Raw genomic sequence first — 113,449 nt, 5'->3', positions numbered from 1 at the left:
CGGTGCTGTGACCGCTCTTGACGTTCACCACGTACGACAGCTTCGGACCGTCGGTCGCCACCACCGCGGGCGTCTCGTCCGCCGGGGCTGCCGAGGCGGCTCCCGCGGGAAGGAAGCCGAGCGAGGCCGTGAGCGCCAGACCTGCGGGCAGGGCAATGGCGCGCCGCCGTCTGGATCCCAGATGAGCCATGGGTTCTCCACATCATCCGTGTCAACCGCCCAGACACCCGGTGCGCATGGGCGGGTACATGACCAGCGAAGCTATCGCCGATCTTGATCCTCATCAATGTGTTCGAGAAGAAAACCAAGAAGAAAAAGGCTGATGTTGAACCGGCCCGGCGTGCTCTCCGTGCCGTTGTCAGGGAGTGGAGCAACATCAAACCGTTCCCTGACAGCACGTTCTTTCTTGTCCATCCCCACCGCACCCGCTTCGCGAGGAGATTCCGTGGCATCCGATGCACCGCCGCCGAAGGGCGGTTCGGACGGCAGTCCCGCCCAGCCCACGACAGAGCAGTTCGTCGAGGTGCAGGAGAGTCCGGAATTCGGCGAACTGCGCCGCACCTACCGCTCCTTCGCCTTCCCCCTGACCATTGCCTTCATCAGCTGGTACCTGCTGTACGTGCTGCTCTCGAACTACGCGGGCGGCTTCATGGGCACCAAGCTCTTCGGCAACATCAACGTGGCCTTCGTCTTCGGCCTCGCCCAGTTCGCCACGACGTTCCTCATCGCCTGGCTCTACTCGCGTTTTGCCGCGGCGAAGCTCGACCCGAAGGGTGAGGCGATCAAGTCCCGTATGGAGGCAGAGCTGTGAGCAACACCCTCCAGCTGGCGGCGGACAGCGCGACCACCGAGCACCGGCCGCTGATCATCACTTTGTTCGCGCTCTTCGTGGTGGCGACCCTGGGCATCACCGTCTGGGCCGGCCGGCAGACCAAGAGTGCCTCCGACTTCTACGCGGGCGGCCGTCAGTTCACCGGTTTCCAGAACGGTCTGGCCATTTCCGGCGACTACATGTCGGCGGCCTCGTTCCTCGGTATCGCGGGTGCCATCGCCCTCTTCGGCTACGACGGCTTCCTGTACTCCATCGGCTTCCTGGTGGCCTGGCTGGTCGCGCTGCTGCTGGTCGCGGAACCGCTGCGCAACTCCGGCCGCTACACGATGGGCGACGTCCTCGCCTACCGGATGCGCCAGCGTCCGGTCCGTACCGCGGCGGGCACCTCCACCATCGTCGTCTCGATCTTCTATCTGCTCGCGCAGATGGCCGGCGCCGGTGTGCTCGTCTCCCTGCTGCTCGGCATCACCAGCGACGCCGGCAAGGTCGCGATCGTCGCCCTCGTCGGTCTGCTGATGATCGTGTACGTCACCATCGGCGGTATGAAGGGCACCACCTGGGTGCAGATGGTCAAGGCTGTCCTGCTCATCGCGGGCACCCTGCTCATCACCTTCCTGGTGCTGCTGAAGTTCAACTTCAACATCTCCGACCTGCTCGGCACCGCGGCCGAGAAGAGCGGCAAGGGCTCGGCGTTCCTGGAGCCCGGACTCAAGTACGGCGTGACCGAGACCTCGAAGCTGGACTTCATCTCCCTCGGCATCGCGCTCGTCCTCGGCACCGCCGGACTGCCGCACATCCTCATCCGCTTCTACACCGTCCCGACGGCCAAGGCCGCCCGTAAGTCGGTCATCTGGGCCATCGGCATCATCGGTGGCTTCTACCTGATGACCATCGCGCTCGGCTTCGGAGCGGCGGCACTCGTCGGGCCGGAGGAAATCACCGCGTCCAACAAGGCGGGCAACACGGCGGCGCCGCTGCTCGCCCTGCACATCGGCGGCGTCGATTCCGCCGGCGGCGCCATCCTGCTCGCGGTGATCTCCGCGGTCGCCTTCGCCACCATCCTCGCCGTGGTCGCGGGACTGACGCTCGCCTCGTCCTCGTCCTTCGCGCACGACATCTACGCCAACGTCATCCGCAAGGGACAGGCCACCGAGAAGGAGGAGGTCCGCGCGGCCCGCTGGGCGACGGTCGCCATCGGTGTCGTCTCCATCGGCCTCGGTGCGCTCGCCCGCGACCTCAACGTCGCCGGACTCGTCGCCCTCGCGTTCGCGGTCGCCGCGTCGGCGAACCTGCCCACGATCCTCTACAGCCTGTTCTGGAAGAGGTTCACCACCCAGGGCGCCCTGTGGTCCATCTACGGCGGTCTGACCGCCTCCGTGGTCCTGGTGCTCTTCTCGCCGGTCGTCTCCGGCAAGCCCACGTCGATGTTCAAGAACCTCGACTTCTACTGGTTCCCGCTGGAGAACCCCGGGCTCGTGTCCATCCCGCTGGGCTTCCTGCTCGGCTGGATCGGCTCGCTGCTCTCCAAGGAGGAGCCCGACAAGGGCAAGTACGCGGAGCTGGAGGTCAAGTCCCTCACCGGCACCGGAGCCCACTGATCCGGTTCTCCTGCGGACGGTTGTACGGGTCCACAGCGCGGCCGCGTCGTAGAGTCCTACGACGCGGCCGCGTCGTACCTCGTGACAATCGGGCCCCTACCGATGTCACAGGCCTGACGTAGGCTCGACAACAGAGAGATCCGCACAACAGATCCAGACAGATCCGTTCCGTTCCGGGGAGGGGGCCCACAGTGCTCATCGACACTTTTGACCGTGTGGCTACGGACCTGCGCGTTTCCCTGACCGACCGGTGCAATCTGCGATGCACCTACTGCATGCCCGAAGAGGGACTGCAGTGGCTGGCCAAGCCCGATCTGCTCAGCGACGACGAGATCGTCCGCCTCATCCGTATCGCCGTGACCACCCTCGGTATCACCGAGGTCAGGTTCACGGGCGGCGAGCCGCTGCTGCGGCCCGGCCTGGTCGGGATCGTGGAGCGCTGCGCGGCCCTGGAGCCCCGCCCCCGGATGTCGCTGACCACCAACGGCATCGGACTCAAGCGCACGGCGGCCGCGCTCAAGGCCGCGGGCCTGGACCGCGTCAACGTCTCGCTGGACACCCTGCGCCCCGACGTCTTCAAGACACTGACCCGCCGCGACCGGCACCGCGACGTCCTCGACGGCCTGGAGGCCGCCCGGGACGCGGGCCTGACCCCGGTCAAGGTGAACACGGTGCTCATGCCGGGCCTCAACGACGACGAGGCACCCGACCTCCTCGCCTGGGCCGTGGAGCACGACTACGAACTGCGCTTCATCGAGCAGATGCCGCTGGACGCCCAGCACGGCTGGAAGCGCGACGGCATGATCACCGCCGGTGACATCCTGGAGTCCCTGCGCACCCGCTTCACGCTCACCGCCGAGGACGACGGCGAGCGTGGCTCGGCGCCCGCGGAGCGCTGGCTGGTGGACGGCGGACCGCATCGCGTCGGCGTCATCGCCTCCGTCACCCGCCCCTTCTGCAGCGCCTGCGACCGCACCCGGCTCACCGCCGACGGCCAGGTCCGCACCTGTCTGTTCGCCCGTGAGGAGACGGACCTGCGGGCCGCCCTGCGCTCGGACGCGCCCGACGAGGAGGTCGCCCGGCTGTGGCGGCTGGCCATGTGGGGCAAGAAGGCCGGCTCGGGTCTCGACGACCCCTCGTTCCTCCAGCCCGACCGCCCCATGTCGGCGATCGGCGGCTGAGCCTCAGCGCTCGCCGGCCGCTCCGGCGTCCCTCTCCCACTCCTCGAGCGTCACGACATCCTTGAGGAAGCCGCGCAGGTCGAGGAAGTGGGACAGATGCTCACGGTGCTCGTCGCACGCGAGCCAGGTCTTACGGCGCTCCGGTGTGTGCAGCTTCGGGTTGTTCCACGCCAGCACCCACACCGCTGCCGTACGGCAGCCCTTGGCGGAACAGATCGGGGTCTCGTCACTCACCGGATCATTGTCCCCCATCATGCCCACCACAAAGGCGACGCCGAGCAGCCACGGGGGGAGCTGCCCGGCGTCGGTCCGTCGCTCCGACGGGGGATGCGGAGCGCGTACGAAGTATGTCACGGGTAACGGGGTGCGAGGCACCGGAACTTCATGATTGATCTGAGCTTTTCCTGAGCTTGGCAAGCCCGGGGAATTCAGCTCCGTTCGCGCTCCGGAGTCTCTTTCGCAAAGGGCCCCGCGCCGGCCTCGGATTCCGCCGAGGCACTCGTCGAGGAGGTTGTCGCGGGAGGCGGGAGCATCGGCCGCGACGGTGTGGGCACGTACGTCGACGGCATCGAAGGGGCGTTCTCCCGGCCCGCGTTGGCGATCACGACGGCCACATAGGGCAGGAGGATGCCGAGCACGAGGGCCACGATCGCCACATGACGTTCCACATTCCACAAGGTGGCGGCGAGAATCACGGAAATGGTCCGTACCGACATCGAGATCACATAACGCCGCTGCCGTCCGCGGACATCGTCGGCGAGACCCTGCCGGGCCCCGGTGATCCGGAAGACCTCTGCGTTCGTCTGCTTCCGCATCACGATCACCACCCGATTTCCCTGCCGGACGCTCCCTGGTCCTGACCAGGTCCACGGTACGCCGCCGTTCCGCCGGTTACGAGAGGGGGTCGGGTGGACGCGCGCGGGCCGTGACGGGGCCGTGGCACGGATGGCGCCGCCCGACATGCGCGGTATGTCCGATGGGCCGAGACTGGCGGCGTACCTGCTCGCAGAGCCTGACAAGGAGGCAGCCATGGGCTGGTTGTGGGCCATCATCGTCGGATTCGTGCTGGGCCTGATCGCCAAGGCGATCATCCCGGGCAAGCAGCACAGCCCGCTCTGGCTGACCACCATTTTCGGCATCATCGGCGCCCTGATCGGCAACGCCCTGGCGCGTGCCTTCGGCATCGCGGCCACCCCGGGCATCGACTGGGGCCGGCACGCGCTCCAGTTGGGAGCGGCGATCGTGATCGTCTTCCTCGGTGACATGGCGTACACCTCGGTACGCGGCAGCAAGAAGGAACGCGCCTGACCCGGAACGGGTCCCTCGGTACCTCGATCGCCGGCCGGGCTGCGGACAGCCCGGCCGGCGGCCGTGTCAGGCCGTGGCCACCTCGACGGCGGCGAGGTTCTTCTTGCCGCGGCGCAGGACGAGCCAGCGGCCGTGCAGCAGATCCTCCTGGCCGGGGACCGCGTCCTCGGCCGTGACCTTGGCGTTGTTCACGTAGGCCCCGCCCTCCTTCACGGTGCGGCGGGCGGCCGACTTGCTGGGGACGAGACCGACCTCGGCGAACAGATCGACGACCGGCGCCAGCGCGGCGACCCGGGCGTGCGGCAGCTCCGACAGAGCGGCACGCAGCGTCGGCTCGTCGAGCTCGGACAGATCGCCCTGTCCGAACAGCGCCTTGGAGGCGTTGACGACGGCGGCACACTCGTCGGCTCCGTGCACCAGCGTGGTCAGCTCCTCCGCGAGCGCGCGCTGGGCCGCGCGCGCCTGCGGACGCTCCTCCGTCAGCTTCTCCAGCTCCTCGATCTCCTCGTGGGACCGGAAGCTGAAGATCCGCAGGAACGTGGAGACATCACGGTCGTCCGCGTTCAGCCAGAACTGGTAGAAGGCGTACGGCGTGGTCCGCTCCGGGTCCAGCCAGACGGTGCCGGACTCCGTCTTGCCGAACTTGGTGCCGTCCGCCTTGGTGATCAGCGGGGTGGCCAGCGCGTGCACCACGGCCTGCGGCTCGACCCGGTGGATCAGATCCGTACCCGCGGTGAGGTTGCCCCACTGGTCGCTGCCGCCGGTCTGCAGCGTGCAGCCGTACCGCCGGTTCAGCTCCAGGAAGTCCATGCCCTGAAGGATCTGGTAGCTGAACTCGGTGTAGCTGATGCCCGCGTCCGAGTTCAGCCGCCGGGCGACCGCCTCCTTCGCGATCATCTTGTTGACCCGGAAGTACTTGCCCACGTCCCGCAGGAAGTCGATCGCCGACAGACCCGACGTCCAGTCCAGGTTGTTGACCATGGTCGCGGCGTACGGACCGTCGAAGTCGAGGAAGCGCTCGATCTGCGCCCGCAGCCGGTCCACCCAGCCCGCGACGACCTCCGGCGCGTTCAGCGTGCGCTCCGAGTTCGGCTTGGGGTCGCCGATCAGACCCGTCGCCCCGCCGACCAGACCCAGCGGGCGGTTCCCCGCCAGCTGGATCCGGCGCATCGTGAGGATCTGGACCAGATTGCCCAGATGCAGGCTGGGCGCGGTCGGGTCGAAGCCGCAATAGAACGTGACGGGACCGTCCGCGAACGCCTTGCGCAATGCGTCCTCGTCAGTGGACAGGGCGATCAGCCCGCGCCACTGCAGCTCGTCGACGATGTCCGTCACTTCTCTCGCGTCTCCTTCGGTGAGTGCGTCTGTCCCTACAGACGCCTCCGAGGTTATACGCCCTGGCTGACCGAACTCATATTGAAATCGGGGACCCGGAGCGCGGGCATCGCGGCCCGGGTGAACCAGTCGCCCCACTCGCGCGGCAGCGTCTTCTCCGTCCGGCCCGCCTCCGTCGTCCGCGAGAGCAGATCGACCGGCGACTCGTTGAAACGGAAGTTGTTCACCTCGCCGACCACCTCGCCGTTCTCGACGAGATAGACGCCGTCCCTGGTCAGCCCCGTGAGCAGCAGCGTCGCCGGGTCGACCTCACGGATGTACCACAGACAGGTCAGCAGCAGTCCGCGGGCGGTCGCCGCGACCATCTCGTCCAGCGACCGCTCGCCGCCGCCGTCGAGGATCAGGTTCCCGACGCCGGGCGCCACCGGCAGGCCCGTCAGGGCGGCACTGTGCCGCGTGGTCACCAGACGCTCCAGCTTGCCGTCGCGCACCCACTCCGTCGCCGGCAGCGGCAGACCGTTGTCGAAGACCGAGGCGTCGTCCCCCGAGGCGTGCGCGATCACGAACGGCGCCGACTCCAGGCCCGCCGCGTTCGGGTCGCTGCGCAGCGTCAGCGGGAGGGGGGAGAGCGTCTCGCCGACGCGGGTGCCGCCGCCGGGCTTGGAGAAGACCGTACGGCCCTCGGCCGCGTCCCGGGCCGTCGACGACCACAGCTGGTAGATCAGCAGGTCGGCCACCGCGGTGGGTGGCAGCAGGGTCTCGTAGCGCCCCGCGGGCAGCTCGATCCGGCGCTCGGCCCAGCCGAGGCGCTGTGCCAGCTCCTCGTCCATGGCCGCCGGGTCCACGTCCTTGAAGTCGCGCGTGGAACGGCCGGCCCACGCGGAGCGCGAGCGGTCCGGGGACTTGGCGTTGAGCTCCAGCGTGCCGTTCGGCTGGTCGTGCCGCAGCCGCAGACCGCTGGAGGTGCCGACATAGGTGCTGGTCAGCTCGTGATTCGCGAATCCGTACAGCTCCCGACCGCCGGCCCGGGCGCGGGCGAACGCCTCGCCCAGCGCGGGCGCGAAGTCCCCGAAGACGGCCGACGAGGTCTCCACGGGAGCGTCGGTGAAGTCGGGCGACGCTTCGACCCCGGAGACCAGCGGCTGGGCGTCCTCGGCCGGACCGGACGTGCGGGCGGCCTCCTCGGCGGCCCGGACGAGGGGTTCCAGGTCCTCGGCGGTGACGGCGGAGCGGGAGACGACACCGGAGGCGGTGCCTTCCTTGCCGTCGACGGTGGCGATCACCGTGAGGGTGCGGCCGCGGGTGACGCCGTTGGTGGTGAGGGCGTTGCCGGCCCACCGCAGATTGGCGGAGGACTGCTCGTCGGCGATGACGACGCAGCCGTCGGCGGTGGACAGCGCGAGAGCGCGCTCGACGATCTCGTGGGGCTTGGTGTGGCGATTCGTCGACATCAGCGTCCGGCCTCCTGCGTGGTGTTGAGACTGTGCGTGCCCGGGGTACGACGCCCAGGTCCCCGGCGGATCGTGTCGCGCCCGCTCATCGCCGGGCCTCCTGCGTCGTGTTCAGACTGTGCCTGCCCGGGGGACGACCCCCGGACCCCCGGCGGATCGTGCCGCGCCCGCTCATCGCCCCGCCTCCTGCGTCGTGTTCAGGATGTTCACACCGCGGAACAGGGCCGAGGGGCAGCCGTGGGAGACCGCGGCGACCTGGCCCGGCTGGGCCTTGCCGCAGTTGAAGGCGCCGCCCAGCACATACGTCTGCGGGCCGCCGACCTGCTCCATCGAGCCCCAGAACTCCGTCGTCGTCGCCTGGTAGGCGACATCGCGCAGCTGACCGGCCAGCCGGCCGTTCTCGATACGGAAGAACCGCTGACCCGTGAACTGGAAGTTGTAGCGCTGCATGTCGATCGACCACGAGCGGTCGCCCACGACATAGATCCCGCGCTCCACCCCGCCGATCAGATCCTCCGTCGACAGCCCGCCGGCCGCCGGCTGGAGCGAGACGTTCGCCATCCGCTGGACCGGCACATGCGCGGGGGAGTCCGCGTACGCACAGCCGTTGGAACGGCCGAGGTCCGTCAACTTCGCGATCCGGCGGTCCAGTTGGTAGCCCACCAGGGTGCCGTCCCTGACCAGGTCCCACGACTGCGCCTGTACGCCCTCGTCGTCGTACCCGATGGTGGCGAGTCCGTGCTCGGCGGTGCGGTCACCGGTCACGTTCATCACCGACGAGCCGTACGCCAGCTTGCCCAGCTTGTCGAAGGTGGCGAAGGAGGTCCCCGCGTACGCCGCCTCGTAGCCGAGCGCACGGTCCAGCTCGGTGGCGTGGCCGATCGACTCGTGGATGGTGAGCCAGAGGTTCGAGGGGTCCACCACGAGGTCGTAGCGGCCGCCCTGCACGCTGGGGGCGCGCATCTTCTCCGCGAGCAGTTCCGGGATCTGCTCCAGCTCGGAGTCCCAGTCCCAGCCCGTGCCGGTCAGATACTCCCAGCCGCGCCCCACGGGCGGCGCGATGGTCCGCATCGAGTCGAACTCACCGGTCGTCTCGTCCACCGCGACCGCGGTGAGCTGCGGATGCAGCCGCACCCGCTGCTGCGTGGTGACCGTGCCCGCGGTGTCGGCGTAGAACTTGTTCTCGTGCACGGTGAGCAGCGAGGCGTCCACGTGCGCCACGCCGTCCGCCCGCAGCAGGCGCCCGCTCCACTCGGCGAGCAGCGCCGTCTTCTCCTCGTCCGGTACCTCGAAGGGGTTGATCTCGTACGCCGAGATCCATGTCTTCTCCGCGTGCACCGGCTCGTCCGCCAGTTCCACACGCTCGTCGGAGCCGGCCGCCGCGATCACCCGCGCCGACAGCTTCGCCATCGCGACCGCCTGGCCCGCGACCCGGGCGGCCCCGTCCATGGTCATGTCGACGCCCGAGGCGAAGCCCCAGGCGCCGCCGTGCACCACCCGCACCGCGTACCCGAGGTCCGTGGTGTCCGATGAGCCGGCCGGCTTGGCGTCGCGCAGCCGCCACGCCGCGCTGCGTACGCGCTCGAAGCGGAAGTCGGCGTGGTCGGCGCCGAGCGCCCGCGCCCTGGCGAGCGCCGCGTCGGCGAGCGCCCGCAGCGGCAGTGCCGTGAAGGCTTCGTCGATGGTATGAGGCACGAAATGTCTCCTGTCGTCGAGACGGGTCGCCCCGATCATGTCGCGCCGGGGTGGCCGTTGCCCAGCGCCTTTCTGTAGGGACCCGACAGTGACTCGAACGAGGCGCTGTCAGGGCCCGATTCTCCGCGAAGGGGATGGGACCGATAGGTTTTCGCAGTACCAGACCGCTATCGAAAGGGTGATCCGTTGAGCCGCTCGGTTCTCGTCACCGGAGGAAACCGGGGCATCGGCCTCGCCATCGCCCGCGCGTTCGCCGATGCCGGCGACAAGGTCGCGATCACGTACCGCTCCGGCGATCCCGCCGCCCTGCAGAAGGACGGCTTCCTGGCCGTCAAGTGCGACATCACCGACGCCGAGCAGGTGGAGCAGGCCTACAAGGAGATCGAGGAGAAGCACGGTCCGGTGGAGGTGCTGGTGGCCAACGCCGGTGTCACCAGGGACCAGTTGCTGATGCGCATGTCCGAGGACGACTTCACGGCCGTCCTCGACACCAACCTCACCGGCACCTTCCGCGTCGTCAAGCGCGCCAACCGGGCCATGCTGCGCGCCAGGAAGGGCCGCGTCGTCCTGATCTCGTCGGTGGTCGGTCTGCTCGGCTCCGCGGGACAGGCCAACTACGCCGCCTCCAAGGCCGGCCTGGTCGGCTTCGCCCGGTCCCTGGCCCGCGAGCTCGGCTCGCGCAACATCACGTTCAACGTCGTCGCGCCCGGCTTCGTCGACACCGACATGACGCAGGCGCTCACGGACGACCAGCGCGCCGGCATCGTCTCGCAGGTGCCGCTCGGCCGTTATGCGAAGCCGGAAGAGGTCGCCGCCACGGTGCGCTTCCTCGCCTCCGACGACGCCTCGTACATCACTGGAGCCGTCATCCCCGTTGACGGCGGATTGGGCATGGGTCACTGATCACATGAGTGGAATCCTCGCCGGCAAGCGCATTCTCGTCACGGGCGTCCTCACGGACGGTTCCATCGCCTTCCACGCGGCCAAGGTGGCCCAGGAGGAGGGCGCGGAGGTCATCCTCACCGGATTCGGCCGCCTCACCCTCGTCGAGCGCATCGCGAAGCGGCTGCCCAAGCCCGCTCCGGTCATCGAGCTGGACGTCACCAACCAGGAGCACCTGGACGGTCTCGCCGACAAGATCCGTGAGCACTCCAGCGACGAGTCGGGCCTCGACGGCATCGTGCACTCGATCGCCTTCGGCCCGCAGGGCGCGTTCAACTTCCTCGAGGCGAGCTGGGACGACGTCTCGACCGCCGTCCAGGTCTCGGCGTACTCGTACAAGTCGCTGGCCATGGCCTGCCTGCCGCTGATGCAGCGCGGCGGCTCGATCGTCGGCCTCACCTTCGACGCGACGATCGCCTGGCCGAAGTACGACTGGATGGGCGTGGCGAAGGCGGCGCTGGAGTCCACGAACCGCTACCTGGCGCGTGACCTCGGCGCGCAGAACATCCGCTGCAACCTGGTCTCGGCGGGGCCCATCAAGTCGATGGCGGCGAAGTCGATCCCGGGCTTCGAGGAGCTCGCGGACGTCTGGAACCACCGCGCCCCGATCGGCTGGGACCTCTCGGACCCGGACCCGGCGGGCCGCGGTGTGGTGGGTCTGCTCTCGGACTTCTTCCCGCGGACGACGGGCGAGGTGGTGCATGTGGACGGCGGCGTCCACATGATGGGCGCGTAGGACGCCTTCGGCGTCGGCGTGCGGGTGGTTGCTTCCGCGGGCCGGCCGCTGTGAACGCCGGGCAGCCCGCGGGTGCGGGCTGCCCGGCGTTCGTTCGTTGCTGGCCCTGGCCCCCCGCGCCGTGCGGCTGCCGCGCTGTCCTCCGGCTGCCCCCGGTCAACGCTGTGCCCGCCCCTGTCGCCCTCGGCGGGATCGCTGTCCGTCGGTCCCGGCTTGCGTCGTCCGGGTGATGCTGTTCCGGCACCAGCACCCGCACCGGTCACCGTGGCAGGCCGCCTGTTGCCCCGGGCTGCGACCCCGCCGAAGCCGCCGCCGACCCGGCGCCGCCCCTGCGCCAGGCCCCTGTTCTCCCCCGCCCCGCTGCCCTCTCGCCCCTCACCCCTCGCGATCACAGCCCGTAGCCACGAGCACCGCACACCCGGTCGTCGCCCACCCCTTTCGCCCGTTCGGACCCCGACGCCGCGCGGTTTCGCCGCAGCACAGGGACTCTGGAGAAGCAATCCCCCTTGTGGTGCAGCCGCGGCGATTGCGCCGCCGTACGGCCGAGGAGGTCCTGCTCATGCGTACGAACTGGCGCTCAGCGCCCGTGCTTGCAGCGGTGACACTCCTCCTGTGGGTGACGCCGGACGCGTTCTCCCAGCCCCACCGCCCGATGCCCAAGCCGGCGCCCGCGCCTCCCGTGCCCGTCTACGCGGCCGACTGTCGCACCGTCGTCGAGGGCTCGCAGGCCACCGCCTTCTGCCACAACCCGTACCCCGCCGTCGACCGGGTCCGGTTGCACATCGAGTGCGAGCGCTGGTGGGACATCGACATCGACGGTTCTCCCGCCGACATCGCCCCCGCGGGCTACGTCGAGATCACCGACCGGTGCTGGAAGGAAGTCCGTTCCGCCTGGGTCAGCCATCAGCCGCAGGCCGCCCCCTGAGGCACAGGAACGGGTAGCGCGCCGCCTCCGCTGCCGCCGCGTCGCCGTCGCCCGCGCGGATCGCCTCGACGAGGCGGGCGTGGTCCATGTGGTTCTCCGGGCGCAGCTCACCGCCCACGTCGTCGCGCAGCCAGTCCCTGAGCAGATCGCCGAGGTCGGCGTACAGCTCACTGAGCACGTCGTTGTGCGAGGCGGCCACCACGGCCAGGTGGAATGTCGCGTCGACGGCGACGAACCGCTCCGCGTCGCCGGTCGCCCACGCCTCCTCGCGCCGGGCGAGCAGTGCGTCCAGCTGCTTCAGATCGCGTTCCGTACGGCGTTCCGCGGCCATCCGCGCCGCCGAGGACTCCAGCGTGGAGCGTACTTCCGCGATGTGCCGCGGGCTGGCGTCGGCGAAGCGCCGGTGCATCACGCCCGCCAGTTCGCTCGTCGCGAGCACGTAGGTGCCCGAACCCTGCCGGATGTCCAGCAGACCGTTGTGGGCGAGCGCGCGGACCGCCTCGCGGACGGTGTTGCGGGCGACGCCCAGCTGCTCGACGAGAGCCGGCTCCGTCGGAATCCGTGAACCGACCGGCCACTCGCCCGAGGTGATCTGATTCCGCAGCTGCGCGATCACCTGGTCGGTGAGCCCTGAGCGCCGGGGAGAGGTCAGCGACATCGTGCTCCTTGCTCGGAACCGGCTGCCCGGAACCGGTTGTCCGGGATTGGACAATCAATCATCCCATGATTCTATGATGGCCTCATGCCGGACGAGACACAGACCCAGACCCCGAGCGAGTCCCGGGCCCAGCCCCTGCCCCCGAGGCCCGCCGCCACGGACCGTACCGCCACGGCACCCGGGACCCGGCTGAGCGCCGTCTGGATCACCCGTCTCGTCATGGCCGCCATTGTCCTCGCGGCAGTCAACCTCCGTCCCGCCATCACCAGCCTCGGCGCGCTCCTGGAGGAGACGCGGGACGGCCTGCAGATGAGCGGCAGCGTCGCCGGTGTCCTCACCTCTGTACCGCCGCTCTGCTTCGCCGTCTTCGGGATCGCGGCGCCCCGTCTCGCCCGCCGTTTCGGACCCGGCGCCGTCGTCTGCGCCGGCATGGTCGCCATCGCCGCCGGGCTGCTGATCCGCCCGTTCGCCGGCGGTACGCCCGGCTTCCTGGCCGCCAGCGCGCTCGCCCTGATGGGCATCGCCGTCAGCAACGTCCTGATGCCGGTGATCGTCAAGCGGTACTTCCCCGACCGTGTCGGCTCCATGACCGGCCTCTACTCCATGGCCCTGGCGCTGGGCACCGCCGTGGCGGCGGCCGCGACCGTTCCGATGACCGAGGCGCTCGGCGGCAGTTGGCGTACCGGCCTCGCCGTCTGGGCCCTGGTGGCCGTCCTCGCCGTACTGCCCTGGGTCGCCCTGATCCGCGACCGCAGCCCCGCCGCCGAGAGCGAGCGGGCCGACGCCGCGGCCGGCTCCCGTCAGGCTCCCGCTCCGAAGATCACCCGCAGCCCCACCGCCTGGGCACTCGCCTGCTTCTTCGGGCTCCAGGCCACCGGCGCGTACATCACGATGGGCTGGATGCCGCAGATCTTCCGCGACGCGGGGGTCTCGGCCTCGACCGCCGGAGTGCTGCTCGCCGTCACCATGGTCATGGGCGTGCCGCTCGCGTTCGTCATCCCGCGGCTCGCCACCCGGATGAAGAACCAGGGACCGATCGTGGTCGCCCTGGGCCTGTGCGGACTGACCGGCTATGCGGGGCTGTTCTTCGCCCCGGCCGCCGGGGCCTGGGCCTGGGCGCTGCTGCTCGGGATATCCAACTGTGCCTTCCCGCTCGCCCTCACCATGATCGGCATGCGGTCCCGGACCGGCGCCGGCGTCGTACGGCTCTCCGCCTTCGCCCAGTCGACCGGCTATCTGATCTCGATCCCCGGCCCCCTGCTCGTCGGGGTGCTCTACCAGCACAGTGGCGGCTGGGGACTGCCGATCGCGCTGATGGCGGGGCTGCTCGTGCCGCAGATCGCGGTCGGTGTGCTGGCCGGCCGGGACCGGACGATCGAGGACGAAGCGGTCGTGCGAAACTGAACCCATGCCTGTGCTCGATCCGAACCCCCCGAACGGTCAGAAGAAGCTTCTCCTCGTCTTCGGCGCGATGCTCGCCGTGACCGTGGTGATCGGCATCATCGCCTCCATCGCCTCTCCCTGACACGGCCGTTGGCCTGCCGCGCGTCGATGGTGGTGCTAGCACCACCATCCCCTAGGGGGCCAGGGTCAGGGTGAAGTGGGTGGGTCACCGGATGGGCCGCCGGCGGCATGATCCGTAGGTTTGAGGTCATCAGCCACAGACCCCACGGAGGCGGCCATGCCGGCCCACACGCAGTCCCCGTCCCGGACCAAGGGCAGCGTCGACATCCGGCTTCCGTGGTGGGCCGTGGCGCTCCCGATGCTCGCCTTCGTCGTCCTGCTCGTCGTGATCGCCGATCCGGCGCAGGCACACGCCGCGAACGGTGACCCCGCGATGGGACGCATCCTCGAGCACATCCGGCACACACTCGCACGCTGACGGAATCACTCGTGGTGGGGCAGCCGGTCAACACCCTGCGCCCGTTGGCGCATTTCATGCGAAGCTGGAGTGCATGAGCGTCGCCACGTCGTCCGGAGGCACACCCCCCGGACCCCCCGAATCCCGCAGGATCGTGCTCCTCCGGCATGCGAAGGCCGACTGGCCGGAAGTGTCCGACCATGAGCGCCCGCTCGCCGACCGCGGCCGCATGGATGCCCCGGTGGCAGGCCGTAGGCTCGGCGAAACCGGAATCGCCTTCGACCTGGCTCTGTGCTCGACGGCGGCCAGAACCCGTGAGACGTGGAAGCTGGCGGTGCACGAGCTGCCGCACCGCCCGAAGACCGTGTACGAGGAGCGTCTGTACGACGCCTCGCTCGGTGACCTGATCGCGCTGCTGAACGAGACCGACGACTCGGTCAACGACCTGCTCGTCATCGGTCACAACCCCGGCGTGCACGCGCTCGCCGACGCCCTCGCCGGCAAGGCGGAAGGGGATGCGCTCGCCCGTATGACGCAGAGCGGTTTTCCGACATCGTCGTTCGCCGTCGTCGGGTTCACCGGCTCCTGGAAGTCCCTGGAGCACGGGGTCGGCACCCTGCTCGAGTACTGGGCGCCGCACGACTGAGCCGGGCGGCGACCACCGGCTGTCCGCGCCGGTGCCCGGCCGGGAGCGACGGAGGCCGGACCTCGGCCCTGGGGCCCATCGGGCTGAGCTGTGAACGAGAGGCCCCGGCACACCCGTGCCGGGGCCTCGGCCGTCTTTGGCCCGCTCACCTGCGCCGCAGCGTGTGCCGCCGACGCCCGCGGCTCAGTGCTCGGCGTTCGGCTCGTCCGCCGCCTCGACCTCTTCCCTGGTGATCCCCAGCAGATACAGGACCGTGTCAAGGAACGGCACATTGACCGCGGTGTGCGCGGCCTCGCGGACCATCGGCTTGGCGTTGAACGCGACCCCGAGCCCGGCCGCGTTGAGCATGTCCAGATCGTTGGCACCGTCGCCGATCGCCACCGTCTGCGCCAGCGGTACGCCGGCCTCCGCCGCGAACCTGCGCAGCAGCCGCGCCTTGCCCGCCCGGTCCACGATCTCGCCGATCACCTTGCCGGTGAGCTTCCCGTCGACGATCTCCAGCGTGTTGGCCGACGCGAAGTCCAGCCCCAGCCGCTCCTTGAGGTCGTCCGTGACCTGGGTGAACCCGCCGGAGACCACGCCCACTTGGAAGCCGAGCCGCTTGAGCGTACGGATCAGGGTGCGCGCGCCCGGCGTCAGCCGTACCTCCGCGCGCACCTTGTCCACGACCGAGGCGTCGAGCCCGGCCAGCAGCGCCACCCTCGCGTGCAGCGACTGCTCGAAGTCCAGCTCGCCCCGCATCGCCGCGGCGGTGACCTCGGTGACCTTGTCCTCGCAGCCCGCGTGCGCCGCGAACAGCTCGATGACCTCGTCCTGGATGAGCGTGGAGTCGACATCCATCACGACCAGGCGCTGGGCGCGGCGGTGCAGACCCGCCGACACCACCGCGACATCGATGCCGATACCCGCGGCCTCGGTCGCCAGGACCGTACGCAGGGCCTCGGTCTCCACACCGGAGACGGCGAACTCCACCGCGGTGACCGGGTACTTCGCGAGCCGGAAGATGCGGTCGATGTTTCCGCCGGTGGACGCGATCCTGGCCGCTATGGCCGCCGTCGACTCGGCGGTCAGCGGGTGCCCGAGCACGGTGACATGGGAACGGCCGCTGCCGCGCGGCCGGTTGTCACCGGTGCCCGAGATGATCTCGGCCTGAAGTCTCAGCGACTCGGCCCAGCTGTGGACGGTGGACCGCAGCTCGCCCTCCGAGGTGCCGCCCGCGGTCGGAGCGGTCACCAGCGCGCACAGCACGAGGCGGCCACGGGAGACGACCTGCTCGATGTCGACGACGTCGACGGAGAAGGCGGCGAGGGTGTCGAAGAGACCGGCCGTGATCCCGGGACGGTCCTTCCCGAAGATCTTGACGAGAAGGGTGCGTACGTCGGAAGTCTGCGAAGCGCTCATGGTGGTTCCACCGTATCGGGCCCGGACGACGGCGAGACGTCGCGTCCCGAGGAGCGGACACGCGTTTGACCCGGTGACCGGCTATCTGCCGGACTTCGGCGGCCTGGGCGGCGGCGGGCCGTCCTCCTGCTCGGGCGGGGGCCGGCGCCGCGGTGGCAGGGGAGGCATGGGCCCCGCGACCGTCGGCGCACCGTGGATCTCCGGCAGTCCACCACGGTCCCTCTCGCCGGCAGCCCCTTCCGCACGACCGCCGCGATCGTTCCTCGGAGAGGTGCCCGGGCGGGGCGGAGGGGCATCGCGGTCCCGCGGAGGGACATCGCCGTCCCACGATGGCGCCCCTCGGCTCCACGAATCCCGGTCCCGCGAATCCCGGTCCCGCGCAGCCCCGCCCTCCGCAGGCGCGTCGTGGACCTCGGGCGGCAGGCGCAGATACGGGTTGGTGTCGGGGTTCGGCGGCCGGTACGGGGAGGTCGGCCGGTACGGCCCGGGCCCCTCGCTCACCTCGCCCGCTGCGGCACCCTCTTCCCGCCGGCCGCCCCGGGTGACGTACACCAACAGGGCCCCCGCCCCGCCCGCCGCGGCTCCCCATGCCGCGCCCAGCACCAGCGCCCTGCCCGCCCGGCCGTGCAGCTCGATGCCCGCACCGAACGCGTCGAAGCCGAGGACCGACAGCGACGCGTCGGCGGACACGTCCGTCAGCCACACCAGCAGCGGCAGCGTCAGGGCGCCCACCACCGCGAGCCGCACCGCGCACCGGCCCGCGAAACCCGCCGCTCCCCGGCTGCCTGCCGGTGTCCGGGAAGCCGCCAACACCCCGGCGTACAGCATCATCACGGCCGTCGCCACCGCGAGCAGCCACACCCGCCCGTCCAGTTCGGCCAGCCTGCCCACGGTCGCCGGCTCGTCCGCCGAGATCCGCAGGAAGTCGTCCAGGGGATCCGGCAGCACCTTCGCCAGTTCACCCGTGGCCTTGCCGTCCCACGGCACGAACAGCCCCAGCGGGACGCCGAGCCACACCCCGTTGGGCGCCCCGAGCAGTGCCGCACCCGCGATCCGCTTCGGGTGGTCGTCGCCGACGGCCGCGTAGGCCGCCGCCGCGTACCCCGCGAGCACGGCGACCAGCATCACCGCGACCATCGCCGAGGCCGCGGGACGGATGTGCCGCCGTACCGCCTCCCACATCGCGCCGCTCGGCAGCGGGGCGCGCCGGCCGGCGAGCAGCGCGATGACCAGCACGCCGGTCACCCACAGCAGCGCCCCCGCCAGCGAGTCCGGGGTGTTCACGCTGAATCCGACGGCCGCCTCCGCGTCCACCAGGTCCCCGATGCGGTCCGGCAGCAGCCCCCCGATGTCACCGATGTCGCCGAGTCCCGGCACCTCGATTCCGCCGTCCCCGCCGGTACCCGGGATCGCGCCGTCGAGCCCCAGCTCCGCGCCGTCGATGGTGATGACGTCATGGCCCGCCCACGCGAGCCCGCCGACGGTCGCGACGAACAGGACGACCACACCGCCCGCGCGAGCGGCGAGTTCACCTCCCGAGATGTGCGGACCGGACCGCCGCAGAGAGCGTAGAAAGACGTACGCAAGGAGCAGCGCACCGAACAGTCCCACCCCAAGTGGCGTGAAGTCGACGGCCGTTTCGGCCTGGGCGCCGTCGAGTCCGAACGCGGACACATCACCGCTCGGCGTCACCGAGCCGTTCACGGCGAGCACCACGACGGCCGCCGTCATCGGGCCCAGCGAGGCCGCTGCGTCGGCGCCCAGCAGATGCAGGCCGAGCGCGGCCGCGCCCGCCATACCCACCAGGGCCCAGCTCACCGCGGCGATCGATGACAGCACCACATCGACCCAGGGCACCTTGCCGTTCTTGCCGGTCGCGCTCATCCCGGACCCCCCGATGCCTGCTGGGTTTGACCCAGTTGTCCCCAGTCCAGCATGATCCGTGCCGACTGATGGGTGCTTACCACTCTCCGGGGGTGTTTCTCCTCCGTCAACGGGCAACCGGGACGCGGTCTTCACAAGGCCCGACTTTCGGATACGGGACCGCGCCTGAAATAGTTCCCCACGATGTTCGCCATCCCTAGACTCCCTGTGATGGGGGTAACTCGGGGGACAACTAGTGGGGCATGGAGTGCCGGAACTCGTACTGGAATTGAATGGAAGGACCTGGACGCTCGATCCGTCCAGGTCGTACACCCTCGGACGTGATCCTCAGGGTGATCTGGTGATCGACGACGCCAGGGTCTCGTGGCGGCACGCCAGCATCAGCTGGGGCGGCCGCAGTTGGGTCATCGAAGACCACGGCAGCACCAACGGCACGTATGTACAGGGCCAGCGGATCCATCAGATGGAGGTCGCTCCCGGCTCGGCCGTGCACCTGGGCAACGCCACCGACGGACCGCGGCTGAATCTGTCCGGTGCGGCGGCGGGTGCCTACAGCGCACAAGGGGCGGCTCCTCAGCAGGCGGCAGCTCAGCAGGCTCCGGCCCAACAGCAGCCGCCGCAGCAGCAGTGGCAGCAGGCTCCGGCGCAGAATTGGCCCGAGCCGCAGCAGGCACAGGTCCCGCACCAGCCCGGTCCGGGCGGATCCGGCGGCGCGGCGGGGGCGCCACCGGTCTACGGCGACCGCAGCCCGACCACGTTCCACCAGCTCTCGCTCGGCCGCGTGATGCGTATCGGCCGTGCGCTGGAGAACGAACTGGTGGTCTCCGACCTCCAGGTCTCGCGCCACCACGCCGAGTTCAGCTCGCACCCGGACGGCCGCTTCGAGATCCGTGACCTCGGATCCCACAACGGTACGTACGTCAACGGACAGCCGATCGCCAAGTCCGGTACGGCCCTCATCGGCCCGAACGACATCGTCGGCGTCGGTCACTCGACGTTCCGTATCGTCGGCGGCCAGCTCGAGGAGTTCGTCGACACCGGCGAGGTCTCCTTCTCCGCCCGCCACCTCACGGTGACGGTCGAGGGCGGCAAGCAGATCCTGCGCGATGTGTCCTTCGGTGTGCCGGAGAAGTCGCTCATCGGTGTCATCGGCCCCTCGGGCTCGGGCAAGTCCACCCTGCTGAAGGCGCTCACCGGTTACCGGCCCGCCAACCAGGGCGATGTGCTCTACGACAACCGGAGCCTCTACAAGCAGTTCGCCGAGCTGCGCCAGCGCATCGGTCTGGTCCCGCAGGACGACATCCTGCACAAGGAGCTCACGGTCCGTAAGGCGCTCAGGTACGCGGCCAAGCTCCGCTTCCCGGGCGACACCGCGAACGCGGAGCGCGAAGCCCGTATCGACGAGGTGCTGCGCGAGCTCAAGCTCGACATCCACAAGGACAAGAAGATCACCTCGCTCTCCGGCGGCCAGCGCAAGCGCGTCTCGGTCGCTCTGGAGCTGCTGACGAAGCCGTCGCTGATCTTCCTGGACGAGCCGACCTCCGGTCTCGACCCGGGCATGGACCGCGATGTGATGCAGCTGTTGCGCGGCCTCGCCGACGACGGCCGCACCGTCCTCGTGGTCACCCACTCCGTAGCCGAGCTCCAGCTGTGCGACAAACTGCTCGTCATGGCTCCGGGCGGCTCCGTCGCGTACTTCGGTCCGCCGGAGGAAGCGCTCAACTTCTTCGGCTACAGCACCTGGGCCGATGTCTTCTCGGCGTTCGAGAACTACCGCGACTACGACTGGGCGGGCCGCTGGCGCGGTTCGCAGCACTACCAGATGTACGCGGCCGACATCGACGCCGTCGCCGCGCAGCCGGTGAACCTGGTGGCGCAGCAGAGCAAGCCGCCGAAGCCGCAGAGCTGGGGCTCCCAGCTGGTCACGCTGGTCCGCCGCTATGTGTCGGTGATCGCGTCCGACAAGGGCTTCATGGCGCTGATGCTGATCCTGCCGGCGGTGCTCGGCGCGGTCAGCCTGCTCATCGACCCGGACAAGGGTCTGCTGCCGAACGTGAACGCGCAGACCGGCCGGATCATCCCGAACGGCACGGCGACCACGGTCCTGCTGATCCTCGCGGTCGGCGCGTGTTTCGCGGGCGCCGCCAACTCGGTCCGTGAGCTGATCAAGGAGCGGGTGATCTACGAGCGCGAGCGCGCGACGGGTCTGTCGCGCTCCGCGTATCTGATGTCCAAGGTGATCGTGCTGGGCATGATCACGGTGCTCCAGGGTGCCCTGGTCGGCGCGATCGGCTTCTCCACCCGTGAGCTGCCCTCCGAGGGTCTGGTCATGGGCGGCGCGGTGATGCTCGAACTGTCCGTGCCGATCATGGCGCTCGGCTTCACCTCGATGATGTTCGGCCTGATCATCTCGGCGCTCGTGAAGACCGCCGAGAAGACCATGCCGCTGCTGGTCATGTTCGCGATCATCCAGGTCGTGTTCACCGGGTGTCTGTTCATCCTGCACGGCACCATCGGCGTCAACGAGTTCTCGTATCTGATGCCGTCGCGGTGGGCGGTCGCCGCCGCCGGGGCCACGCTGGACTTCAACAAGATCAGCCCGAACCCGGACGACCCGACCAGCACCGACCCGCTGTGGGACCACGAGGCAGCGGCCTGGGGCATGGACATGGCCGCCCTGCTCGCCCTCGGAGCCTTCTGCGGCTTCCTCGTCGCGCGCTTCCTGCGCCGGCACGAGCCCGAGGTCATGCGCAAGTAGGCAGAACCGCAAACGCGCCGGAGGGCGGCACCCCGCATGGGGTGCCGCCCTCCGGCGTGTGGGTCGTCAGCCTCAGTAGGCGCTGTTGACGTTGTCGATCGAGCCGTAGCGGTCGGCGGCGTAGTTGGCCGCGGCGACGATGTTGGCGACCGGGTCGTACTGGCTGTGCTTGGTGCCGGCGACGTGGTACGTGTCGAAGGTCGGCTTGATGACCTGGAGCAGGCCGATCGAGGGGACGCCGTTGATCGCGTTGATGTCCCAGTTGTTGATGGCGTTCGGGTTACCGCTGGACTCGCGGATGATGTTCTTGTGCAGACCCTGGTAGCTGCCCGGGATCTTGTGCTTCTTCATGATGTCGAGCGACTCGCGGATCCAGCCGTCCAGGTTGTTGGCGTAGACGGGCTTGCGAGCGGCGGCACGGCTGGCGGCCTGGTCAGCCGCCCGCTTCTTGGCGGCAGCCTCAGCGGCGGCCTTCTTCTTCGCGGCAGCGTCGGCAGCTGCCTTCTTCGTGGCGGCGGCCTCGGCGGCCGCCTTCTTCGCCGCGGCGTTGGCCGCGGCCTTCACCTTGGCCGCGGAAGCCGACTGGTCGGCGGCGTCGAGCGACAGGGTCTTCGGCGCGTCGAGGGTCATCGCCACCGGGGCGATCTTCTGCGCGGCCTGGGGCTCGGCGACGGCGACAGCGGCGTCGCTCTCGCCGGCCGGGGCGAGGGTAAGGGTCAGAGCGGCGACACCGGCGGCGGCGATACCGGCGATCGAGACCTTGCGGGTCTTGGTCATACGGGTGCTGAACGCAGACATATCGTCGAACCTCTTCGAGTAGCGGATGTCGCATCAGGCCGGAGCGGCGCTGCGCTCTACGGCGGGCGACGGCTGCAATTCTTAGCGCCAGCAAAAAGCCCTGGCAAAGGTGTGACGTACGATCCGCGATAGTGGATCAGGGGTCGGGCAAATCGCCCGTATGCCCATTCATCCCCTGATCAAGTGCCCTTTTTGTATCCACTAGTCTGCTTCGTAAGTGATCTGCGTCCTATGCGCGGGCTCACATGGGAGGGCAAACCGTTTCACCATCCGTTGCTTCAGCAATGCAAAGAGTGAGTGCTTTCCGCGGGCAGTAGGAGATGGATGTCGCCGAACTCGTGCCACAGATAGCGGCGTTCGAGTGCCTGTCCGTACGCCCGCCCCAGAGCCGCCCGCCCGGCGATGGCCTCCAGCATCAGCAGATGCGAGGCCTCGGGCTCGTGCAGCCCCGTCAGCAGCCCGTCGACGGCACGCACCCCCCGCTCGGGCGTGACCACGAGATCGGTCCAGCCCGACGCCGCCCGCACCACCCCGTCGGGGCCCGTCGCCGACTCCAGGGCCCGTACGGCGGTCGTGCCGACCGCGAGGATCCGTCCCCCGCCCGCCCGTGCCGCGTTCACCAGCCACGCCGTCGCCGCGGGTACCTCGAAGCGCTCCGGGTACGGCGGCTCGTGGGCCTCGGCGGAGGCCACCCCCGTGTGCAGGGTGAGGGGAGCGAACTGCACCCCCCGGCTCACCAGCTCCGCCACCAGACGCGGCGTGAAGGGCCGTGCGGCGCTCGGCATCTCCGCCGAGCCGGTGCCGTCGGGGGAGGGGAGCGCGAACACCGTCCGGTAAGCGGACAGCGGCTGGTCCCCGGCCGTGTATCCGTAGCGGATCGGCCGCCCGTGGCGGCGCAGCAGCCCCGGCACGGCCGTGGACACCGACGCCCACCACAGCCGCATGCCTCCGGGGGCCAGCGGCTCCTCCAGCACCAGATGCTCGCCCCCGGGCAATTTCACGCGCGCGCCCGCGGGCCCGCCCGCGCGCGGAAGAGTGCTGCCCCCGCCGTCGGGGGCCCGCAGCTCCACCGCCCACCGGCCGTCGTCCCCCCGCGTCGAGAAGTGGACGACGACCGCTTCGCCGCCGAGGCGGCCGTTGACGGCGGCCGGCAGCGTGGCGGAGGTGTTGACCACCAGCACGTCACCGGCCCGCAGCAGAGCGGGCAGATCCCGGAATGCGTGATGGGTCACCCGCGTTCCCCGCGAGACCATCAGACGTACGTCGTCCCGGCCCGAGCCGCGCACTTCGGCCGGCACCCTCGCGGAGAGCTCCTCCGGCACCCGCAGCGCGTCCAGCACGGCAACCCCTTCCCCTTCCGCGGCCCCACGGCCGCCCCTCACACGGACCCCAGCAGCGCCGACGCCCCGTACCGGCCGCTGACCGGACGCTCGTCCAGCAGCCGCAGGAACCCCGGGACCACCGAGACCGGATCCGGGCGCGGATCGTCGTCGTCCGGCACCGCGGCCGCGTACAGATCCGTCCGCATGTCACCCGGGTCAACGGCCCACACCCGCAACCCCGGCTCCTCGACCCCCAGAACCGCGGTGAGGTGGTCCAGCGCCGCCTTCGACGCCCCGTAGCCGCCCCAGGTCTCGTACGCCTCGGCCGCCGCGTCCGAACTCACCGCGATCACCGTCCCCGCGTCCGACGCCCGCAGCAGCGGCAGCGCCTCCCGGACGAGCCCCAGCGCGGCCACCACATTGGTCTCAAGGGCCGCCCGCAGCCCCTCCAGCGGCAGCGCCTCCAGCCGCACCAGCGGCTCCGCCCCCAGCGCACTGGCATTGCTCACCAGCAGATCGAGCCCGCCGAGCCCGCGGGCCGCGGCCACCAGCTCCGCGCGGTGCGCCGGATCGGTCACATCACCGGCCACCGCCACCACCCGCGTCCCGTGAGCGGCCACCCGCCGCGCGCTCTCCCTCAGTACGTCCTCGGTCCTCGCCCCCAGCACGAGGTCCCAGCCCCGCGCCGCGAGAGCCGCCGCCAGGGCGTGCCCCAGCCCCTTCGAAGCGCCCGTGATCACTGCTAGCGGCATGACGTCCATCCCCTTGTCCGCGTCGATGCCCTCACCGTAGGAACGCCACCTGCCCCACCACCTCGTGCGCGGGACCCCTTCCGGGCCGGTTCTTCGACCTAGGCCCCTCACCCCGTTTCCGCCGGAGGGGACCTAGGCCTCCGGGCCCGTGCGACTGCGTCCGCGGGCCGATACGGACCGTCACACCCCGCGGGTACGGTGAGCTCATGAGCCACCGACCACGCTCCGGCCTCGCGGCCGTGAGCACCGCGCTCCTCGCCATGAGCAGGCATCTCGAGGTCCGCGACGTGCTGAAGACGATCGTCGCCTCGGCGCGGGAGCTCCTCGACGCGGAGTACGCGGCCCTGGGCGTCCCGGACGATCACGGCGGCTTCGCGCAGTTCGTGGTCGACGGGGTCAGTGACGAACAGTGGAAGGCGATCGGACCGCTGCCCCGGCAGCACGGCATCCTCGCCGCCATGCTCCGCGACGCCAAGACCGAGCGGCTCGGGGATGTGCGCAAGGACCCCCGCTTCGAGGGCTGGCCCTCCGCCCACCCGGACATGTCCGACTTCCTCGGCCTGCCCGTGAAGGACGGTGACGAGACCATCGGCGCGCTCTTCCTCGCCAACAAGCGCTGCCCGAAGCCGGAGGGCGGCTGCGGATTCACCGAGGAGGACGAGGAACTGCTGGCGATCCTGGCCCAGCATGCTGCCATCGCCCTGACCAACGCCCGGCTCTACGAGCGGAGCCGCGAACTCACCATCGCCGAGGAGCGCTCGCGCCTCGCCCACGAACTGCACGACGCCGTCAGCCAGAAGCTCTTCTCCCTGCGGCTCACGGCTCAGGCCGCCGCCGCCCTGGTCGACCGCGATCCGGCACGCGCCAAGGGCGAGCTCCACCAGGTCGCCTCGCTGGCCGCCGAGGCCGCGGACGAACTGCGCGCGGCCGTCGTGGAGTTGCGCCCGGCGGCGCTGGACGAGGACGGGCTCGTCAACACGCTCCGTACGCAGATACAGGTCCTCGACCGGGCCCACAGCGCCCGGGTCACGTTCGACACCTGCGGGATCCGGGCTCTGCCCGCGGCCCAGGAGGAGGCCCTGCTGCGGGTCACCCAGGAGGCCCTGCACAACGCACTGCGGCACTCCGGGGGCGACCGGGTCGACGTGGTCCTGGCCCGCCGCGGCCAGGGCGCGGTCCTCAGCGTCACCGACAACGGCACGGGTTTCGAGCCCCGCACGGTCCGCAGGGCCGGCCGCCACCTGGGTCTCGTCTCGATGCGCGACAGGGCGGGCGGGGTCGGGGGAAAGCTCACGGTGCAGTCCGCGCCCGGCAAGGGCACGACGATCGAGATGGAGGTCCCCGGTGGCTGACAGGACTATTCGCGTGCTGCTGGTCGACGACCACCAGGTGGTCCGCCGCGGGCTGCGCACCTTCCTCGAGGTCCAGGACGACATCGAGGTGGTCGGTGAGGCGGGCGACGGGGACGAGGGTGTGGCCCGCGCGGAGGAACTGAAACCGGACGTCGTCCTGATGGACGTGAAGATGCCCGGCACCGACGGCATCGAGGCCCTGCGCAAGCTGCGCGACCTCTCCAACCCGGCCCGCGTGCTGATCGTCACCAGCTTCACCGAGCAGCGCACCGTGGTCCCCGCCCTGCGGGCCGGCGCCTCGGGCTACGTCTACAAGGACGTCGACCCGGAGGCCCTCGCCCGCGCCATCCGCTCCGTCCACGCGGGCCATGTGCTGCTCCAGCCCGAAGTCGCGGGCGCGCTGCTGTCCCAGGACGTGCCGGGCAACGGCACGGGCCGCGGAGGTTCGCTCACCGAGCGCGAGAAGGAGGTGCTCGGCCTGATCGCGGACGGCCGGTCCAACCGCGAGATCGCCCGCGCGCTCGTCCTGTCCGAGAAGACCGTCAAGACGCACGTCTCGAACATCCTGATGAAGCTGGACCTGGCGGACCGTACACAGGCGGCGCTGTGGGCCGTACGGCACGGATTGACCAGCTAATCGGATCGTCGCGCCCCGGTCCGAGATTCATACTGTCGGGTGTATGTCACCCGGACGGCGCATCCTGATCGTCCGTGAGGCGTTCTCCATGGCGTGCTGCGGCGGCCGGCCGCAGCGAATGTCCAGGAGGATTTTCGAAGTGATGAACCTGAAGAAGGCCGCTGTCCTGACCATCGTCGCCGGTGGCATCGTCGCCGCGGGCGCGGGGGCCGCGTCGGCGTCCGACGGCGGCGCGTACGCCGACGGCAAGGCCGTGGGCTCCCCGGGCGTCGCCTCGGGCAACCTGATCCAGGCCCCGATCCACATCCCGGTGAACGCGGTCGGCAACAGCGTCAACGTGATCGGCGTCCTGAACCCGGCCTTCGGCAACCTGGGTCTGAACGGCTGACACCCCTTCGCCGACGCCGGCGGGCTCACATGCCCGCCGGCGTCGGCGCGCCCGCGCCGTCCATTACGCGTGTACCGGCCCGGGCACCAGACCTCAGCCCCGCCATCGCCGGGGCACGTGGGCACCGAAATTCAGCCTCGCCATCGCCAGACCGTTGGGGCACGCCCTCCCGGCCTTCTCCATCGCCGGGGCGTCTTGGGCACCCCCTCTTGGCCGCGCCATCGCCGGGGCACGTGGGCACCGAAATTCAGCCTCGCCGGCGTTTGAGGCGCCGGGTCCGGGGCGGAGCCCCGCGAAGAACCCGGGCCGCACCACCCGCCCCACCCCAAGCCCCCCGCACAGGGGCCCGGGGCACCCGCCCCACCCCAAGCCCCCCGCACAGGGGCCCGGGGCACCCGCCCCGGCAAAGCCCCTACCGCTCCCGCTCCTCCACATACGCGTTGTACGCCGCCACCTGCGCCCGCCGCGCCACCCTCTCCACCGGCCGCAGCGCCTCCCCCCGCGCCGCCATCTCGGACGCGCTCACCGCACCCCCGTGCCCCTTCTCGTACGCCACCGAGACCAGCAGCGCGATCCGCTGAGCCAGCTCCAACACCCGCGCCGCCCGTGGCGGATACCCGGGCGCGAGCGTCTCCCCACCCCGGTCCGCCCGGGCCCGGTACGCGTCGATCGCCGCCTCGGCCACCGGTCCGGACGCCGCCACATCGAGCCGCGACAGCACCTCCGTCGCCTCCCGCAGCGCCTCCGCCAGCTCCCGCTCCGCCTCGCCGAGCGACGGCACGTCCGCGGGCGGTGCCTCCCGTACCTCCAGGCAGTGCCAGACGACCTCGACGTGCACATCGCCGGCCGGTCCCGCCTCGGACACCTCCGGCACGAGCCCGTACGCCGCGCCGTACCCGACGACGGCCTCCTCCGCGTCGAGCGCCCGCGCGTTGAAGGCGGGCGGTCCGCTGAGCCCCAGCGGATGCCCCGGCGCGGGCAGCGCGACCCGGAAGCCGGTCACCCCGAGCCCGCGCAGCCGCCCGAGCGCCAGCGTGAGCCCGACGGGCCCCGCCTCGCCCGGAAGCCCCTCCACGCGGTGCACCGCGTCCTCGCCGACGATCGCGAGAGCCGCGTCGTCCGGTGATACCTGTCCGGCCAACAGGGCGTTTCCCCATGCCGCCAGTCGTCCTGAGCGTGGTTCCGAAAGCATGGACCCAGCCTAGGGACCGGGCCGGGGGGCAGGGGTACCCGGCCGGTGGCGTAGGTTTTCCCTGGGAGCTGTGCCCACAGGTGCATAAAAGCCTCCTATGGCCTCAAGACGATTGCATGGGGAGACAACGCGCTCATGAGCGATGTACTGGAGCTGGTGGACGTATCCGTGGTCCGCGACGGACGCGCTCTGGTGGACGACGTCTCCTGGTCGGTCAAGGAGGGGGAGCGCTGGGTCATCCTCGGCCCCAACGGCGCCGGCAAGACGACCCTCCTGAACATCGCGTCCAGCTACCTCTTCCCGACCACCGGCACGGTCAGGATCCTCGACGAGCGCCTCGGCGGCGTGGACGTCTTCGAGCTCCGCCCCCGTATCGGCATGGCCGGCATCGCCATGGCCGAGAAGCTGCCCAAGCGGCAGACCGTGCTCCAGACGGTCCTCACGGCCGCGTACGGCATGACCGCCACCTGGCACGAGAACTACGACGCCGTCGACGAGGAGCGCGCCCGCGCCTTCCTCGACCGGCTCGGGATGACCGACTACCTGGAGCGCAGGTTCGGCACGCTCTCCGAGGGCGAGCGCAAGCGCACCATGATCGCCCGCGCGATGATGACCGACCCCGAGATGCTGCTCCTGGACGAGCCCGCCGCGGGACTGGACCTCGGCGGCCGTGAGGACCTGGTCCGCCGTCTCGGCCGCCTCGCCCGCGACCCGTACGCCCCCTCCATGATCATGGTCACACACCATGTCGAGGAGATCGCCCCCGGCTTCACCCACGTCCTGATGATCCGTCAGGGCAAGGTGCTGGCCGCCGGCCCCATGGAGACCGAGCTCACCTCCCGCAACCTCTCCCTCTGCTTCGGTCTCCCGCTGCTCGTCGAGCGCAACGGCGAACGCTGGACGGCCCAGGGCCTTCCGCTCGGCTGACGGCGCCGCCGGCGCTCCGTTCCGCGCGGCCCCGGTCCGACGGCACCGCCCGGGGGCCCACGCTCCACCGCGGCCCCTCCAACACCACAGCGGCGCCCGCCTGTCCGCTGCCGACCTGCCTCGCCCCCTGTCCTGAGCACGACCTGCCGATCTACCATGACCATGTGGAAATCGACGCGTGGGTGTGGTGGCTGATCGGTGCGGTCGGACTGGGCATTCCGCTGGTTCTGACGGCGATGCCCGAGTTCGGGATGCTGTCCGCCGGAGCGGTCGCCGCGGCCGTCGTCGCGGCACTCGGCGGCGGCACGGTCGCCCAAGTCCTCGTATTCGCCGTGGTGTCGGTGGCCCTCATCGCGGTCGTACGGCCGATCGCGAGCCGGCACCGGGCTCAACGCCCCCAGTTCGCCAGTGGAGTCGACGCACTGAAAGGCCGTCAGGCGGTTGTCCTGGAGCGAGTTGACGGCAATGGTGGCCGTATCAAGCTCGCCGGTGAGGTCTGGTCGGCACGTGCCCTCGACGCCGATATGAGTTTCGAGGCCGGCCAGCAGGTCGACGTCGTCGAGATCGACGGCGCGACCGCGGTCGTGATGTGACGGAACGAAGCCGAACGCCCAACACCCCAGGCGCAGTTCTGGGAAACTCGATCATCTGCACCATCCGGCAGCGAAGGGCACAGGGAACACGATGCAACCGATCATCATCGTCCTGATCATTCTGGTGGTGCTGGTCTTCATCGCCCTGATCAAGACGATCCAGGTCATCCCGCAGGCCAGCGCAGCCATCGTCGAACGCTTCGGGCGCTACACCCGCACCCTGAACGCGGGTCTCAACATCGTCGTCCCGTTCATCGACTCCATCCGCAACCGCATCGACCTCCGTGAACAGGTCGTGCCGTTCCCGCCCCAGCCGGTGATCACCCAGGACAACCTGGTGGTCAACATCGACACGGTCATCTATTACCAGGTCACCGACGCCCGGGCCGCGACCTACGAAGTCGCCAGCTACATCCAGGCCATCGAGCAGCTCACCGTCACCACCCTGCGCAACATCATCGGTGGCATGGACCTGGAGCGGACCCTGACCTCCCGCGAGGAGATCAACGCGGCCCTGCGCGGTGTGCTCGACGAGGCAACCGGCAAGTGGGGCATCCGCGTCAACCGCGTCGAGCTCAAGGCCATCGAGCCGCCCACCTCCATCCAGGACTCGATGGAGAAGCAGATGCGCGCCGACCGTGACAAGCGCGCCGCGATCCTCACCGCGGAAGGCATCCGCCAGTCGCAGATCCTCACCGCGGAAGGTGAGAAGCAGTCCGCGATCCTGCGCGCCGAAGGTGAGGCCAAGGCAGCCGCCCTGCGCGCCGAGGGCGAGGCGCAGGCCGTCCGCACGGTCTTCGAGGCGATCCACGCAGGCGACCCGGACCAGAAGCTGCTCTCCTACCAGTACCTCCAGATGCTCCCGAAGATCGCCGAGGGCGATGCCAACAAGCTCTGGATCGTGCCCAGCGAGATCGGCGACGCCCTCAAGGGCCTGTCCGGAGCCTTCGGAAACCTGGGCAGCGGCGGAGGCCCCGGATTCAACACCGGCAAGGAGCGGCGCGAAGAGCCGCCCGTGAGCTGACGCGCACCCCCGCTCGGACAGGGGCGGGGCATCGGGCATGATCGGTGCAACAGGCACCGATCAGCGAAGGGCACAGCGTGACCATCTGGGAGATGCTCGCCGTCTTCGCCGCGGGCATCGGCGCCGGCACCATCAACACCATCGTGGGCTCGGGCACGCTGATCACCTTCCCGGTGCTCCTCGCCACCGGCCTGCCGCCGGTCACCGCGACCGTCTCCAACGCCCTCGGCCTGATCCCCGGCTCCGTCAGCGGGGCCATCGGCTACCGCGCCGAACTCACCGGCCAGCGCAAGCGCGTCCTGCGGCTGAGCGTCGTGGCCGCGATCGGCGGCGTGAGCGGAGCCGTACTCCTGCTGACGCTGCCGTCCACGGCGTTCGAGACGATCGTGCCGGTCCTCGTGGGGATCGCCCTCGTCCTGGTCGTCCTCCAGCCCTGGATCGCCAAGGCCGTCCAGCGCCACCGCGAGCGCCACGGCACCCGCGCCCGCCCCGACGGCGGCCCGCTCCTGCTCACCGGACTGCTGCTCGCCAGCGTCTACGGCGGCTACTTCACCGCCGCCCAGGGGATCATCTACCTCTCCCTGATGGGCATGCTGCTCGACGACAGCCTCCAGCGCCTCAACGCCGTCAAGAACGTCCTCGCCGCCGTCGTCAACAGCGTCGCGGCGATCTTCTTCCTCTTCGTCGCCCACTTCGACTGGCAGGCCGTCCTGCTGATCGCCGTCGGCTCCGCCATCGGCGGCCAGCTCGGCGCCGGGATCGGCCGCAGGCTGCCCCCGGCCGCCGTCCGCGCCCTCATCGTCGTCGTCGGCAGCGCCGCCATCGTCCAGCTGGTGCTGCGCTGACACACCGGAGCCCGCCCCGGTCGTCCCGGGACGGGCTCCCACATCCTCGGCTGCCTACGCGGCAGGCTGAGCCGCCAGCCACTGCGGCAGCTCGGCGCGCTCACCGGCTCTCATGCCGAGCAGCATCGCGTCGGCCGGCGACGGAACGAACGGCTGGTGCAGCAGCGGCATCCCCGCCTGCTCCGGCGTACGGTCCGCCTTGCGGTGGTTGTCCTCGGAGCACGAGGCCACCGTGTTCAGCCAGCTGTCCGCACCACCGTGGGACCTCGGCACCACGTGGTCCACGGTCGTCGCCCGCCTTCCGCAGTACGCGCACCGGTGCTGGTCCCGTATCAGCACACCCCGTCTCGACCACGGTGCCTGTCTTCGGAAGGGCACCCGTACGTATCTGCAGAGCCTGATCACCCGGGGCACGGGGAGATCGACCGCGGCCGCGCGCACACGGAGTCCGGGGTGGGCCTGCTCGACGACGGCCTTGTCCTGGAGCACCAGCACGACCGCACGGTTGAGAGTCACCGTCGACAGCGGCTCGAAGCTCGCATTCAGTACCAGCGTGTCCCGCATCCCGCCCACCTCCCGTTCACCGGCCCGGCCCTGTTCGGCGGGCTCTGGGCTTGGATCAACTCTGGCCGGGCGCGCCGAGATGGACAACGCAATAAAAGATGCCCTGCCCTGATCTCTCCAAGACCAGGGCAGGGCAAACAACAAGCGAACGGTCAGTGCTCCGCGGGAGCCTCGTACTCACCGATCAGCTGTGCACGGGCAATCGTGTGGAACCGCAGATTGAATCCCACGACCGCGGGCGAGACATCCGCGTCCGGACCGAGCTTCTCGCTGTCCACGGCGTACACGGTGAACACATAGCGATGGCTCTCACCTGCCGGCGGAGCCGCGCCACCGAAGTCCCGCGACCCGTAGTCGTTGCGGACCTGAACGGCGCCGTCGGGCAGCCCCTCGAACTTCCCGCTGCCCGCACCCGCCGGCAGTTCCGTGACCGACGCCGGAATGTCGAAGACCACCCAGTGCCAGAAACCACTGCCCGTGGGCGCATCCGGATCGAAGCACGTCACGGCGAAGCTCTTGGTCTCCGCCGGGAAGCCCTCCCACCGCAGATGCGGCGAGGTGTTGCCCGCCGCGTGGACCTGGGCATCCTTCAGCACCGACCCCGGCTCGATGTCGTCGCTCACCAGCGTGAACGACGGCACCTCGGGATGAAAGTCGTGCGGAAGGGGTGCCCTCTTGAGCTCGGTCACGTCTGAACCTCCGATGCGGCTGTCCTGTTTGAAGCTCTGCCGATCCGACCCTAGAGCCAGTCGTCCGGATCAGCCCGGACGGCAGACCTGGGTCGTGTCCGCGACACCTCGCGGACACTCCCTAGAGCCAGTTGCGCCGACCACCGACATCGGCCAGCCACTGGTTGAGGTATGCACTCCAGTCCGTCGACTGGAAGTCGTGGTGCCCCACCTTGAACGCCTTGTACGAGTCGCTGCTCTCGCTGAACAGGCCCGGCTTCTTGTCCATCTCCAGGATGACGTCCATCTCGCGGTCGTCGGCGACGAAGGTGAGCTCGACCTGGTTCAGCCCGCGGTACTGCTGCGGCGGGAAGAACTCGATCTCCTGGTAGAACGGCAGGCGCTGACGCGTGCCCCGGATGTGCCCGCGCTCCATGTCCGCGCTCTTGAAGCGGAAGCCGAGCTGGATGAACGCGTCCATGATCGCCTGCTGCGCCGGCAGCGGGTGCACATTGATCGGGTCCAGGTCACCCGAGTCCACGGCGCGCGCGATCTCCAGCTCCGTGGTCACACCGATGTTCATCCCGCGCAGCTGCTGACCGGCGACGCTCGTCACCGGCGTCTCCCACGGAATCTCCAGCCCGAACGGCACCACATGCACCGCGCCGGCCTTCACCTCGAAGGCGCCACCGAGACGCTGCTTGGTGAACTCGATGTCCTGCTTGACCTCCTGGTCACCGCCCTCGACCTCGACGCGTGCCTGGAGTCCGACGGACAGCCCCTCGATCTGCTGGTCCACCGAACCGCCCTGGATACGCACCTCGCCCTGGACGACCCCGCCCGGTACGACGTTCTCCTCGGTGAGCACTGTCTCGACGGACGCGCCGCCGGCGCCCATGCTCGCGAGCAGCTTCTTGAAGCCCATGTCCACTCCTTCTAGGTCCTGACCCCTACATACGCGCCCACGACCGTAGCCGGTTCCCCGGGTACCCTCGGACGCCATGATCGAGAGCCCCGACCGTACGCCGTTGTCGCGGGAGTTCTTCGACCGCCCTGTACTGGAGGTCGCACCCGAACTCCTCGGCTGCACCCTCGCACGCCACCACGACGACGGCTCCATGGAACTGCGCATCACCGAAGTGGAGGCGTATGCGGGGGAGCTCGACCCCGGTTCCCACGCCTTCCGCGGACGCACCGCCCGCAACGACGTCATGTTCGGACCGCCCGGTCACGCGTACGTCTACTTCACCTACGGCATGTGGCACTGCCTCAACGTGGTGTGCGGCCCGGTCGGCCGCGCCGGCGGTGTCCTGCTGCGAGCCGGTGAGGTACTGGTAGGCGCGGAGCACGCCCGCAAACGTCGAATCTCGGCCCGTCATGACAGAGAACTGGCCAAGGGCCCGGCCCGTCTGGCTACGGCACTCGACGTCGACCGCACCCTCAACGGTGCGGACTTCTGCGCCGACGGCCACTCGCCCCTGACCCTGCTCCCCGGCATCGCCCCTGCCCCTGACCAGGTCCGCAACGGTCCGCGCACGGGCGTCGGCGGGGACGGAGCCCACCACCCGTGGCGTTTCTGGATCGAGGGCGACCCCACGGTGAGCCCTTACCGGGCACACACGCCGCGCCGCAGGGCAACTTGACTCGGCCTCCCGAGACGCCTAACGTAGCCCGAGCCGCTTGAGACAGGCCCTGCTGTTCAGCAACCTGAAGCGGCCACCCACTACAGACGACCAGCCCAGAACGGGTTCGATTTCGGCATGCCGAAATTCTGCCCCGGTGACTCGATTATGAGGAGCCAAGGGAATCGGCTAACGTAGTGAATGCGCCGAAAGGCAAAGGCCTTCCAACGGCCACTGGATCGAATTCCACACCGGAAACGGAACGGAAAAGAGTCTGGTAAAGTTGGAAACGAAGGGAAGCGCCCGGAGGGCCCGGAAACGGGAACAAAGGAAGCGTCCGTTCCTTGAGAACTCAACAGCGTGCCAAAAGTCAACGCCAGATATGTTGATACCCCGTCCATCTTCGGATGGCGAGGTTCCTTTGAAAGTCCTGCCGGCCCCTTGTGGATCGGTAGGCAATGACACAGCGAGGACGCTGTGAACAGTCGGTCTTATTCCGATCGACTGTTCCGCTCTTGTGGTGTTCATCCCGATTACGGGAAAACATTCATGGAGAGTTTGATCCTGGCTCAGGACGAACGCTGGCGGCGTGCTTAACACATGCAAGTCGAACGATGAAGCCCTTCGGGGTGGATTAGTGGCGAACGGGTGAGTAACACGTGGGCAATCTGCCCTTCACTCTGGGACAAGCCCTGGAAACGGGGTCTAATACCGGATAACACTCCTTCCTGCATGGGGAGGGGTTGAAAGCTCCGGCGGTGAAGGATGAGCCCGCGGCCTATCAGCTTGTTGGTGGGGTGATGGCCTACCAAGGCGACGACGGGTAGCCGGCCTGAGAGGGCGACCGGCCACACTGGGACTGAGACACGGCCCAGACTCCTACGGGAGGCAGCAGTGGGGAATATTGCACAATGGGCGAAAGCCTGATGCAGCGACGCCGCGTGAGGGATGACGGCCTTCGGGTTGTAAACCTCTTTCAGCAGGGAAGAAGCGAAAGTGACGGTACCTGCAGAAGAAGCGCCGGCTAACTACGTGCCAGCAGCCGCGGTAATACGTAGGGCGCAAGCGTTGTCCGGAATTATTGGGCGTAAAGAGCTCGTAGGCGGCTTGTCACGTCGGATGTGAAAGCCCGGGGCTTAACCCCGGGTCTGCATTCGATACGGGCTAGCTAGAGTGTGGTAGGGGAGATCGGAATTCCTGGTGTAGCGGTGAAATGCGCAGATATCAGGAGGAACACCGGTGGCGAAGGCGGATCTCTGGGCCATTACTGACGCTGAGGAGCGAAAGCGTGGGGAGCGAACAGGATTAGATACCCTGGTAGTCCACGCCGTAAACGTTGGGAACTAGGTGTTGGCGACATTCCACGTCGTCGGTGCCGCAGCTAACGCATTAAGTTCCCCGCCTGGGGAGTACGGCCGCAAGGCTAAAACTCAAAGGAATTGACGGGGGCCCGCACAAGCAGCGGAGCATGTGGCTTAATTCGACGCAACGCGAAGAACCTTACCAAGGCTTGACATCGCCCGGAAAGCATCAGAGATGGTGCCCCCCTTGTGGTCGGGTGACAGGTGGTGCATGGCTGTCGTCAGCTCGTGTCGTGAGATGTTGGGTTAAGTCCCGCAACGAGCGCAACCCTTGTTCTGTGTTGCCAGCATGCCCTTCGGGGTGATGGGGACTCACAGGAGACTGCCGGGGTCAACTCGGAGGAAGGTGGGGACGACGTCAAGTCATCATGCCCCTTATGTCTTGGGCTGCACACGTGCTACAATGGCCGGTACAATGAGCTGCGATGCCGCGAGGCGGAGCGAATCTCAAAAAGCCGGTCTCAGTTCGGATTGGGGTCTGCAACTCGACCCCATGAAGTCGGAGTTGCTAGTAATCGCAGATCAGCATTGCTGCGGTGAATACGTTCCCGGGCCTTGTACACACCGCCCGTCACGTCACGAAAGTCGGTAACACCCGAAGCCGGTGGCCCAACCCCTTGTGGGAGGGAGCTGTCGAAGGTGGGACTGGCGATTGGGACGAAGTCGTAACAAGGTAGCCGTACCGGAAGGTGCGGCTGGATCACCTCCTTTCTAAGGAGCACTTCTTACCGGATCTTCGGATCTGGTCAGAGGCCAGTACATCGGCGAATGTCCGGTGCTGGTTGCTCATGGGTGGAACGTTGACTATTCGGCACGATCGGTCATCCGGTTGTTAGTACTGCTCTTCGGAGTGTGGAACGCGGCGGAGGGTTGATTGTGCCGGGCGCGCTGTTGGGTGTCTGAGGGTGCGAGCGTGAGCTCGTCCTTCGCGATGCCGGCCCCAGTGAACTCGCTGTCTTCAGCGGGGTGGTGGGTGGCTGGTCGTTGCTTGAGAACTGCACAGTGGACGCGAGCATCTGTGGCCAAGTTTTTAAGGGCGCACGGTGGATGCCTTGGCACCAGGAACCGATGAAGGACGTGGGAGGCCACGATAGTCCCCGGGGAGTCGTCAACCAGGCTTTGATCCGGGGGTTTCCGAATGGGGAAACCCGGCAGTCGTCATGGGCTGTCACCCGCTGCTGAACACATAGGCAGTGTGGAGGGAACGAGGGGAAGTGAAACATCTCAGTACCCTCAGGAAGAGAAAACAACCGTGATTCCGGGAGTAGTGGCGAGCGAAACCGGATGAGGCCAAACCGTATGCGTGTGATACCCGGCAGGGGTTGCGCATGCGGGGTTGTGGGATCTCTTTATCATCGTCTGCCGGCGGTGAGACGAGTCAGAAACCGTATGGATAGGCGAAGGACATGCGAAAGGTCCGGCGTAGAGGGTAAGACCCCCGTAGCTGAAATTCATGCGGCTCGTTTAAGAGACACCCAAGTAGCACGGGGCCCGAGAAATCCCGTGTGAATCTGGCGGGACCACCCGTTAAGCCTAAATATTCCCTGGTGACCGATAGCGGATAGTACCGTGAGGGAATGGTGAAAAGTACCGCGGGAGCGGAGTGAAATAGTACCTGAAACCGTGTGCCTACAAGCCGTGGGAGCGTCGCTGATGGGTTTACCCATCAGTCGTGACTGCGTGCCTTTTGAAGAATGAGCCTGCGAGTTTGCGGTGTGTTGCGAGGTTAACCCGTGTGGGGAAGCCGTAGCGAAAGCGAGTCCGAATAGGGCGACATAGTAGCGCGCTCAAGACCCGAAGCGGAGTGATCTAGCCATGGGCAGGTTGAAGCGGCTGTAAGAGGTCGTGGAGGACCGAACCCACCAGGGTTGAAAACCTGGGGGATGACCTGTGGTTAGGGGTGAAAGGCCAATCAAACTCCGTGATAGCTGGTTCTCCCCGAAATGCATTTAGGTGCAGCGTCGTGTGTTTCTTGCCGGAGGTAGAGCACTGGATAGGCGATGGGCCCTACCGGGTTACTGACCTTAGCCAAACTCCGAATGCCGGTAAGTGAGAGCACGGCAGTGAGACTGTGGGGGATAAGCTCCATGGTCGAGAGGGAAACAGCCCAGAGCATCGACTAAGGCCCCTAAGCGTACGCTAAGTGGGAAAGGATGTGGAGTCGCAGAGACAACCAGGAGGTTGGCTTAGAAGCAGCCACCCTTGAAAGAGTGCGTAATAGCTCACTGGTCAAGTGATTCCGCGCCGACAATGTAGCGGGGCTCAAGCGTACCGCCGAAGTCGTGTCATTCCAGCATATAGGGCCAACGCCTGCTGGGATGGGTAGGGGAGCGTCGTGTGCCGGGTGAAGCCGCGCCGGAAGGCAGTGGTGGACGGTTCACGAGTGAGAATGCAGGCATGAGTAGCGATACACACGTGAGAAACGTGTGCGCCGATTGACTAAGGGTTCCTGGGTCAAGCTGATCTGCCCAGGGTAAGTCGGGACCTAAGGCGAGGCCGACAGGCGTAGTCGATGGACAACCGGTTGATATTCCGGTACCCGCTTTGAAACGCCCAATATCGAGCCCATTAATGCTAAGCCCGTGAAGCCGTTCCGGACCCTTCGGGGAATGGAAAGTGGTGGAGCCGGCGATCCAAGGTGGTAGTAGGTAAGCGATGGGGTGACGCAGGAAGGTAGTCCAGCCCGGGCGGTGGTTGTCCCGGGGTAAGGGTGTAGGCCGTGTGATAGGCAAATCCGTCACACATTAAGGCTGAGACCTGATGCCGAGCCGATTGTGGTGAAGTGGATGATCCTATGCTGTCGAGAAAAGCCTCTAGCGAGTTTCATGGCGGCCCGTACCCTAAACCGACTCAGGTGGTCAGGTAGAGAATACCGAGGCGTTCGGGTGAACTATGGTTAAGGAACTCGGCAAAATGCCCCCGTAACTTCGGGAGAAGGGGGGCCATCACTGGTGAGAGGACTTGCTCCTCGAGCTGGGGGTGGCCGCAGAGACCAGCGAGAAGCGACTGTTTACTAAAAACACAGGTCCGTGCGAAGCCGTAAGGCGATGTATACGGACTGACGCCTGCCCGGTGCTGGAACGTTAAGGGGACCGGTTAGTACGCTTTCGGGCGTGCGAAGCTGAGAACTTAAGCGCCAGTAAACGGCGGTGGTAACTATAACCATCCTAAGGTAGCGAAATTCCTTGTCGGGTAAGTTCCGACCTGCACGAATGGCGTAACGACTTCTCGACTGTCTCAACCATAGGCCCGGTGAAATTGCACTACGAGTAAAGATGCTCGTTTCGCGCAGCAGGACGGAAAGACCCCGGGACCTTTACTACAGTTTGATATTGGTGTTCGGTTCGGCTTGTGTAGGATAGGTGGGAGACTGTGAAGCGGCCACGCCAGTGGTTGTGGAGTCATCGTTGAAATACCACTCTGGTCGTGCTGGATGTCTAACCTGGGTCCGTGATCCGGATCAGGGACAGTGTCTGATGGGTAGTTTAACTGGGGCGGTTGCCTCCCAAAAAGTAACGGAGGCGCCCAAAGGTTCCCTCAGCCTGGTTGGCAATCAGGTGTTGAGTGTAAGTGCACAAGGGAGCTTGACTGTGAGACCGACGGGTCGAGCAGGGACGAAAGTCGGGACTAGTGATCCGGCGGTGGCTTGTGGAAGCGCCGTCGCTCAACGGATAAAAGGTACCCCGGGGATAACAGGCTGATCTTCCCCAAGAGTCCATATCGACGGGATGGTTTGGCACCTCGATGTCGGCTCGTCGCATCCTGGGGCTGGAGTCGGTCCCAAGGGTTGGGCTGTTCGCCCATTAAAGCGGTACGCGAGCTGGGTTTAGAACGTCGTGAGACAGTTCGGTCCCTATCCGCTGTGCGCGTAGGAATATTGAGAAGGGCTGTCCCTAGTACGAGAGGACCGGGACGGACGAACCTCTGGTGTGCCAGTTGTCCTGCCAAGGGCATGGCTGGTTGGCTACGTTCGGGAGGGATAACCGCTGAAAGCATCTAAGCGGGAAGCCTGCTTCGAGATGAGTATTCCCACCTCCTTGAGAGGGTAAGGCTCCCAGTAGACGACTGGGTTGATAGGCCGGATATGGAAGCCCAGTAATGGGTGGAGTTGACCGGTACTAATAGGCCGAGGGCTTGTCCTCAGTTGCTCGCGTCCACTGTGTGGTTCCCGGGTTGCGAACAGTCGCACCGGTTGAACCAAGTTTCACTACTTAATTGAAGAGTGTGCTTGTTCGCTAGAACCCGATAGGGTTTCGGTGGTCATAGCGTTAGGGAAACGCCCGGTTCCATTCCGAACCCGGAAGCTAAGCCTTTCAGCGCCGATGGTACTGCAGGGGGGACCCTGTGGGAGAGTAGGACGCCGCCGAACAATCTTTTAAGGACCCGTGGTCCAGCGTTCACGCTGGACCACGGGTCCTTTTTGTTTTGCCTATTTTTTCGAAGCGCGTCCGATGGCCGGCTGCGCGAGAATGACTGCAGTACCCGAAGACAGGAGTCACGCCGATGTCCACCAACTCTCCAGACGATCGTCCGGAGCGCGAGCCGCGTCGTAGGGACGGTGGTGACCGCGGCGGCTTCCGCGGCGGCCGTGACGACCGGGACCGTGGGCCGCGACGTGACGATGACCGCGGTGGAAACCGCGGACCTCGCCGTGATGACGACCGCGGCGGCCGTCCCAACTCCGGTGGTGGCGGCGGCTTCCGCCGTGACGACGACCGTGGTGGCCGCCCCAGCGGTGGTGGCTACGGGCGTCGTGACGACAGGCCGAGTGGGCCGCGCCGTGATGACGACCGCGGTGGTCGTCCGAGCTCCGGTGGCGGTGGCGGCTTCCGTCGCGACGACCGTTCCGGTGGCGGCTACGGCTCTCGTCCCAGCAGCAGCGGTGGCGGCTTCCGTCGCGATGACCGACGTGACGACCGTTCCGGCGGTGGCAGCGGCGGCGGTTATGGGCGTCGTGACGACGACCGTGGTGGTCGTCCCAGCTCCGGTGGTGGTGGCGGTGGGTTCCGTCGCGACGACCGACGTGACGACCGACGTGACGACCGACCCAGTGGGCCGCGTCGCGACGACGACCGTGGTGGGTACCGCGGGCAGCGTGACGACCGTGGGTCCCGACCGACCGGTGGCGGCTACGGTCCCCGCCGTGACGACCGTGGCGGGCGCCCGAGCAGCGGTGGTGGTGGCGGTGGGTTCCGTCGCGACGACCGACGTGATGACCGACGTGACGACCGCCCGAGCGGGCCGCGTCGCGACGACGACCGTGGTGGCTTCCGCGGGCAGCGTGACGACCGTGGGTCCCGACCGGCCGGCGGTGGTGGCTACGGGCGTCGTGATGACGACCGCGGTGGTCGCCCGAGCAGCGGTGGTGGTGGCGGTGGGTTCCGTCGCGACGACCGACGTGACGACCGTCCCAGCGGTGGTGGCTACGGACGTCGTGACGACCGCCCGAGCGGTCCCCGTCGTGACGACGACCGTGGGTCGTCTCGTCCCGGCGGTGGTGGCTACGGGCGTCGTGACGACGACCGCGGTGGCCGTCCCAGTTCCGGTGACCGCGGTGGGTTCCGCCGTGACGACGACCGTGGTGGCCGTCGTGACGACCGTCCCAGCGGTGGTGGCTACGGACGTCGTGACGACCGGCCGAGCGGCCCTCGTCGTGACGACGACCGTGGAGCCCGTCCCAGCCATGGCGGCGGTGGCGGTGGCTACGGACGCCGTGACGACCGACCCAGCGGCCCCCCGCGTCGTGACGACCGCGACCGTGGTGGATACCGCGGGCAGCGTGACGACCGGCGTGACGACCGCCGTGACGACCGGGGCGGGTACCGCGGCTCCCGTGACGACCGCGGTGGCTACGGCCGTCGCGACGACCGTGACCGGGACCGTGGCGACCGCGAGCCGATCAAGCGGCTCCCGATTCCCGACGACGTCACGGGCGACGAGATCGACAAGGACGTGCGTCAGGAGCTCCAGAGCCTGCCGAAGGGCCTGGCCGAGGACGTGGCGAGGAACCTCGTCATGGTCGCCAACCTGATCGACGAGGACCCCGAGCAGGCGTACGCCTACTCCAAGATCGCCCTGCGGCTCGCCTCCCGTGTCGCCGCCGTGCGTGAGGCCGCCGGCTTCGCCGCGTACGCGACGCAGAAGTACTCGGAGGCGCTTGCCGAGTTCCGTGCCGCCCGGCGGATGACCGGCAGTGTCGAGCTGTGGCCCGTCATGGCGGACTGCGAGCGCGGCCTGGGCCGGCCCGAGCGGGCCATGGCCATGGCCGGCGAGCCCGAGGTGCAGAAGCTCGACAAGGCCGGACAGGTCGAGATGCGGCTGGTCGCGGCCGGGGCGCGGCGGGACATGGGGCAGATCGATGCCGCCATCGTGACGCTGCAGAGCCCTGAGCTCGCCTCCAACTCCGTACAGCCCTGGACCGCGCGGCTTCGTTACGCCTACGCGGACGCGCTGCTGGCGGCCGGGCGTGAGGGCGAGGCGCGTGAGTGGTTCGCCAAGGCGCTGGAGGCGGACAAGGACGGCGCCACCGACGCCTCCGACCGGCTCGCCGAGCTGGACGGCGTGGAGTTCGTCGACGCGCATGACGAGCACGACGCGCAGGACGGCGATCACAGCGACCTGAGCGGCGCGACCGACGTGCGGGACGACGAGGCCGACGACGCCGACGAGGCCGACGAGGCCGACGACGCCGACGAGCAGGACGACCTGAGCGACGATGTCGTCGACGCGCAGGCCGATGAGGCCGCCGATGTCGATGTCGATGTCGATGTCGACACCGACACCGACACCGACGCCGAGGGTGACAAGTCCTCGTAGTCGTCAGCGATGGCAAAAGGGCGGCACCCCCCGTGGGTGCCGCCCTTTTTGCTGTCGTCTTCGTGTGACGTCACGCCGTATACGCGCGTCACTCCAGTGTCAGACTCCGCAGCACCAGGCCCGTGGCCGGCTTCGGACCGAACGACGTGGACTTGCGGGGCATCGTGACGCCCTCGCGGGCCAGGTCCCGTACGACCTCCTCGCGTACCGGATGCATCAACACGGCGGTGCTGTCGTGGCGTTCGGCCTGTACGACGGCCGCAGCCGTGTCGTGGATGTACGCGATGTGCTCCGGCGCGTCCGGGATGCTCCAGAGGTGGTCCAGCAGCGTGGAGTGCAGGACCGTCGCGTCCAGGGTGCGCCATGCCTCGGGGCGGTCCGCGCGGACCGTGCGGGACAGCAGCTCGGGATCGGGGCGGTCGACGAGATGGAACGAACCGTCGCCGGCGAGGAGGAAGGCGTTGCTCTCGGCCGCCGCCTCGGCCAGGGCCTCCGTCGCCTCGGCGAGCGGGACCTCCAGGCGCCGCACCCGGAAGGCGCCGTTCAGGGACGCCAGAGCCTTGTGGACCGGGAGCCGGTGCAGCAGCCGGTGGATGGCGCGTACGCGCAGGGGATAGCGGGCCGTGTCCACCAGCAGGACGAGGCCGTAGCTCCACGGGCTGGGAGCGTGGTGCTCGGAGTTCAGTTGCAGATAGGTCGCCCAGCGGTGGTGGCCGTCGGCGATCAGGGCCTGGCGGTCGCCCAGGTCGCTCCGGATCTCCTCGAGGTCGCCGGGGTCCGTGACGGACCACAGGCGGTGGCTGAAGCCGTCCTCCGTGGTCGTCGACAGCAGGGGGGAACCCAGGACGGTCCGTTCGATGACGGCCGTCGCGCCCGTCGCGTCGCCCATGCTCCGATAGGTGAGGAGCAGGGGCTCCAGGTTGGCGTCCGTGGTGCGCATCAGGTCCGTACGGTCCGCCACGATGTCCGGCATGACGTCCTCGTGGGGCAGGACGACCCCTTCGGACGGCTCGGACAGGGCGAGCGCGCCGATGATGCCGCGCTGGAGGATGTCGCCCTGGCGCTGCTCGTACACATAGAGCGCGGGCTCGGGGTCCGGGGCCAGGACGCCCTCGTCCAGCCAGCGGGACAGGGTCTGGGCGGCCAGCCGGTGGCGGGCGCCCGCGCTGTCCGCCTGCGGCAGGATGAGCCGGACGATGTTGTACGGGTCCGCGGACTCGAGATGGTGCAGTCCGTCGGGCCTGACGACCACGTCGTAGGGCGGCGAGGTCACGGCGGCCAGACTGCCGACCCGCTCGGGGACGTATCGCAGTCCACGGAAGGGGATCAGGCACAGACCGTCGTTGGCCGCGGGACCTTCGCTGTTCATTCGAGCATCGTATGTGCGTTGCCCGATGCGCGATGATCGGGGGAGTGACACGGACGAAGGAGCGGAAGCGAATGAGCCAGCCCAGCAGGACCCGGCCGAGCGGCAGTGTGACGGCGCTGAGCGAGGCGTACGACACCGCTCTGCTGGATCTGGACGGTGTCGTGTACGCGGGGGGCGCGGCCATCGGGCACGCCGTGGAATCGTTGCTGACCGCGCGGGACGGGGGCATGCATCTGGCGTATGTGACGAACAACGCGCTGCGCCCGCCGGAGGCGGTGGCCGAGCACATCACCGAGCTGGGTGTGCCGACGGCGGCCGACGATGTCATCAACTCCGCCCAGGCCGTCGCCCGGCTGATCTCCGAGCAGGTGCCGGCCGGGTCGCGGGTGCTGGTCGTCGGTGGTGAGGGGCTGCGCGTGGCGCTGCGCGAGCGCGGTCTGGAGCCGGTGGAGTCGGCGGAGGACGACCCGGCGGCGGTCGTACAGGGCTACGGCGGCCCCGACCTGGCCTGGGGCCGGTTCGCTGAGGCCTGCTACGCCATTGCGCGGGGTGTGCCGTGGTTCGCGTCCAACACCGACCTGACGATTCCGAGTGGACGCGGGATCGCGCCCGGCAATGGCGCGGCGGTCGAGGTCGTCCGGATTGCGACGGGTGCCGAGCCTCAGGTGGCGGGCAAGCCCCTGCCGCCGATGCACAAGGAGACGATCCTGCGGACGGGCGCGACCAAGCCCCTGGTGGTGGGTGACCGGCTGGACACGGACATCGAGGGTGCCCACAACGGCGGTGTGGACTCGCTGCTCGTGCTGACCGGGGTGACCGACGGTGCGCAGTTGCTGGCCGCGCCGCCGCAGCACCGGCCGACGTATGTGGACGCCGACCTGCGCGGGATGCTGACGGGGCAGCCCGAAGTCTCCGCGGACGGGGAGGGGTTCACCTGCGGCGGCTTCACCGCGTCCGTTCGGGACGAGGAGCTGGCGCTCGACGGCGAGGGTGAGCCGCTGGACGGGTTGCGGGCCCTGTGCGCGGCGGCGTGGACGCGGGCCGGGGACGGCACCTGCACGCTCGACGCGGGCAAGGCGCTGTCCCGGCTGGGTCTGTAGAGCCATCGCGGTTCGGTCCCCCGCCGAGCGTGGGCGGGGGAGTGCGCTCAGCTGCTGAGCTTCTTCGACGAGGTGATGGCGGCGGCGAGTTGCTCCAGGACCGGCGCGTAGCCGAGGTAGCTGTAGCGCTCTTCCATGGCCCAGGGCACGGTCTGGCCCGCCCTGACGGCGGGAAGCCGGGCCCAGGTGGGCTTCTTGGCGAGCTCCTTGGCGGGCAGGGCGCTGGAGCGGTTGTCGATCATGATGAGGTCGGCGTGGTACCTGCCGGCGTTCTCCCAGCTGAGGAACTCCCAGAAGCCCCACTCGTCACTCTTCTTGCCCTCGACGAACTCGATGCCGAGATCCCTGAAGTAGTTGAGGTCGCAGTAGGAGTCGGGCACGGCGACGTACATCTGCTCGGCGTCACCTGTCATGGCGAGGACCTTGAGGCCGCGCTTGGCCTCCGCGGCCTTCCGCAGGGTCGCCTCGGCCTTGTCGAAGCGCGCCCGGGCGTCGGTGACCTGCTGGGTCTTCAGGTCGGCGCCGAGCGCCGCGGCGAGGTCGGTGACCCGCTCGAGCGGTTCGCGCAGGGAGCGGTGGGCCCCGGCGATACCGACGGTCGGCGCCAGGGCCTCGATCTTCTTGCTGCTCTCCTCCGGCACGAACCACAGGGCGGGCGGCGGGAACATGTTGCTGATCAGCAGGTCGGGCCGGAGCGCCGCGTACTTCTCGACGTTGAACTCGCCCCAGGCCTCGCCGAGACTGGTCAGCTTCGCGGCATCGAGGTTGCCGGCCTGCGGGTTGGGCTTGCCGTTCACCGGCTTGCTGGGTCCGAAGACGCCGGTGCACTCGATGCCGTAGTCGTGGAGCGCGGCCGCGGTGCTGACAAAGGCGACAAGGTTCTTCGGCGTTTTGTCGGTCCTGACGACCTTTCCGCGGTCGTCCTTGAAGCTCCAGGGCCCGCCGTCCGCGGTTCCGCCTGCGGCGGGCTTCTTCTCGCTGCCTCCGCAGCCGGCGAGCAGGGCACCGAGGCCGAGGGCGCCGGTGGCGGTGAGCAGTCCGCGTCGGCTGAGGCCGCCGCTGGGCGCGGATGTCGCGGAATCGTACGGCTGGGCGGGTACGGAGCGGTTCGGCACAGGGAGTTCCCTCGTCGCAGAGCAAATGCGAGGGTAGGCTAACCTAACCACGTGTTGGTCGACAGTCCCCCCAAACAGAGCGCGGAACCGCAAACCGCCCCTGCGTCACGGAAGCGCCATCTCCTGCGCGCCACCGGGCTGCTGGTGGCCGTCGGTGTCCTGCTGCTGGTCTGCGTCGCGAGCATCGCCGTCGGTGCGAAGTCGATTCCGCTTGCCGACGTGTGGCACGGACTCTTCGACAATCAGGGCTCGGGCAACGATGTGATCGTGGCCGATGTGCGCGTACCGCGGACCCTGCTCGGTCTGATCGCGGGCGCCGCCCTCGGTCTCGCCGGCGCGGTGATGCAGGCACTCACCCGCAACCCGCTGGCGGAACCGGGACTGCTGGGGGTGAACGCGGGTGCCTCCGCCGCCGTCGTCTCCGCCATCAGCTTCCTCGGCGTCACCTCCCTCACCGGATATGTCTGGTTCGCGTTCCTCGGCGCCGGTGTGGTCTCCGTCCTCGTATACATCCTGGGCGGCAGCCGCAGCGCAACTCCCGTACGGCTCGCGCTCGCCGGAACCGCCGCCACCGCCGCGCTCTACGGCTACATCAACGCCGTACAGCTGCTGGACTCGGCCGCGCTCGAACGCCTGCGGTTCTGGACCGTGGGCTCGCTGGCCTCCGCCGACATGGAGACCATCGGCAAGGTCGCGCCGTTCATCGGCGTCGGTGTGCTGCTCGCCCTGCTGCTCGCCCGGCCGCTCAACGCCATGGAGATGGGCGACGACACCGCCCGCTCGCTCGGTGCGCACCTCAACCGCACACGCGCCCTGTCGATGCTGGCTGTGACCCTGCTGTGCGGGGCGGCGACCGCCGCCTGCGGCCCGATCATCTTCATCGGGCTGATGATTCCGCACCTCGTGCGCTCCATCACCGGCCCCGACATGCGATGGATCCTGCCCTACGCGACCGTCCTCGCCCCCGTACTGCTGCTCGGCGCCGACGTCGTCGGCCGGGTCGTCACCCGCCCCGCCGAACTCCAGGTGGGCATCGTCACCGCCCTGATCGGCGGACCGGTCTTCATCCACCTCGTACGCCGCAAGAGGATGGCCCAGCTGTGAAAGCGATACGCACCCCGGGCGGGCTCTCCGTCCGGACCGACCCGAGGGCCGTCGCGGTCGTCCTCGTTCTCACCGCGGTCACCCTCGGCGCGGGAATCGTCCTCATCGGCAGCGGAGACTTCCCGATCGCGCCCGGCGATGTCGTCGCCACGCTGCTCGGGAACGGCACGGCCGCGCAGGAGTTCATCGTCCAGGACCTGCGGCTGCCCCGCGCGCTCGTCGGACTCCTCGTCGGTGCCTCGCTCGCACTGAGCGGCGCGATCTTCCAGACCATCTCCCGCAATCCGCTCGGCAGTCCGGACGTCATCGGCTTCGGGCAGGGCGCGACCGTCGGGGCGCTCACCGTGATCGTCGTCTTCCACGGCAATGCTCTCGCCGTGGCGGGAGGCGCGATCGTCGGCGGACTGGTGACGGGAGTCGCCGTCTACCTGCTGGCGTGGAGGCGCGGCGTCCACGGCTACCGTCTCGTCCTCATCGGCATCGGCGTGGCCGCCATCCTCACGGCCGTCAACCACTACCTCGTCACCAAGGCGAGCCTCATCGACGCCACCCGGGCCACGCTGTGGATGACCGGCTCGCTCGACGGCCGTGACTGGGCCCAGTTCTGGCCGCTGCTGGCGGTCTTCGCTCTCCTCGCTCCGCTGGTGTTCGGGTACGGCCGGCCGCTGCGCCTGCTGGAGATGGGCGACGACGCCGCCTTCGCGCTGGGCGCCCCGGTCGAGCGCACGCGTCTCGTCCTGATGGGATCCGGTGTGCTGCTGATGGCGGTCGCCACCGCTGCCGCCGGCCCGATCGCCTTCGTCGCGCTGAGCGCGCCTCAGCTCGCCCGTCGGCTCACCCGCTCGCCCGGGCCCAACCTCGCCGCAGCCGCCGTGATGGGCGCCGCGCTGCTGCTCCTCGCCGACTGGACCGCGTCCACGGCGTTCGGCGACCGGCAACTGCCGGTCGGCGTGGTCACGGGTGTACTCGGCGGCTGCTATCTGCTGTGGCTGCTGGTCACCGAACGCAAGGCGGGACGCATATGAAGGACCGTTCGCCCGCGAGCACGCCCACGCAAGCCGGGGCGGGTACGAACCCCGTGACGCCCGTGAACCCCCGATCCAGGAGTACGACCACCATGCAGCGTCTCACCGCGGAATCGGTCACCCTCGGCTACGACCAGCGCGTCATCGCCGAAGACCTGTCGGTCGAGATCCCCGACAACTCCTTCACGGTCATCGTCGGACCGAACGCCTGCGGCAAGTCGACCTTGCTGCGTGCCCTCTCGCGCATGCTGAAGCCCTCGCGGGGGCGGGTCCTGCTCGACGGGCAGGTCATCCACTCCCTGCCGGCGAAGAAGGTCGCCAGGACCCTCGGACTGCTGCCGCAGTCCTCGATCGCGCCCGACGGGATCACGGTCGCCGACCTCGTCGCACGCGGCCGCTACCCGCACCAGGGCCTGCTGCGCCAGTGGTCGCCGGAGGACGAGCGCATCGTCCAGGAGTCGATGGACGCCACCGGTGTCGGTGAATTGGCAGAGCGCTATGTCGACGAACTGTCCGGCGGACAGCGCCAGCGCGTGTGGATCGCCATGGCACTCGCGCAGCAGACCCCGCTGCTCCTCCTCGACGAGCCGACGACGTTCCTCGACATCCAGCATCAGCTGGAGGTGCTCGACCTCTGCGCCGAGCTGCACGAGGAGCAGGGGCGCACACTGGTCGCCGTCCTGCACGACCTCAACCAGGCCGCCCGCTACGCCACCCATCTGATCGCCCTGCGCGAGGGCCGGGTCGTCGCCGAGGGAGCGCCCGGCGACATCGTCACGGCCGAGCTCGTCGAGCAGGTCTTCGGGGTACAGAGCCAGGTCATCGCCGATCCGGAGTCCGGGACACCGCTGGTGGTGCCCGCGGCCCGCAGGCGTGGCGCGGTTACAGCAGCGTCCTGAGGCGGATCAGATCCCGGAAGCCGGCCTCCAGCCTGACCCGGCCGGAGGCCCACGCCTTCGCGAAGTTCAGCTCGCCGTTCACCATCGCCACCAGGTCGTCCCCGGTCATCGCGAGACGGATCTGCGCCTTCTCGGGCGGGGGGCCGTCGACCGTGTCCACGACTTCGATCCGGCCGCCCTCCAGGCGGCCGGTGAACGTCACGTCCAGATCCCTGATGTGGCAGCTCAGGGAACGGTCGAGCGCGGCCGCGCTGCGCACATCACCGTCCGCCTGCGCCAGGTTGTCCGAGAGCTTCTTGAGTGCGCTGCGGCACTCCTCCGTCGTCGCCATCGTGATCGACGGTACCGCAGCGCTTCGCGGTAGCGTCTGGGCATGAGCGACTCGATGCCGGGCCCGCACGCCCGGATGATCCAGGAGCAGGGGAACGACGGCGCCCCACCGGCCCCGGGAGCCGCGGAGCAGGCCCCGGACATCTCCCTGGAGCAGGTACCGGAGCAGGAACCGGCGGTGACGGCCGGGCACGAGCGGGACATGCCGGCGGGGCACGCGCCCGAGCGGGAGCACGAGTCCGAGCGGGACGCCGCGCGCTCCGTGACCTCGGCGACCTCCGCGTACGAACCCGCCGCGCCCTCCCCACTCGGCGTCCAGCGCGTGCCCACCGGCAACGCCGAGGTGGACGCCCGGCTCGAGCGGCTCGGTGATGCCGACCACCTCCCGGCGGACGGACACCTCGCGGTGTACGAGGATGTACACCGAGGGCTGCGCGACGCGCTGACCGCGCTCGACGCACGCCCGGCGCCCGCACCTCAGGCGCCCCCGCCGTCACCCCCGTACAACTACAGGAGCTGAACCGAACGTGGCAGGAGTGGCCCGCCGCCGTCTCGACGCCGAGCTGGTACGCCGCAGCCTCGCGCGCTCTCGCGAGCACGCAAGCCAGCTGATCGCCGCGGGGCGGGTGACCGTCGGAGGCAATGTCGCGACGAAGCCCGCCACCCAGGTCGAGACGAGCGCCGCCGTCGTCGTGTCGGCGGACGACAACGACCCCGAATACGTTTCACGCGGTGGGCACAAACTCGCCGGGGCGCTGGCGGCCTTCGTGCCGCTGGGGCTGCGGATCGAGGGACGGCGGGCCCTGGACGCGGGAGCGTCGACCGGGGGATTCACCGACGTCCTGCTGCGCGCGGGCGCCCGCGAGGTGGTCGCGGTGGACGTCGGATACGGACAACTCGCCTGGTCTCTGCAGAGTGATGAACGCGTGAAGGTCAAAGACCGTACGAATGTGCGCGAGCTGACGCTCGGCACGATCGACGGTGAGGCGGTGGACCTGGTGGTGGGAGATCTCTCCTTCATTCCGCTGGGCCTCGTCCTGCCGGCACTCGTCCGGTGCACGGCCCCGGACGCCGATCTGGTGCTGATGGTCAAGCCGCAGTTCGAAGTCGGCAAGGAGCGCCTCGGCAGCGGAGGGGTCGTACGCAGCCCCGAACTGCGCAAGGAGGCGGTGAGGACCGTGGCCGGCAAGGCCGCGGGACTCGGTCTGGGCGTCCTGGGTGTCACCGCCAGCCCGCTGCCCGGACCCTCCGGGAACGTCGAATACTTTCTGTGGCTCAGGGCCGGCGCGCCCGAGCTCGATCCGGCGGACGTCGATCGTGCAGTTGCGGAGGGACCTCGTTGACCACACCAGCAGCGACTTCAGGACGCACCGTTTTCCTGCTCGCCCACACCGGCAGGCCTGCGGCGATCCGCAGCGCCGAACTCGTCGTGCAGGGGCTGATGCGCAACGGTCTCGGTGTGCGCGTGCTGCAGGCCGAGGCGGCCGATCTGCCACTGCCGCCGTCCGTCGAGACCGTCCCCGAAGCGACACCGGGCGTGCTCGACGGCTGTGAGCTGCTGATCGTGCTCGGCGGCGACGGGACGCTGCTGCGCGGCGCCGAGTTCGCCCGGGCCTCCGGCGTGCCGATGCTGGGCGTCAACCTGGGGCGCGTCGGGTTCCTGGCCGAGGCCGAGCGCGATGACCTGGACAAGGTCGTCGACCGCGTCGTCACCCGGGCCTACGAGGTCGAGGAGCGGATGACGATCGATGTGGTCGTGCACCGCAACGGCGACATCCTCCACGAGGACTGGGCGCTGAACGAGGCGGTCGTGCAGAAGGTCTCGCCCGACCGCATTCTGGAGGTCGTCCTGGAGATCGACGGCCGGCCGGTGACCGGGTTCGGCTGCGACGGCGTCGTCTGCGCCACCCCGACGGGCTCCACGGCGTACGCCTTCTCCGCCGGCGGCCCCGTGGTGTGGCCCGAGGTGGAGGCGCTGCTGATGGTGCCCATCAGCGCGCACGCCCTGTTCGCCAAGCCGCTCGTGACCTCGCCCACCTCCGTCCTCGCGGTGGAGGTGCAGGCGCACACCCCGCACGGCGTGCTGTGGTGCGACGGGCGACGGACCGTGGAACTGCCACCGGGGGCCCGGGTCGAAGTGCGGCGCGGAGCTGTTCCGGTCCGTCTGGCCCGGCTGCACCACGCGTCGTTCACGGACCGCCTGGTCGCCAAGTTCGCGCTGCCGGTGTCCGGTTGGCGTGGCGCGCCCCATTGACGCCCCCGTGACGACGGCCCCGGAACCGCCGCTCGCGGCCCGGGAGAGTGAATCCGACACCGGGGTCCGTCGCACGGGCGGCCCCGGACCTCGTAAGGTCGTGTCCGTGTTGGAGGAGATGCGGATACGGTCGCTCGGCGTCATCGACGACGCGGTCGTCGAGCTGTCACCCGGTTTCACCGCGGTGACCGGCGAGACGGGCGCGGGCAAGACCATGGTCGTCACCAGCCTGGGGCTGCTGCTCGGCGGTCGCGCCGACCCCGCCCTGGTGCGGATCGGCGCGAAGTCGGCGGTGGTGGAGGGGCGCATCGGCGTACCCGCCGGAGCCCCCGCCGCCGTACGGGCCGAGGAGGCCGGGGCGGAACTCGAGGACGGCACGCTGCTCATCAGCAGAACCGTGTCGGCGGAGGGACGGTCCCGCGCACACATCGGCGGCAGGTCCGTGCCGGTGGGTGTGCTGTCCGAGCTCGCCGACGAGCTGGTCGCCGTCCACGGGCAGACCGACCAGCAGGGGCTGCTGCGCCCGGCGCGGCAGCGCGAGGCGCTCGACCGGTACGCGGGCGGTGCCGTGTCCGGACCCCACACCAAGTACGCGGCCGCCTACCGCAGGCTGCGGTCCGTCGCCACCGAACTCGACGAGCTGACCACGCGCGCCCGCGAGCGTGCCCAGGAAGCCGATCTGCTGCGCTTCGGGCTGAACGAGATCGCCGGCGTGGAACCGCGCGCCGGCGAGGACGTGGAACTCGCCGCGGAGGCGGAGCGGCTGGGCCACGCGGAGGCGCTGGCGTCCGCCGCGTCCGTCGCGCACACCGCGCTCGCCGGCAATCCCGAGGACCCCGAGGGCGTCGACGCCACGACCCTCGTCGCGGGCGCCGGCCGTGCGCTGGACGCCGTACGCGCCCACGACCCGGCACTCGCCTCGCTCGCCGACCGGATGGGCGAGATCTCCATCCTGCTCGGCGATGTGGCCGGTGAGCTCGCCGGATACGCGGACAACCTGGACGCCGATCCGCTGCGGCTGGCCGCGGTGGAGGAACGCCGGGCCGCGCTGACCGGGCTGACGCGCAAGTACGGCGAGACCGGTGAAGGCATTGCCGCCGTGCTCGCCTGGTCCGAGGAGAGCGCCGGCCGGCTCACCGAGCTGGAGGGCGACGACGACCGGATCGGCGAGCTGACGGTCGAGCGGGACGCGCTGCGCGGCGAACTGTCGGGTCTGGCACAGGCCTTGACGGACGCGCGTACGGAGGCGGCGGCCCGGTTCGCCGAGGCCGTCACGGAGGAGCTGGCGTCCCTCGCCATGCCGCACGCACGCGTGTCCTTCGCGATCGGGCAGACCGAGGACCCGGAGGGCGTCGAGGTCGGCGGCCGGACGGTGGCCTACGGCCCGCACGGCGCCGACGAGGTGGAGCTGCTGCTCGCCCCGCATCCGGGCGCCCCGCCGCGGCCGATCGCCAAGGGCGCGTCCGGCGGTGAGCTCTCCCGGGTGATGCTCGCGGTCGAGGTGGTCTTCGCGGGCACGGACCCCGTGCCGACCTATCTCTTCGACGAGGTCGACGCGGGCGTGGGCGGCAAGGCGGCGGTCGAGATCGGCCGGCGTCTCGCGAAGCTCGCGAAGACGGCACAGGTCGTCGTGGTGACGCACCTGCCGCAGGTGGCGGCGTTCGCGGACCGGCAGCTGCTGGTGGAGAAGACGAACGACGGCTCGGTGACCCGCAGCGGTGTCACCGTCCTGGAGGGCGAGGACCGGGTCCGGGAGCTGTCGCGGATGCTGGCGGGCCAGGAGGACTCGGAGACGGCGCGGGCCCACGCGGAGGAGCTGCTCGCGACGGCGCGGGCGGACGGCTGACGCCCGGGCGACGGACATCCGGGCCGCCCGGCGATCGGGGACACGGCCGCAGGCCGGCCGGCGGTGCACCGAGGAGCGGCAGCTCGTCACCCGCCTGGGTGAAGACCATCGCGGGCCGCCGTGGTGCGACACGGGAACGACACCCGGACGGTGCCGGAACGTGCGTACGGGCTGGCATCCTTGGCGGGTGACACAGCTGCGTACGGTCCAGGTTCTGGGCGGCGGCAGCGCGGGCAGCAGCGCGCACGTCCGGTCGCTGGCCTCGGGGCTGGTGGCGCGGGGCGTACGGGTGACGGTGTGCGCGCCCGCCGGACTGGAGCACCTCTACGACTTCCCCGGCGCCGGGGCCCACTTCACACCGGTGCCGCGCCGCAGTGACCCCGCCGCCGTCGGGGCTCTGCGCGCCGCATGCGCGCGGGCCGATGTGGTGCATGCGCACGGGCTGCACGCGGCCGTACGCGCCTCGGTGGCCCTCAGCGGTCTGCGGGTGCCGCTCGTCGTCACCTGGCACAGCCGCCCGGACGCCGACGGACCGCGTGGGCCTTTGCTGCGCCTGCTGGAGCGAAGGGCCGCCCGCGCGGCGGCGGTTGTGCTCGGCACCTGTTCCGAACTGGTCGACCGGGCCCGTTGGCACGGCGCCCGGGACGCCCGCTTCGCGCCGGTCGCGGTGCCCGCCCCGCGTCGCGCCGAGAGCTCGGAGGGCAAGGCCCGGGCCGAACTGGGCGTGGTCTACCGGCCGTTGGTGATGGCCGTCGGCTCCCTGACTCCGCAGCGCGGGTACGGCACGCTGCTCGACGCGGCCGCGCGGTGGCGCACCCTCGATCCGCTGCCGCTGGTGGTGATCGCGGGGGAGGGACGCGAGCGGGCCGCGCTCCAGCGGCGTATCGAGGCGGAGGGTCTGCCGGTGCGGCTGGTGGGCCGGCGTGACGACATCGGCGATCTGATCTCCGCGGCGGACGTGGCGGTGCTCCCCAGCCGCTGGGAGGCACGTGCCCTGCTGGCCCAGGAAGCCCTGCGCGCGGGTGTGCCGCTGGTCGCGACAGCAGTCGGCGGTGTCCCGGAACTCGTCGGTGACGCGGCGGAACTGGTGCCCTACGGCGACGAGGACGCGCTCGCGGAGGCGGTGGCCCGGCTCCTGCGGGATCCCCTGCGGCGGGACGAGCTGGTGGCCGCGGGCCGCGCGCAGGCGGCGACCTGGCCGACCGAGGACGAGACGATCGCGCAGGTGCTGAGCGTGTACGACGAACTGACGGCGGGCCGGACGGGCTGATCCCCGCGGGAGCCGGGCCGAACCGCGAAGGTGCCGGGCTGAGCCCCGCGGGAGCGGGGCTGAACCGCGAGGGGGCCGGGCTGAGCCCCGCGGGAGCGGGGCTGAACCGCGAAGGTGCCGGGCTGAACGCCGGACGGGCCGGCTGAACCCCGAACGAGCCGGGAGCGCGGCCTGCCGCGCCACCGCCTCACCTCAGGGCAGATGCCGTCTCGCCCCCAGCGCCAGGCTCAGCGCCAGCACCGTCTGCGGGTCGTCCAGGTCCGTGCCCAGCAGCTCGGAGATGCGGGCCAGCCGGTTGTACAGCGTCTGACGGTTCAGATGCAGCTCACGTGCCGTCTCCGCCTTCCGGCCCGCATGCGCCAGAAACGTCTCCAGCGTCGGCAGCAACGGCGGGCGCGAGGTGGCGTCGTGGTCGCGCAGCGGGCCGATGGCGCGCTCCACGAACGCGGCCAGATCCGGATGGTCCCGCAGCCGCCACAGCAGCAGGTCGGTGTCCAGCCGGCGTGCGTCGTACCAGGGCCGGTCGCTCAGTCCCTGGGCGGCCGTCGCCGTCTCGGCCGCATGGCGCAGACCGGCCGACGCCGCGGCCCAGCCGCCCGCGACGCCCACGACCACGACCGGCGGGTGGCCGCCCGCGCGTTCGAGCCCGGCGCGTTCCACACCCGCCCGCAGTGCCACGGCCACCCGGTCCGCGACCGCCGTGCGTTCGGACTCGGTGCGCAGCCCCAGCAGCAGCGGCACCCGGCCCTCGACCGGCCGTACGCCCAGCAGGACGGGCACGCCCACCACGGACAGTTCCTCCAGCACGGCGCGGGCGAGCAGCGCCCAGTTGCCCGACGGCGACAGTTCGGGCGCCAGTCGCATCACGACCGGCAGCAGCGGTCCGTCGCCGGGCTTGAAGCCGAGTACCCGTGCCTGGGCCGGTGCGTCCTCCGCGGTGATGCGTCCCTCGGCGAGGTCGGTCAGGAAGTCGCCCCGGCCGCGCGCCGCGAGCTCCTCCTCCTGCCGGGCCTGCATCAGCACCACGGCCAGCAGCCCGGCGGCCCGTTCCGCCGCCATGCGGTGGACCGTCAGCAGCGGGGAGCCGACCGCCGGCACCACCAGCCGGGCCCGTACCGAGGCCGCGCCCTGACCTCCGCCGGGCACATCCACCAGGACCGTCCCGGCCGGCGGACTCTCGCGCACGGCAGGCTGTCCGCGCAGTCCTTCCCACACCTGGAGGGGTTCGGCGCCCGCCTGGCCGGACCCGGAGCCCGCCGCGTACAGCAGCTGACCGTCGGCCGTCTCCAGGAAGACCGGGTTGGCGGTGAAGTCCGCGAGGATGCGCAGCACCTGGGGCACGCCGCCGCCGCCGAGCAGCACCTCGGTGCACCGCCGGTGCACGTCCTCGGCCCGCCGCAGCAGCGCGTAGTGCCCGTTGACGATCTCGGTGTGGACCTCCTCCGTCACCGAGACGAAGGGGACCTCGCGGTGCAGCTGCACCAGGGGGAGCCCGGCCGCGCGGGCGGTGTCCACGATCGCGGCGGGCAGCCGGCTGAAGCGGGGCCCGAGCTCCACCACCAGCGCTGCGATGCCGCGGTCCGCCAGCTGCCGTACGAACGCGCGCTGCTCGGCGGGCCGGGTGCCCAGCCCGAGGCCCGTGGTGAGCAGCAGCTCGCCGCCCTTCAGCAGGGAGGCGATGTTCGGCACCTCGCCCGCGTGCACCCAGCGGACCGTCCGCTGAAGCCGTTCTGCCCCGGCGACGACCTCCGGAAGGCCGGAGCGCAGCGCCGGCAGCTCCAGCGCCCGGCGGACGGTGATGCCGCCCTGGGGCTCGCCTTGCGTCTCCACTGACGGTCGCCTCGCGCTTCACTCGGCAGTACGGGAGCTTCGGACGCTACCTGGCCGGGGGTTTGCCGCACATCACCCGGGTCCCGCAGTCCCGCAAGGGGCGCGGTCACACCGCGGGCTGAAGCGGCTTGATGTTGTGGTTGAGCCGGAACACGTTGTCGGGGTCGTACTCCGTCTTCACGGCCGCCAGCCGACGGTAGTTCTCCTCGCCGAAGGCGGCGAGGACCCTGTCCTCGCCCTCCAGCCCGATGAAGTTGAGGTAGACGGTGCCGATCGACCAGGGCCGCATGCCGGCGCGGACGTCACGGACCCACTCGACGGCCCGTTCGTCGTCCGCCGGACTCTCCCAGATCCCGAAGGGGTGCACCGCCCACGGCGCCGTGCGCCAGGGCAGGGGGTGGTCGCCGGGACCGGCGGCCACGGCACCGCCCATCGGGAACAGGATGTGCTGCGAGCTGGAGGGGACGGGCATGGTCCCGGCGCGGGCGGTGAAGGCGTCGACGGCCGCGTCCGGGAAGCCGGCCAGATACTCGGCGGACCAGTAGTTCCGCTGTCCGGGCGGGTCGTCGAGCATGCACTGGAGCTCCGCGTACGGGAGTTCGGCGATGAGTTCGGCCTCGCGGGGGAGCGCCAGCAGCGGCTCGGCCACATTGCGGGCCTCCATCTCGGTTCCCGCGTAGGTGATCAGCAGGATGCAGGTCAGCTTGCCGACGAGGTGGTCGGGCACGAACGGCTCGGGCGGTCCGGTGAGATAGAACAGGCCGCCGCCGAACTCGTCGGGCGCGGAGCTCAGGAAGTCCCGGTACGCGCGGGCGACTTGGAGTCCCTCCTCGGGCCGGAACAGCAGCATCATCATCGACATCGCCGGCAGGGGGTGCAGCTTCAGCGTGATGGCGGTCGCCACCCCGAAATTGCCCCCGCCGCCGTGCAGCGCCCAGAACAGCTCCGGATTCTCGTCCGCACTGGCGTGCACCGTGCTGCCGTCCGCCGTCACCAGTTCGACGGCGACGAGGTTGTCGCAGGCGAGCCCGAACTTCCGCTCCAGCCAGCCCGATCCGCCGCCGAGCGTGAAGCCGCCGACGCCGGTGGTGGAGGCCCGGCCGCCGGTGGTCGCCAGATCGTAGGGCTGGCAGGCCCGGTCGAGGTGGCTCATCGTGGCTCCGCCGCCGATGCGCGCCGTACGCTCCACCGGGTTGACGATCACGGTGTGCATCCGGCGCAGGTCCACGACGATCCCGTCGTCGTTGAGCGCCATGCCGGCGACGCTGTGCCCGCCGCCGCGTACGGCGATCTCGAGGTCGTTCTCGCGGCCGAAGCGGATGGCGCGGGCGACATCGGCCCCTGTCTCGCACTGCGCGATGACCGCCGGGTGCCGGTCGATCATTCCGTTGAAGACGGCGCGGGCCTCGTCGTACCCGGGATCACCGGGGGCGATGGCATCGCCGGTCAATTGCTGACGGAGGCCGCCCAGTGCCGCCTCCGCGATGGCGTGGGGCGCCATGGCAGGCCCCCTTCCGAGGGCTGATCAGGACCATTTCATCGTAGTCCCGTTCGGCGGAGCCCGATCGGTGAACGGGCTCCGCCGGTCCTGCCGGGGGCGGGGTCAGCCGCCGTACGCGCCGGAGGCCGTCAGCCGCAGCGCGGTGTCGATGAGGGGGACATGGCTGAAGGCCTGCGGGAAGTTGCCCACCTGCCGCTGGAGCTTGGGGTCCCACTCCTCGGCCAGCAGTCCCAGGTCGTTGCGGAGCGCGAGCAGCTTCTCGAAGAGCTTGCGCGCCTCGTCGACCCGCCCGATCATCGCGAGGTCGTCGGCGAGCCAGAACGAGCACGCGAGGAACGCTCCCTCGTCGCCCGCGAGACCGTCGACGCCCTCCTCCTCGCCCGCGGTCGGATAGCGCAGGACGAACCCGTCCTCCGTCGACAGCTCGCGCTGGATCGCCTCGATCGTGCCGATGACCCGCTTGTCGTCCGGCGGCAGGAAGCCCATCTGCGGAATGAGCAGCAGCGAGGCGTCGAGTTCCTTGGAGCCGTACGACTGCGTGAAGGTGTTCCGCTCCTGGTCGTAGCCCTTCTCGCAGACGTCGCGGTGGATGTCGTCCCGCAGGTCGCGCCACCGGTCCAGCGGGCCGTCCGCGTCGCCGGACTCGATCAGCTTGATGGTGCGGTCGACCGCGACCCAGGCCATGACCTTGGAGTGGACGAAGTGGCGGCGCGGTCCGCGCACCTCCCAGATGCCCTCGTCCGGCTGGTCCCAGTGCTTCTCCAGATAGCGGATCAGCTTGAGCTGGAGCAGGGAGGCGTAGTCGTTGCGCGCCAGACCCGTCATATGGGCCAGGTGCAGCGCCTCGGTGACCTCGCCGTACACATCGAGCTGGAGCTGATGGGCCGCGCCGTTGCCGACCCGGACCGGCTGGGAGTTCTCGTAGCCGGGCAGCCAGTCCAGTTCGGCCTCGCCCAGCTCACGTTCGCCGGCGATGCCGTACATGATCTGGAGGTTCTCCGGGTCGCCCGCGACGGCACGCAGCAGCCACTCGCGCCAGGCGCGGGCCTCCTCGCGATAGCCGGTGCGCAGCAGCGACGACAGGGTGATCGCCGCGTCGCGCAGCCAGGTGTAGCGGTAGTCCCAGTTCCGTACGCCGCCGATCTCCTCCGGCAGGGAGGTCGTCGGGGCGGCGACGATCCCGCCGGTCGGCGCGTAGGTCAGCGCCTTCAGCGTGATCAGCGAGCGGACGACGGCCTCGCGGTAGGGCCCGTGGTAGGTGCAGTGCTCGACCCACTCGCGCCAGAAGTCCTCCGTCGCCTCCAGCGAGCCCTCCGGGTCCGGCATCGCCGGCGGCGTGCGGTGCGAGGGCTGCCAGCTGATGGTGAACGCGATGCGCTCGCCCGGGGCGACGGTGAAGTCGGAGTACGTGGTGAGGTTCTTGCCGTATGTCTCGGTCGGGGAGTCGAGCCACACCGAGTCGGGTCCGGCGACCGCGACCGTGCGCCCGTCGACCTTGTGGACCCAGGGCACCACGCGTCCGTAGCTGAAACGCATCCGCAGCGCGGAGCGCATCGGCACCCGTCCGCTGACACCCTCGACGATCCGGATCAGCTGCGGGGCGCCGTCACGCGGCGGCATGAAATCCGTCACACGGACCGTGCCGCGTGGGGTGTCCCACTCCGATTCGAGGATCAGTGAGTCGCCCCGGTAGCGGCGGCGGTCGGCGGGCGGGGGGTCGGCATGTGCGGCGTGGGCCGGTCCCAGTCTCCAGAACCCGTGCTCCTCGGTCCCGAGCAGGCCGGCAAAAATGGCATGCGAGTCGAAGCGGGGGAGGCACAACCAGTCGGCGGTGCCGTCCCTGCAGACCAGTGCCGCGGTCTGCATGTCTCCGATGAGTGCGTAATCCTCGATGCGCCCGGCCACGTGTTTCTCCAGTCGAACGGCCACTTCGCCCCGGGGGGCGCTTACTGCGGTCAAGGGTCGTTGACGAGCAAGGTGTCCCGGGAATGGGTGTACCTCCCGGGCGCAGCTTTGGGGAAGGGCGGTAATCCTGTCGTTACCACGGCCACCCGCCGCCCACCACCACCCTGCTCGATGCGCTTCGCGCGTTCCCTCTGCATCGCTCGGCAGAGCGAGTGTCCGAGCAGGATACGACGCACCTCAATGATCCGCGCGACGGTCTTGGCAACGCGGGTCCGCCGAACGGGTGAGCCAAGGGTGAGTCGCTGGTGAGCGGGGTACGCGTGTGGCGGCGCGTGGCCGGAAGCAGCCTCCCCTGGTCGCTGATACCCTGGTACCCCGTGGACCGGTGGCCGTCCTGTGCAGAACGAAGGCCCCGAAACCGCAGCTGACGGCACCCCTGACCATCTGGAAGGGATGCCGGACACGCATCTCACCTCGCGACCACGGGAGCCCCCTCTTGGCGATGCCGCCCAAATCCATGACGACCAAGCACATCTTCGTCACCGGGGGTGTCGCCTCCTCCCTCGGCAAGGGCCTGACGGCCTCCAGCCTGGGTGCGCTGCTCAAGGCGCGGGGCCTGCGGGTCACGATGCAGAAGCTCGACCCGTACCTGAACGTCGACCCCGGCACGATGAACCCGTTCCAGCACGGTGAGGTGTTCGTCACCAACGACGGCGCCGAGACCGACCTGGATGTCGGCCACTACGAGCGCTTCCTCGACGTCGACCTCGACGGCTCGGCCAACGTCACCACCGGCCAGGTCTACTCGCAGGTCATCGCCAGGGAGCGGCGCGGCGAGTACCTCGGTGACACCGTGCAGGTCATCCCGCACATCACCAACGAGATCAAGCACCGCATCCGCCGCATGGCGACCGACGACGTCGACGTCGTCATCACCGAGGTCGGCGGCACGGTCGGCGACATCGAGTCGCTGCCGTTCCTGGAAACCGTCCGCCAGGTCCGCCACGAGGTCGGCCGGGACAACGTCTTCGTCGTACACATCTCGCTGCTGCCCTACATCGGCCCGTCCGGCGAGCTGAAGACCAAGCCGACCCAGCACTCCGTCGCCGCGCTGCGGAGCATCGGTATTCAGCCGGATGCGATCGTGCTCCGCGCCGACCGCGAGGTGCCGACCGCCATCAAGCGCAAGATCTCGCTGATGTGCGACGTCGACGAGGCCGCCGTGGTGGCCGCGATCGACGCCAAGTCGATCTACGACATCCCCAAGGTGCTGCACACCGAGGGCCTGGACGCCTACGTCGTCCGCAAGCTGGACCTGCCGTTCCGCGATGTCGACTGGACCACGTGGGACGACCTCCTGGACCGGGTGCACAACCCCGACCACGAGGTCACCATCGCGCTCGTCGGCAAGTACATCGACCTGCCCGACGCCTATCTCTCGGTGACCGAGGCGCTGCGCGCCGGCGGTTTCGCCAACAGGGCCCGTGTCAAGGTCAAGTGGGTCGCCTCCGACGACTGCAAGACCCCGGCGGACGCCGCACGGCAGCTCGGCGACGTCGACGGCATCCTGATCCCCGGCGGCTTCGGTGACCGCGGTGTGAACGGCAAGGTCGGCGCGATCACCTATGCCCGGGAGAACAAGGTCCCGCTGCTCGGCATCTGCCTCGGCCTCCAGTGCATCGTGATCGAGGCCGCGCGCCATCTCGCCGAGATCCCCGAGGCCAACTCCACCGAGTTCGACGCCGCCACCGCCCACCCGGTGATCTCCACCATGGAGGAGCAGCTGGCGTACGTGGAGGGCGCGGGCGACCTCGGTGGCACGATGCGCCTCGGTCTGTACCCGGCCAAGCTCGCCGAGGGCTCGATCGTGCGCGAGGTCTACGGCGACGAGCCCTACGTCGAGGAGCGTCACCGTCACCGCTACGAGGTGAACAACGCCTACCGCGCGGAGCTGGAGAAGAAGGCCGGCATCCTCTTCTCGGGCACGTCCCCCGACAACAAGCTCGTGGAGTACGTCGAGTACCCCCGTGATGTGCACCCCTACCTGGTGGCCACCCAGGCGCACCCGGAGCTCCGCTCGCGCCCGACCCGCCCGCACCCGCTGTTCGCGGGCCTGGTCAAGGCCGCGGTGGAGCGTACGCAGGGCGCGTAGTCGCAGGCGATACGGTGGACCGGGGTACGCATTCCTCACGGGATCCGTACCCCGGTTCCATCGGGGCACGTGGCCGCTCGCGGCCCGGCCCGGCGCGAGCACAGCGGGAGGACGGCGGCATGACGATCAAGGACACCCCCGAGGAGTGGCAGGTCGTCGCGACCGCGACCCCCTTCGAGGGCAAGAAGACCAGCGTCCGCGCGGACGACGTGGTCATGCCCGACGGCGCGGTGGCGCGCCGCGACTACCAGGTGCATCCGGGTTCCGTCGCGGTCCTCGCACTCGACCCCGATGACCGCGTGCTCGTCCTGCGCCAGTACCGGCACCCCGTGCGCCAGCGGCTCTGGGAGATCCCGGCCGGCCTGCTGGACGTGCCCGGTGAGAACCCGCTGCACGCCGCCCAGCGCGAGCTGTACGAAGAGGCGCACGTCAAGGCCGAGGACTGGCGGGTGCTGGTCGACGTCTACACCACGCCCGGCGGCTGCGACGAGGCCGTCCGCATCTTCCTGGCCCGTGACCTCTCGGCCGCCGAGGGCGAGCGCTTCGAGGTCGAGGCCGAAGAGGCCGACATGGAACTGGCCCGGGTGCCCGTGCAGGAACTCGTCCGCGACGTGCTCGCCGGCGATCTGCACAACAACTGCCTCGTGGTGGGCGTCCTTTCGCTGGTCGCCGCCCGCGACGGCGACGGCCTCGACTCGCTGCGTCCGGCCGAGGCTCCCTGGCCGGCCCGCCCCTTCGACGCCTGATCGTCAGTCAGTCTCACTGTCCGAATATCCCATTGATCCGATCGGGCGACCGGTCGGGCCTGCTCCACCCGGTTCGTCGCAGAGCGTGAACTAGGCTCGGAACGCCCGTGCGGAGCCCCTGCGGGCTCGGCTTGTGCGCGGACTGGACGGGAGCGTGGCCCGTGACGGATCAGGCGGTGGACTCGAGCGGACGGGCCGGCGCGGCCAGGGGCCAATTCTTCGGCAGGCAAAGGGAGTTGAAGGCCCTCAGGGCCGACATCGAACGCGCCGGACTGGACACCATCGCCGGTCGCAAATCTCCCCGCGCACGGGTTCTGCTGATCGCCGGCCGGCCAGGCTCCGGACGGACCGCGCTCGCCGAGGAGCTCATCGGCCGGCTGGCCGCGGCCTATCCCGACGGGGTGCTCCGCGCCCGGCTGACCGAACCCGGCGGACGGCGGGTCCCCACCGAGGAGACGGCCCGCGATCTGCTCGACACGCTCGGCGTCCCCTCGCCGCCCGGAGCCGACGAGGACGAACTGTCCGGCATGGTCCGCGACACGCTCGCGGACCGGCGGGTCGTCCTGCTGCTCGACGACGCCGCCGACGCCGAGCAGGTCGACCCGCTGCTGCCCGACAACTCCGACTGCCTCGCCGTGGCCGTCGCCGCGGGCCCGCTGACCGGCATTCCCGACGTACGGCCCTGCACGCTCGGCGGTATGGACGCCAAGGCGGCGATCGAGCTGCTCGGCTCCTTCACCGGATCGGTGCGGATCACCGTGGATCCGCAGGCCGCCGAGACCGTGGCGGAGGAGTGCGGTGGCCTGCCCGCGGGGCTCCTGCTGGTCGGAGGCTGGCTCGCCGCCCGGCCCAAGGCGTCGGTCGCCGACGCGACCAAGCAACTGCGGGCCGTGCCCGACGACGACGAACAGCCCCAGGGAGCCCGGCCGCTCTCCCGGGCCTTCCGGCTGGCCTACGGATCGCTGAGTCCGACGAACGCCCGGATGCTGCGGTTGCTGGCACTCGCGCCCGCCGGGGTCGCCGACGCGCACACCGCGTCCGCGCTGAGCGGGTGCGCGGTGGAGGACGCGCAGCGGGTGCTGGACGAGTTCGTGCAGCTGGGCCTGCTGCGCCTGGAGGGCAGCCGCCACCGGGTGCCCGGCTCGCTCGCGCCGCTGCTGCGGTCCCTGATGGAGTCGCAGGACAAGCCCGCCGAGGTGCAGCTGGCGCGGGCGCGGATGCTGGAGCGGACGGTCCGGCAGCTTCAGGCATGCCGTGCCGTCACCGAGCCCGAGGGTTCACCGGCACGCAAGATGCTGGCCGGGCTGCCGCGGGCGATGCGCTTCGCGAACCCGTCGGCCGCCGAGACGTGGCTGAGGTCCCGGCAGCCCGTGCTCATGGCCTCCGCTCGGCTCGCGGTGGAGGACGGCGGGCTGGACACGCTGGCGCGCAGACTGGTCGCCGCACTCGTCCGGGCGCTGGCGGCACATCGCGGCACCGAGGCCGCCGCCCCCGAGCTCTACGGCCTGCACCAGCTGGTGCTCGGGGTCGCCGAGCGGCGCGGGCTGCACCGGGAGCAGGCCGCCGCCCTGCTCAATCTGGGAGATCTGGACGCGCAGACCGGTCGCACCGCGGACGCGCTGGCCCGGTACCGGGCCGCTCTGGACGCCGGACGGGCCGCGAACGACATGTATGCGACCGGCCGCGCGATGGAATCCGTCGGCGGTGCCTACCAGGAGCTGGGGGACTGGCACCGGGCCGCCGACTGGTTCGGCCGGGCGCTCGCCCAGTGCCAGGGACGCGGGGAGCGCGCCGACGAGGCCCGGCTCTACGGCCGTCTCGGTGCGGTGCACTCCTACGCAGGCCTCTACGGCGAGGCGTTGCGCAACTGGCGCGCCTCGGTCGCGGGCTACCGCAAGGTGGGCGACCTCGCCTCCCAGGCGCGTTCGCTGAGCGAGGCGGCCCGCGTCCAGGAGTACGCGGGCCGGCCGGAGGAGTCCCTGCACACCTGCCGGCAGGCCGTGGAGTGGGCACGCCGGGCCGGGGACGACCGGCTCCAGGCAGCGCTGCAGCTCAGGCTGGCCGACACCCTCGACCGGCTGGGTGACCCGGCTGCGGCCCGTGTGCACCGCTCCACTGCCGAAATGTTGCTCAATCACGAGGGTTCTGCCTACGAAATCCGTAGTGCTTCGGCTCAAGATTAATGCTTTGTAAGGCTAGACAGGGAGAAGTCCTTCATTAGACTGGCTCCGCCGCGGTCGTTCTCGTGGTGTCTCTGGATGCCCCCGTGTGTCCGGGTAAGTATGGAAGTAAGCCCCTGTATCCCCTGAGTCAAGGACCGTGATCGACGTGAAGGTCGGCATCCCCCGCGAGGTCAAGAACAACGAGTTCCGGGTGGCCATCACCCCCGCCGGCGTGAATGAGCTGGTGCGCCACGGCCACGAGGTCGTCATCGAGCAGAACGCCGGTGCCGGCTCCTCGATCACGGACGTCGAGTTCGTCGCCGCCGGTGCGCAGATCCTGCCCACCGCCGACGAGGTCTGGGCCACCGCCGACCTGCTGCTGAAGGTCAAGGAGCCCATCGCGGAGGAGTACCACCGCCTGCGCAAGGACCAGACGCTCTTCACGTACCTGCACCTCGCCGCGTCCCGCGAGTGCACCGACGCGCTGCTGGAGTCCGGCACCACCGCCATCGCGTACGAGACGGTCGAGACCGCGAACCGCTCGCTGCCGCTGCTCGCGCCGATGTCCGAGGTCGCGGGCCGGATCGCTCCCCAGGTCGGCGCCTACCACCTGATGCGCCAGGTCGGCGGCCGCGGTGTGCTGCCCGGCGGTGTCCCGGGCGTCGCCGCCGGCAGGGCCGTCGTCATCGGCGGCGGTGTCTCCGGCTGGAGCGCCACCCAGATCGCGGTCGGTATGGGCTTCCACGTCACCCTGCTCGACCGGGACATCAACAAGCTCCGTGAGGCCGACAAGGTCTTCGGCACCAAGGTGCAGACGATCGTCTCCAACGCCTACGAACTGGAGAAGGCGGTCGTCGAGGCCGACCTCGTCATCGGTGCCGTTCTCATCCCCGGTGCCAAGGCGCCGAAGCTGGTCACCAACGAGCTCGTCGCCAAGATGAAGCCCGGAAGTGTCCTTGTCGACATTGCGATCGACCAGGGCGGCTGCTTCGAGGACTCCCACCCGACCACGCACGCCGAGCCGACCTTCCAGGTCCACAACTCGGTCTTCTACTGCGTCGCGAACATGCCGGGCGCCGTCCCGAACACCTCGACGTACGCCCTCACCAACGCCACGCTGCCCTACATCGTGGAGCTCGCGAACCGTGGCTGGGCCGAGGCGCTGCGCCGGGACTCGGCGCTCGCGCTGGGCCTCAACACCCATGATGGCCAGGTCGTTTACGGTCCGGTCGCCGAGGCGCACGGCCTCCAGAGCGTCGAGCTGAGCGCGCTTCTCGGCTGAGAGTCAACGCACGTCGTCAACATCACGCCACCGGCCGGATCTTGCAGAGCGAGGTCCGGCCGGATGCGTGTCCGAGGCCTTTGCGGCACTCGCTCAACTCGCGTCGAACGTAACCCTTTAACCGTTTCGCACACCCTCGAAACCAGAGCGCCGGGTTGCGGCGGAAGGTCTGAGCACCCTTGACAGAAGGGTGTTCCGTTGCCGACACATCGGGCCGGGTCCGGTTGATTGTGTTGCTGCGGAGCGGTGACACGCCATAGAGTCGCCAACCGTCGGCATGGTGCCACGCTGACCTATCGATAAGTTTCCTGGTCACGTCCAAGGAGGTAAGACGACTTGTGAATGAGTCGACATTTACTCCCGGGGGTGGTCAAGCAGGAACGCATCCCCTACGCCCCGCGGGCGTGGGGGTGCCACCAGTGCCGGGCCAGGGCCCGTCTTCCGGGCTCGAAGCTGTCGGCTCCGTCGCTGTCCGTACTTCCGCGACACACCAGGACTCCACGCACATGACGACAGCCCACACGATGAAGACGATGGACGGCCAACACGTGAACGCCATGGCCGGCAACGAGAGTGGCCGAGAGTCCACCCACTTCGCCGCCTACGAGGAAGTCCCTGAAGGGCACTTCTACGACCCCGACGCCGAGTACGAGCCCGATCCCGAGTACGCGGCCACCCTCGCCCCTGACGCCGCGCGTCAGCGCCGCGAGCGGATCGGCCCCACCGGGCGGCCACTGCCGTACTTCCCGATCCCGGGCCCGCTGACCGATCACGGCCCCGCGAAGATCATCGCGATGTGCAACCAGAAGGGCGGCGTCGGCAAGACCACGTCGACCATCAACCTGGGTGCCGCGCTCGCGGAGTACGGACGGCGCGTTCTGCTCGTCGACTTCGACCCGCAGGGAGCCCTGTCGGTCGGCCTCGGCGTCAACCCGATGGAGCTGGACCTCACCGTCTACAACCTGCTCATGGAGCGGGGTATGGCGGCGGACGAGGTGCTGCTGAAGACCGCGGTTCCCAACATGGACCTGCTGCCGAGCAACATCGATCTCTCGGCCGCGGAAGTGCAGTTGGTCAGCGAGGTCGCGCGCGAGTCGACGCTCCAGCGGGCGCTGAAGCCCCTGATGGCCGACTACGACTACATCGTGATCGACTGTCAGCCCTCGCTCGGTCTGCTCACCGTCAACGCGCTGACCGCCGCGCACAAGGTGATCGTGCCGCTCGAGTGCGAGTTCTTCGCGCTGCGCGGCGTGGCACTGCTGACCGAGACGATCGAGAAGGTCCAGGAGCGGCTCAACCCCGACCTGGAGCTCGACGGCATCCTCGCCACGATGTACGACTCCCGCACGGTGCACAGCCGTGAGGTGCTGGCGCGCGTGGTCGAGGCGTTCGACGACCACGTCTACCACACGGTCATCGGGCGCACCGTGCGCTTCCCGGAGACCACGGTCGCCGGCGAGCCGATCACCACGTACGCCTCCAACTCGGTCGGTGCGGCCGCCTACCGCCAGCTCGCCAGGGAGGTGCTCGCCCGGTGTCACGCCGAGTGAGTCTGCCCGGGGCCGACGAGCTGTTCCGTACGACCGGGGGCATGGCGCTGAACTCGTCCTCCCCGCGCAGGCAGGCGAACGGCGAACCGCGGGTGCCCGCACCGGCGGGGGAGAGCGACCCGGTGGAGACGGCGGACGCGTCCGCCTCACCGGCGTCGTCGGAGGAGCACTCGGCCGCGGAGTCCGACGCGGGCGACGAAGGACGGGCCCGGAGTACCGACGACGCCGAGGCCAAGCGCCGACCCCAGGAGGCCGCGGCCGGTGCGCAGCCCCGCCGCTCCCGGGGAGGCCGCGGTGCGAACCGCCGCCCGAGCGGACGCGAACGGCACGACGAGAAGATCACGGTCTATGTCTCGGCCGAGGAACTGATGGACCTCGAGCACGCGCGGCTGGTGCTGCGCGGCGAGCACGGCCTGGCCGTCGACCGCGGGCGGATCGTCCGCGAGGCGGTCGCGGTGGTGCTGGCGGATCTCGAGCAGCGGGGCGACGCGAGCATCCTCGTACGCCGGCTGCGCGGCCGCTGACGGTAGCCTCGCGCTGCCCCTGCCTGCTCCTTCCGCCCCTGGACCACGATGCCGCCGCCCGTTGATCCCGCCCGTTCGTCCCGCCGCGCGCTCGGCCGGGGCCCGGGGTCGACGCGTCCGCCGGGCGATACGGAGGCGGGGTCCTGGGGGCCGGCCGGCCCGCTGCCCGGCGATCCGGAGGCCGGGCCCGAAGCGGTTCCGGAGCCCGACACCGAGACATACGCGCCCGAGCCCGTTGCCGAAGCACCCGTCGCCCACGCGTCTGTTGCCGAGGCGCCTGTCGCCCCGGAGCGCGTGCCCGAGCCGGTGGCCGAGACCGTGCCGGTCGCGGAGCCCGAGCCGGCACCTGTCACCCCCGAGCGCGTGCCCGAGCCGGTGGCCGAGACCGTGTCGGTCGCGGAGCCCGTTGCCGAGGCCCCCGAGCCCGATGACGTGCCCGTCGCCCTGGACGCCTCCCTCGCGCCCCCGGCGTACCGGCCCGAGCCCGCGGCCACGGACGTGCTCCCGATCCCGCACAGCGCGCCCGGTGGCGTCCTGGGGGACGTCCTCGACGAGAGCGACGAGAGCGCGGCCCCGGACGGGGCCACGCCCGCGGTCCCGGCGCCCGTCGAGCCCCCCTCGCCCGACGGTCAGGAACCGGACCGGCCGGACCAGTCGGACCAGCCCCCAGAGCCCGAGCCCGACGACGGCCGGTTCAAGGTCCGGCTCGCGAACTTCGAGGGCCCCTTCGACCTTCTGCTCCAGCTGATCGCCAAGCACAAGCTCGATGTGACCGAGGTCGCCCTGTCCAAGGTCACCGACGAGTTCATGACGTACATCCGCGCCATGGGCAACGACTGGGACCTCGACCAGACCACGGAGTTCCTCGTGGTCGCCGCGACCCTGCTCGATCTCAAGGCCGCCCGTCTGCTCCCCTCCGCCGAGGTCGAGGACGAGGCCGATCTCGCGTTGCTCGAAGCGCGGGATCTGCTCTTCGCGCGGCTGCTCCAGTACCGCGCGTACAAGCAGATCGCCGAGATCTTCAACGTCCGGCTGGACGCCGAGTCCCGCCGGTACCCGCGGACCGTGGGGCTGGAGGCGCACCACGCCGAGCTGCTGCCCGACGTGGTCATCAGCATCGGCCCCGAGGGCTTCGCCAGGCTGGCCGTGAAAGCCATGCAGCCCAAGCCCCGGCCGCAGGTCTACGTCGACCACATCCACGCCCCGCTGGTCAGCGTGCGCGAGCAGGGTGAGATCGTCGTCGCCCTGCTCAAGGAGCGCGGGCAGGTCAGCTTCCGGGAGCTCGCGGACGACGCCGCGGACACCCTCACCGTCGTCGCCCGCTTCCTGGCCCTCCTCGAGCTCTACCGGGACAAGGCCGTCGTCCTCGACCAGGAGGACGCCCTCGGGGAGCTCCTGGTCACCTGGACCGGCGGTGACGCGGAGGCGACCGTCACCGACGAGTTCGACCGAGCACCCGAGATTCCTGAGGAGAAGGCGTGAGTGATCTCAAGCCCGCCCTCGAGGCCGTTCTGATGGTGGTGGACGAGCCCGCCACCGAGGAGCACCTCGCCAAGGTCCTGGAGCAGCCGCGCAGGGCGGTGGCGGACGCTCTGCGGGAGCTGGCCGACGAGTACACCGTCCAGGGCCGTGGCTTCGAGCTGAGGCTCGTGGCGGGCGGCTGGCGCTTCTATTCACGCGCGGAGCACGCCGACGCGGTGGAACGCTTCGTCCTGGACGGGCAGCACGCACGCCTCACCCAGGCGGCGCTGGAGACCCTCGCGGTCGTCGCGTACCGTCAGCCGGTCAGCCGTTCGCGGGTCTCCGCGGTGCGCGGAGTGAACTGCGACGGCGTCATGCGCACCCTCCTTCAGCGCGGTCTGGTCGAGGAGGCGGGCGCGGAACCCGAAACAGGTGCGATCCTGTACAGGACGACGAACTACTTTCTGGAGCGGATGGGCCTGCGCGGCCTGGACGAGCTCCCGGAGCTCGCGCCCTTCCTCCCCGAGGCCGAGGCGATCGAGGCCGAGACGCTGGAAGGGGTGCCGTCGTTCGATCCGGATGCTCCGGACACCGACGAAGACGACAAGACGACGGAACTTTGATGCGAAGCAGCGGCAACAACAGCAGCGGGCGCGGCAACTACCGGGGTGCCGGCAACAACCGCGACGACCAGCAGAAGCGCTCGGGCAAGCCCCGGCCCGAGGAGCGCCGCTACGACGTCGGTGGTTCCTCCGAGGCGCCGAAGAAGGGGCGGGGAGAGGGAGCCCGCGGCGGTGCCAAGGGCGGCCCGAAGCAGTCCCCCCAGCGAGGCCGCGGGCGGACCGCCCCCTCGCGTTCGCGTGAGTACGACGCCCGGACCGAGGAGCGCAACCGCGAGCGCTATGCGAACAAGCCCGAGGTGAAGACGCCCAAGACCTTCCCCGGCGCCGAGCAGGAGGGCGAGCGCCTGCAGAAGGTGCTGGCCAGGGCCGGTATGGGTTCGCGTCGTTCCTGCGAGGAGCTGATCGACTCCGGCCGGGTCGAGGTCAACGGCCAGGTCGTCGTCGAGCAGGGTGTCCGGGTCGACCCGGAGAAGGACGAGATCAAGGTCGACGGGCTGACCGTCGCGACCCAGTCGCACCTCTTCTTCGCGCTGAACAAGCCCGCGGGTGTCGTCTCCACGATGGAGGACCCCGACGGCCGTCAGTGCCTGGGCGACTACGTCACCAACCGCGAGACGCGGCTGTTCCACGTCGGGCGGCTGGACACCGAGACCGAGGGCATCATCCTGCTCACCAACCACGGTGAACTGGCCCACCGTCTCACCCACCCCAAGTACGGGGTGAAGAAGACCTACCTGGCCGCGATCCAGGGCCCGCTCCCGCGCGACCTCGGCAAGCGGCTCAAGGACGGCATCCCGCTGGAGGACGGCTACGCGCGCGCCGACCACTTCCGCGTGGTGGAGAACACCGGCAAGAACTACCTGGTCGAGGTGACCCTCCACGAGGGCCGCAAGCACATCGTCCGCCGGATGCTGTCCGAGGCCGGTTTCCCGGTCGAGCGGCTGGTGCGGACGTCGTTCGGGCCGATCGGTCTCGGCGACCAGAAGTCGGGCTGGCTGCGCCGTCTGACGAACACCGAGGTCGGCATGCTGATGAAGGAAGTCGGCCTCTAGAGGGTCCCGTTGCGCCGGATCCTACGGTTCCGGGACGCAACGCAGGCAGAGCCCGCGGCAGTTGATGCCGCGGGCTTTCGTCGTTCCCGGGGCCGCGCCTTGTGGGACCGCCCGTCTGCCTTTATAGTCAGAGTGACCATTAAGGAGGCGGGCGTGAGTCTCGCGGACATCGTCGAACCGTTGCAGCAGCCGCTGTTCACCCTTCTCGACACCCCGGTGAGCTGGACCGAGGTCCTCGGGTTCGGCAGCGGCGCGCTCTGCGTCTGGCTCGTCGCCCGTCAGCACCTCGCCAACTGGCCGATCGGCATCGCCAACAACCTCTTCTTCATCCTTCTCTTCGTCCAGGCCGGGCTGTACGCCGACGCCGGCCTTCAGATCGTCTTCATCACCCTCGCCGTGTACGGCTGGTGGACCTGGACCCACGGGGGTGGACCAGGCCGCGACGGCCTTCCGGTGCGGCGCACGAGCCGCACGGAATGGTCGTGGCTGTGCGCGGCGGGGGTGGTGGGGACCGCCGGGCTGACTCTCCTGCTCGCCCGCGCCACCGACTCGACCGTCCCCTTCTGGGACGCGCTGACCACCGCCCTGTCGCTGATGGCGACCTACGGGCAGTGCCGCAAGCGGGTCGAGTCGTGGTGGCTGTGGATCGCGGCCGACGTCGTCTACATCCCGCTGTACGCGTACAAGGAGCTGTATCTGACCTCGCTGCTCTACGTCGGGTTCATGACGCTCTGTGTGCTGGGACTGCGCAGTTGGTCGCGTGATCTCGCAGCCGTGCCCGGTGAGCCCGCCGGGGTACGGGCATGAGCCGGTACGGGCACGGCCTCGTCCTCGGGAAGTTCTATCCGCCGCACGCGGGCCACCACCATCTCGTGGCGACCGCGGCCGACCGGTGTGAGCGGCTCACCGTCCTGGTCTGCGCCTCCGCGGTCGAGTCGATCCCGCTCGCGGAGCGCCTGGCGTGGATGCGCGAAGTCCACCCGGACGTACGGGTCGTCGGCGCCGTCGACGACATCCCGGTGGATCTGAACGACCCGGACGTGTGGGAGGCGCACATGGCGGTCTTCCGCGCCGCCGTGCCCGAGCCGGTGGACGCGGTCTTCACCTCCGAGACGTACGGACAGGAACTGGGCCGCCGGTTCGGTGCCGAGGCGGTGTGCGTCGACCCCGACCGCACGCTCTTCCCGGTCTCCGGGACGGCTGTGCGCAAGGACCCCGTCGGCTCCTGGGACCTGCTGCGGGCCCCCGTCCGCGCGGCGCTCGCCCGCCGCGTCGTCGTGCTCGGCGCCGAGTCGACGGGCACCACGACGATGGCCCGCGCGCTCACGGACCACTACCGGCGGCGCGGCGGCGTCTGGTCCCGCACCCACTGTGTGCCGGAGTACGGGCGGGAGTTCAGCGAACGGAAGCTGGCCCGGCTGCGCTCGGTGCGGCCGGGGGCCGACTGGAGCGAGGTGTCCTTCTCGTCGGACGAGTTCCCGGTCATCGCCCGGCGGCAGACGGAGCTGGAGGAGGCGGCCGCCCGCGCCGGTTCGCCGGTGCTGTTCTGCGACACCGACGCCTTCGCCACCACGGTGTGGCACGAGCGCTACCTCGGCGGCAGCCACGACGAGGTGGCGCGGATCGCCGCACACGGCAGACAGCATCTGTGGCTGCTCACCGACCACGAAGGCGTGGACTTCGAGGACGACGGACTGCGCGACGGGGAACATCTGCGACCGTGGATGACCGGCCGCTTCGCCGACGAACTGGAGCGCACCGGCCGGCGTACCGTCCGTCTGCACGGCCCGCACGAGCAGCGGCTCGCCACCGCCGTGGCCGCCGTCGACGCCCTGCTCGACGAGGGCTGGGACCTCGCCGACCCACTCCCGGAGCGCCGCTGATGCAGGACTACGACCCGGGAGCCTTCCCTCCCTTCGCGGTCACCGTCGACCTCGCCGTCTGCACGGTCCGCGAGCAACGGCTGCATGTCCTGCTCGTGCGGCGCGGTGAGGACCCGTACCAGGGCGCCTGGGCCCTGCCCGGCGGCTTCGTGCGGCCCAGGGAGTCCGCCGAATGCGCCGCACGCCGCGAACTGGCCGAGGAGACCGGGCTGTCGCAGCGGACCGTCGAGCACCTGCACCTGGAGCAGTTGCGCACCTACAGCGATCCGGACCGCGACCCGCGGATGCGGGTGGTGTCCGTCGCCTACACGGCCCTGCTGCCCGACCTGCCGGAACCACGCGGCGGCGGGGACGCGGCCCATGCCCAGTGGATGCCGCTCGCGTCCGCGTCCCCGCTGGCCTTCGACCACGACCGGATCCTCGCCGACGCGTACGAACGCATCGGTGCCAAGCTCGAGTACACCTGCCTGGCCACCAGCTTCTGCCCGCCCGAGTTCACCCTCGGCGAGCTCCAGCAGGTGTACGAGACGGTCTGGGGCGTCGAGCTGGACCGGCCCAACTTCCGGCGGAAAGTCCTCACCACACCCGGCTTCGTCGAAGCCGTCGAGGGCGCGCCGCGCCGCACCGGCGGCCGGGGGAAACCCGCCGCGATCTACCGGGCCGGTGCCGCATCGGCCCTGCACCCTCCACTCCTGCGACCGGAAGGACGGCAGTCATGACCACGCTGAGGACCACGAGGACCGTCACCAAGCAGGCCGCGACCGGCTCGCTGATCGGACTGGCGATCGGGGACGCGCTCGGCTTCCCGACCGAGTTCAACGACGTACCGCAGATTCTTGCCAAGACCGGACCCTGGCGGGAGATGCAGCTGCCCGGGCCCGCGATCGTCACGGACGACACCCAGATGACCCTGGCCCTCGGCCGGGGCATACGCACCGCCATGGACCGCGGGGTGCTGGACGCCTCCCGTATGGCCGGGCCGGTGCGCAAGGAGTTCGTCGACTGGTACCACTCACCGGACAACAACCGCGCCCCCGGCCGCACCTGCCTCGTCGCCTGCGAGAAGCTCGACAGCGACCGTCCCTGGCAGGAGGCCAGCCAGATCGGCTCCAAGGGCTGCGGCGCCAACATGCGGGTCGCGCCGGTCGGTCTCGTACCCGGACTGAGTGAGGAACAGCGGGCGGGCGCCGCTCAGTTGCAGGCGGCGCTCACCCACGGCCACCCCACCGCGCTGGCGGCCTCCGACCTCACCGCCCGGGCCGTGCACCTGCTGGCGCAGGGCGGCGAACCGATGGGGCTGGTGGGCCAGCTCCGCTCGTACGCCTACGAGAGCCGCAGCCGCTATCACGAGCGCTGGCTCGGCAACCTCTGGACCTACTCCCACGACCCCACGCCCCAGGCCTTCATCGCCCGCGGCTGGGACGAGTGCCTCCAGGCGCTCGAACGGCTCGCCACCGCCTTGCGCACCACCAACCCGGAGACGGATCCGTGCCTGGCCACCGGGGACGGCTGGATCGCGGAAGAGGCCCTCACGACCGGGCTGCTGTGCTTCCTGCTCTTCCCGGACGAGCCGGCCACCGCGCTGCGCCGGGCCGCCTGCACGCGGGGCGACTCGGACTCCATCGCCTGCCTCGCCGGTGCCTTCGCGGGGGCGCACCTGGGCGCCGGGGCGTGGCCCAAGGAGTGGTCGGAGCGGATCGAGTACCGCAGCGACCTGATGTCCCTCGGAGCGCTCTGGGATTCTTGATCCATGACTGCCCCACTCGACATGGACCTCGGCCCCGTCGTCGCCGAACAGCCCGACCCCCTGCTCTTCGCCACCGTCTCGGGGGCCCACCTGTACGGATTCCCGTCCAAGGACTCGGACGTGGACCTGCGGGGCGTCCATCTTCTCCCGGTGGCGGAGCTCGTCGGGCTGCACGAGCCCGACGAGACCCGCTCCCTGATGTGGGACCGGGACGGGACCGAGATGGACCTGGTCACGCACGACCTGCGGAAGTTCGTCCGGCTCATGCTGCGCCGCAACGGCTATGTGCTGGAGCAGCTGCTGTCCCCGCTGGTCGTTCACACCGGAGCGGCCCACGGCGAGCTGGTGGCCCTCGCACCCGGTGTGCTCACCGTCCACCACGCCCACCACTACCGGGGTTTCGCGTCCACGCAGTGGCGGCTCTTCGAGAAGACCGGCGAACTCAAGCCGCTGCTCTACACCTTCCGCACCTTGCTGACCGGTATCCGTCTGATGCGCAGCGGCGAGGTGCAGGCGCATCTGCCCACGCTGCTCGACGAGGTGCCGGCTCCCGCCTACCTGCCCGACCTGATCGCGGCCAAGGCGGACGCCGAGCACGGTCTCGCCTCCGGCGTCGACAAGGACAGGGCCCGGGCGGACGTCGAAGCGCTGCACCTCGTCCTCGACGAGTCGCAGCAGACCTCACGGTTGCCCGACGAGGCCTCCGCCCACGCCGCCCTCGGCGCGCTCGTGGTCCGCGTCCGGCTGGAGGGCTGAGGCCCGCCGGACCCGTACGAGGAAGTCCTCGACGCGGGCGCGGTCCGGCTCCGGCGGCAGAGGCGTGCGGAGCGCCGCCTCATCGGCCTCGTCGGCCGTGCGGGCCATCCACGACGCGATCTCGGGCCAGCTGAACTCGCCGCGCTTGACGGCCAGCAGACGCTCCCGGTCCCCGCCCACGTCGAGGACGAGTTCCCCGGTGCGCAGCAGGTCCCGGCAGGACGCCAGCAGCCGCAGCAGATGCATCGCGTGCTTCCAGCGCGGTGCGCCGTACCGGCGGACGTCCGACTCCAGCTTCTTGTGCTGGCCCTCGGCGTAGCGCACGAACGTCCGGTGGACCTCGCGGGACAGGAACGCCTCGCGCAGGGCGAGCAGTTCACGGCCGGTGGCGTCGATGCGCTCGACGTGCGGGGAGTGCAGACACTCCAGGATGTTCGGGTTGGCACGCAGCGCCAGATCGCAGAAGCGCTCCAGCTCCCAGGAGAACTGCTCCTCGGCCGGGCCCTCGACGTGCGTCGGGGGCTTCTCGAAGCGCCAGTGGAGCGGGGTGGGTGCGACGAACACACCACGCACATCGGTGTCGCTGTCCTCCGTCGCCAGCCCAAAGGCGCGCGAACCCATGACACATGAGTAGATCGTGTGGTCGCGCACCAGCTCATGCGGGGTCATGCGGCACAGGCTACGTGAGCAGGATCGTCTCCCCGGAGACGGTGATCTGCTTGGGCGGCAGGGGCTTCGTGGCCGGACCCTTCGCCACCGACGCGTCCGCGACACGGAACCTGCTGCCGTGGCAGGGGCAGTCGATGGTGCCGTCGGCGACCTTGTCCACGGTGCAGCCCTGATGGGTGCAGATGGCGGAGAAGGCCTTGAACTGACCGGCCGTCGGCTGGGTGACCACGACCTTCTGGTCCGCGAACACCTTTCCGCCGCCCACCGGGATGTCGGTGGTCCGCGCCAGCTCCTCACCGGCCGGCGCCGAGCCCGCGGGCGATTCCTCGGTTGCGGTCGTCGCACCGGGAGAGGTCGGCTGCTCGGACGCGGCCGCGCCCTCGTCGCCGTTCTCGCCGCATCCCATCATCAGTGCCAGAGCACCTGCCGTGCCTGCGGTCAGCACCGTACGCCGTTGTGCGTCCATGGCTCGTCTCCCTCCGTTGTGCCCCCCGGCCGTGCGCCAGGAGCATCTTGGCCCTGAACGCCGCCGAGAAGAAGCAACCTGTCGGCGCGTACCCGATCACGCCTGTGCCGTACGCCCGACAGCCCAACGCGTACCGCCAGGGCGCCACCGAGGGTCACACCCAGGGGGTGAGTTCCCGCGCGTGGCCGTCCGTGTCGCGGCGTACGGCGAGCACCGCCGTGACCGCGGAGCGCTCGATCGGCCCGTACACATGCGGGAACAGCATGTCCTGCGAGCCTTCCCAGCGGACTTCGGCGCTGAGCTCCGCCTCGTCGATCTGGAGCACCAGCAGATCGGGCACGTCGCGGTAGAGGCCGTCAGCGATCGCGAGCGCTGCCGGGCCGTCGGGCGAGCAGTGCACAAAGCCCTCGGAGACCAGTGAGGCAGGGGCGTACGGACGGTCGACGTCCGTCGTCCATTCGTCCACGGGTACGACGTGAAAGAGCATGCGCCAGTTGTAGCGCAGCGCGGTGGTACCCGGTCCGTCGCGGGAGGGGTTCGAGTGGCGACCGCATGTGATCCGGGTGACATTGACCGGGCCTCACTTCTGCGGACCCTCACCGAACCTCACCGAAGGGCACAACCATGGCGGGTAACGACCTCGGCAGTCTTCTGGGCGGCCTCCTCGGCGGTGGTCAGCAGAGCGCCGGCTCCGGCGGCGCCGCGAACATCCTCGGCGCCCTGATCAGCGCACTCGGCAACAGGAACGGCGCTGCCGGCGGCAGCCCGCTCGGCGGGCTGGTGGACATGCTGACCAAGTCCGGCCTGGCCGACCACGCCCAGTCGTGGATCGGTACAGGGGCCAACCAGCCCGTCAGCGGCGTGCAGATCGCCGAGGCGGTGCCGGAGGCGACGTTGCAGAAGGTCGCCCAGGACGCCGGGGTCACACCGCAGCAGGCCGCCGACCAGATCGCCCAGGTGCTGCCGCAGACGGTGGACAAGCTCACCCCGGACGGAGCGGTGCCGCCCGCGGGCCAGTCCATCGAGGACCTCATCCGGCAGCAGCAGCTCTGACCGACGGCACCCGGCGGCGCCGGTGCTCGCGGCTCCGGCGCCCGGGACGTACCGGCGGCCCGTCTCGGAGAGCGGTCGTGGCGCTCCCGCGCCCGGCCGCGTGACTACGCTGAACGGAGCAGCGCCAAGGTGAGGAGCACGAGGTGGCGGTACGAGCGGTCCGCGGGGCGGTCCAGCTGGAACGGGACGACGCCGGACACATGGACGAGCAGGTCAGCCAGCTGCTCACCGCCGTGCTGGAGCGCAACGGGCTGGTCGCGGACGACCTGATCAGCGTCTGGTTCACCGCCACCCCCGATCTGCACAGCGACTTCCCGGCCGCCGCGGCGCGCAACCTCGGCATCGTGGACGTACCGCTGATCTGTGCGCAGGAACTGGACGTCGTCGGCGCGATGCCCCGCGTCGTACGGATACTGGCCCATGTCGAGTCACACCTCGACCGGTCCGAGATCGCCCACGTCTACCTCGGCACCGCCGCCGCCCTGCGCAAGGACATCGCCCAGTGAGAACCGCCGTCGTCATCGGAACCGGTCTGATCGGCACCTCGGCGGCGCTCGCGTTGGCGGGCCGCGGGATCGCTGTTCATCTCGTCGACCACGACCCGGAGCGTTCGCGTACGGCCGCCGCGCTCGGCGCCGGTACGGACGAGCCGCCCGAGGGACCGGTCGACCTCGCCATCGTCGCCGTGCCGCCCGCCCATGTCGCCGCCGCGCTGGCGGACGCCATGCGTGCCGGGACCGCCCGCGGCTATCTCGACGTGGCCAGCGTCAAGGGCGGACCGCGGCGCGAGCTGGAGGCCCTCGGTCTCGATCTCCGCTCGTACATCGGCTCCCACCCGATGTCGGGCAAGGAGCGCTCCGGTCCGCTCGCCGCCACCGCCGACCTCTTCGAGGGCCGGCCCTGGGTCCTCACGCCCACCCGCGACACCGACACCGAGGTCCTCAACCTCGCGCTCGAACTGGTCGCACTGTGCCGTGCCGTCCCCGTGGTGATGGACGCCGACGCCCACGACCGCGCCGTCGCGCTCGTCTCGCACACCCCCCAGCTGATCTCGTCGATGGTCGCCGCCCGCCTGGAGGAGGCCGACGAGACGGCCGTACGCCTGTGCGGTCAGGGCATCCGCGACGTCACACGGATCGCCGCGTCCGACCCCCGCATGTGGGTCGAGATCCTGTCCGCGAACCCGGGGCCCGTCGCCGATGTGCTCGCCGGGGTGGCCGCCGACCTGGACGAGACGGTCCAGGCCCTGCGCGCCCTGCAGTCGGCCGACGAGTCCAAGCGGCAGGTCGGCGTCGAGGGCATCGAGGACGTCCTGCTGCGGGGCAACGCGGGACGCGCCCGCGTCCCGGGCAAGCACGGCGCCGCACCGGCCTCGTACGAGGTCGTCGCCGTGCTGATCAGCGACGAGCCGGGCGAGCTGGCGCGGATCTTCGCGGACGCCGGCCGGGCCGGCGTCAACATCGAGGACGTCCGGATCGAGCACGCGACCGGTCAGCAGGCCGGCCTGGTGCAACTGATGGTGGTCCCGGCGGCGGCTCCCGTCCTGGCGGCCTCCCTGCGCGAACGCGGCTGGTCGATCCGGCCGTAGCGGGCTCCCCGAACCGGGTGATCCGGGCTCCGCCATCCGTGTGTCAGGACGGTGCCCGGCAATCGGTAACCTTGTTCGGGGCCCCTCGGCATTCCGCCGGCCCTCTCCGCAGACCAGGAAAGGTGTCCGACACCGTGGAATCCGTGATCGTCGCCATCGACGGCCCCGCCGGCACGGGCAAGTCGAGCACTTCCAGGGCGGTGGCCGCCGCGCTCGGGCTGAGCTACCTGGACACCGGTGCCCAGTACCGGGCGATCACCTGGTGGATGATCACCAATGGTGTCGACGTCGACGACCCCGCCGCGATCGCCATGGCCGCCGGCAAGCCCGCGATCGTCTCGGGGACCGACCCGGACGGCCCGACGATCACCGTCGACGGTGTGGACGCAGCGGCCCCCATCCGGACCCCGGAGGTCAGCGCCAGGGTGAGCGCGGTCAGCGCCGTCCCCGAGGTGCGGGCGAGGATCACCGAGCTCCAGCGTTCCATCGCCGCGTCCGCGACGGGCGGCATCGTCGTCGAGGGCCGCGACATCGGCACCACGGTCCTGCCGGACGCCGATCTGAAGATCTTCCTGACCGCGACGCCGGAGGTCCGTGCGGCCCGCCGCAGCGGCGAGCTCAAGGGCTCCGACGTGGCGGCCACCCGGGACGCCCTGATCAAGCGGGACGCGGCCGACTCCAGCCGCAAGACCTCCCCGCTCGCCAAGGCGGACGACGCCGTCGAGGTGGACACCAGCGAGCTGACCCTCCAGCAGGTCGTCGAATGTGTCGTCACCCTCGTCGAGGAGAAGCGGGCGGCCCGGTGACCCTGCCGTCCGAGCGGGGCGCCGCCGTCGGTCGCCGTATCGGGATCGGTCTGATGTACGGGCTGTGGAGGCCGCGGGTGCTCGGCGCCTGGCGGGTTCCCGCGACCGGGCCCGCCATCCTGGCCGTGAACCACTCGCACAACATCGACGGGCCGATGCTGATGGGCACCGCGCCCCGGCCCGTGCACTTCCTGATCAAGAAGGAGGCGTTCGTCGGTCCCCTCGACCCGTTCCTGCTGGGAATCGGTCAGCTGAAGGTGGACCGGTCGAGCGCCGACCGCACCGCGATATCCAACGCGCTCGGCGTGCTGGACACTGGGGGTGTCCTCGGCATCTTTCCCGAGGGCAGCCGCGGCGAAGGAGACTTCGCCTCGCTGCGCGCGGGGCTCGCCTACTTCGCCGTACGCTCGGGGGCTCCGATCGTCCCGGTCGCGGTGCTGGGAAGCAGTGAGCGCGGCGGACGGTTGATACGGCAGCTGCCCCCGCTGCGCAGCAAGGTGGACGTCGTGTTCGGGGACGCCTTCGAAGCGGGCGACGCCGGCGGGCGCCGTACCCGCAAGGCGCTGGACGAGGCCACCGTACGGATCCAGGAGCGGCTGACAGCCCACCTGGTGGATGCCAGGCGCCTCACCGGGCGCTAGGCCAGACTTGAGTAGTGGATCGCGCGATCCATCGATGAACGAGGAACGGACTTCATGAACGACCAGCACGACCACGGAGCGCTCGGCGATGCCGAGTACACGGAGTTCATGGAGCTCGCCGCGGAAGAGGGCTTCGACGTCGAGGACGTCGAAGGCGCCATCGAGGAGGCCGGGCACGGCCCGCTGCCCGTCCTCGCCGTCGTCGGCCGCCCCAATGTCGGCAAGTCGACCCTGGTGAACCGCATCATCGGCCGCCGTGAGGCCGTCGTCCAGGACAAGCCGGGCGTCACCCGCGACCGCGTCACCTACGAGGCCGAGTGGGCGGGCCGCCGCTTCAAGGTCGTCGACACCGGCGGCTGGGAGCAGGACGTCCTGGGGCTCGACGCCTCCGTCGCCGCCCAGGCCGAGTACGCGATCGAGGCGGCCGACGCGGTCGTCTTCGTGGTCGACTCCACCGTCGGCGCCACCGACACCGACGAGGCCGTCGTCAAGCTGCTGCGCCGGGCGGGCAAGCCCGTCGTGCTGTGTGCCAACAAGGTCGACGGACAGAGCGGCGAGGCGGACGCCACCGCGCTGTGGTCGCTCGGCCTCGGCCAGCCGCACCCGGTCTCCTCGCTGCACGGCCGCGGTACGGGCGACATGCTCGACGCCGTCCTCGAGGCCCTGCCCGAGGCACCGGCCCAGACCTTCGGCAACGCCGTCGGCGGCCCCCGCCGCATCGCCCTCATCGGCCGCCCGAACGTCGGAAAGTCCTCGCTGCTCAACAAGGTCGCCAACGAGGACCGGGTGGTCGTCAACGAGCTGGCGGGCACCACCCGCGACCCGGTCGACGAGCTGATCGAGCTCGGCGGCATCACCTGGAAGTTCATCGACACGGCCGGTATCCGCCGCCGCGTCCACCTCCAGGAGGGCGCGGACTACTACGCCTCCCTGCGGACCGCCGCCGCGGTCGAGAAGGCGGAGGTCGCCGTCGTCCTGATCGACTCGTCCGAGTCCATCAGCGTCCAGGACCAGCGCATCATCACCATGGCGGTCGAGGCCGGCCGTGCCATGGTCGTGGCGTTCAACAAGTGGGACACCCTCGACGAGGAGCGCCGCTACTACCTGGAGCGCGAGATCGAGACCGAGCTCGCCCAGATCGCCTGGGCGCCCCGGGTGAATGTCTCGGCCGTCACCGGCCGGCACATGGAGAAGCTGGTCCCGGCGATCGAGACCGCGCTCGCCGGCTGGGAGACGCGCGTCCCGACGGGACGGCTGAACTCCTTCCTCGGCGAGATCGTCGCCTCCCACCCGCACCCGATCCGCGGTGGCAAGCAGCCCCGCATCCTGTTCGGCACCCAGGCGGGCACCAAGCCGCCGCGGTTCGTCCTCTTCGCCTCCGGCTTCCTGGAGCACGGCTACCGCCGCTTCGTGGAGCGCAGGCTGCGGGAGGAGTTCGGCTTCGAGGGCACCCCGATCCACATCTCGGTGCGGGTGCGGGAGAAGCGCGGCCGCAAGAAGTGACGCGCTGACACGACAGGACAAGGGCGCTGCCCCCGACCGGTGAACGGTCGGGGGCAGCGCCCTTGTCGCGGCTGCGGCGTCAGATGCTCCGACGCGGGGCCGGCGGCAGCGCCGCCGGGTAGTTGTTGCCGCCGTGCACGCTGCTGACGGGATACGGCTGCCAGCCCGCGCCCGGGTGGACCGGCTGGGCGGCTGCCGCGAAGCCGGAACCGCGGCTGCTGCTGAGCCCCGTGCCGAACGCCTTGAAGCCGAGGTCCTCCTCGCCACTGCGGTCGCCGGGCAGGGTCCGGAACGACCTCCGGTACTCCGAGTACAGCGTGTCGTAGATGGGCGTGGGCGAACCGGATGCCTCGCGCGCGGGGCGCATGGCGGGGATCTGGCTCTGGTACGGCTGGCGGGAGGGGTCGTATGTGTGCACGTACCTGCAACGACCTACGACCCCGCCCGTCACGCGTCCGTGGTGCCCGGTCGGCGGTCCGCCGGGATCAGGTGCCCGCGAGCGGCATCGCGGCGGCCACCAGACGGCCGCCGGCCGCGGCCTTCTCCAGCGCCTCGCGCAGCAGGTCCTCACGCGGCTGCTGCCCGATCGAGCCGACCGGCGCGGCGAACACCAGCACCGTGTGCGACTTGTTGGCGGCCGCTCGCCAGCCGTCGGTCACCTGGAGCGGCTGGTGGGCCTGCCACCAGGCGACCGGGCTGCCGCCGCCGGTGCCGGGCTGGAGAACGGCGTGCAGCTGTCCCATGGCGATCAGCACGGACCAGCCGGCCAGCAGCCCGGGCCGGTGGTTCACGTCGGAGATCGGCACGAAGCCCTGCTCGATGAGCAGCGGCAGGAAGTCGTCGCCGCCGTTCCCCGTGGTGCCGGGGCGGGCGATCGGGGCGGTCGGCTCGACCACCAGGGCGGGGTGCAGCTCGCCGTCGATGAGCACCAGACCGCTGGTGATGCCCAGGACGGCCTGTCCCGGGGTGGTCTGCGGAGCGGGCTCCTCGGCGGTGATGGACCGCACGGCCCCCTGCAGTTGGTCCTCGGTGACCTGGACGACCTGTGAGGGGATGCAGGTGGCGTGGGCGAAGGCGAGTACGGCGGTCTCCTCACCCACGAACAGGACCGTGCTGGTGCGCTCCTGCTCGGAGTCGCCCGGGGTGCGGCAGGAGGTGCAGTCGTAGCTGCCCGGGGCGTTCTCGCCGGCGAGCAGCCGGTCGGCTTCTTCGTCGCCGATCTCGGCGCGTACGTCCTCGCTGACGTCGAGCATGCGCGGCACGGGTGGCTCCTCGGACTTGATCACGGATGCCGGGCGGGTCCCGGCTCATGAAGGGTTCAACGGGTTATCCGGGGCCGGGGTCACGCAAAGGAGGGACGTAATCGAACCGTCCGACGCGTGGGCGCCCAGGGGCGCGGGCATCCGGCGGACCGCTGCTGCCCGCCGGCCGAGGTCCGACCGGGTGGGCGTGGCGGCCTTCCGTGCGCGGCGGCGGTGGTCGGGGGAGCCGACTGCCTAGCGTGACCCCGATGCGGACAATTCATTCACTTTCGACCACTGTTGCAGCCCTGCTGCTGGCTCTCGTGCCCCAGGGCGGCGCCCAGGCGGCGACCTCGGACGCTTCGGCCGCAGCGGCGATTGAGGCGGCCCCGGCCACATCGGCAGCCACTCCTGCTTTCGCCTGCGCGGCGACCGGCTGGCCGTGGAACTGCGTCGCCGAGTGCGAGAGCGGCGGGAAGTGGAACACCAACACCGGCAACGGCTACTACGGCGGGCTCCAGTTCTGGCACCCGACGTGGAAGGCGTTCGGAGGCCTCGCGTACGCGCCGCGCGCCGACCTCGCGACCCGCGCCCAGCAGATCAAGGTCGCCGAAGAGGTGCTCCGCGTCCAGGGGTGGACGGCCTGGCCCGTCTGCTCGAAGCGGTACGGGCTCAAGGGCCGGGCCCACACCGTCCAGCCCGGGGACACCCTCTCCGCCATCGCCACGCGCTTTCGCGTGAAGGGCGGCTGGCAGGCGCTGTACACCGCCAACCGGACGGTCATCGGCAACTCTCCGGACCGCCTCACGGTCGGGATGATGCTGACCCTTCCCGGGTGAGGCGCGGGCTCGCCCTGAACGCCGCGGAGCCCTCCCGCAGTTGACGCACGCACCGCGCATGCGGACAGAAGCTGTCCGCATGCGCTGGCAGACTCACCCCCATGTTGGAGACCTCGGCACGACTGCTGCGCCTGCTGTCCCTGCTCCAGGCCCACCGCGAGTGGTCGGGCGCCGACCTGGCCGACCGGCTCGGCGTCACGCCGCGTACCGTCCGGCGCGACGTCGACCGGCTGCGGGAGCTCGGCTATCCCGTCAACGCCAGCCCCGGCACGGGCGGTGGCTATCAGCTCGGCGCGGGGGCCGAGCTGCCGCCGCTGCTGCTCGACGACGAGGAGGCGGTGGCGGTTGCCGTCGGGCTGCGCACCGCTGCGGGCAACGGTGTCGAGGGCATCGGCGAGACCTCGGTGCGCGCGCTGGCGAAGCTGGAACAGGTGCTGCCCAACCGGCTGCGCCGCCGCGTCGGCGCCCTCAACGCCTTCACCGTCCCGATGCTGCGCGCACCGGAGTCCCGGGTCGACGCCTCCGTCCTCACGGAACTCGCGAACGCCTGCCGGGACAGCGAACGGCTGCGCTTCGCGTACCGCGACCACAGCGGCTCCGTCAGCCGCCGCGCCGTCGAACCGCATCGCCTGGTGTGCACCGAGCGCCGCTGGTACCTCGTGGCCTGGGACCTGGAGCGCGGCGACTGGCGTACGTTCCGCGCGGACCGCATCACGCCCACGCCGCCGCACGGCCCCCGCTTCGCCCCGCGCACCCCGCCGGCCGAGGATCTGGCCGCGTACGTCTCCCGGGGCGTCTCGACCCGCGCCTACGCGGTGCAGGCCGTCGTCCGGCTGCACACGTCGGCGGAGGAGGCGGCCCGGATCATCGGTCCGTCCGACGGTGTTCTGGAGGCGGTGGACGCGACGAGCTGCCTGCTGCGCACCGGCGCGGCCGGCCTGGAGGTGATGGTGATCCATGTGCTGCTCCTGGGCGTCGACTTCGAGGTGGTCGAACCCGAGGAGCTGACGGAGCACATCAGGACGCTGCGGGACCGCCTCTCCCGGGCTCTGGGCCCAGCCGGCTGACGTCGTCGTGCGGGGCGTCCGGCGCGCTGTGACGCAGGGCCGCGTACTCGGGGTGGTGCAGATCGAAGGCCGGCGACTCGGAGACCGGCAGCCGGAACATCGTCATGCCGGGGGCGCGCATCCCGATGATGGTGGTGATGAAGTTGACCGCGCCGAGGATCGTGCCGAAGCCGGAGAGCGCCAGCCCCATGATCCACATGTCGGCGCCGATGCCCGGTGAGCGCTCCAGCGAGTTGAGCGGGGCATGGGCGAACCAGCCGAAGTCCGCCGGGCCGCTCGCAACAGGGACCCGAGCTGTACGCGGCTCGGATCTTCGCATCGGTGTCGGGCCGGGGGGCATGATGCTCGCGCCCGGCGGCGCTCCGACAGAGCGCGTCGCGGCCTCGCGCATGTACGGCCGGGCGGCGGGGTACGCGATCCGGCAGCGGGCCACAGGTCACGCGTACACGCTGGGGATTGTGTAAGGAAGCGGTGAATTCTTCACGGTCCGTCAATTCGTTCTCGGTGTTTGTCCCGGGTTATTCGACCCGGGAATTGAGCGTGTCCGAATGGCTGTCCGTAATTACTGCGGACGCCGTCCTGGACTGCCCGTTCGAGTGACAGGGTTTGGGCTGAACGCGTGTCGTGATCCTGTGACAGAAGCGTGACCGGTGGGGTACGTGGGGTGGCTATGGCGTGGTGCGCCCTCCGCTTCCGTCACCGTCCGCTGCCGCCTACGGTGGATGCCATGGCATCCATACCGAGCCCCTCAGCCCAGCCCGACGACGACGCCGACGCATATGTCGGCCTCTCGGCGGAGGACGCCGAACAGCAGGCCCGTGAGCGCGGCTGGACCACGGTCCGGGCGCTGCCGCCTGGGTCGATCATCACCATGGAGTACCTGGTGGGCCGGCTCAACTTCGAGGTGGAGGGCGGCACCGTCAAGCGCTGCTGGGTGGGCTGAGCGGCCCCTCGGGAACGCCTCAACTGCCGCACAGCGCGCGGAAGCCCGGCAAGGGCCCCCAGCGGGCCGGGGAAGCCCCCGCTGCCCGCAGGGGGCCCACGACGCCCCGTGACGCGGCCCATGCGGCCCGTGCGGCCGCGGAGTTGCCGTACGGCACCGAGACGCACGCCCTGAACCCGTCACGCCCTGGAGTGCGCCGGCCCACGCAAAAGGCCCCGACCGGATCGGTCGGGGCCTTCGCCGTGGACGACGAGCGGTGGTCCGGAAGCCGGATCAGCCGCCCGTGGCGTGCCGTGAGGTGGGCGGACGGCGGCTGCCCGAAGGCGTCACCGGTGTCCGCTCGGAACGCACGCTGTGCGGGTGCGGTCTCTGCGGGGTGTGGGTGAGCTGGGTACCCGGCCTGCTCGTGGGGGCCGACGGGCCGCCCACCGCGGCGACCGGTTCGCGGTCCGCGCCGTCCTGCCGGCCTCCACCGCGCTGGGGGAGTATCCCCGGCCGCGGGCCACCCGCCGCCACCGGCAGCGAGGGGGCGAGACGACGACGCGCGCGCCACTGCTCGCGGAGGTCGAGGATGAAGGCCTCCGCACGGCCGATCAGCGGCTCGCACCAGGGCAGCGCGAGCAGGATCAGCAGTCCGGCGGCCCAGCCGAGCAGGACATCGCTCAGCCAGTGCGTACCGAGGTACACCGTGGTCAGGCCGACACCGAGCGAGACGGTGGCGGAGAGCGCCGACAGATAGCGGCGGGCCCGCGGGGTCGTGGCCAGATACGCCAGGATTCCCCAGGTCACGACCGCGTTGGCGGTGTGGCCGGAAGGAAATATATCGCCGCCCGCGAAGAGCTCGGGGGATCCGATCTCTGTCGCGTAGTGAGGGCCGAGCCGGCCGAGTCCGATCTTGACGGCGCCCACCGTCACATTGAGCAGCAACAGCGAGACGCCCAGGGCGAGGAGGGGCCGCAGCGTGTGCTGGCGCCAGGAGCGCCAGCCCAGCCAGGCGGCGACCATCACGGCCGTGGGGCCGCGTTGGCCGAGGACCACGAAGTAGTCGAGAAAGGCGTGCAGCTCGGGCCACTGCTGGTAGGGCCGGAACAGCATGACTTTCCAGTCGATGATCACCAGCCAGCTCGACGCCAACACGGCGACGACGATGGCGAGATAGAACGCAGACGTCCCGCCGAAGAGGGCGAGACGGATGCGGCTCATCCGCGGGATCTCTATCTTCGGCGGTTCCGGCTCCCGGTCCAGGCGGGCGAAGATGTCGGTACGCACCCAATCGACGTTACAGCGAGTGAGTGTGCGACTAGGCTGATCCAGCGTCTTTGTGATGACGATGTGATGTGGAGTATGTCTCAGACTCCGGCTTTATTCCTGGCCAATTCGGAAATCCCGGAGGTCACACACGCTATTGCTCCCAAGGGCGTGTCGCGGCCCCATTCTGCCGGGCAAATTCTCGTTCATGACCTGCCCGTACGCATTTTTCCCCTCGTTCGGAAGAGGTCATGATCCATTTCCCCCGGGGGTGCGGGGCGTGGCGTACGCCACACGGCCACGGCCGAAGTGGTGAGAGATGGACCACGCGCCACCGGCCTGAACTCGCGTACGCTGACGGCTCACTCGCCTCGATGCCGGACCGCCTTGAGGGATCACCCCGTCCCCGGCTGGCCCGCCGAACGCGAGGGACTCACTGGGAGGTAGTACATGTCCGGGACGATCACGGCCGTGGCACGCCTGCGTGCCGCCGCCGGCGGTGCCAACCGCTGGGTCGTCCTCGTCGTCCTCTGTCTCAGCCTGCTGCTCGTCGCGCTGGACGCGACCGTCCTGCACGTCGCGGTGCCCGCCGTGACGGAGGATCTGCGCCCGAGCGGCGTGGAACTGCTGTGGATCGTCGACGCCTATCCCCTCATCTGCGCCGCACTGCTGATCCTCTTCGGCACCCTCGGCGACCGGATCGGCCGCCGCAGAGTGCTGCTGCTCGGCTATGCGATCTTCGGCCTCGCCTCCGCCGTCGCGGCCTTTGCCGCCACCCCGGACATACTCATCGCCGCACGCGCCCTGCTGGGTGTCGGCGGCGCGATGATCATGCCCGCGACGCTCTCGATACTCCGCGCCGTCTTCCCCGACCGGCGGGAACGGGCGATGGCGATCGGCATATGGACCGCGGTCGCCGCGGTCGGCGCCGCCACCGGACCGGTCCTCGGCGGCTTCCTCGTCGAGCACTTCTGGTGGGGCTCGGTCTTCCTGATCAACATCCCGCTGATGGCGCTGATCCTGCCCGTCGGCCGGCTGCTGCTGCCGGAGTCCCGGGGGAACTCGGACGGCCCTTGGGACGTGCTGGGCGCCCTGCTCGCCGCCGCCGGTGTGCTCGGCGTCGTCCTCGGCGTGAAGCGGCTCGGTGTCGGGCACGGCCTGCTCGACGCCCGGACGGTCGGTCCGCTGCTGATCGGCGCGGTGCTGCTGGCGCTCTTCGTCCGGCGGCAGCGGCGGCGCAAGCACCCGCTCATCGACATCCGGATGTTCGCCCGGGCCACCTTCTCCACCTCCGTCGGCTGCATCGTCCTGGCCATGCTGGCGCTGGTCGGGCTGGAACTGATAGCTGTCCAGTACCTCCAGCTGATCCTCGGGCTGAGCCCGCTGGAGACCGGGCTGCGGCTGCTGCCGCTCACCTTCGCGGCGATGGCCGCGGGCGCGACGGGCTCGTCCACCCTGCGCCGCATCGGCCCGCGCGCGATGGTCGGCTGGGGCTTCGTCCTCACCGCCGCCGCCGTCCTGCTGCTGGTGATGATGGGACAGCAGGACCGGCCCTGGCTGCTCACCACCGGATTCGTGCTGCTCGGCTTCGGCCTGCAGACCACGCTCTTCGCGGCGTACGAGTCGATGCTCAGCGAGGCGCCGCCGGAGCACGCGGGCGGGGCGGCCGCGATCGGCGAGACGTCCTACCAGCTGGGCGCAGGCATGGGCATCGCGCTGCTCGGCAGCATCATGAACGCGGCATACGCGCCCGCCTTCAGCTCACTGCCCGGGGTGCCGGCGTCCGCGAGCAATGCCGCCTCCCATTCGCTCGGTGAGGCGTACCAGGTGTCCGACCGGCTCGGCGGGGGCGCGGGGGAGACGCTGCGCGCGACCGCGCGGCACGCGTTCGTGGACGGTCTGCATGTCACGCTGCTGGTCAGCGCCGGTCTGCTGCTGCTGGGTGCGCTGGCAGCGCTCAAGCTGCCTCGGGTCATGGACTGCTCGACGGCCGAACAGTGTCCGCGTCCCCGGCGGCCGGACGTGTCGATCCCGGCGAGCCGTGAGCCCGTCGAGGCGACCGGGTCTGGACGCGCGGCACACTGAGTCGTACCGTCGGGCGAAGCTGGTAACTAACACTGCTAGTTTTCTTCTTCCGCTCTGTCAGCGCTGCCGGAGGCCCTGAATGTCCGCACCCGCGAAGCCGCGTTTCGATGCCGGTGATCCGCTCGGCATCGACGATCTGCTCGACCCCGAGGACCTCGCGGTCCGCGACACCGTCCGCAGCTGGGCCACCGACCGGGTCATGCCGCACATCGCCGACTGGTACGAGCGCGGCGAGCTGCCCGGTATCCGCGAGCTGGCCCGTGAGCTCGGCTCCATCGGCGCGCTCGGCATGTCGCTGAAGGGCTACGGCTGCGCGGGAGCGAGCGCGGTCCAGTACGGCCTCGCCTGCCTCGAACTGGAAGCTGCGGACTCCGGCATCCGCTCCCTGGTCTCCGTGCAGGGCTCGCTCGCCATGTATGCGATCCACCGGTTCGGCTCCGAGGAGCAGAAGCAGCGCTGGCTGCCCGGTATGGCGGCCGGCGAGATCATCGGCTGCTTCGGCCTGACCGAGCCCGACCACGGCTCCGACCCGGCGGGCATGCGCACCTACGCCAAGCGCGACGGCTCGGACTGGGTGCTCACCGGCCGCAAGATGTGGATCACCAACGGTTCGGTGGCCGGTGTCGCCGTCGTCTGGGCGCAGACCGACGACGGCATCCGCGGTTTCGCCGTGCCTACGGACGCCCCCGGATTCTCCGCCCCGGAGATCAAGCACAAGTGGTCGCTGCGCGCGAGCGTGACCAGCGAGCTGGTCCTCGACGAGGTGCGGCTGCCCGCCGACGCGGTCCTGCCGGAGGTCACCGGTCTGAAGGGCCCGCTGAGCTGCCTGACCCACGCGCGGTACGGAATCGTCTGGGGCTCCATGGGCGCCGCCCGCGCGAGCTTCGAGTCGGCGCTCCAGTACGCGCGTACGCGCGAGCAGTTCGGCCGCCCCATCGGCGGCTTCCAGCTCACCCAGGCCAAGCTCGCGGACATGGCCGTCGAGCTGCACAAGGGCATCCTGCTCGCCCACCATCTGGGGCGGCGCATGGACGCGGGAACGCTGCGCCCCGAGCAGGTCAGCTTCGGCAAGCTCAACAACGTGCGCGAGGCGATCGAGATCTGCCGCACCTCGCGCACCATCCTCGGTGCGAACGGGATCTCCCTGGAGTACCCGGTGATGCGGCACGCGACGAATCTCGAATCGGTGCTCACCTATGAGGGCACCGTCGAGATGCACCAGCTCGTGCTGGGCAAGGCGCTCACCGGCCTCGACGCCTTCCGGTGAGCCGGGACCCCGGGTCCCCGGACGCCGGTCGGGCCTGCCGGCCGGCGAACGCCTCGCTCAGCTCTGGTTGAAGAAGCCGTCCTGCGAGCGGCCCGGGGCCTCCCCGCTGACGACCTGGGTGTCCGACGGGCTCAGCAGGAAGACCCGGGTCGCCACGCGCTCGATGGAGCCGCGCAGGCCGAAGGTCAGTCCGGCGGCGAAGTCCACCACGCGCTTGGCGTCCGAGGGCTCCATGGACGTCAGGTTCACGATGACCGGGACACCGTCCCGGAACAGCTCACCGATACCGCGGGCGTCCCGGAAGCTGGAGGGCGACACCGTGGCGATCCGGCGTCCCTCCTCCTGGGCGGACTCGGAGGCGACGCGCACCCGCGGGTCGGTGACCCAGGCGTTCTCACCCGTCTCCGTACCCTCGGCGTACTCGTCGTCGTAGTAACGCTCGTCGCTGTCCTCGACGAGTCCCAGCCAGGCGCTCGCCTTGCGCACAGATCCCATGGACGCCTCCTTCCACTGCAGTCCGCTCACTGCGGTCTTCCGTCTTCCCTATCCCTATGGTCGTCCATAATGCGGATCGCGCGCCAAGTGGATAGTCGCCGCGCGAGGGATTCGTGACGGTACTGGCACAGAAGATGTGGCGATTCGTCAAGATTCCTCCTGTGTACGGGGCATGTTCGGCCCAAAATATGAAGTTCGGGCCAGATGGGTGACGTCGGGGACGTACGGGTGAACGGATCGCTCGATACGATGCGTGCCGCACTGTCGAACGGCTCTCGGGGGAACGTCGTGTTCGGAATCGTCAGGCCATGCAGCCACCGTCTCGGGGACGGGCTCAAGGCCGAGTGGATGGCCCATCTCTGCGGTCTGTGCCTGGCACTTCGTGCCGACCACGGCCAGTTCGCCCGGGTCGTGACCAACTACGACGGCCTGATCGTCTCGGTTCTGACGGAGGCTCAGGCCGAGCGCACCTCCGCGACACGGCGGACGGCGGGCCCCTGCCCGCTGCGCGCGATGCGCACCGCATCCGTGGCCAAGGGCGAGGGCGCACGCCTCGCGGCCGCCGTCTCGCTGGTCCTCGCCTCCGCCAAGGTGCGCGACCACGTCGCCGACCGGGACGGGATGTTGGCCCGCAGGCCGGTGGCCGCCGCCGCGCGCCGGGTCGCCACCGGCTGGGACCGGGCAGGCGCGCGTACCGGCGCGGCGCTCGGCTTCGACACGGCGGTCCTGGTCGACGCCGTCGACCGGCAGACGGGGATCGAGGCGCTCGCCGGTCCCGGAACCCCGCTGCTCACGGTCACCGAGCCGACGGAGACGGCGACGGCCGCCGCCTTCGCGCACACCGCGGTACTCGCCGGACGCCCGGAGAACGTGGCCCCGCTCGCCGAGGCCGGACGCCTCTTCGGACGCCTCGCGCATCTGCTGGATGCCGTCGAGGACAGGGAAGCTGACGCAGCGTCGGGTGCCTGGAACCCGCTCACCGCGACCGGCACCTCCCTCGCCGAGGCCCGCCGGCTCGCCGACGACGCGGTCCACGGCGTACGGCTCGCGCTGGCCGACGCCCGCTTCACGGACGACAAACTGGTGCATGTGCTGCTCGCCCACGAGCTGCGGACGTCGGTGAACCGGACCTTCGGCACGACGACCTGTTCGCACCAAGGACACGGCACGCCGCAGGGCCCGCAGAACCCCTACCAGGGCGGCGGTCAGGGCCCGTACGGCAACAACCCCTACGGCGGAAATCCTTACGGCGGCGGGAATCCGGGCGGCCCGGGTCACCCCGGCGGGCCCGGTGGTCTGCCGCCCCGGTTCGGCGGCGAACCGACCCCGCCCAAGCGGCGCGGTCTCCTCGCCGGTTGTGCGGTCTTCACCGGACTCTTCTGCACCTGTCAGATCTGCTGCGCCAAGGAGTACGAGGGGCCCTGGTCGCGCAAGAAGCGTGAGGGCTGCTGTCGTGACTGCGACTGTGACTGCTGCGACTGCTGCAGCTGTGACTGCTGAGGGCGCGACCTCCGCACGGAGCGCGACGGTTCCGTAGGGGTGCACGGCCGCAGGCGCTCGGTCCCGTACACCCGTCCAGGGCTCCCGAGCCGGTGTGAAAGGTTGACGGCATGAGCACGGACGCACAGCAAGCAGGTCGGGACGGGCACGAGCCGCAGAACTGGCAGAAGTGGCACGAACAGCGCGTCGGTTCCGTCTCCGCGCCGTACGGACCGCTCTCGCTCACCGGCACGCACTGGCTCGGCGACCACCCGGACGGGCGACTTCCGGCCGTCCCGGGAAGCTGGGTGCCGGACGGCGACGAGGTGGTGCTCACCGCCGGACCCGAGGACGTTCTGACCGTCGACAGCAAGCCCTTCACCGGCTCGATCCGCCTCACCGCCGACCACGCGCCCATCCCCGAGTCCCGGGTCGCGCACGGCCGGCGGCGTCTGGTCGTGCTGCGCCGCGAAGGGCTGTGGGCGGTACGCGACTTCGATCCGGACTCACCGGCGCGCCGGACGTTCGAGGGCATCGAGGCGACGGCGTACGACCCTCGCTGGGCCGTGCCGGGGACCTTCCGCGCCTACCCCGAAAGCCGCAGTGTGCGGGTGGAGAACGCCGACGGGCGGGAGCGCGGTCTCGGCCTCGGTGGCGAGATCACGTTCCCCCTCGACGGCGTGGAACACACCCTGCGGATGGCGGTCGAGCAGGACGGTTCGCTGTGGGCCGTCTTCGCCGACGCGACCAGCGGGAACGGTAGCTACCGCTTCCGCTTCCTGCGGCCGCCCGCGCCCGCGGCGGACGGCACGGTGACCGTCGACTTCAACCGGTCGCTGCTGCCCCCGTGCGCCTTCGCCGACCACTTCATCTGCCCCTTCCCGCCGCCCGGGAACACGCTCGCCGTGGAGATTGCCGCGGGGGAACGGAACCTCCGCGACCGCTGACCCGTCCTACCGGCCGGACGCATGTGCCGCAGCCCCGGAAGCCGATGACCGGCCTCAGCCCCCGGGGCCATGAGTCGTGTGCGCCTGCGGCGGCCGAAAGGCGCCCTTGCGCCGACAGTTGACGGCCCGAATACTCCCGAACAGCGCTTGTCAGGAGCACGGTATGTCCGTTAGTCGGACGGTGCTTCATGGCTGCGCCTCACGGGCCCCGAACCCCACAACGGGAGCCCCCGATTCCCCTCGGGAGGAACGACAAGTGAGGATCAAGCGCACCACCCCCCGCAGTACCACGGCGAGACGTACCCGCCTTCTCGCCGTCTCCACCGGTCTGGTCGCCGCCGCAGCACTGGCCGTCCCCGCGGCCAACGCCGACCAGTCCCAGACGTTCAGCGCAGCCGAGCTCACCTCCGCGAGCGACGCCGTCCTCGCAGCGGACGTGGCCGGCACCGCCTGGAACCTCGACCCTGCGACGAAGAGCCTCGTCGTCACGGCCGACAGCACCGTCTCCCAGGCCGAGATAGCGAAGATCAAGAAGGCTGCCGGCAGCAACGCCGACGCCCTCCGCATCGAGCGCACCCCCGGTGTCTTCTCCAAGCTGCTCGCCGGCGGCGACGCGATCTACGCCTCCAGCTGGCGCTGCTCAGCGGGCTTCAACGTCCGCAGCGGCAACACCTACTACTTCGTGACCGCCGGTCACTGCACCGACGGCGCGGGCACCTGGTACACCAACTCCGCCCGCACCACCACCATCGGCCCCACGGCCGGCTCCAGCTTCCCCGGGAACGACTACGGCCTGGTGCGTTACTCCAACACCTCGCTCGCCCACCCGGGCACCGTCGGCAGCGTCGACATCACCAGTGCCGCGAACGCCACGGTCGGCATGTCGGTGACCCGCCGCGGCTCCACCACGGGCACCCACAGCGGCAGCGTCACCGGTCTCAACGCCACGGTGAACTACGGCGGCGGCGATGTCGTCTACGGCATGATCCGCACCAACGTCTGTGCCGAACCCGGCGACAGCGGCGGCCCGCTCTACTCCGGCAGCAGGGCCATCGGCCTGACCTCCGGCGGCAGCGGCAACTGCTCCTCCGGCGGTACGACCTTCTTCCAGCCGGTCACCGAGGCGCTCAGCGCCTACGGAGTCAGCGTCTACTGACGCGCGGCGACTGAACCGTCCGGGTCGAGCCCTCGTCCGTATGAAGGACGGGGGCTCGACGCAGCTCTGTCATCTGAGACGATGTCAGGGCGTCGGGCGCGGGAGATACGGGGGTCGCGTGGCAGTGAAACGCATCGGAGTGACCGGCCACCGAGACATTCCCGCCGAGGCCCGGGACCACGTGCGCGCGGTGATGCGCGCCGCGCTCTGCGGACACGACGGTTCGATGGAGGCGCTCTCCAGCCTCGCCGTCGGCGCCGACCAGCTCTTCGCGGACGTCGCCCTCGACTGCGGCGCCGAACTGACCGTGGTCATCCCGAGCGGCGACTACGCGGACGGCTTCACCGACCCCGGCGAACTGGCGCGTTTCCAGCAGCTCCGCGGCCGCGCCGCGCGCGAGATCCAGCTCGCCTTCCCGCACTCGACGGACGAGGCCTACTACGCCGCCGGCGCCTACATCGCCGACAACTGCGACCGTCTGCTCGCCGTCTGGGACGGCTGTCCGGCCCGCGGCCTGGGAGGCACGGCGGACATCGTCAGCTACGCCCGCGACCGGGGAAAGCCGGTGACGGTGATCTGGCGCGAGGGCCTGCGGCGCAGCTGATCACGCCGAGGCCCCCGTGCGCGCTCGATGACGGACACTCAACTCCCGTGCCGTACCAGCCAGTCCGTGTGCTGGGGTGACACGATGCGTTCGGTCTCGTACACCGCGGACGGCCACTGGGCGTCGGTGACCGAGGTCTCCATCGCCGTGTGCATCGTGGCCAGGTCCTCCTCGACCAACGAGTGGGCCGCGATGAGGGGTTGATGACGGCGGATCTCGCTCCAGGCCAGACAGGCCGCCGCGGCCGCCGACAGCAGACCGCCCACATTGACCGACACGGCGAGCGAGAAGGTGTGCAGCAGGGCGAAGAACAGGGCCAGCAGCGTGAGCAGTCCGATCGACGCCGACCACAGCCGGGTCGCACGGCGTGAGATCTCGGCGCTGCGGTGGTACCAGTTGCGCTGCTCGATCAGCCGGTCCCGGACGTAGGTCTCCTTGCGTACGCTGTAGGGCTTGGCGCGGAGGCGTCGCATGGCCGGGGTGATGAGTTCGGCTGCCGCGAGGTCGCTGCCGCCCGTCCGCGGGTCCTCCCAGCCCACCTTCACCAGTTCCCGTAACCCCTCCTCCAGCCGGGCGACGAACAGCTCGTCGGCGTCGGTGGCCCGGGCGTCGAACGGGGTGCCGTGCACGGAGTACCGCCAGCACACCGATTTGATGAACTCAGCCGCGGAACGGTTGAGTTGCCATTGCGACTTTGCTCGACGGCGTGAGGAACGGTAGCCGAGCACGAGAACCCCCACGTACGCCAACGCGCTGAGCGCGCCGGGGAGTTGAAACGTGTCGCCGAGCTTCAGGGACGACGGCAGCGTCGCCACGGCGGCTCCCACGACCAGGAGCAGCAGCTGGTAGCGGGTGGAGCCGACAGCCTCGCGTTGCCTCGATATGGCTATGGCATCCGAATGATGGAAGAGATCGGGCAGATCGGTGTTACGGAACACCATGCTGTGCAGTGGGCCGGTAAACCCGGTCATACGCCCCCCTGTCTGCAGTTTTGCCTTCACTCTTTAGACGGAATCGCTCGTTCCGCCCTCTGCTGCGAGAATGTGATGCAACTCTTCTCTTCCGCGACCACAGCTTGAGTTGCTGAGGGTCGCCATGAGAGTAAAGTCGTGCCGCCGGCACTGCAATGGTGCGTGGTATCTGCGCTGTACACAACACAAGGACGGCCCCCATGACGATGCAGACCTCGCGGTCATTCGCTGCTGCGAAGAAGAACCGCATCCCGTTGGCACAGATCGATGTCCGTGGTGGGGATGCCGCCAAGAAGCTGGCGAGGGTCATGCCGGCCGCCGCTGACCGTACCGTGCGTATCTCTTCCTTCAACTCCGCGCTCTAGACTGGCGGAATGACTGGACCCCTGGTCCCATTCCGCGAGATCGTATTGAAGGTCCACAGCAGATGTGATCTTGCATGTGACCACTGTTATATCTACGAACACGCTGATCAGAGCTGGCGTACCCGCCCCAAGGCAATCTCTGACGAAGCCATTTCCTGGACAGCTCTGCGACTGGCCGAGCATGCCAAGAGTCATGCCCTGCCCTCCGTGTCAGTGATCCTGCACGGAGGGGAGCCTCTGCTCGCGGGGCCCGAACGACTGCGACGCATCTGCGAGGAGCTCACCGCCGCCCTCGACTCCGTCGCCTCTCTCGATCTGCGGATCCACACCAACGGCCTCCAGCTCAGCCACCGGTATCTCGACCTCTTCGACGCGTACGACGTCAAGGTGGGTATCTCCCTCGACGGCGACCGTCTCGCGAACGACCGCCACCGCCGCTTCGCGGACGGGCGCACCAGTCATCCCCTGGTCCTGCGGGCCGTCGATCTGCTCCGCGAAGAGCGCTACCGCCACCTCTACCTCGGTCTGCTGTGCACCGTCGACGTGGCCAACGACCCGGTCGCCGTCTACGACGCCCTCGCCGAGCTCGAACCCCCGCGTATCGACTTCCTGCTGCCGCACGCCACCTGGGACGACCCGCCGGCCCGCCCCGACGGATCGCCCACCGCCTACGCCGAGTGGCTGCTGAGGATCTACGACCGCTGGGACGGACAGGGCCGGAAGGTTCCCGTACGGCTCTTCGAGTCGGTGTTCTCCACCCTCGCCGGCGGCCCCAGCCTCACCGAGTCACTGGGCCTGGCCCCCACCGACCTCGTCGTCGTCGAGACCGACGGCACCCTGGAACAGGTCGACTCGCTCAAGAGCGCCTACGACGGCGCGGCGGCCACCGGATTCGACGTCTTCTCGCACGCGTTCGACGACGTCGCCGCCCACCCCGGTGTCCGGGCACGCCAGCTGGGCCTCGCCGGGGTGAGCGCCACCTGCCGCCGGTGCCCGGTCGTCCGCTCCTGCGGCGGCGGCCTCTACACCCACCGCTACAGCTCGCGGAACGACTTCGACAACACCTCCGTGTACTGCGCCGACCTCGAAGCGCTCATCCGCGGTATCGAGCAGCGCGCCGGCGCCGGGGCCGTGCCGGCCGCGGTCACCGAACCGGGCGCGCTGATGGCCGAGCACCAGGACGTGACGCGCACGCTTCTCGCCGAGCTCAACGAGGAGCTGGGCGGCCGCGGCGGCGAGGCCTGGGCCGAGGCATGGGAGTTGACCTGCGCCCTGGAGGGCCGGGGCGACCTGCTCGACGAGGTCTGCGGCCACCCGTACACCTACACCTGGCTCCAGGACACACTGGCCGCTCTGCGCGAGGAACGGCAGGGAGCACTCGCGCTCGCACTGCGGCTCCCGTCGTACCTTGCCGCCGCACTCGTCACCGGCCGGGACACCACACCGGTCCGGCTGCCGCACGAAGGCGGCAGGCTCCGGCTGCCCACTCTCGGTGAATTACGGTTGCGCGGCACGGCGGACGACGGCAGCGCCGAGGTGCGGGCCGTCGAAGAGGGCTTTCTGGTCGCCGTCGACGGCACGGAGCCACAGCTCGTCCGCCTCGACGGCCGGCACGGTGAGGGAAGCGACTGGCGGCCCGTGCGCACGCTCGGCGGCGACGGGGTCCCGCTCCTGCGGCTGGACGACATCGACCCGTACCGCGACTGCTTCGGCGCACCCGTACGGGGACGGCTCGACGCCCGCGAGACGGCCGTCTGGGACGAGCGGCTGACCGAGGCCTGGGCCGTGCTGGCCGATGCCGCGCCGCAGCAGGCCGCGGAGGCCGGCGAGTGTCTGAGCACGCTCACCCCGCTCCTCTCCGGCGAGGCGTCCCTGCGGGCCCACGGCTTCGGAGCGCTCGGCCTCGCCCTGCCGGAGACGGCCGGGGGACTGGCGGTCGCGCTGCTGCGCGGTTTCCGCCGGGCGAAGCTGCACGCGCTCCTGGAGGTCACCGATCTCCATGCACAGGACGGCTGGTGGAGCCATCCCGCGCCCTGGCAGGACGAGGAGGTCCCGGTGTCCGAGCTGCTCGCGGGCGCGTACGAGAGGGTGGGCCTCGCCCCCTTCGACCCCGAGGGGGCAGATCAGGCCATGCGCGCCCTCACCACCCTGGAGAGCGCACCGGAGCTCACGGTGAGCGGGCACCGGCTCCTCGACGAGCTGCGCAAGGAGTGCGGCCGTGGCTGATGCGGGGGACCGGACCTTCCTGACCCGCGCGGTGCGTGAGCTGGGCGTGGAGCAGGGCATGACGCTGCTGGTGCACGCCTCGCTGCACGCCACGGGACTGCACGCCGATGCCTTGCGCGACGCACTGCTGGAGGCCCTCGGGGAGGACGGCACGCTGGTGGTGCCCGCGTTCACCGCCGGGAACTCCGATACATCGCCGGCGTACCGCGCCCGGGTGCGGGGCATGACACCCGAGCAGTCGGCAGCCTTACGGGCGGACATGCCGGCCTTCGACCCGGTGCATACGCCGACCCAGGGGATGGGCCGGTTGGCCGAGGCGGTGCGGACCGCCGAAGGGGCCGTCCGCAGCGCCCATCCGCAGACCTCTTTCGCGGCAGTGGGACGGCGTGCCGGGGAATTGCTCGCCGGACATCCGCTGACCTCGCACCTCGGTGAGGACTCACCCCTCGGAGCGCTCTACCGCGCGGGGGCGCACGTTGTGATGATCAATGTGGATTTCGCGGTGTGCACTTCGTTCCATCTCGCCGAATACCGGACCGGAGCACCGCTGCGCACCTACCGTTGTGTGGTGCAGCGACCCGGCGGGGGTAAGGAATGGACGGAGTACACGGACGTCGAACTGGACGACAGTGATTTCGACGCGATCGGTGCCGCCTTCACCTGGGGTATGGAACAGAAAGGACAACTGGGCGGAAGACCTGCGCGGTTGTTCTCGATCAAGGACGCGGTCGACCACGCGGTGAGCTGGATGACCGAAAAGCGCTGTTGATTGACTGAACGTCCGGGGGTGGAGTGTGTCGGGCTCCGGAATGATTAATCAGTTCGCATCTCTCAGCGATGCCGGCAGTGGATGCGGGCGTTCACACAGGACGGGGGTCGTGTGTCGGAATCAGGGCAACGGGCGGCTGACCATCGGCCGTACTTCTTTCTGAGTTACGCGCATACGCCGCGGTACGGGGCAGGCGGCCCGGACCCCGACATGTGGGTGGAACGGCTTTTCCGTGACCTCTGTGGTCATGTCATGGCGATGACGGATCTGCCCGCCGGCGCCCCCGCGGGCTTCATGGACCGGGAGATCCGGTCCGGAGAGGGCTGGTCCGAGCGGCTCGGTGAGGTGCTCGCCACCTGCCGGGTGTTCGTGCCGCTGTTCTCGCCGCGGTACTTCGCCAGCGAGATGTGCGGCAAGGAGTGGTACGCCTTCGCCCAACGGGCCATCTATCACCAGGCCAAGAGCAACCGCTCCGCCGAGGCGATCGTGCCCGCGCTGTGGGTGCCGATGCCGCCGGAACAACTCCCCGGCCCCGCGGAGCGGTTGCAGTTCAACCACCGGGCCTTCGGCGACCGCTATGTCACCGACGGCCTCTACGGTCTGATCAAGCTGCGGATATTCGCCGAGGAGTACGAGGCGGCCGTCTACGAACTGGCCAAACGGATCGTCAGTGTCGCCGACACTACGCGCGTCGGTTCCGGCAGCCCCGTCGACTACCGCCATGCACCCAGCGCGTTCGGCAAACCCACCGGCGGCCCCCGCCCGATGCATCTGACGGTCGCCGCGCCCACGAGCCACGATCTGCCCGAGGGCAGGGCACCGGACTACTACGGCAAACAGTCGCAGGACTGGAACCCCTACCACCCGGACTCCGCACGACCACTGGCGTACATGGCCCAGGACCTGGTGCGCTCCCTCAACTACCAGGCCACCGTCTCGTCGTTCGACCACGAGACGCCACCGGACATCAGCCTGCCGCCCACCCGGCCGGAGATACTCCTGGTCGACCGCTGGGCGCTGGAGGACGACGAACGGTGCAGGCGGCTCGCGGCCTTCGACGCCCAGCCGCGGCCCTGGGTGAGCGTCGTCGTGCCGTGGAACCGCGAGGACCCGCAGAGCCGGATATCCGAAGCCGCGCTCGTCGAGAAGCTGGAGCGCACGATGCCGCACCAGATGCAGCAGGGCCGGGCCGCCTGCCGGGCGGCCGCCCGGGGTGTGTTCAGCATGGAGGCGTTCGGGCAGATCCTGCCGCAGGTCGTCGAATCGGCGGCCCAGGAGTATCTGCGGCACGCCGCGGTCTATCCACCCGCCCAGCCTCCCGGATCGGGCCGCACCGAACGGGTCAGACTCCGCGGGCCCATGGCCGAGCACGGCACCACCCAGTACGCCCCGAAGACGCGTGGAATCGTTCCCGATGCGGAGGACACGGATGACAGCCAGTCGTGACGGGCGCATCGTCACCTTCTATTCCTACAAAGGAGGTACGGGCCGCACGATGGCCCTGGCCAACACGGCCTGGATTCTCGCCGCGAACGGCAAGCGGGTGCTCGCCGTCGACTGGGACCTGGAGGCGCCGGGCCTGCACCGGTTCTTCCACCCCTTCCTCGACCCCTCCACGCTCGGCGCCACCACCGGCGTGATCGACCTGATCACCGAGTACGCCTGGGCCGCGATAACTCCCGACACCGGCCGCCGCGACGACTGGCACACGGACTACGCCCGGATCCAGCCGCACGCCGTCTCGCTCACCCCCGAGAGCCTCGGCTGGGAGTTCCCGGACGGCGGCACGCTCGACTTCGTCTCCGCCGGCAAGCAGAACCGCGAGTACTCGGCGACGGTCTCCACCTTCGACTGGGACAACTTCTACGACCGGCTCGGCGGCGGCCTGTTCTTCGACGCGCTGCGCGAGGACATGAAGGCCAACTACGACTACGTCCTCATCGACAGCCGTACCGGTCTGAGCGACATCGCCGACATCTGCACCGTCCATCTGCCCGACGTACTCGTCGACTGCTTCACCCTCAGCGACCAGTCCATCGACGGCGCGGCCTCGGTGGCCCGGCAGATCGACGAGCGGTACGGCGGCCGAGGCATCAAGATCTACCCGGTCCCGATGCGGATCGACGAGGGCGAGAAGGAGAAGGCGGACGCCGGACGCGCGCTCGCCCGGCTGAAGTTCGACCGCTTCCCCACCGGGCTCAACAGCGAGGAGTCCACCGCCTACTGGGGCGCGGTGGAGATCCCGTACCGGCCGTACTACGCGTACGAGGAGACGCTGGCCACCTTCGGCGACGAGGCGGGGCTCACCAACTCCCTGCTGTCCGCGTTCGAACGGCTCACCGCCGTCATCACCGAGCAGCAGATCACCTCGATGCCCACGGTCGGTGAGGATGCCAGGCTCCGCATCAGGGACGCCTTCACCCGGCGCCGGCCGGCCCTGCCCGCCGACCTCTTCCTGAGCTATGTCGCCGAGAACCGGATGTGGGCGGACTGGGTCGAGTACCGGCTCACCCGCGCCGGGTTCCGCGTCGTGCCGCGCGACGTCTCGGCCGAGCGCGATCCGGCCACCGATGACACGCACCCCGCCGAACAGGCCGCGCGCACCGTGGTCCTGCTGTCCAGCGCGTATCTGAAGTCCGCGCGGGCGGTGGAGGTCTGGCAGCGGTCCGCGGCCGAGGACCCCGGCGGCGGCCGGCACCATCTGCTGCCGGTCCGCGTGGGCGACGTGCGGCTCACCACGCCGTACATCGACCGCAACCCCGTGGACCTCTTCCGGCTCGACGAAGTGAACGCGACCACCGCGCTGTTGCGGGCACTCGACCGTCCCGTCCAGCTTCCCGACACCGGATCGCCGGGCCCGCGCTTCCCCGGCACCGTCCCGAAGATCTGGAACGCGCCGCCGCGCAACCCCGGATTCACCGGCCGCTCCGTCGTGCTGGAGCGGATGCGCGACCAGCTCGGCGGCGGCATGGCGGTGGCGGCCGTGCTGCCGCAGCCGCAGACGCTGTACGGACTCGGCGGCGTCGGCAAGACACAGGTGGCCCTCGAATACGTCCACCGCTTCATGGCCGACTACGACCTGGTCTGGTGGATCTCCGCCGAACAGAGCGACGACGTGATCGCCGGTCTCGCCGAACTCGCCGTACGGCTCGGCGCGCAGGGCGGCGAGGACATGGCGGCCGCCTCGCAGGAGGCCATCGACCTGCTGCGGCGCGGCGTGCCCTCGTCCCGCTGGCTGCTCGTCTTCGACAACGCCGACGACCCCGAGCAGCTCAAGCGGTTCTTCCCGCCGCAAGGGCCCGGGCACATCCTCGTCACCTCCAGGAACCAGACCTGGTCGCAGTACGGGGACGCGCTGCCCGTCGACGTCTTCCTGCGCGAGGAGTCCATCGAGCACCTCCAGCGGCGCGCCCGCGGACTGGGCATCGAGGAGGCCGACCAGGTCGCGACCGCGGTCGGAGACCTGCCGCTCGCCGTCGAGCAGGCCGCGGCCTGGATCGCGGAGACCGCCACCCCGGTCAGCGCCTATCTGGAACAGCTCAGGGAGCAGGCCGCGAGCGTGCTCGCGCTCAACCAGCCCGCCGGATACCCCGAGCCGGTCGCCGCGACCTGGAACGTCTCCATCGAGCGGCTCAAGGAGCGCTCACCGGCGGCGGTCCGTCTCCTCCAGCTCTGCGCCTTCTTCGCACCCGAGCCGATCTCCGCGAACCTCCTCTACAGCAAGGAGATGATCGAGGCGCTCAAGCCGTACGACGCCTCCCTCCAGGAGAAGCTGGTGCTCGGCCGGGTCATCCGGGAGATCGGGCGATTCGCGCTGGCCAAGGTCGACCAGGTCTCCAACAGCATCCAGGTGCACCGGCTGGTCCAGGCCGTCATCCGGGCACAGCTGACCGAGGAGGAGCAGCAGGACGCCCGGCACGCGGTCCACCGGGTCCTCGCGGGCGCCCGGCCCGACGACGACGAGCCGATCGACAACCCCGAGACCTGGGCCCGGTTCGCCACCATCTGGCCGCACCTCGGCCCCTCGGAGGCCCGGTACTGCAAGGAGCCGGAGACCCGCCGGCTGATCATCGACCGCGTGCGCTACCTCTGGAAGCGCGGCGACTGGATGACCGCCGCGACACTCGCCAACGACGTACGCGAGACCTGGCGCGACATGCTGGGCAACGACGACCTCCAGTACCTCTACCTCCGCTTCCACCTCTCCAACATCTACCGCTCCCAGGGGCGTTACGTGGAGGCCAAGGAGCTCGACGAGGTGACCCTGGAACGTCAGCAGGCCGTGCTCGGCGAGTCCCATCCGCACACCTATATGACCACCAGCGGCCTCGCGATGGACCTCGGCACCCTGGGCCAGTACGGCAGGGCCATGGAGCTGGCCACCGAGGCGCACGAGGGATTCAGCCAGATCTTCCACGAGTCCCACCCGCGGACGCTCGCGGCCGCCAACAACCTGGCGCTGAACCTGCGCATGGTCGGCCAGTACGCCCGCGCCCGTGAGATCGACCAGGACGTCTTCGACCGGCGCACCGAGGTGCTCGGCCCGGAGCATCCGTACACCCTGTCCTCGGCCATGAACCTCGCCCGGGACCTGCGGGAGATCGGCCGCTACGAGGACTCGGTCACCCTCCTCAGCCGGACCTACGAGCTGTACAAGGAACAGCTGGGCCGGACCTTCCCGGGCACCCTGGCGGCGGCCAAGTCCCTTGCGGTGTCGCTGCGCAGGGCCGGCCGGCTCGAGGACGCGCGGCGGCTGACCACGGCCACCCGCAACCGCTACCGCGCCCGGTACACCTCGGCCAACCCCGACTCGCTGGCCTGCGACCTGAACCTGGCCGCCGACCTGTTCGCCGCGGGGGAGCCCGTCGCGGCCAGGGATCTGGCGCAGGAGGTCGTCGACCAGTACCGGAAGGCGCCGGGGGAGAGGCACCCGTACACCCTCGCGGCCATCAACAACCTGGGCATCTTCCAGTGGGGCTGCGGCGATCCGGAGTCCGCGGAGCAGTTGCTGCTCAAGGTGACGAGGACGATGAGGGAGGTGCTGGGAGAGAGCCACCCGCACGCCCTCTACAGCACGATCAACCTCGCGAACGCGCTGGCGGACCTGGGTGGTCTGGAAGAGGCCCTGGAGATCGAACAGCGGACCGTGGCCCGGCTGCGGGACGTCCTGGGCGCCCACCATCCGGAGGTGCTGGGCGTCGCCTCCAACCTGGCGGTCACCCTCGGGATGCTCGGCCGCAAGGACGAGGCGATGCAGCTGCGGTCCGAGACGGTGGCGGAGCTCCAGAGGCTGCTGGGTGAGGAACACGCGCTGACGCGGATCGCGCGGGACGAACGCCGGGTGCACCGCGACCTGGAGCCGCTCGCCGTGTGACGGGTGAGCCGGTCCTCTCGTGCACCGGCAGGGCGGAGACCTCGCCCTGCCGGTGCACGAGTGCGGCCCGTCCCGAAGGAGTCCGTTCCCGTTCGGTGCGTTCTAGTTCAACAGCCAGGTCAGGATCCGGGGCAGCGCGTGCAGGGCGTCGAAGTGTGCCGCCGTCGGTTCCAGGACCGCCGTCGCACCGGGGATGCGCTGCGCGAGCCAGCGGGAGTGCCCCACCGGTGAGAACACGTCCTTCTCGCCGTGCCAGAGCATCACTTCGCCCTTGATGTCGGCCGGGTCGAACCCCCACGGGCTGCAGAAGGCCAGCGCGTCGTCGATCCAGCCGTACGCCGAGGCGCGCAGCGCCTCCTGGTAGTTGCGCAGCAGCATGGACCGCACTCCCGCGTCCGCCACGACCATCCGGTCCGAGTCGGTCAGCTCCCGGCGCAGATCGTCGAGGAGCCGGATCGGGTCCTTCCTGATCTCGGCGGACCGCAGGATGAACCGTGCCGTGAGCCCCGCGGGGTCGTCCGACGCAAAGGTGTACTCCAGGACGTTGGACGCCGCCATGCCCTCGAACCAGTCGAGCCCGTCGGCGTCCCGGGGCGCGAGGGTGACCAGCGCCGCGGTACGGGTGACCCGGTCCGGCATCAGCGCCGCGCAGGCAAGCGCGTGCGGCGCACCGCCCGACCGGCCCACGACGGCGAACCGCTCCAGCCCGAGTTCGTCGGCGATCGCCCGGACGTCCTCGGCGACATCGGCGACGGAGCGCCCGGCCAGCCGGTCCGAACCGCCGTAACCGGGACGGTCGTACGCGATCAGCTGGGTACGGCGCTGGTAGAGCACCATGCCGCGCGGGGCCGGGCCCAGCCGGCTGCCGGGTGTGCCGTGGAGCAGGAACACGGGCTGGCCGCGTGGATCCCCCAGCCGCTCCACCACCAGATGCCGCCCGTCCGACGCGCGCACCCGACGTCGCACCCCCGCCCCCTTCGTTCAGTGCCCGTACAAGAGTGTCCCGTACAAGCAAGGTGAGCCTTTGGCATTCCCCAACCGTTCGATGATTACCCATCAGAGCGTGTGACCGGGTCTCCCTTTGCGGCCAGGGGGGAGTTACCTTCGAAGAGGCACTGCATGCCGGTCCGCATCGCACCCCAGGGGGGCCCGTGATGATCGAGGCACTGATGACGGCCGGCGTGACCGTCGCGTCCGCGGGAGTCGTCTATGTGATGGCGGCCGCCCGGGTGGTCAAGCAGTACGAGCGCGGGGTGGTCTTCCGGCTCGGAAAGCTCAGGCCCTCCGTACGCGGCCCTGGATTCACCCTGATAGTCCCGGGCGTGGACCGGCTCCGTAAAGTCAATATGCAGATCGTGACGATGCCGGTTCCCGCGCAGGACGGCATCACCCGGGACAATGTGACGGTCCGGGTCGACGCGGTGATCTACTTCAAGGTGATCGATCCTTCCGACGCGGTGGTGCAGGTCGAGGACTACCGGTTCGCGGTCTCCCAGATGGCGCAGACATCCTTGCGCTCGATCATCGGCAAGAGCGATCTGGACGATTTGCTCTCGAACCGGGAGCAGTTGAACCAGGGGCTGGAGCTGATGATCGACAGCCCGGCGGTCGGCTGGGGTGTGCAGATCGACCGGGTGGAGATCAAGGACGTGTCGCTGCCCGAGACGATGAAACGGTCCATGGCACGGCAGGCGGAGGCCGACCGCGAGCGCCGGGCACGGGTCATCAACGCGGACGCGGAACTCCAGGCCTCGAAGAAGCTCGCCGAGGCGGCGGGCGAGATGTCGAAAGAACCCGCCGCGCTGCAACTGCGGCTGCTCCAGACCGTGGTGGCGGTCGCCGCGGAGAAGAACTCCACCCTGGTGCTGCCCTTCCCGGTGGAACTCCTGCGCTTCCTCGAACGCGCCCAGCAGCCGGCGCCTGCGCCCCCGGCCGAACCCGCTCCCGCTCCCGCGGCAGCCCCTGTTCCCGCGACTCCTCCTGCTCCCGCGAGCGCCCCTCCTCCTCCCGCCGTCGGTCCGGCCGCGGGCCCCGAGGGGTCGGAATCAGGACAGGACTAGTCCTCACCCATTGCCCATGGCGTGATTGCTCGCCGTACATGTGCTGTTCGCGAAACGGAATGACCAGGGTCGATGTTTGCTGTGAAGGCGTTGTGAACGCCTCCGCGTTGTCGTGTGCGCGTCCTGAAGTCGACCTTGTGTGCTACCGATTGGTATCGGAATAGTGGGCGCCCCATCCTCCGTGTTCCGACACCCCACATGTCGGGACGCGGCCCCCACAGGAGGTTGAAGTTGAAGCACCGACGCATTCCCAAGAGAAAAGCGGCGATAGCGGGCGGCGCCGTCGTCGCACTTGTTGGAGCGGGCCTCACCTTCCAGAGTGCGAACGCCAGTGACAACACCGAGCAGTTCACCGCGAAGAAGCTGTCGGCGACGGCGGCCGGAAACCTCGCCAACACGCTGAGCGTGAAGCTGGGCGGCGACGCGGCCGGCACGTACTACGACGCCGACGCCAAGACGCTCATCGTGAACGTCATCGACGACGCGGCCGCCAAGGCCGTGCGCGACGCGGGCGGCAAGGCACGCGTCGTGGAGAACACCCTCGCCGAGCTGAAGACCGCCCGGCAGACCCTCACCACCAAGGCGACCATTCCGGGCACCTCCTGGGCGGTCAACCCGGTCACCAACAAGGTCGTCGTCACCGCCGACCGTACGGTCAAGGGCGCGGCGCTGACCAAGCTGAACCAGGTCGTCAAGGGCCTGGGCGGCAAGGCGGAACTGAAGAAGACCGCCGGTGAGTTCAAGCCCTTCATCTCCGGCGGCGACGCCATCCACTCGGGCGGCGGACGCTGCTCGCTCGGCTTCAACGTCGTCAAGGACGGCGAGCCCCACTTCATCACCGCCGGACACTGCGGCCAGGCCGGCAGCCAGTGGTCCGACTCCGCGGGCGGCGCGCCGATCGGCGAGATGGTCGACTCGCAGTTCCCCGACAACGACTTCGCGCTCGTCAAGTACAGCGGCAGCACCGAGCACCCGAGCGAGGTGAACCTCTACAACGGCAGCTCGCAGGCCATCACCAAGGCGGGCGAGGCCACCGTCGGCATGCAGGTGCAGCGCAGCGGCTCCACCACCCAGGTGCACGACGGTGAGGTCACCGGCCTCGACGCCACCGTGAACTACGGCAACGGCGACATCGTCAACGGCCTCATCCAGACCACGGTCTGCGCCGAGCCCGGTGACAGTGGCGGCTCGCTCTTCGCGGGCGACACCGCCGTCGGTCTCACCTCGGGCGGCAGCGGTGACTGCTCCTCGGGCGGCGAGACCTTCTTCCAGCCGGTGCCCGAGGCCCTTCAGGCCTTCGGGGCCGAGATCGGCTGACGCACCACCCTGTGAGCCATGAGGCCCGGGTCACCCCTCAGGGGTGGCCCGGGCCTTGCTCATGCCGCTCGTGTTCCCCGCCTCGTCCGCCGGTCCGTCTCCCGCCGGTCCCTTCTTCCCCTTCGTCCGGGTGCGCGGCTGCTGTGTCTTTGGCTGCTCGCCGCGCAGGGCCTGCCGCGCGGCCCAGAGGACGGAGACCAGCGGTACCGCCACCACCGCACCCACCACTCCCGCCGCGATGGCCCCGCCGACGACCGAGAGTGCCACCACCACCGGGTGCAGCCGGACGGCCCAGCTCATCACCAGCGGGTGCAGCAGATGCCCCTCGATCTGACCGATGATCACGATCAGTGCGACGACGACGGCCGCGATCACCGGCCCTTCGGACGCCAGCGCCACCACCGCGGCGACGGCCAGCGCGATGGGGGAGCCGATCAGCGGAATGAAAGCGGCGAAGAATTCGAGCAGGGCCAGGGGCACGGCCAGCGGCACTCCGAGGGCGAACAGCGCCACGCCCACCAGGATGGCGTTGGTGGCCGCCACCAGCACGATGCCGTGTGTGTAACCGGTGAAGGTCCGCCAGCCCGCCCGGCCGGCCAGCGCCACCCGGTCCCGGGCCCCCGCCGGCAGCTGTGAGCAGAACCAGTTCCACTGCCGGTCGCCCGACTGGAGGAAGAAGATCGAGCAGAAGAGCGCGAGCGCCAGCACGGTGAGCACCTGCACCAGCCGTCCGGCGCCGCTGAGAGCGGTACTGATCAGGGTGGACCGGTGGCTGGACAGGAACTGCCCGATCCGGGACTGGAGATCGGTGAGCGCCTCGGGGTTCAGCCGGAACGGAGGCTGCTCCAGCCAGTGTTCGATCCTGCCGATCCCGGCGCCGAACTCCTCCTGGAGTACGGCGCGTTCACCGGCGACCGTCTCGCCGACGAAGGCCAGGACGCCGAGGAGGACGACGATGCTGCCGAGCAGGGACACGGCAACGGCGATCGCCCGCGGCATCCGGCGGGCCAGCAGATCGGTCATCGGGCGGAGCATCGCGGTGACGACCAGACCGAGGAAGACGGCCACGGCGATCTCGTGGAACCGCCCGAGGATCGAGAAGACGGCGTACACGAGCGCGCCGACCACGAGCACACGCCAGGAGTACGCGGCCGCGGCCCGCAGCGCGGGGGACACCGGTGGTCCGGAACTCCGGCCGGCTCTCCCGTTCCCGTCGGCAACGGCCGGTCCGCGGGAGGCCCGGCGAGCGGCGCGGATCCGCGGGCCCCGCTCTCCGGACGGCCGGGCGGGGGAGGGGGCCCCGGACTGTGGACCGTTGCCGGGCTGTGTGTCGCCGCGCTCTCGCGGTCCGAGTCGTCCGGGCATCGGCTCGCCTCAGCCCGTGCCGGGACGGCCCGCGGTGGCCGCCCTTTCGGCTCCGCCACCCCGGCGCCCATCGGCTCCGCCGCCCGCGGCCACTTCCGCCCCGGCCCCCATGCCGCCGGGGCGGAACACCGCGGCGGCGATCGTGAGCGCCGTGCCCGTCACCGCCCACACGCCGAGCACCAGCATCGGGACGCCCGCGCCGTTGCCCCTGAAGTACGCGATCGAGCGGGCGGCGTAGGTGCCGGCGCCCGGCGGCAGTGCGGGGCCGATGATCCGCCAGAACGGCGGCAGCAGCGGATGGGGATAGGCGCCGCCGGCACTCGGATTGCCGAGCACGACCACCAGCAGGATCGCGATGCCGATGCCGATGACGCCCACGAGGCCCTGGAGGGCGAGCGTGAGCGACCCGACCGCGAAGACCAGCAGCGTGCCGAGGCCCCACAGGGCAGGAAGACTGCCCGGCAGGGCGTCCAGCACGGGGCCCGCGATCACGGATCCCAGCAGGCCGGCGAGGATCGAGTACACCAGCAGGGCGCCCAGCCGGATCACGGCGCGGGATCCGTTGGCGGGCCGTGCGCCCGCACTGATCCCGAGGATCGCCGCGCACAGATAGCCGCCCACGCACCAGCCGACGACCAGGTAGAACGAGGAGAGCCCGCGGCCGTCGCCCGGGGTGCCGGGGACCACGTCCACCACCTTCAGGGTCCTTGGCTGCCCCTTCTCGGCCGCCGTGACGACCTCGGCGAGCGCCTGGGAGAGCGAGGCGCCGCCGCCGCTGGCGACCAGCAGCCGGGCGGTGCCGTCGGGGCCGAGGACGAGTGCGCCGTCGATGTCCCGGTTCCGGATCTGTTCGACCGCCGCCGCCTCGTTCCCGACCGGCCGGGGGTCGAGCGGCTCGTCCGGCAGGGTGGACAGCCGGTACAGGACCTCGTCGGAGACCTGGCTCGAGTGCGCGGTGACGGCCAGCGGGACCCTGTGCGGTGCGGGTGCGTGGAAGGCGCCGATGTACGACGTGATGAAGGCCAGCTGGATCGCCAGCACCCCGAGGACCAGGAGTGCGGCCCGTGCGCTCACCGCGTCCTTGAGCTCGCCGAGGAAACCTCCGCGAGGGTCGTCCGATGTGCGCGTCATGGCCTCCACGCTGGGTCTCGCCCGGTGTTCCCGCAGGTGGGGCGGGTCCGAATGGCTGATGCGCGCCATGTCGTACGTATGTTCGAAACTTGGTCTATGGTGGAGGAGGGGGAGGTGAGACGGACTGATCCAGGAGGTGCGGGTGCCCGGGTTCACGCATCTGCACACCGTTTCCGGGTTCTCCCTGCGGTACGGGGCATCGCATCCGGAGCGGCTGGCTGCGGGTGCCGCCGAGCGGGGTATGGACGCCCTTGCGCTGACCGACCGCGACACCGTCGCGGGCGCGGTCCGCTTCATCAAGGCCTGCGAGAAGGAGGGGGTCCGGCCGCTGTTCGGGGTGGACCTCGCGGTGGGGGAGCGGGCCCGGCAGGAGGGGCCGACCGGGCGCCGGCGTGCTCCCGTGCGCGGTGGTGCCTTTCTCGACGAGTCCGCTCCGCGGGCCGTCTTTCTGGCGCGGTCCCGCCGGGGCTGGGCCGAGCTGTGCCGACTGGTGACCGCCGCGCATGCGGCGGACGACGGTGTTCCGCTGCTGCCCTGGAACGACAGCCACGGCGACGGTCTGACCGTTCTGCTCGGGCCCGCGTCCGAGATCGGCCGGGCGCTCGCCGCGGGCCGCCCCGACCGGGCGGCCACGCTGCTCACACCCTGGCAGGAACGTTTCGGCAATGGGCTGCGCCTCGAAGTCGTCCACCACGGACTCCCGGGCACGGGCCCCGGCTCCCTGCGGCACGCCGCACGCACCCTCGGCTTCGCCGCCGAACACGGCGTACGGGCCGTGCTGACCAACGCCGTCCGCTACGCCGACCCCGGCCAGGGGCCGGTCGCCGACGTCCTCGACGCGGCCCGCCGCCTGGTGCCCATCGACCCGCGCAAAGGTCTCGACAGCGGGGAGCGCTGGCTCAAGGGTCCGGACGCGATGACCGCGCATGCCGAGCGGGTCGCCGAGGCCGCGGGCTTCCGCCGGGACACCGCGCACCGGCTGCTCGCCATGACCGAGGAGACGGCGGCCGCGTGCCTGGTCGACCCCGAGGACGACCTGGGGATCGGCGCCGTCCACTTCCCCGAACCGCATCTGGTCGGCGCCGGGCGGCGCTCCCCGCAACGGGTGCTGGCCTCCCGCGCCGCCGCCGGCATGGTGCTGCGCGGCTACGACAACCGCCGCGACTACTGGGAGCGCATGCACCACGAGCTCGACATCATCGCGTACCACGGCAACGCCACGTACTTCCTGACGGTCGCTCAGGTCGTTGACGACGTCAAGAAGATGGGCATCCGGGTCGCGGCACGCGGCTCCGGGGCGGGCTCCCTCGTCAACCATCTCCTCGGCATCGCGCACGCCGACCCCGTCGAACACGGCCTGCTGATGGAGCGCTTCCTCTCCACCCGGCGGCGGGTGCTGCCCGACATCGACATCGACGTGGAGTCCGCCCGCCGGATCGAGGTCTACCGCGCGATCATCGACCGCTTCGGCGAGGAGCGGGTCGCCACCGTCGCCATGCCCGAGACCTACCGGGTGCGCCATGCGGTACGTGACGTGGGTGCCGCGCTCTCCATGGACCCGGCCGAGATCGACCGCATCGCCAAGTCCTTTCCGCACATCCGCGCCCGGGACGCCCGCGCCGCCATGGAGGAACTGCCCGAACTGCGCGCCCTCGCCGCCGAGAAGGGGAAGCACGGCCGGATGTGGGAGCTGGTCGAGGCGCTGGACGCGCTGCCGCGGGGGATCGCCATGCACCCGTGCGGGGTGCTGCTCTCGGACGCCTCGCTCCTGACCCGTACCCCGGTGGTGCCCACCAGCGGGGAGGGCCTGCCCATGGCGCAGTTCGACAAGGACGACGTGGAGGAGCTCGGGCTGCTCAAACTCGACGTCCTCGGCGTGCGGATGCAGTCGGCGATGGCGCATGCGGTCGCCGAGGTGCGGCGGGCGACGGGGGAGGAGGTCGACATCGATGCCGTACCGCCGGGCGACCCGGACACCTACCGGCTGATCAAGTCCACCGAGACGCTGGGCTGTTTCCAGATCGAGTCGCCGGGCCAGCGGGATCTGATCGGCCGGCTCCAGCCGTCGACCTTCGACGACCTGGTGGTCGACATCTCGCTCTTCCGGCCGGGCCCGGTCGCGGCCGACATGGTGCGGCCGTTCATCGAGGCCCGGCACGGCCGGGCGCCTGTCCGCTATCCGCACAAGGATCTGGAGAGGCCACTGAAGGAGACCT

At 70.1% G+C, this 113,449-nt stretch carries 101 protein-coding genes, 3 rRNA genes and 2 pseudogenes (2 of these 106 only partly in view); 71 read left to right on the top strand and 35 right to left on the bottom strand.

The annotated features are described in order from the left end of the window. Together ACQPWZ_RS08015 and ACQPWZ_RS08010 are read right to left on the bottom strand one after the other, a co-directional pair. Positions 1-190 carry the start of a S8 family peptidase gene (locus ACQPWZ_RS08015; protein WP_340472377.1) on the bottom strand. It extends 1,343 nt beyond the left edge of the window, so only the first 190 of its 1,533 coding nucleotides appear in the window; its start codon is at positions 188-190; the stop codon falls past the left edge of the window. A gap of 71 nt (positions 191-261) precedes the next feature. Next, positions 262-414, bottom strand: coding sequence for a hypothetical protein (locus ACQPWZ_RS08010; protein ID WP_340472376.1), 153 nt, complete (start codon positions 412-414; stop codon positions 262-264). 31 nt (positions 415-445) lie between these two features. On the opposite strand from ACQPWZ_RS08010, the gene ACQPWZ_RS08005 reads away from it, so the two are divergent. The 3 genes from ACQPWZ_RS08005 to moaA all read left to right on the top strand — a co-directional run bounded on the left by ACQPWZ_RS08005 (position 446) and on the right by moaA (position 3,611). Next, a complete protein-coding gene (locus ACQPWZ_RS08005; protein ID WP_327684947.1) occupies positions 446-811 on the top strand; it encodes a DUF485 domain-containing protein in 366 nt (121 codons plus the stop codon). Next, positions 808-2,430, top strand: coding sequence for a solute symporter family protein (locus tag ACQPWZ_RS08000; protein WP_356699561.1), 1,623 nt, complete (start codon positions 808-810; stop codon positions 2,428-2,430). The genes ACQPWZ_RS08005 and ACQPWZ_RS08000 overlap by 4 nt, the downstream gene beginning before the upstream one ends. 191 nt (positions 2,431-2,621) lie before the next feature. Continuing rightward, positions 2,622-3,611, top strand: a complete 990-nt coding sequence (gene moaA / locus ACQPWZ_RS07995; RefSeq protein ID WP_433570974.1) for a GTP 3',8-cyclase MoaA — start codon at positions 2,622-2,624, stop codon at positions 3,609-3,611. 3 nt (positions 3,612-3,614) lie between these two features. On the opposite strand, the gene ACQPWZ_RS07990 is transcribed toward moaA, so the two are convergent. Continuing rightward, positions 3,615-3,863 (bottom strand): hypothetical protein, encoded by a 249-nt coding sequence (locus tag ACQPWZ_RS07990; RefSeq protein ID WP_356699657.1) that lies wholly within the window; start codon positions 3,861-3,863, stop codon positions 3,615-3,617. Positions 3,864-4,039: 176 nt separating this feature from the next. Beyond that, on the bottom strand, positions 4,040-4,426 hold the full coding sequence (locus ACQPWZ_RS07985) for a DUF3099 domain-containing protein (RefSeq protein WP_340472373.1): 387 nt from the start codon (positions 4,424-4,426) through the stop codon (positions 4,040-4,042). 214 nt (positions 4,427-4,640) lie between these two features. On the opposite strand from ACQPWZ_RS07985, the gene ACQPWZ_RS07980 reads away from it, so the two are divergent. Next, entirely contained in the window at positions 4,641-4,919 is a 279-nt protein-coding gene (locus ACQPWZ_RS07980) for a GlsB/YeaQ/YmgE family stress response membrane protein (protein ID WP_313947134.1), read from the top strand. 66 nt (positions 4,920-4,985) lie between these two features. Here the strand turns inward: ACQPWZ_RS07980 and tyrS are convergent, their stop codons facing one another. The 3 genes from tyrS to ACQPWZ_RS07965 form a co-directional block, all read right to left on the bottom strand. Beyond that, positions 4,986-6,254: a tyrosine--tRNA ligase gene (gene tyrS, locus ACQPWZ_RS07975; RefSeq protein ID WP_356699566.1), complete on the bottom strand. Its 1,269-nt coding sequence runs from the start codon at positions 6,252-6,254 to the stop codon at positions 4,986-4,988. 53 nt (positions 6,255-6,307) lie between these two features. Next, positions 6,308-7,705 (bottom strand): metallopeptidase TldD-related protein, encoded by a 1,398-nt coding sequence (locus tag ACQPWZ_RS07970; RefSeq protein ID WP_433570973.1) that lies wholly within the window; start codon positions 7,703-7,705, stop codon positions 6,308-6,310. 171 nt (positions 7,706-7,876) lie between these two features. After that, positions 7,877-9,439, bottom strand: coding sequence for a TldD/PmbA family protein (locus tag ACQPWZ_RS07965; RefSeq protein WP_433570972.1), 1,563 nt, complete (start codon positions 9,437-9,439; stop codon positions 7,877-7,879). A 147-nt stretch (positions 9,440-9,586) separates the two neighbouring features. On the opposite strand from ACQPWZ_RS07965, the gene fabG reads away from it, so the two are divergent. The 3 genes from fabG to ACQPWZ_RS07950 all read left to right on the top strand — a co-directional run bounded on the left by fabG (position 9,587) and on the right by ACQPWZ_RS07950 (position 12,003). Beyond that, positions 9,587-10,303: a 3-oxoacyl-[acyl-carrier-protein] reductase gene (gene fabG / locus ACQPWZ_RS07960; RefSeq protein ID WP_313947138.1), complete on the top strand. Its 717-nt coding sequence runs from the start codon at positions 9,587-9,589 to the stop codon at positions 10,301-10,303. Between the two features lie 4 nt (positions 10,304-10,307). Next, on the top strand, positions 10,308-11,078 hold the full coding sequence (gene fabI, locus ACQPWZ_RS07955; protein WP_313947140.1) for an enoyl-ACP reductase FabI: 771 nt from the start codon (positions 10,308-10,310) through the stop codon (positions 11,076-11,078). 559 nt (positions 11,079-11,637) lie between these two features. Beyond that, on the top strand, positions 11,638-12,003 hold the full coding sequence (locus ACQPWZ_RS07950) for a hypothetical protein (RefSeq protein ID WP_340472368.1): 366 nt from the start codon (positions 11,638-11,640) through the stop codon (positions 12,001-12,003). Here ACQPWZ_RS07950 and ACQPWZ_RS07945 read toward each other — a convergent pair. After that, complete coding sequence (locus tag ACQPWZ_RS07945; RefSeq protein WP_433570971.1) at positions 11,975-12,661, bottom strand: FadR/GntR family transcriptional regulator; 687 nt, start codon at positions 12,659-12,661, stop codon at positions 11,975-11,977. The genes ACQPWZ_RS07950 and ACQPWZ_RS07945 overlap by 29 nt on opposite strands. 84 nt (positions 12,662-12,745) lie before the next feature. On the opposite strand from ACQPWZ_RS07945, the gene ACQPWZ_RS07940 reads away from it, so the two are divergent. The 4 genes from ACQPWZ_RS07940 (at position 12,746) to ACQPWZ_RS07925 (ending at position 15,168) form a co-directional block, all read left to right on the top strand. Further along, positions 12,746-14,065 (top strand): CynX/NimT family MFS transporter, encoded by a 1,320-nt coding sequence (locus tag ACQPWZ_RS07940; RefSeq protein WP_433570970.1) that lies wholly within the window; start codon positions 12,746-12,748, stop codon positions 14,063-14,065. Between the two features lie 4 nt (positions 14,066-14,069). After that, positions 14,070-14,186: an SGM_5486 family transporter-associated protein gene (locus ACQPWZ_RS07935; protein WP_327684957.1), complete on the top strand. Its 117-nt coding sequence runs from the start codon at positions 14,070-14,072 to the stop codon at positions 14,184-14,186. Between the two features lie 156 nt (positions 14,187-14,342). Continuing rightward, complete coding sequence (locus tag ACQPWZ_RS07930; protein ID WP_313947145.1) at positions 14,343-14,543, top strand: hypothetical protein; 201 nt, start codon at positions 14,343-14,345, stop codon at positions 14,541-14,543. 73 nt (positions 14,544-14,616) lie between these two features. Further along, positions 14,617-15,168 carry a SixA phosphatase family protein gene (locus tag ACQPWZ_RS07925; protein WP_340472365.1) on the top strand — a complete coding sequence of 184 codons (552 nt, stop codon included), beginning with the start codon at positions 14,617-14,619 and terminating at the stop codon, positions 15,166-15,168. A gap of 183 nt (positions 15,169-15,351) precedes the next feature. Here ACQPWZ_RS07925 and serB read toward each other — a convergent pair whose 3' ends face one another. Next, positions 15,352-16,569 carry a phosphoserine phosphatase SerB gene (serB, locus tag ACQPWZ_RS07920; RefSeq protein ID WP_340472364.1) on the bottom strand — a complete coding sequence of 406 codons (1,218 nt, stop codon included), beginning with the start codon at positions 16,567-16,569 and terminating at the stop codon, positions 15,352-15,354. An 81-nt stretch (positions 16,570-16,650) separates the two neighbouring features. After that, a complete protein-coding gene (locus tag ACQPWZ_RS07915; RefSeq protein WP_433570969.1) occupies positions 16,651-18,453 on the bottom strand; it encodes a streptophobe family protein in 1,803 nt (600 codons plus the stop codon). A 247-nt stretch (positions 18,454-18,700) separates the two neighbouring features. Here ACQPWZ_RS07915 and ACQPWZ_RS07910 point away from each other — a divergent pair, with 247 nt between their 5' ends. After that, on the top strand, positions 18,701-21,211 hold the full coding sequence (locus ACQPWZ_RS07910; protein WP_433570968.1) for an FHA domain-containing protein: 2,511 nt from the start codon (positions 18,701-18,703) through the stop codon (positions 21,209-21,211). Positions 21,212-21,283: 72 nt separating this feature from the next. Here the strand turns inward: ACQPWZ_RS07910 and ACQPWZ_RS07905 are convergent, their stop codons facing one another. The 3 genes from ACQPWZ_RS07905 to ACQPWZ_RS07895 all read right to left on the bottom strand — a co-directional run bounded on the left by ACQPWZ_RS07905 (position 21,284) and on the right by ACQPWZ_RS07895 (position 24,083). After that, a complete protein-coding gene (locus tag ACQPWZ_RS07905; RefSeq protein WP_433570967.1) occupies positions 21,284-22,009 on the bottom strand; it encodes a transglycosylase SLT domain-containing protein in 726 nt (241 codons plus the stop codon). Between the two features lie 278 nt (positions 22,010-22,287). Further along, positions 22,288-23,349, bottom strand: a complete 1,062-nt coding sequence (locus tag ACQPWZ_RS07900) for an S-adenosylmethionine:tRNA ribosyltransferase-isomerase (RefSeq protein WP_433570966.1) — start codon at positions 23,347-23,349, stop codon at positions 22,288-22,290. Positions 23,350-23,387: 38 nt separating this feature from the next. Then, complete coding sequence (locus tag ACQPWZ_RS07895) at positions 23,388-24,083, bottom strand: SDR family NAD(P)-dependent oxidoreductase (protein ID WP_433570965.1); 696 nt, start codon at positions 24,081-24,083, stop codon at positions 23,388-23,390. Between the two features lie 206 nt (positions 24,084-24,289). Between ACQPWZ_RS07895 and ACQPWZ_RS07890 the strand changes: the two genes are divergently transcribed. From ACQPWZ_RS07890 to chpE, 3 genes are all read left to right on the top strand, one after another. Next, on the top strand, positions 24,290-25,435 hold the full coding sequence (locus ACQPWZ_RS07890; RefSeq protein ID WP_433570964.1) for a GAF domain-containing sensor histidine kinase: 1,146 nt from the start codon (positions 24,290-24,292) through the stop codon (positions 25,433-25,435). Further along, complete coding sequence (locus ACQPWZ_RS07885) at positions 25,428-26,072, top strand: response regulator (RefSeq protein WP_383245295.1); 645 nt, start codon at positions 25,428-25,430, stop codon at positions 26,070-26,072. Before ACQPWZ_RS07890 ends, ACQPWZ_RS07885 begins: the two co-directional genes overlap by 8 nt. A gap of 139 nt (positions 26,073-26,211) precedes the next feature. Continuing rightward, positions 26,212-26,460: a chaplin ChpE gene (gene chpE / locus ACQPWZ_RS07880; protein ID WP_313947156.1), complete on the top strand. Its 249-nt coding sequence runs from the start codon at positions 26,212-26,214 to the stop codon at positions 26,458-26,460. A 412-nt stretch (positions 26,461-26,872) separates the two neighbouring features. Here chpE and ACQPWZ_RS07875 read toward each other — a convergent pair whose 3' ends face one another. After that, positions 26,873-27,652, bottom strand: a complete 780-nt coding sequence (locus tag ACQPWZ_RS07875) for a hypothetical protein (RefSeq protein WP_340472356.1) — start codon at positions 27,650-27,652, stop codon at positions 26,873-26,875. A gap of 135 nt (positions 27,653-27,787) precedes the next feature. On the opposite strand from ACQPWZ_RS07875, the gene ACQPWZ_RS07870 reads away from it, so the two are divergent. From ACQPWZ_RS07870 to ACQPWZ_RS07855, 4 genes are all read left to right on the top strand, one after another. After that, on the top strand, positions 27,788-28,579 hold the full coding sequence (locus tag ACQPWZ_RS07870; RefSeq protein WP_340472355.1) for an ABC transporter ATP-binding protein: 792 nt from the start codon (positions 27,788-27,790) through the stop codon (positions 28,577-28,579). 164 nt (positions 28,580-28,743) lie between these two features. Next, positions 28,744-29,172 carry an NfeD family protein gene (locus ACQPWZ_RS07865; RefSeq protein ID WP_327684969.1) on the top strand — a complete coding sequence of 143 codons (429 nt, stop codon included), beginning with the start codon at positions 28,744-28,746 and terminating at the stop codon, positions 29,170-29,172. A 91-nt stretch (positions 29,173-29,263) separates the two neighbouring features. Continuing rightward, positions 29,264-30,196, top strand: a complete 933-nt coding sequence (locus ACQPWZ_RS07860) for an SPFH domain-containing protein (RefSeq protein ID WP_313947160.1) — start codon at positions 29,264-29,266, stop codon at positions 30,194-30,196. A 77-nt stretch (positions 30,197-30,273) separates the two neighbouring features. After that, positions 30,274-31,041: a sulfite exporter TauE/SafE family protein gene (locus ACQPWZ_RS07855; RefSeq protein WP_356699589.1), complete on the top strand. Its 768-nt coding sequence runs from the start codon at positions 30,274-30,276 to the stop codon at positions 31,039-31,041. A gap of 54 nt (positions 31,042-31,095) precedes the next feature. On the opposite strand, the gene ACQPWZ_RS07850 is transcribed toward ACQPWZ_RS07855, so the two are convergent. From ACQPWZ_RS07850 to ACQPWZ_RS07840, 3 genes are all read right to left on the bottom strand, one after another. Continuing rightward, complete coding sequence (locus ACQPWZ_RS07850; RefSeq protein ID WP_313947162.1) at positions 31,096-31,605, bottom strand: HNH endonuclease; 510 nt, start codon at positions 31,603-31,605, stop codon at positions 31,096-31,098. Positions 31,606-31,757: 152 nt separating this feature from the next. Then, positions 31,758-32,294, bottom strand: coding sequence for a YbhB/YbcL family Raf kinase inhibitor-like protein (locus ACQPWZ_RS07845; RefSeq protein ID WP_340472353.1), 537 nt, complete (start codon positions 32,292-32,294; stop codon positions 31,758-31,760). Positions 32,295-32,415: 121 nt separating this feature from the next. Further along, a complete protein-coding gene (locus ACQPWZ_RS07840) occupies positions 32,416-33,198 on the bottom strand; it encodes a sporulation protein (protein ID WP_340472352.1) in 783 nt (260 codons plus the stop codon). 76 nt (positions 33,199-33,274) lie between these two features. Between ACQPWZ_RS07840 and ACQPWZ_RS07835 the strand changes: the two genes are divergently transcribed. From ACQPWZ_RS07835 to ACQPWZ_RS07810, 6 genes are all read left to right on the top strand, one after another. Beyond that, positions 33,275-33,916 carry a DNA-3-methyladenine glycosylase gene (locus tag ACQPWZ_RS07835; RefSeq protein WP_433570963.1) on the top strand — a complete coding sequence of 214 codons (642 nt, stop codon included), beginning with the start codon at positions 33,275-33,277 and terminating at the stop codon, positions 33,914-33,916. 525 nt (positions 33,917-34,441) lie between these two features. Continuing rightward, positions 34,442-35,967: ribosomal RNA gene (locus ACQPWZ_RS07830) — 16S ribosomal RNA — on the top strand. Positions 35,968-36,276: 309 nt separating this feature from the next. Continuing rightward, positions 36,277-39,398: ribosomal RNA gene (locus ACQPWZ_RS07825) — 23S ribosomal RNA — on the top strand. 110 nt (positions 39,399-39,508) lie between these two features. After that, a 5S ribosomal RNA gene (rrf, locus tag ACQPWZ_RS07820) occupies positions 39,509-39,625 on the top strand. Together the 16S, 23S and 5S rRNA genes form the textbook arrangement of a ribosomal RNA operon. 189 nt (positions 39,626-39,814) lie before the next feature. Next, on the top strand, positions 39,815-41,287 hold the full coding sequence (locus ACQPWZ_RS07815) for a hypothetical protein (RefSeq protein ID WP_433570962.1): 1,473 nt from the start codon (positions 39,815-39,817) through the stop codon (positions 41,285-41,287). After that, positions 41,209-42,072 (top strand): hypothetical protein, encoded by an 864-nt coding sequence (locus ACQPWZ_RS07810; RefSeq protein ID WP_433570961.1) that lies wholly within the window; start codon positions 41,209-41,211, stop codon positions 42,070-42,072. Before ACQPWZ_RS07815 ends, ACQPWZ_RS07810 begins: the two co-directional genes overlap by 79 nt. Positions 42,073-42,160: 88 nt before the next feature. On the opposite strand, the gene ACQPWZ_RS07805 is transcribed toward ACQPWZ_RS07810, so the two are convergent. After that, positions 42,161-43,441: a DUF1015 domain-containing protein gene (locus tag ACQPWZ_RS07805; RefSeq protein WP_340472347.1), complete on the bottom strand. Its 1,281-nt coding sequence runs from the start codon at positions 43,439-43,441 to the stop codon at positions 42,161-42,163. 71 nt (positions 43,442-43,512) lie between these two features. Here ACQPWZ_RS07805 and ACQPWZ_RS07800 point away from each other — a divergent pair, with 71 nt between their 5' ends. Next, the gene (locus ACQPWZ_RS07800; protein ID WP_340472346.1) at positions 43,513-44,541 is read left to right on the top strand and encodes an HAD-IIA family hydrolase; all 1,029 of its coding nucleotides are present in this window, start codon (positions 43,513-43,515) and stop codon (positions 44,539-44,541) included. A 47-nt stretch (positions 44,542-44,588) separates the two neighbouring features. Here the strand turns inward: ACQPWZ_RS07800 and ACQPWZ_RS07795 are convergent, their stop codons facing one another. Further along, complete coding sequence (locus ACQPWZ_RS07795; RefSeq protein WP_433573782.1) at positions 44,589-45,578, bottom strand: ABC transporter substrate-binding protein; 990 nt, start codon at positions 45,576-45,578, stop codon at positions 44,589-44,591. Positions 45,579-45,707: 129 nt separating this feature from the next. On the opposite strand from ACQPWZ_RS07795, the gene ACQPWZ_RS07790 reads away from it, so the two are divergent. The 3 genes from ACQPWZ_RS07790 (at position 45,708) to ACQPWZ_RS07780 (ending at position 48,684) form a co-directional block, all read left to right on the top strand. Continuing rightward, positions 45,708-46,760 carry a FecCD family ABC transporter permease gene (locus ACQPWZ_RS07790; protein WP_340472345.1) on the top strand — a complete coding sequence of 351 codons (1,053 nt, stop codon included), beginning with the start codon at positions 45,708-45,710 and terminating at the stop codon, positions 46,758-46,760. Further along, on the top strand, positions 46,757-47,785 hold the full coding sequence (locus ACQPWZ_RS07785) for a FecCD family ABC transporter permease (protein WP_340472344.1): 1,029 nt from the start codon (positions 46,757-46,759) through the stop codon (positions 47,783-47,785). Before ACQPWZ_RS07790 ends, ACQPWZ_RS07785 begins: the two co-directional genes overlap by 4 nt. A 92-nt stretch (positions 47,786-47,877) precedes the next feature. Continuing rightward, the gene (locus tag ACQPWZ_RS07780; RefSeq protein ID WP_433570960.1) at positions 47,878-48,684 is read left to right on the top strand and encodes an ABC transporter ATP-binding protein; all 807 of its coding nucleotides are present in this window, start codon (positions 47,878-47,880) and stop codon (positions 48,682-48,684) included. Here ACQPWZ_RS07780 and ACQPWZ_RS07775 read toward each other — a convergent pair. Beyond that, on the bottom strand, positions 48,668-49,015 hold the full coding sequence (locus ACQPWZ_RS07775; RefSeq protein WP_340472342.1) for an SCP2 sterol-binding domain-containing protein: 348 nt from the start codon (positions 49,013-49,015) through the stop codon (positions 48,668-48,670). The genes ACQPWZ_RS07780 and ACQPWZ_RS07775 overlap by 17 nt on opposite strands. Before the next feature lie 201 nt (positions 49,016-49,216). On the opposite strand from ACQPWZ_RS07775, the gene ACQPWZ_RS07770 reads away from it, so the two are divergent. The 5 genes from ACQPWZ_RS07770 (at position 49,217) to ACQPWZ_RS07750 (ending at position 54,384) form a co-directional block, all read left to right on the top strand. Further along, positions 49,217-49,534, top strand: a complete 318-nt coding sequence (locus tag ACQPWZ_RS07770) for a hypothetical protein (RefSeq protein WP_433573781.1) — start codon at positions 49,217-49,219, stop codon at positions 49,532-49,534. A gap of 7 nt (positions 49,535-49,541) precedes the next feature. Further along, positions 49,542-50,357 carry a TlyA family RNA methyltransferase gene (locus tag ACQPWZ_RS07765; RefSeq protein ID WP_313947172.1) on the top strand — a complete coding sequence of 272 codons (816 nt, stop codon included), beginning with the start codon at positions 49,542-49,544 and terminating at the stop codon, positions 50,355-50,357. Next, complete coding sequence (locus ACQPWZ_RS07760) at positions 50,354-51,268, top strand: NAD kinase (RefSeq protein ID WP_340472341.1); 915 nt, start codon at positions 50,354-50,356, stop codon at positions 51,266-51,268. The genes ACQPWZ_RS07765 and ACQPWZ_RS07760 overlap by 4 nt, the downstream gene beginning before the upstream one ends. A 118-nt stretch (positions 51,269-51,386) precedes the next feature. Next, positions 51,387-53,114: a DNA repair protein RecN gene (recN, locus tag ACQPWZ_RS07755; protein ID WP_340477779.1), complete on the top strand. Its 1,728-nt coding sequence runs from the start codon at positions 51,387-51,389 to the stop codon at positions 53,112-53,114. A 187-nt stretch (positions 53,115-53,301) separates the two neighbouring features. Beyond that, on the top strand, positions 53,302-54,384 hold the full coding sequence (locus ACQPWZ_RS07750) for a glycosyltransferase family 4 protein (protein WP_433570959.1): 1,083 nt from the start codon (positions 53,302-53,304) through the stop codon (positions 54,382-54,384). 192 nt (positions 54,385-54,576) lie between these two features. Here ACQPWZ_RS07750 and ACQPWZ_RS07745 read toward each other — a convergent pair whose 3' ends face one another. The 3 genes from ACQPWZ_RS07745 to ACQPWZ_RS07735 all read right to left on the bottom strand — a co-directional run bounded on the left by ACQPWZ_RS07745 (position 54,577) and on the right by ACQPWZ_RS07735 (position 59,620). Further along, entirely contained in the window at positions 54,577-56,214 is a 1,638-nt protein-coding gene (locus tag ACQPWZ_RS07745) for a PucR family transcriptional regulator (RefSeq protein ID WP_340472339.1), read from the bottom strand. 106 nt (positions 56,215-56,320) lie between these two features. Further along, on the bottom strand, positions 56,321-57,715 hold the full coding sequence (locus ACQPWZ_RS07740) for an FAD-binding oxidoreductase (RefSeq protein ID WP_433570958.1): 1,395 nt from the start codon (positions 57,713-57,715) through the stop codon (positions 56,321-56,323). A 102-nt stretch (positions 57,716-57,817) separates the two neighbouring features. Next, the gene (locus ACQPWZ_RS07735) at positions 57,818-59,620 is read right to left on the bottom strand and encodes a glycoside hydrolase family 15 protein (RefSeq protein WP_313947177.1); all 1,803 of its coding nucleotides are present in this window, start codon (positions 59,618-59,620) and stop codon (positions 57,818-57,820) included. Positions 59,621-60,122: 502 nt separating this feature from the next. On the opposite strand from ACQPWZ_RS07735, the gene ACQPWZ_RS07730 reads away from it, so the two are divergent. The 14 genes from ACQPWZ_RS07730 (at position 60,123) to ACQPWZ_RS07665 (ending at position 75,558) form a co-directional block, all read left to right on the top strand. Next, positions 60,123-61,772, top strand: coding sequence for a CTP synthase (locus ACQPWZ_RS07730; protein ID WP_433570957.1), 1,650 nt, complete (start codon positions 60,123-60,125; stop codon positions 61,770-61,772). A gap of 119 nt (positions 61,773-61,891) precedes the next feature. Then, on the top strand, positions 61,892-62,518 hold the full coding sequence (locus ACQPWZ_RS07725; RefSeq protein ID WP_313947179.1) for an NUDIX hydrolase: 627 nt from the start codon (positions 61,892-61,894) through the stop codon (positions 62,516-62,518). A 161-nt stretch (positions 62,519-62,679) separates the two neighbouring features. Further along, the gene (locus tag ACQPWZ_RS07720) at positions 62,680-64,701 is read left to right on the top strand and encodes a tetratricopeptide repeat protein (protein WP_383232814.1); all 2,022 of its coding nucleotides are present in this window, start codon (positions 62,680-62,682) and stop codon (positions 64,699-64,701) included. Between the two features lie 145 nt (positions 64,702-64,846). After that, positions 64,847-65,962 (top strand): alanine dehydrogenase, encoded by a 1,116-nt coding sequence (ald, locus tag ACQPWZ_RS07715; RefSeq protein WP_340477778.1) that lies wholly within the window; start codon positions 64,847-64,849, stop codon positions 65,960-65,962. Between the two features lie 419 nt (positions 65,963-66,381). Then, complete coding sequence (locus ACQPWZ_RS07710; protein ID WP_313949067.1) at positions 66,382-67,512, top strand: ParA family protein; 1,131 nt, start codon at positions 66,382-66,384, stop codon at positions 67,510-67,512. After that, complete coding sequence (locus ACQPWZ_RS07705) at positions 67,509-68,036, top strand: hypothetical protein (RefSeq protein WP_340477776.1); 528 nt, start codon at positions 67,509-67,511, stop codon at positions 68,034-68,036. Before ACQPWZ_RS07710 ends, ACQPWZ_RS07705 begins: the two co-directional genes overlap by 4 nt. 48 nt (positions 68,037-68,084) lie before the next feature. After that, positions 68,085-69,518 carry a segregation/condensation protein A gene (locus tag ACQPWZ_RS07700; RefSeq protein WP_433570956.1) on the top strand — a complete coding sequence of 478 codons (1,434 nt, stop codon included), beginning with the start codon at positions 68,085-68,087 and terminating at the stop codon, positions 69,516-69,518. A gap of 32 nt (positions 69,519-69,550) precedes the next feature. Further along, a complete protein-coding gene (gene scpB, locus ACQPWZ_RS07695) occupies positions 69,551-70,120 on the top strand; it encodes an SMC-Scp complex subunit ScpB (protein ID WP_327686925.1) in 570 nt (189 codons plus the stop codon). Beyond that, complete coding sequence (locus ACQPWZ_RS07690) at positions 70,120-71,172, top strand: pseudouridine synthase (protein ID WP_313947184.1); 1,053 nt, start codon at positions 70,120-70,122, stop codon at positions 71,170-71,172. Before scpB ends, ACQPWZ_RS07690 begins: the two co-directional genes overlap by 1 nt. 153 nt (positions 71,173-71,325) lie before the next feature. Next, positions 71,326-71,979 carry a nicotinamide riboside transporter PnuC gene (gene pnuC, locus ACQPWZ_RS07685; RefSeq protein ID WP_433570955.1) on the top strand — a complete coding sequence of 218 codons (654 nt, stop codon included), beginning with the start codon at positions 71,326-71,328 and terminating at the stop codon, positions 71,977-71,979. After that, the gene (locus ACQPWZ_RS07680; RefSeq protein WP_433570954.1) at positions 71,976-73,055 is read left to right on the top strand and encodes an AAA family ATPase; all 1,080 of its coding nucleotides are present in this window, start codon (positions 71,976-71,978) and stop codon (positions 73,053-73,055) included. The genes pnuC and ACQPWZ_RS07680 overlap by 4 nt, the downstream gene beginning before the upstream one ends. Further along, positions 73,055-73,774 carry an NUDIX hydrolase gene (locus tag ACQPWZ_RS07675; protein WP_340472331.1) on the top strand — a complete coding sequence of 240 codons (720 nt, stop codon included), beginning with the start codon at positions 73,055-73,057 and terminating at the stop codon, positions 73,772-73,774. Before ACQPWZ_RS07680 ends, ACQPWZ_RS07675 begins: the two co-directional genes overlap by 1 nt. Then, entirely contained in the window at positions 73,771-74,802 is a 1,032-nt protein-coding gene (locus ACQPWZ_RS07670) for an ADP-ribosylglycohydrolase family protein (RefSeq protein WP_356704873.1), read from the top strand. The genes ACQPWZ_RS07675 and ACQPWZ_RS07670 overlap by 4 nt, the downstream gene beginning before the upstream one ends. Positions 74,803-74,805: 3 nt before the next feature. Continuing rightward, positions 74,806-75,558: a nucleotidyltransferase domain-containing protein gene (locus ACQPWZ_RS07665; RefSeq protein WP_356704874.1), complete on the top strand. Its 753-nt coding sequence runs from the start codon at positions 74,806-74,808 to the stop codon at positions 75,556-75,558. On the opposite strand, the gene ACQPWZ_RS07660 is transcribed toward ACQPWZ_RS07665, so the two are convergent. The 3 genes from ACQPWZ_RS07660 to ACQPWZ_RS07650 all read right to left on the bottom strand — a co-directional run bounded on the left by ACQPWZ_RS07660 (position 75,484) and on the right by ACQPWZ_RS07650 (position 77,180). Next, positions 75,484-76,227 carry a nucleotidyltransferase domain-containing protein gene (locus tag ACQPWZ_RS07660; RefSeq protein ID WP_433570953.1) on the bottom strand — a complete coding sequence of 248 codons (744 nt, stop codon included), beginning with the start codon at positions 76,225-76,227 and terminating at the stop codon, positions 75,484-75,486. The genes ACQPWZ_RS07665 and ACQPWZ_RS07660 overlap by 75 nt on opposite strands. A gap of 10 nt (positions 76,228-76,237) precedes the next feature. Beyond that, entirely contained in the window at positions 76,238-76,693 is a 456-nt protein-coding gene (locus tag ACQPWZ_RS07655) for a Rieske (2Fe-2S) protein (RefSeq protein ID WP_433570952.1), read from the bottom strand. A gap of 154 nt (positions 76,694-76,847) precedes the next feature. Further along, positions 76,848-77,180 carry a DUF952 domain-containing protein gene (locus tag ACQPWZ_RS07650; protein ID WP_340472325.1) on the bottom strand — a complete coding sequence of 111 codons (333 nt, stop codon included), beginning with the start codon at positions 77,178-77,180 and terminating at the stop codon, positions 76,848-76,850. A gap of 125 nt (positions 77,181-77,305) precedes the next feature. Here ACQPWZ_RS07650 and ACQPWZ_RS07645 point away from each other — a divergent pair. From ACQPWZ_RS07645 to der, 6 genes and pseudogenes are all read left to right on the top strand, one after another. Continuing rightward, positions 77,306-77,746: pseudogene (locus ACQPWZ_RS07645) on the top strand (YidB family protein); the annotation flags it as partial. Positions 77,747-77,889: 143 nt separating this feature from the next. Beyond that, entirely contained in the window at positions 77,890-78,252 is a 363-nt protein-coding gene (gene aroH / locus ACQPWZ_RS07640) for a chorismate mutase (RefSeq protein WP_313947194.1), read from the top strand. Further along, positions 78,249-79,334 carry a prephenate dehydrogenase gene (locus ACQPWZ_RS07635; protein ID WP_405568614.1) on the top strand — a complete coding sequence of 362 codons (1,086 nt, stop codon included), beginning with the start codon at positions 78,249-78,251 and terminating at the stop codon, positions 79,332-79,334. Before aroH ends, ACQPWZ_RS07635 begins: the two co-directional genes overlap by 4 nt. Before the next feature lie 122 nt (positions 79,335-79,456). Then, positions 79,457-80,140 carry a (d)CMP kinase gene (gene cmk / locus ACQPWZ_RS07630; RefSeq protein WP_340472323.1) on the top strand — a complete coding sequence of 228 codons (684 nt, stop codon included), beginning with the start codon at positions 79,457-79,459 and terminating at the stop codon, positions 80,138-80,140. Continuing rightward, the gene (locus ACQPWZ_RS07625; protein ID WP_340472322.1) at positions 80,098-80,781 is read left to right on the top strand and encodes a lysophospholipid acyltransferase family protein; all 684 of its coding nucleotides are present in this window, start codon (positions 80,098-80,100) and stop codon (positions 80,779-80,781) included. The genes cmk and ACQPWZ_RS07625 overlap by 43 nt, the downstream gene beginning before the upstream one ends. Positions 80,782-80,835: 54 nt before the next feature. Next, positions 80,836-82,284 (top strand): ribosome biogenesis GTPase Der, encoded by a 1,449-nt coding sequence (gene der / locus ACQPWZ_RS07620; RefSeq protein WP_340472321.1) that lies wholly within the window; start codon positions 80,836-80,838, stop codon positions 82,282-82,284. A gap of 79 nt (positions 82,285-82,363) precedes the next feature. Here der and ACQPWZ_RS07615 read toward each other — a convergent pair whose 3' ends face one another. Continuing rightward, entirely contained in the window at positions 82,364-82,702 is a 339-nt protein-coding gene (locus ACQPWZ_RS07615; protein WP_433570951.1) for a hypothetical protein, read from the bottom strand. 67 nt (positions 82,703-82,769) lie between these two features. Then, positions 82,770-83,546, bottom strand: coding sequence for a hypothetical protein (locus ACQPWZ_RS07610; protein WP_313947200.1), 777 nt, complete (start codon positions 83,544-83,546; stop codon positions 82,770-82,772). A gap of 248 nt (positions 83,547-83,794) precedes the next feature. Here ACQPWZ_RS07610 and ACQPWZ_RS07605 point away from each other — a divergent pair, with 248 nt between their 5' ends. Continuing rightward, complete coding sequence (locus ACQPWZ_RS07605) at positions 83,795-84,364, top strand: transglycosylase family protein (RefSeq protein WP_433570950.1); 570 nt, start codon at positions 83,795-83,797, stop codon at positions 84,362-84,364. A 101-nt stretch (positions 84,365-84,465) separates the two neighbouring features. Continuing rightward, complete coding sequence (locus ACQPWZ_RS07600) at positions 84,466-85,431, top strand: helix-turn-helix transcriptional regulator (protein WP_340472318.1); 966 nt, start codon at positions 84,466-84,468, stop codon at positions 85,429-85,431. Between the two features lie 82 nt (positions 85,432-85,513). On the opposite strand, the pseudogene ACQPWZ_RS07595 reads toward ACQPWZ_RS07600, so the two are convergent. After that, positions 85,514-85,708: pseudogene (locus ACQPWZ_RS07595) on the bottom strand (cbb3-type cytochrome c oxidase subunit I); the annotation flags it as partial. 450 nt (positions 85,709-86,158) lie between these two features. Between ACQPWZ_RS07595 and ACQPWZ_RS07590 the strand changes: the two are divergent. Beyond that, a complete protein-coding gene (locus ACQPWZ_RS07590; RefSeq protein WP_340472317.1) occupies positions 86,159-86,374 on the top strand; it encodes an I78 family peptidase inhibitor in 216 nt (71 codons plus the stop codon). 273 nt (positions 86,375-86,647) lie between these two features. On the opposite strand, the gene ACQPWZ_RS07585 is transcribed toward ACQPWZ_RS07590, so the two are convergent. Continuing rightward, on the bottom strand, positions 86,648-87,643 hold the full coding sequence (locus tag ACQPWZ_RS07585; protein WP_340472316.1) for a phosphatase PAP2 family protein: 996 nt from the start codon (positions 87,641-87,643) through the stop codon (positions 86,648-86,650). Positions 87,644-88,072: 429 nt separating this feature from the next. Here ACQPWZ_RS07585 and ACQPWZ_RS07580 point away from each other — a divergent pair, with 429 nt between their 5' ends. Both ACQPWZ_RS07580 and ACQPWZ_RS07575 read left to right on the top strand, forming a co-directional pair. Beyond that, positions 88,073-89,707, top strand: a complete 1,635-nt coding sequence (locus tag ACQPWZ_RS07580; RefSeq protein ID WP_433570949.1) for an MFS transporter — start codon at positions 88,073-88,075, stop codon at positions 89,705-89,707. A 79-nt stretch (positions 89,708-89,786) separates the two neighbouring features. Continuing rightward, complete coding sequence (locus tag ACQPWZ_RS07575; protein WP_356704884.1) at positions 89,787-90,974, top strand: acyl-CoA dehydrogenase family protein; 1,188 nt, start codon at positions 89,787-89,789, stop codon at positions 90,972-90,974. A gap of 57 nt (positions 90,975-91,031) precedes the next feature. Here ACQPWZ_RS07575 and ACQPWZ_RS07570 read toward each other — a convergent pair whose 3' ends face one another. Further along, on the bottom strand, positions 91,032-91,469 hold the full coding sequence (locus ACQPWZ_RS07570; RefSeq protein WP_340472313.1) for a cell division protein SepF: 438 nt from the start codon (positions 91,467-91,469) through the stop codon (positions 91,032-91,034). A gap of 288 nt (positions 91,470-91,757) precedes the next feature. Here ACQPWZ_RS07570 and ACQPWZ_RS07565 point away from each other — a divergent pair, with 288 nt between their 5' ends. The 4 genes from ACQPWZ_RS07565 (at position 91,758) to ACQPWZ_RS07550 (ending at position 95,655) form a co-directional block, all read left to right on the top strand. Then, a complete protein-coding gene (locus ACQPWZ_RS07565) occupies positions 91,758-92,969 on the top strand; it encodes a DUF5685 family protein (protein ID WP_433570948.1) in 1,212 nt (403 codons plus the stop codon). A 110-nt stretch (positions 92,970-93,079) separates the two neighbouring features. After that, positions 93,080-93,895: a DUF1684 domain-containing protein gene (locus ACQPWZ_RS07560; protein ID WP_433570947.1), complete on the top strand. Its 816-nt coding sequence runs from the start codon at positions 93,080-93,082 to the stop codon at positions 93,893-93,895. Positions 93,896-94,151: 256 nt separating this feature from the next. Then, positions 94,152-95,051: a S1 family peptidase gene (locus ACQPWZ_RS07555; RefSeq protein WP_433570946.1), complete on the top strand. Its 900-nt coding sequence runs from the start codon at positions 94,152-94,154 to the stop codon at positions 95,049-95,051. Positions 95,052-95,175: 124 nt separating this feature from the next. After that, on the top strand, positions 95,176-95,655 hold the full coding sequence (locus tag ACQPWZ_RS07550; RefSeq protein WP_340477775.1) for a hypothetical protein: 480 nt from the start codon (positions 95,176-95,178) through the stop codon (positions 95,653-95,655). A gap of 38 nt (positions 95,656-95,693) precedes the next feature. On the opposite strand, the gene ACQPWZ_RS07545 is transcribed toward ACQPWZ_RS07550, so the two are convergent. After that, positions 95,694-96,596, bottom strand: a complete 903-nt coding sequence (locus ACQPWZ_RS07545; protein ID WP_433570945.1) for a DUF4231 domain-containing protein — start codon at positions 96,594-96,596, stop codon at positions 95,694-95,696. Positions 96,597-96,826: 230 nt separating this feature from the next. On the opposite strand from ACQPWZ_RS07545, the gene fxsA reads away from it, so the two are divergent. The 5 genes from fxsA to fxsT all read left to right on the top strand — a co-directional run bounded on the left by fxsA (position 96,827) and on the right by fxsT (position 105,360). Then, positions 96,827-96,991, top strand: coding sequence for an FxSxx-COOH cyclophane-containing RiPP peptide (fxsA, locus tag ACQPWZ_RS07540; RefSeq protein ID WP_328860099.1), 165 nt, complete (start codon positions 96,827-96,829; stop codon positions 96,989-96,991). A gap of 9 nt (positions 96,992-97,000) precedes the next feature. Continuing rightward, positions 97,001-99,217, top strand: a complete 2,217-nt coding sequence (gene fxsBH, locus ACQPWZ_RS07535; RefSeq protein ID WP_433570944.1) for a radical SAM/SPASM protein FxsBH, inactivated beta-hydroxylase extension form — start codon at positions 97,001-97,003, stop codon at positions 99,215-99,217. 58 nt (positions 99,218-99,275) lie between these two features. Next, positions 99,276-99,986: an aminoglycoside N(3)-acetyltransferase gene (locus tag ACQPWZ_RS07530; RefSeq protein WP_433573780.1), complete on the top strand. Its 711-nt coding sequence runs from the start codon at positions 99,276-99,278 to the stop codon at positions 99,984-99,986. Positions 99,987-100,067: 81 nt separating this feature from the next. After that, positions 100,068-101,432, top strand: coding sequence for a TIR-like protein FxsC (locus ACQPWZ_RS07525; RefSeq protein ID WP_340472305.1), 1,365 nt, complete (start codon positions 100,068-100,070; stop codon positions 101,430-101,432). Further along, on the top strand, positions 101,416-105,360 hold the full coding sequence (fxsT, locus tag ACQPWZ_RS07520) for an FxSxx-COOH system tetratricopeptide repeat protein (RefSeq protein WP_433570943.1): 3,945 nt from the start codon (positions 101,416-101,418) through the stop codon (positions 105,358-105,360). Before ACQPWZ_RS07525 ends, fxsT begins: the two co-directional genes overlap by 17 nt. Positions 105,361-105,462: 102 nt before the next feature. Here the strand turns inward: fxsT and ACQPWZ_RS07515 are convergent, their stop codons facing one another. Continuing rightward, the gene (locus tag ACQPWZ_RS07515) at positions 105,463-106,326 is read right to left on the bottom strand and encodes an alpha/beta fold hydrolase (protein ID WP_340472303.1); all 864 of its coding nucleotides are present in this window, start codon (positions 106,324-106,326) and stop codon (positions 105,463-105,465) included. A gap of 188 nt (positions 106,327-106,514) precedes the next feature. Between ACQPWZ_RS07515 and ACQPWZ_RS07510 the strand changes: the two genes are divergently transcribed. Together ACQPWZ_RS07510 and ACQPWZ_RS07505 are read left to right on the top strand one after the other, a co-directional pair. Further along, the gene (locus ACQPWZ_RS07510) at positions 106,515-107,420 is read left to right on the top strand and encodes a slipin family protein (protein ID WP_340472302.1); all 906 of its coding nucleotides are present in this window, start codon (positions 106,515-106,517) and stop codon (positions 107,418-107,420) included. A gap of 231 nt (positions 107,421-107,651) precedes the next feature. After that, positions 107,652-108,737 carry a S1 family peptidase gene (locus tag ACQPWZ_RS07505; protein WP_433570942.1) on the top strand — a complete coding sequence of 362 codons (1,086 nt, stop codon included), beginning with the start codon at positions 107,652-107,654 and terminating at the stop codon, positions 108,735-108,737. Positions 108,738-108,767: 30 nt separating this feature from the next. On the opposite strand, the gene ACQPWZ_RS07500 is transcribed toward ACQPWZ_RS07505, so the two are convergent. Both ACQPWZ_RS07500 and ACQPWZ_RS07495 read right to left on the bottom strand, forming a co-directional pair. Then, positions 108,768-109,913: an AI-2E family transporter gene (locus ACQPWZ_RS07500; RefSeq protein ID WP_433570941.1), complete on the bottom strand. Its 1,146-nt coding sequence runs from the start codon at positions 109,911-109,913 to the stop codon at positions 108,768-108,770. A gap of 198 nt (positions 109,914-110,111) precedes the next feature. Then, a complete protein-coding gene (locus ACQPWZ_RS07495; protein WP_433570940.1) occupies positions 110,112-111,233 on the bottom strand; it encodes a DUF3533 domain-containing protein in 1,122 nt (373 codons plus the stop codon). 142 nt (positions 111,234-111,375) lie between these two features. Here ACQPWZ_RS07495 and ACQPWZ_RS07490 point away from each other — a divergent pair, with 142 nt between their 5' ends. Next, positions 111,376-113,449: the 5' portion of a DNA polymerase III subunit alpha gene (locus tag ACQPWZ_RS07490; protein WP_433570939.1), read on the top strand. It continues 1,358 nt past the right edge of the window; only the first 2,074 of its 3,432 coding nucleotides appear in the window; the start codon lies at positions 111,376-111,378; its stop codon lies beyond the right edge, outside the window.

The sequence above is a fragment of the Streptomyces sp. CA-251247 genome (assembly GCF_050952975.1).
GTDB classification, from domain to species: Bacteria; Actinomycetota; Actinomycetes; order Streptomycetales; family Streptomycetaceae; genus Streptomyces; species Streptomyces achmelvichensis.
The sequence above is the reverse complement of the archived record's forward strand: the minus strand, read 5'-3'. Positions and strand labels throughout refer to the sequence as shown.

Bases quoted from the DNA above. Each gene is read 5' to 3' on its own strand.
- ACQPWZ_RS07985 (WP_340472373.1), bottom strand. From the start codon at position 4,426: ATGCGGAAGCAGACGAACGCAGAGGTCTTCCGGATCACCGGGGCCCGG.
- ACQPWZ_RS07990 (WP_356699657.1), bottom strand. From the start codon at position 3,863: ATGGGGGACAATGATCCGGTGAGTGACGAGACCCCGATCTGTTCCGCC.
- ACQPWZ_RS07970 (WP_433570973.1), bottom strand. From the start codon at position 7,705: ATGTCGACGAATCGCCACACCAAGCCCCACGAGATCGTCGAGCGCGCT.
- ACQPWZ_RS07950 (WP_340472368.1), top strand. From the start codon at position 11,638: ATGCGTACGAACTGGCGCTCAGCGCCCGTGCTTGCAGCGGTGACACTC.
- ACQPWZ_RS07590 (WP_340472317.1), top strand. From the start codon at position 86,159: ATGGCATCCATACCGAGCCCCTCAGCCCAGCCCGACGACGACGCCGAC.
- ACQPWZ_RS07925 (WP_340472365.1), top strand. From the start codon at position 14,617: ATGAGCGTCGCCACGTCGTCCGGAGGCACACCCCCCGGACCCCCCGAA.
- ACQPWZ_RS07850 (WP_313947162.1), bottom strand. From the start codon at position 31,605: ATGCGGGACACGCTGGTACTGAATGCGAGCTTCGAGCCGCTGTCGACG.
- ACQPWZ_RS07580 (WP_433570949.1), top strand. From the start codon at position 88,073: ATGTCCGGGACGATCACGGCCGTGGCACGCCTGCGTGCCGCCGCCGGC.
- ACQPWZ_RS07935 (WP_327684957.1), top strand. From the start codon at position 14,070: ATGCCTGTGCTCGATCCGAACCCCCCGAACGGTCAGAAGAAGCTTCTC.
- ACQPWZ_RS07895 (WP_433570965.1), bottom strand. From the start codon at position 24,083: ATGCCGCTAGCAGTGATCACGGGCGCTTCGAAGGGGCTGGGGCACGCC.
- ACQPWZ_RS07570 (WP_340472313.1), bottom strand. From the start codon at position 91,469: ATGGGATCTGTGCGCAAGGCGAGCGCCTGGCTGGGACTCGTCGAGGAC.
- ACQPWZ_RS07740 (WP_433570958.1), bottom strand. From the start codon at position 57,715: ATGGCGCCCCACGCCATCGCGGAGGCGGCACTGGGCGGCCTCCGTCAG.
- fxsA (WP_328860099.1), top strand. From the start codon at position 96,827: ATGACGATGCAGACCTCGCGGTCATTCGCTGCTGCGAAGAAGAACCGC.
- recN (WP_340477779.1), top strand. From the start codon at position 51,387: ATGCGGATACGGTCGCTCGGCGTCATCGACGACGCGGTCGTCGAGCTG.
- ACQPWZ_RS07930 (WP_313947145.1), top strand. From the start codon at position 14,343: ATGCCGGCCCACACGCAGTCCCCGTCCCGGACCAAGGGCAGCGTCGAC.
- ACQPWZ_RS07775 (WP_340472342.1), bottom strand. From the start codon at position 49,015: ATGGCGACGACGGAGGAGTGCCGCAGCGCACTCAAGAAGCTCTCGGAC.
- ACQPWZ_RS07650 (WP_340472325.1), bottom strand. From the start codon at position 77,180: ATGCTCTTTCACGTCGTACCCGTGGACGAATGGACGACGGACGTCGAC.
- ACQPWZ_RS07545 (WP_433570945.1), bottom strand. From the start codon at position 96,596: ATGGTGTTCCGTAACACCGATCTGCCCGATCTCTTCCATCATTCGGAT.
- ACQPWZ_RS07965 (WP_433570972.1), bottom strand. From the start codon at position 9,439: ATGATCGGGGCGACCCGTCTCGACGACAGGAGACATTTCGTGCCTCAT.
- ACQPWZ_RS07890 (WP_433570964.1), top strand. From the start codon at position 24,290: ATGAGCCACCGACCACGCTCCGGCCTCGCGGCCGTGAGCACCGCGCTC.
- ACQPWZ_RS07675 (WP_340472331.1), top strand. From the start codon at position 73,055: ATGCAGGACTACGACCCGGGAGCCTTCCCTCCCTTCGCGGTCACCGTC.
- ACQPWZ_RS07600 (WP_340472318.1), top strand. From the start codon at position 84,466: ATGTTGGAGACCTCGGCACGACTGCTGCGCCTGCTGTCCCTGCTCCAG.
- ACQPWZ_RS07690 (WP_313947184.1), top strand. From the start codon at position 70,120: ATGCGAAGCAGCGGCAACAACAGCAGCGGGCGCGGCAACTACCGGGGT.
- ACQPWZ_RS07780 (WP_433570960.1), top strand. From the start codon at position 47,878: ATGCAGCGTCTCACCGCGGAATCGGTCACCCTCGGCTACGACCAGCGC.
- ACQPWZ_RS07510 (WP_340472302.1), top strand. From the start codon at position 106,515: ATGATCGAGGCACTGATGACGGCCGGCGTGACCGTCGCGTCCGCGGGA.
- ACQPWZ_RS07730 (WP_433570957.1), top strand. From the start codon at position 60,123: ATGCCGCCCAAATCCATGACGACCAAGCACATCTTCGTCACCGGGGGT.
- scpB (WP_327686925.1), top strand. From the start codon at position 69,551: ATGGTGGTGGACGAGCCCGCCACCGAGGAGCACCTCGCCAAGGTCCTG.
- ACQPWZ_RS07915 (WP_433570969.1), bottom strand. From the start codon at position 18,453: ATGAGCGCGACCGGCAAGAACGGCAAGGTGCCCTGGGTCGATGTGGTG.
- ACQPWZ_RS07945 (WP_433570971.1), bottom strand. From the start codon at position 12,661: ATGTCGCTGACCTCTCCCCGGCGCTCAGGGCTCACCGACCAGGTGATC.
- fabI (WP_313947140.1), top strand. From the start codon at position 10,308: ATGAGTGGAATCCTCGCCGGCAAGCGCATTCTCGTCACGGGCGTCCTC.
- ACQPWZ_RS07560 (WP_433570947.1), top strand. From the start codon at position 93,080: ATGAGCACGGACGCACAGCAAGCAGGTCGGGACGGGCACGAGCCGCAG.
- ACQPWZ_RS07870 (WP_340472355.1), top strand. From the start codon at position 27,788: ATGAGCGATGTACTGGAGCTGGTGGACGTATCCGTGGTCCGCGACGGA.
- ACQPWZ_RS07655 (WP_433570952.1), bottom strand. From the start codon at position 76,693: ATGGACGCACAACGGCGTACGGTGCTGACCGCAGGCACGGCAGGTGCT.
- ACQPWZ_RS08010 (WP_340472376.1), bottom strand. From the start codon at position 414: ATGGACAAGAAAGAACGTGCTGTCAGGGAACGGTTTGATGTTGCTCCA.
- ACQPWZ_RS07905 (WP_433570967.1), bottom strand. From the start codon at position 22,009: ATGTCTGCGTTCAGCACCCGTATGACCAAGACCCGCAAGGTCTCGATC.
- ACQPWZ_RS07860 (WP_313947160.1), top strand. From the start codon at position 29,264: ATGCAACCGATCATCATCGTCCTGATCATTCTGGTGGTGCTGGTCTTC.
- ACQPWZ_RS07575 (WP_356704884.1), top strand. From the start codon at position 89,787: ATGTCCGCACCCGCGAAGCCGCGTTTCGATGCCGGTGATCCGCTCGGC.
- ACQPWZ_RS07700 (WP_433570956.1), top strand. From the start codon at position 68,085: ATGCCGCCGCCCGTTGATCCCGCCCGTTCGTCCCGCCGCGCGCTCGGC.
- fxsBH (WP_433570944.1), top strand. From the start codon at position 97,001: ATGACTGGACCCCTGGTCCCATTCCGCGAGATCGTATTGAAGGTCCAC.
- ACQPWZ_RS07665 (WP_356704874.1), top strand. From the start codon at position 74,806: ATGACTGCCCCACTCGACATGGACCTCGGCCCCGTCGTCGCCGAACAG.
- ACQPWZ_RS07800 (WP_340472346.1), top strand. From the start codon at position 43,513: ATGAGCCAGCCCAGCAGGACCCGGCCGAGCGGCAGTGTGACGGCGCTG.
- ACQPWZ_RS07495 (WP_433570940.1), bottom strand. From the start codon at position 111,233: ATGACGCGCACATCGGACGACCCTCGCGGAGGTTTCCTCGGCGAGCTC.
- der (WP_340472321.1), top strand. From the start codon at position 80,836: ATGAACGACCAGCACGACCACGGAGCGCTCGGCGATGCCGAGTACACG.
- ACQPWZ_RS07725 (WP_313947179.1), top strand. From the start codon at position 61,892: ATGACGATCAAGGACACCCCCGAGGAGTGGCAGGTCGTCGCGACCGCG.
- serB (WP_340472364.1), bottom strand. From the start codon at position 16,569: ATGAGCGCTTCGCAGACTTCCGACGTACGCACCCTTCTCGTCAAGATC.
- ACQPWZ_RS07530 (WP_433573780.1), top strand. From the start codon at position 99,276: ATGACGCTGCTGGTGCACGCCTCGCTGCACGCCACGGGACTGCACGCC.
- ACQPWZ_RS07840 (WP_340472352.1), bottom strand. From the start codon at position 33,198: ATGGGCTTCAAGAAGCTGCTCGCGAGCATGGGCGCCGGCGGCGCGTCC.
- ACQPWZ_RS07680 (WP_433570954.1), top strand. From the start codon at position 71,976: ATGAGCCGGTACGGGCACGGCCTCGTCCTCGGGAAGTTCTATCCGCCG.
- ACQPWZ_RS07525 (WP_340472305.1), top strand. From the start codon at position 100,068: ATGCGGGCGTTCACACAGGACGGGGGTCGTGTGTCGGAATCAGGGCAA.
- ACQPWZ_RS07625 (WP_340472322.1), top strand. From the start codon at position 80,098: ATGTGTCGTCACCCTCGTCGAGGAGAAGCGGGCGGCCCGGTGACCCTG.
- ACQPWZ_RS07940 (WP_433570970.1), top strand. From the start codon at position 12,746: ATGCCGGACGAGACACAGACCCAGACCCCGAGCGAGTCCCGGGCCCAG.
- ACQPWZ_RS07805 (WP_340472347.1), bottom strand. From the start codon at position 43,441: ATGAACAGCGAAGGTCCCGCGGCCAACGACGGTCTGTGCCTGATCCCC.
- ACQPWZ_RS07605 (WP_433570950.1), top strand. From the start codon at position 83,795: ATGCGGACAATTCATTCACTTTCGACCACTGTTGCAGCCCTGCTGCTG.
- ACQPWZ_RS07835 (WP_433570963.1), top strand. From the start codon at position 33,275: ATGATCGAGAGCCCCGACCGTACGCCGTTGTCGCGGGAGTTCTTCGAC.
- ACQPWZ_RS07670 (WP_356704873.1), top strand. From the start codon at position 73,771: ATGACCACGCTGAGGACCACGAGGACCGTCACCAAGCAGGCCGCGACC.
- ACQPWZ_RS07660 (WP_433570953.1), bottom strand. From the start codon at position 76,227: ATGACCCCGCATGAGCTGGTGCGCGACCACACGATCTACTCATGTGTC.
- ACQPWZ_RS07770 (WP_433573781.1), top strand. From the start codon at position 49,217: ATGCCGGCGGGGCACGCGCCCGAGCGGGAGCACGAGTCCGAGCGGGAC.
- ACQPWZ_RS07875 (WP_340472356.1), bottom strand. From the start codon at position 27,652: ATGCTTTCGGAACCACGCTCAGGACGACTGGCGGCATGGGGAAACGCC.
- ACQPWZ_RS07980 (WP_313947134.1), top strand. From the start codon at position 4,641: ATGGGCTGGTTGTGGGCCATCATCGTCGGATTCGTGCTGGGCCTGATC.
- fxsT (WP_433570943.1), top strand. From the start codon at position 101,416: ATGACAGCCAGTCGTGACGGGCGCATCGTCACCTTCTATTCCTACAAA.